Below are 97,641 nucleotides of genomic sequence, written 5' to 3' on the forward strand. Positions count from 1 at the left end.
CACCGATCTGGTCAAGGACACCGGCCGACTTCTGCGTGCCTACGACGACAGCGCCGGGGTGACAGCACGTTTCAACCGCAACGTGCTGGCGGTGATCAACCGGGAACTGGGGGCCGACTTCGGCGTCGAGGCGTTCGAGCACGTCGCCCGCTGGAACGCGGCCGAGGAACGCATCGAGATGTGGCTGCGGTCCACACGCACGCAACGGGTGCACATCGCGGCGCTGGACCTGGCCGTCGACTTCGCCGACGGTGAGCAGCTGCTCACCGAGGTGTCGTGCAAATTCCGGCCATCCGGTGTGGACCAGGAATTGGCAAGCGCCGGGCTGCGGCGGACACACTGGTGGACCGACGACGCCGGTGACTTCGGACTCTCGCTGGCGGTGAAATGATGCTCGCCGAGCAGTGGCGCTCGGCGCGACCGCCTGTCGCCGGGGTTCACGTCGACAGCGCGGCATGTTCGCGTCAGAGCTTCGCCGTCATCGAGGCCGCGGCCCAGCACGCCCGCCACGAGGCGGAGGTCGGCGGCTACGTCGCAGCCGAGGCTGCCGCGCCCGCGCTGGACGCGGGCCGCGCCGCCGTCCGGGCTCTCACCGGAATGCCCGATGCGGTAGTACATTTCACCACCGGATCGAACCACGCCCTCGACATCCTGCTCGGGGACTGGACGGGGGAGCGCACGCTGGCCTGCCTTCCGGGTGAGTACGGGCCCAACCTGGCGATCATGGCGCGCCACGGTTTCAGCACCCAGACTCTCCCGGTCGACGAGTTCGGCCGGCTGGACGTCAATGCGGTCGGTGCCGCGCTGTCGTCGCATCAGCCCGCGCTCGTGCACTTCACCGTGCTGGGCAGCCACAGCGGGATCGTTCAGCCGGTGCGCGACATGGCGTCGGCGTGCCGGGGGCACGGTATCCCGCTGATCGTCGACGCTGCGCAGGGGTTCGCGCATCTCGACGTCGCCGGAATCGGCGCCGACGCGCTTTACTCGTCGTCGCGCAAATGGACGGCAGGCCCCCGCGGGGTGGGGGTGCTCGCCAGCAGGCCCGGGCTGCTGGCGGATGACACCCGCATCCGGCTCAACCACGCCGAGACGAATGTCGGCCTGCAGGTGGGCTTCTCGGTCGCGGTGGGGGAGTACGTGGCCGCCGGTCCCGACGCGGTGCAGTCCCGGCTGCGCGAAGTCGGCGCGGCCACCCGCACCGCGCTCGCCGACGTGCCGGGCTGGCGGGTGGTCGAACACGTCACCGAACCCAGCGCCATCACCACGCTGCAGTCCACCGACGGTCTCGACCCGCTGGACGTGCGCACCCGCCTGATCGCCGAACACCAGATCGTGACCACCTACCTCGGTCTGGAACGCGCGCCGCGGGAGATGAGCCACCCGGCGCTGCGGGTCTCCCCGCACGTCGACGTCACCGACGCCGACCTCGCGGCCCTGGCCGACGCGCTGGCCACCGTCACACGCTGACGGCCGCGGTGCCGGTTTCTCGCGGCTCGGCCGCGGTCGCGCTCAACCGCACCGGCATCTGGCGCACCCCGGGCACCATCGTGGCCTGCATCCGCAGCACGTCACCGTCGAGCTCGATGTGGTCGAACCGGTTGAGCAGCTCCTCGAACAGCACGCGGGCCTCCAAACGGGCCAGCTGCGCTCCCAGGCAGGAGTGTTCGCCACAGCCGAAAGCCAAGTGCGGGTTCGGGTTCCGAGTGATGTCGAATTGCTCGGAGGTGGGGCCGAACACGTCTTCGTCGCGGTTGGCCGAGCCGTAGAGCATCGTCACGTACTGGCCCGCGCGGATCGCGCGGCCCCGGATCTCGACATCGCGGGTGGCGCAGCGGGTCATGTTGGCGACCGGTGACGCGTACCGCAGCATCTCCTTGACGGCCGTCGGCACCAGGTCGCGCCGCTGCCGCAGCAGCCGGAACTGGTCCGGGTTCTCGATGAGCGCCAGGGTGCCGAGCGCGACGAGGTTGCGTGTCGTCTCGTTGCCGGCGACCAGGAGCAGCAGGCAGAACTGCAGCAGATCCTGGTCGGTCAGGCGGACCCCGTCGACCTCGGCGGCCACCAACACCGAGAGCAGGTCGTCGGAGTCGCGCAGCGTGCCGCCGCGGCGACGCGCGATCTGCGCCTCGAAGTACTGGTACAGCTCGCCCATCGCGGCGAAGGTGTCCAGTTCGACGTCGGGATCGTCCATGCCGACCGTCGCGTCCGACCAGGTGCGGAACTGCTCCCAGTCTTCGTCGGGGGCGCCGAGGAGTTCGGCGATCATCCGGGTCGGCAGCGGGGCGGCGACCTGTTCGGCGAACTCGGTGGCCGACGGGTCGATCGCGTCGAGAGCAGCCCGGGCGAAGGCCCGCAGCTTCGGTTCCAGGATGGCGACCTGCCGCCGGGTGAACCCGGAGTTGATCAGCTTGCGCAGTTGGCGGTGCCGGGGCGGATCGGTGAAGATCAGGCTGCCTTCCATCACCGGGTTCTCGATCGCCGGGTCGGGCACCGTGACTCCCTTCGCCGACGAGAACAGCGCGGGGTTGGTCGAGACGTGGCGGATGTCCTCGTACTTCAGGAGCGCCCAGAACTCGTGTTCGTCGTTCCAACACACCGGGTCGGTGGCCCGCAACTCCCGGTAGACGGGAAACGGATCACCCGCGTAGAACGCCGGCGAGTGCAACGGATTCGACAACCGCGACATGGAGGCCTCCTCTGATCATTCTGCGGGCGTGGCGGTATCGGTGTGACAACTGCACAGTCCGGCGAGGATCACCCGCAGCCCGTGCTGGAAGACCGACTCCGCGCCGTCGTCGGACCTGCTTCCGATACCGCTGTGGCGCAGGTGATGTTCCAGCTGGACCGAGCCGAGCAGGTGGATGTAGAGGACGGCGTGAGCGGCCGCGACTTCGTCTGTGGTCCAACCGGATTCGGCCATGATCTGCCGGACGGTGCGGTCCATTGCGTCGGCGGCGCCGGTCAGCGGGCGCTGCTGCAGCATCGCCGCGATACCGGGGATGGCGATCAGCACCTTCCACGCGTTGGTGTAGAGCGCCCGGGTGCGCTGCTCCCAGTCGCCGTCGGTGGGGATCTCGATGCTTTCGATCACCGACTCGGCGAGTAGGTCGAGCAGGGCGGCTTTGTCCTTGACGTGGTAGTACACCGACGATGCCGACGTGCCGGCCTCGGTCGCCAGCGCCCGCATCGTGACGTTCTCCACGCCGACCCTACGCGCCAACTCGAGCAGGTGCTTGACGAGGTGGTCGCGGTCCAGAGCGCCGTAGGGGAGCGCCGCGCCTGCTCTGCGGATCCGCGCCACACCGCCCCCTTCCGAACAACGTTCGAAATCGAACGTTGTTCGGATCTAAACATCGCGGCGATCCGGGGTCAAGGGTCGCCGGGGCGTCGTGACCGACGTCGTGCGTCAGGACTCCTTGTGCGCCGACAGCAGGAACGCCTGCATCCGCAGTCGGCCCCGGGCATCGAGCAGATCCAGCGGCGGGGGCGGCATACCGGGCAACTTCGGCACGTTGGTGTGGATCAGCGCCGGCCGGATGTCGTCGATGGTCCAGTACGGGGAAACCGCTTCGCGCAGTTCGAGTTCGGTGACCTCGTTGGGGCCGCCCTCCATCTCGGCCGGGAACGCGCCCTTGGCGAAGACGAGCACGAAGAAGCCCGCCCCGGGCGCGGCGGCCCGATGCACGGACTGCAGATAAGCGTCGCGGGACTCGACCGGTAGTGAATGGAACAGCGTGCTGTCCACGACGGTGGCGAACCGGCCGTCGAAGCCCGTCAACGCGGTGATGTCGGCGGCGACGAACGACGCCCGCTCCGACAACCCGCGCTCGGCGGCCGCGGCTGTCGCCGCGGCCACCGCGGTCGGGCTGAGATCGACACCGGTCACCGTGTAGCCGTCGGCGGCCAGCGCCAGCGACAGCTCGGCGTGCCCGCAGCCCGCGTCGAGCACCTCGCTGCGGAACTTGCCGTCGCGCCACAACACCGCCAGCTCGGGCTGCGGTTCGCCGATGTTCCACGGCGGCTCGCCCTCGAACTCACCCTCGCCCCGGTATGCGCTGTCCCAGTCCATCACCTCGGCCATGTGCGCCAACGTACCCGCGCCGGCGTCGTGGCTCGTCAGGCCGGCAGGTCCCAGGTGTGCACAGCCTCGTTGGAGTGCATGCGTTCGCAGTACAGCCGCAGCATCTCGGCCAGCGCCGCCGGCCGCGTCAAGCCGCGGTCCTGCAGGGCGGCCACCGTGGTGGACTGCCACACCGCGCCGTTGCGGCCCGTCTTGGCGCGGCCCTCGATCACTCCGAGGTAGCGGTCCCGCACCTCCGTGGCGACCTCCCACCGGCGCAGGCCCTCGTCGGCCATCGGCAGCAGCCGGCGCAACACCAGCTCGTCGGGAGTCACCTCACCCACGCCGGGCCAGTACAGCCGCGCGTCGATTCCGTGCTGCGCGGCGGCGACGAAATTGGCTTCGGCCGCAGCGAAACTCATCTTGGTCCACAACGGGCGGTCCTCCTCGGACAGGGCCCTCAGCATCCCGTAGTAGAAGGCGGCGTTGGCCATCATGTCCAGCACCGTCGGCCCGGCAGGCAGCACGCGGTTCTCGACCCGCAGGTGCGGACGTCCGTTCACGATGTCGTAGACGGGCCGGTTCCACCGGTAGACGGTGCCGTTGTGCAGCCGCAGCTCCGACAGCTTCGGGGTGCGGCCCGCGGCCAGCTCGGCCACCGGATCCTCGTCGGACAGTTGGGGAAGCAGCGAAGGGAAGTAGCGGACGTTCTCCTCGAACAGGTCGAATATCGACGTGATCCACCGTTCCCCGAACCAGACCCGCGGCCGCACGCCCTGCGTCTTCAGTTCGTCGGGGCGGGTGTCGGTGGCCTGGGCGAACAGCTCGATGCGGGTTTCGGCCCACAGGTGGTGGCCGAAGAAGTAAGGCGAGTTGGCGCCCAGCGCCAGCTGCGGGCCGGCCAGCACCTGGGCGGCGTTCCAGTTGTTGGCGAAGTCCGCCGGGGACACCTGGAGATGCAATTGCATGCTGGTACAGGCGGATTCGGGGGCGATCGAGGCGGTCTGCAGGCTCAGCCGCTCCGGGCCCGCGATGTCGATCATGATGTCCTCACCCCGGGCGGTGAAGATCGAGTCGTTGAGGGCCTGGTAACGGGTGGACTCGCTCATCCAGTGGCCTGACAGGTGCTCGGGCATCAGGGTGGGCAGGATCCCGATCATCACGATGTGGGCCCCGTCGGTGCCGGCCTTGGCCTCCGCGGCGTTCAGGCTCGCACGGACTTCGTCTTCGAGGTCGAGAGCGGCGCGGCCCGGAAGCCGGCGCGGCGGCACGTTGAATTCGATGTTGTAGGCGCCCAATTCGGTCTGATAGGCGGGATCGGCGATCGCCTCCAGCACCTCGGAGTTGTTCATCGCCGGCTGATACTCGGCGTCGACCAGGTTGCACTCGATCTCCATGCCGGTCAGCGGCTTCTCGAAGTCGAAGCTGGACTGCGCGAGCATCGTCTCGAACACGTCGAGGCACAGCTGCACCTTGCGCCGGTACTCGCGGCGATGCACCCGGCTGAACTCGCTCTGCTTCAGCTGCTCGCTGACATCCTCGCCCACCTCGCCGAGCCTATCGGCGCGTGGCCACCGCGACCTGAGGACTGAGCAACCCGCCGCGTAATTCGATGTCGACGGCGGGATCGGCGTCGTCGGCCAGCGCACGCAGCGCCGACGGGCTGTACGCGCGCAGCGAGCTGATGACGCCGTCGTGCAGGAACGGCACCAGCGGCGCCCACGGCAGCATCGCGGCCAGCCGCAGCACGTGCAGCGGGGCCGGCGGACGCGGCAGGTCGATGATGAGCAGCTTGTCGGCCACCCGGGCGCCCTCGGCGATCGCCCGGGCCGCCAACTGGGGCGGCAGATGGTGAAACGACAACGCGAACACCGCCAGATCGAACTCGCCGTCGGCCGCGTCCAGCGCCGTCGCATCCATCTGCCGGACCGTGGCGCGCGGGTGGCTGCCCAGATCCCCCGCGGCGATCGCGGCGACGGAGGCGGGTTCGACGTCGGTGACGGTCAGGCGCGCGCTCGGATGCCACTCCAGCAGCTTGCGGGACAGGCCACCGTGGCCGGCCCCCAACTCGAGGATCCTGGGGTCGGCCACGTCGGCGACCTCGTCGAGCGCGATCTTGGCGAACTTCTCGTGGTTGCCGAACACCTCGCCGGTCCAGTCCAGCGCCCGGATCACGCTGCGCTTGATCTGTTCGTCGACGTCATCCCGGTCCAGGTACTCGCGACGGTCCGTTTCCAACAGCCGGTCCAGACAGGACGCGTCCGGGCCGCCGCGCGGCATCGTCGCGATGTCACGCGGCATGTCTCTCGTCTGTCCGGGCATGTAGTCCATCATGGACGAATGGCCGACTTCGTCGCTGCAATCGACCAGGGCACCACCAGCACCCGGTGCATGATCTTCGACCACGACGGGGCCGAGGTGGGCCGTCACCAGCTCGAACACGAACAGATCCTGCCCAGGGCGGGCTGGGTGGAGCACAACCCCGTCGAGATCTGGGAGCGCACCGGGTCCGTGCTGGCGACCGCGCTGAACAAGACCAAGCTCTCCACCTCAGACCTGGTGGCGCTGGGCATCACCAATCAGCGGGAGACCTCGCTGGTGTGGAACCGGCACACCGGCAGGCCCTACTACAACGCGATCGTCTGGCAGGACACCCGCACCGACCGGATCGCATCGGCACTGGACCGTGACGGGCGCGGCGACGTCATCCGGCAGAAGGCCGGGCTGCCGCCGGCCACGTACTTCTCCGGCGGGAAGCTGCAGTGGCTGCTGGAGAACGTCGACGGCCTGCGCGCCGACGCCGAGAAGGGAGACGCGCTGTTCGGCACCACCGACACCTGGGTGCTGTGGAACCTGACCGGCGGGCATCGCGGCGGCGTCCACGTCACCGACGTCACCAATGCCAGCCGCACCATGCTGATGAACCTCGAGACGCTCGACTGGGACGACGAACTGTTGGGGTTCTTCGACATTCCGCGTCAGATGCTGCCCGAGATCAGGCCGTCGTCGTCGCCGGAACCCCACGGCGTCACCGTGGACTGGGGCCCCGCCGACGGAGAGATTCCGGTCACCGGGATCCTCGGGGACCAGCAGGCCGCGATGGTGGGCCAGGTGTGCCTGGATGCCGGCGAAGCGAAAAACACCTACGGCACAGGCAACTTCCTGCTGCTGAACACCGGCGAGAACATCGTGCGGTCCCGCAACGGCCTGCTGACCACGGTGTGCTACCAGTTTGGTGACGCCAAACCCGTTTACGCGCTTGAGGGTTCGATCGCGGTGACCGGTTCGGCGGTGCAGTGGCTGCGCGACCAGCTCGGCATCATCAGCGGCGCCGCACAGAGCGAATCGCTGGCCCGCCAGGTCGAGGACAACGGCGGGGTGTACTTCGTGCCCGCGTTCTCCGGCCTGTTCGCCCCGTACTGGCGTTCGGACGCGCGCGGAGCCATCGTCGGGCTGTCCCGGTTCAACACCAACGCGCATGTGGCGCGCGCGACGCTGGAGGCGATCTGCTACCAGAGCCGCGACGTCGTCGACGCGATGGCCGCCGACTCCGGCGTGCACCTCGAGGTCCTCAAGGTCGACGGCGGCATCACCGCGAACGACCTGTGCATGCAGATCCAGGCCGACGTGCTCGGTGTCGACGTGGTCAGGCCGGTGGTCGCCGAGACGACGGCGCTCGGCGCCGCCTACGCGGCCGGTCTGGCCGTCGGATTCTGGGACGGCGCAGACGATCTGCGCGCCAACTGGCAGGAGGACAAGCGGTGGTCGCCGACGTGGTCGGACGATCAGCGGGCCGCCGGATACGCGGGCTGGCGCAAGGCCGTGCAGCGGACCATGGACTGGGTCGACGTCGAGTGATTTCGGTGTAGTTGGTCAACGCCAGCGTGACCAACTACACCGAAATCGCTCACTGGTGGTCCGTGGTCAGCGCCAGGGCACGGCCGGCGTTTACGTCCGCGGTCAACGCGTCGATCTTGGCCTCGGCGTAGGAGACTGCGTCCGACCCGAGCAGCTGGTGCAGCGGACCGTCTCCTGTCACGGCGACGTCGATGACGGCCGCCGCGCCCTTGACCGGGTCGCCGAGCTGGCTGCCCTGCAACTGCAGGTGCTGCTCGGTCATCTCCCTGATCGCCGGATAGGCGTCGCCGGCCGCGGTGGGCAGCGCCAGCGACTCGGTGGTCAGGAAGTCGGTCCGGAAGTAGCCCGGTTCGACGATGGTGACCCGGATCCCGAACTCGGCCAGCTCCGCCGCCAGCGCCTCGGACATGCCGTTGAGCGCGAACTTGCCCGCGCAGTAGAGCCCCCATCCGGGCACGGCGGTCAGCCCGAGGATCGAGGACACGTTGATGATGTGTCCGCTGCGCGCGGCCCGCAGGTGCGGCACGGCCGAGCGCAGCACATTCCAGACGCCGGACACCTGAACGTCCAGCATCTGCCGGATCTCTGCGTCCGTCGTCTCCTCGACCGCGCCGAGGAAGCCGTACCCGGCGTTGTTCACCACCACGTCGAGACAGCCGAACCTGTCCAGCGCGGCCGCGACGGCGCCGTCGACAGCGGCGGCGTCGGTCAGATCGAGCTCCAACGGCAACAACCGGCCGGTGTCGACGCCGGCCAGGGCAGCGCCGAGACGCTCGGCCGAGCGGGTGGTCGCGGCGACGTTGTCACCGCGCCGCAGCAGCTGCCGGACGAGTTCGGCGCCGAGCCCGCGGGATGCGCCGGTCACGAACCAGGTGGCGGGGGTATCGGTGGGATAGGGCATGGCTGCTCCTCGAATCGTTTGTCGCCGAATGGCTTTGCCAGCTCCAGTGTGTGTGTCCGGCGCGGACGACGGGGGTGCACAGCGGGCCCTGCCCGACCGGGGACGGCACAGCCTGGGACTCGCTGTCCTACGTTGCGGGCGCGCGGTTCTGCGATGATGGCGAACGTGGCCGACGCCAACCGCGACCTCGCGGATTTCCTCAGACGCGCTCGCAGCGCGGTCGACCCGGCGCGGGCAGGCCTTCCTGCCGACGGCCGGATCCGCCGGGTGCCGGGCCTGCGCAGGGAGGAGGTGGCGCTGCTGGCGGGCGTCTCGACCGACTACTACACGCGTCTGGAGCAGGGCCGGCGGATCACCCCGTCGGCGGCGGTGCTCGATGCGATTGCCCGGGCCCTCGATCTCGGCGAGACCGGCCGGGTCCACCTGGGCCGTCTCGTCCAAGCGTCGCCGACGCGCCGCAGGTCCTCGCGGCCGGTGCAGCGCGTCAGACCCGGGCTGTACCAACTGCTGGACTCGCTGGACGGCACGCCGGCGATGATCCTCGGCCGTCGCACCGACGTGCTGGCGACCAACCGCGCCGCCCGCGTGCTGTTCGCCGACTTCGACGCGATGCCCCCTCGTGAGCGCAACTACGCGCGGTGGATGTTCACCTCAGAGCAGGCACGAAACCTGTTCGCGGACTGGCCGGTCCAGGCCCGAACTGCCGTCGAGAACCTGCGTTTGGATTTCGGCGGCGACCCGCACGATCCGGCCGTCATCGAACTCGTCGACGAATTATCCGCTGCCAGTGCGGAATTCCGGACGTGGTGGGCCGAACACCGGGTGTTCCAACGGACGTACGGAACCAAGCGGTTGCGACACCCGGTCGTCGGCGACCTGTCGGTCGACTACGAGACCTTCACGATGCCCGGTGACGCGGAGCAGACGCTGTTCGTCTACCTCGCCGAAGCGGGGACCCCGTCCCGCGACGCACTGAACCTGCTGCTGAGCTGGAGTGCGAATTCGCTGTAGTCGGTCAACGTCAGCGTGACCGACGACACCGAAATCGCAAGTGCTACCGGCCCGCCGCGACCAGCTCGCGGAGCTCCATGGCGGGGTTCTCCCGTTGCACGGTCTCCAGGCGCCATTTGGTGGAGAACACCGCCAGCATCACGCCGTCGGTTCGGGTGAAGACCTCCACCGCGGCCATCTTCGCCAGCGCCTCGGCGTCGGCGGGATCGCAGATGCGGGCGATGGTGTAGGGGAGCGGCTCGAGAGCGATCGGGGCGCCGAACTCGGCGGCCATCCGGTGGCTGGCCACCTCGAACTGCATCGGCCCGACGGCAGCCAGGACGGGAGCCTGCTCGCCGCGGCGATCCGAGCGCAACACCTGCACGACGCCTTCCTGGTCGAGCTGCTCGATGCCCTTGCGGAATTGCTTGTGCTTACTCGGGTCGGTGCCCCGCGCGACGGAGAAATGCTCGGGCGAGAAGCTGGGAATCGGCGGGTACTGCACGGCGATGTCCTGGTAGAGCGTGTCGCCCGGGCGCAGTGCGGCGGCGTTGGCCAGGCCGATGACATCGCCCGGCCAGGCGGTGTCCAGCGTCGACCGTTCCCTGCCGAACACCGACTGCGCGTACTTGGTGACGAACGGTTTACCGGTGGACGCGTGGGTGAGCACGTCGCCGCGTTCGAACGTGCCCGAGCAGACCCGGGCGTAGGCGATGCGGTCGCGGTGGGCGGAGTCCATACCTGCCTGGACCTTGAACACGAACGCACTGAACGGTGCGGCCGCCTCGCGGCGGTTGCCGTCGATGTCGAGTGCTCCGTTCGGTGACGGCGCGAGTTGGGCGAGCACGTCGAGCAGTTGGTTGACGCCGAAATTGAGTGCGGCCGAGGTGAACAGCACCGGCGTCGAGGTGCAGTCGAGGAACGTGTCCGGATCGAAGTCGGCGCCGTCGGCGCTCAGCAGCTCGGACTCCTCGACGGCGTTGTCCCAGTCCACCCCGGCCGCGTCATGCGCTTTGTCGGGGTCGATGTGCTCCTCGGGGGCTGCGGTGGCGCCGCCCGCGGTGCGGGTGAAGCGGATGAACTTTCCGGTGCGCCGGTCGAGCACGCCCTTGAAGTCGCCGGCGATACCGACCGGCCAGGTCAACGGTGTCGGGCGCAGCCCGATCTGAGACTGGATTTCGTCCATCAGCTCCAGCGCGTGACGGCCCGGACGGTCCCACTTGTTGACCACGGTGATGATCGGGATGCGGCGATGGCGGCAGACCTGGAAGAGCTTCAGCGTCTGCGGTTCGAGGCCCTTGGCCGCGTCGATGAGCATCACCGCCGAGTCGACGGCGGTCAGCACCCGGTAGGTGTCCTCGGAGAAGTCCGCGTGGCCGGGGGTGTCGAGCAGATTGATGACGCAGGTGTTGCCGGCCTGCGTGATGTACGGGAACTGCAGTGCCGTGGACGTGATCGAGATGCCGCGGGCCTTCTCCATCTCCATCCAGTCCGACACCGTGGCGCGCCGCCCGGCCTTGCCGTGGATGGCGCCGGCCTCGGTGATCGCCTTGGCGTGCAGCACCAGAGCCTCGGTCAGCGTGGATTTGCCTGCGTCGGGGTGGCTGATCACTGCGAACGTTCTGCGGCGTCGCGCCTCGGCCGAGACGAGGTCGGCTCGATGACCGGCCGCGGTGGAAGTCGTCATTATGTGTCCGATTTTATTGGCCGCGGTCGCGAAACCGTAATCGCGACCGCACGGCAGCCCGGGCGCAGGCTGCCTGCGGCCTCAGGCGACCCGTGTGGCACACCAGCCCCAGGCATCCGCGGTTGTCAGGGATCTACTCGCACGTTCTCTGAAATAGGCGGATACCTGTGACTGACGCTAGTGCGCGGCCTCGTCGAGTTCCCGTTTGGTTTCGTCGTCGAGTTCGATGTCGCGCACCGCGGTGTTCTCCTCAAGGTGGGCGACCGATGACGTCCCCGGGATCAACAACACATTGGGCGCCACCGCAAGCGTCCACGCCAGCGCGATCTGGGCCGGGGTGTGGCCCAGGTTGCGCGCCTCCCGCACCACCGCAGGATGATTGAGCACCGGGTTGTCCGGCGCGAAACCCGAGCCCAGAGGGAAGAACGGCACGAAAGCGACGCCGTGCTCCAGGCACAGGTCCAGCACCGGCTGCGACGTCCGGTCGACGAGGTTGTAGGCGTTCTGCACGCACACGATCTCGGTGCGGTCCAACGCGATTCGCAAATGGTCGACACCGATGTTGCTCAGTCCGATGCCCGCGATCAGACCTTCGTCGCGGGCCCTGGTCATCGTCGAGAGCTGACGGTCGAACAGTTCGCGGTTCAGCTCGGCCGGCCCCGCGCCGCCGTCGCTGCCGAAGACCCGCAGGTTGACGGCCGCCAGCCGGTCGGTGTCGAGCGTGCGCAGGTTCTCCTCGAGCTGGTCGTACAAGTCGTCGGGTTCCTGCGCGGGCAGCCAGTTGCCCTGGCCGTCACGCTTGCCGCCCACCTTGCTGACCAGCGCGAGGTCAGCGGGGTAGGGGTGCAACGCCTCGCGGATGAGCTTGTTGGCGACGTTTGGCCCGTAGATCTGCGCGGTGTCGATGTGGTTGATGCCCAACTCGACGGCACGCCGGAGAACTGCGATGGCCTGATCGTGGTCGCGGGGCGGCCCGAAGACGCCCGGACCCGGCAGCTGCATGGCGCCGAAGCCGACGCGGCCAACCGGGTACGAACCGAGCTGATAGCTGTCCATTGTGGTTACCGACGCGGATTCGGCGCGATTTCTTCCCGTTTCACGGTCGGAAATCACGCCGAAATCACTCGGTCAGTCCTCGCCGAGGATCTGGTAGACCTCGCGGCGTGCGTTGTTGACGATGTCGACGATGCGCCGCTGCTGTTCCGGCGTCGCCGCGTGCGCCGACTGTGCGACCGCGCCCATCAGCTGGCCGACGGCAGCACGCAGACCCATCGCTTCCGGAGCTTCGTCCTTGAAAGCCTCGGTGATTTCGTCCCACGGCGCGGTCTCGATCTTCTCGGCAGCTGCACGGCCGTCCTCGGTCAGCTCGAAAAGCTTTTTGCTGCTCTCGGTTTCGGCGGCCGTCAACAGACCTTCGTCGACGAGCAACTGCAGGGTGGGGTAGATCGAGCCGGGGCTCGGCTTCCAGAGCTGCTGGCTGCGATCGTCGATCTCCTGGATCATCTCGTAGCCGTGCATCGGCCGGTCGGTGAGCAGTTTGAGGATCGCGGCGCGCACGTCTCCGCGCCTGCTGCGCCCGCCTCCGCGGGGTCCGCCGCGGCGGCCGGCCCGGCCACCGGGGCCGAATCCGAAACCGGGGCCGAACTTTCCGCCGCCGGGGCCGAAGCCGCCGAAGCCAGGGCCGAAGCCCGCGTCGCCGCGATGTTCGCGAACGTGGTCGTGGAATTCCCGACGGGCCTGACGGCGACGGTCGTGCACGGCGCGGCGGTCTTGCGGGTCGAATCCGAAGCCGAATCCTCGGCGGTCGAACGGGTTTTCCGGGGGGGTGAAGGGGGTGTTCATGTGAGCTCTTTTCTTCGTCGAGGAAGCACGAAGCATGCTTCCGATACGTTTACGATATATCGGAAGCTATCGCGATGCAACGATGATCTGGTGTCAGTCGTCCAATCGGTCGATCACCGAACGGGCCCACTCGGCCTGCATCGCGTTCAGGCGCAGCCCGTAGTCGAGTGCGGCGAACCCGAAGAAGCTCTCGTCGGCGGGGTCGACGGCATGCCCGCCGGTCAGCGATTCCCGCAGTTCGGTCAGCCGCCGAACCTCGCCGTCGGCCTCCTCGGCCATGGCATGCAGATGGGCGCGTGCCTGCTCGGGTGGGACCAGGCCGAGTAGGAAGACCCGCAGCAGTCCTGCGCTGCGGACCGGCGGATCGTCCTGACGGTCGGCGACCCAGCGCTGCAACTCGGCGCGTCCGGCCTCGGTGATCCGGTACTCCTTGCGTCCGCGCGGGCCGACCGCACAGACCTCGATCAGCCCGCCTGCGGCCAGCTTGTTGAGCTCGGAGTACAGCTGGCTCTGCGTGGCGGGCCACACGTTGGCCATCGATTTCTCGAACTGCTTGAGCAGGTCGTATCCGCTCGCGGAGCCCTCGGCCAGCAGGCCGAGTGCCGCTATCCGAAGGCTCATGGCGGCATAGTACGGCCCGGGCGCTCCTATATTCCACTATTGACATGTCATAAGTGGGATGTCTGGGTGGGGTGATCAGCGACAGGAGGTTGCACCCCGATGACCGAAACCACCTCAGACCAGGCCGACTCCACACTTATCGGGGCCGGGGAGTTCTTCCAGGTCGGCAACTACGCGCCCGTCGCCGACGAACTGACCGCGTTCGACCTTCCCGTTGAAGGGGCGATCCCGCCCGAACTCGACGGCTGGTACCTGCGCAACGGCCCCAACCCGCGGCAGCCCACCGGGCACTGGTTCACCGGCGACGGCATGATCCACGGCGTCCGCATCGAGAACGGGCGCGCCGCCTGGTACCGCAACCGGTGGGTGCGCACCGACAGCTTCGTCGACCCGTTCCCGCTGTACAACCCGGACGGCACCCGCAACCTGCGCGCCAGCGTCGCCAACACCCACGTCGTCAACCACGCGGGTAAGACGCTGGCCCTGGTGGAGTCGTCGCTGCCGTACGAGATCACCAACGACCTGGAGACGGTCGGCGCCTACGACTTCGGCGGCAAGCTCGTTGACGCGATGACCGCGCACCCGAAGATCTGCCCGACCACCGGCGAGCTCCACTTCTTCGGCTACGGCAACATCTTCACCCCGCACGTCACCTATCACCGGGCAGATGCCAACGGCGAGTTGGTGATCGACCGGCCGCTCGATGTGCCCGCGCTGACGATGATGCACGACTTCGCACTGACGGCGAACTACGTGGTGTTCATGGACCTGCCGATCGTGTTCAACGTCGACATCGCGGTGAGTGGTCGAGGCGACATGCCCTACCGCTGGGACGACGGCTACGGCGCCAGGTTCGGCGTGCTGCGCCGCGACGATCCGTTCGGTCAGGTGCGGTGGTTCGACATCGACCCGTGCTACATCTTCCACGTCGCGAACGCGCACGATGACGGGCGCACGCTTGTGCTGCAGGCCGTCCGGTATCCCGAATTATGGCGGGAGAACGGTGGATTCGACGCCGACGGGGTGATGTGGACGTGGACGATCGACCTGCAGGACGGGACGGTGCGCGAAAGTCAGCTCGACGATCGGGTGGTGGAGTTCCCCAGGATCGACGACCGGCTCGCCACGCTGCCCGCCCGGTATGCGGTGTCCGTCGGCGACGCCGGCCTGATCCGCCACGACCTGGTCACCGGTGCCGCGGTGGAACACCGGTTCGGCACCGACAGCGCACCGGGCGGCCCGGGGGAGGCGGTGTTCGTCCCGTCCACGTCGGGGCCCGCCGACGAGAGTAGCGGCTGGTACCTCGGCTACGTGTACGACCCGGAACGCGACGGCAGTGACCTCGTCATCATCGACGCATCCGACTTCGGTGCTCCGCCGGTCGCCAAAATCAATCTGCCGCAGCGGGTTCCGTACGGCTTCCACGGCAACTGGATCTCGGCGTAACGGTCAGGACGGCGGGGTGAACCCGCCGGGGTGCTGTGGTGGCGGTCCCGGCGGTGGGGCGGGTGGCCACGACTGCGGGGCCGTCGTCGGGGGCTGCGGCGGGGCGGGCCAGACCGGCCCCGGCTGAAGCGGTTGTTGTTGCAGGCGTCCCAGTTCCCGGCGGTGCCGTTCGGCGAGTACGGCGGCGAGCACCAGCGCCGGTGGGGTCCCCGGTGGCGGAGGTGGGGAGATCTGCGCGACGACGTCGGAGGCGATCCGGTAGGCCATCTGGTCCCGCACCTGAGGATCCAACTGTCTTGCCCGCGAGAGGAACTGGCGCGCAATCTCGGCCTGGGAGGGACTCAGCCCGGACAGCGCAAGGGTGGTGGCCCACCACGCCAACTGTGGCGGCATCACCGGGGGAGGGGACTGCCTGGGAGCGCGTTCGCTGATCACGACGGTGCCGGCGAAGATGTCGCCGATGCGTTTGCCCTTCGGCGAGAGCAGGCTGCACAGCACCGCGGGGCCGCCGGTCAGCATCCACAGCTCGATCACGCCGGCCAGCGCGCGGAACAGGGCCTGACGGAACCGCTCCGGGCTGCCGTCCTCGGAGACCACCCGCAGGCCGAGCGCCAGCTTGCCCAACGTCTTGCCGCGGGTGGCCGTCTCGAAGATCGTCGGATAGCCCACCAGGGCGAGCACCGTGAAGATGATCAGCACCGCGCCGGAGAACGCCGGGTCGAACTGGGTCAGCGTCACCGCCCACAGGATCACGCCGAGGACGTAGACGACGAACACGACGGTGACGTCGATCAACGCCGACAGCACACGGACCGGCAACTGGGCGATCTGCACGTCGAGCACGACCGCGTCACCGGTCACCACGGGTTGACGCTGGGCGACCATAATCAGCCACGCTACTAAAATCTCGGACGTGGATGTCGATGCGTTTGTCCTGGCGAACCGGCCGACGTGGAACCGCCTCGAGCATCTGGTGAAGAATCGGCGCCGGCTCACCGGCGCCGAGGTCGACGAGCTGGTCGATCTCTATCAGCGGGTGTCGACCCATCTGTCGATCGTGCGGTCCTCGTCGTCGGACGCGGTCCTGGTCGGCAAGCTCTCCGGTCTGGTGGCGCGGGCGCGGGCGGTGGTCACCGGGGCGCATGCGCCGCTGTGGCGGGAGTTCACCCGGTTCTGGACGGTGTCGTTCCCCGTCGTGGTGTACCGGTCGTGGCGGTGGTGGGTGGCCTCCGGAGTCGTCTTCTACGCCGTCGCCGCGGTGATCGCCGTGTGGGTGGCGCACAACCCGGAGGTGCAGGCCTCGATCGGCACACCCAGCGAGATCGAGCAGCTGGTCAACCACGAATTCGCCAACTACTACAGCGAGCACCCGGCGGGCTCTTTCGCGCTGCAGGTCTGGGTGAACAACGCGTGGGTGACGGCGCAGTGCATCGCCATGTCGGTGCTGCTCGGGATTCCGATTCCGTACATCCTTTTTCAGAATTCGGCGAACCTCGGGGTCAACGCCGGCCTGATGTTCCAGGCGGGCAAGGGGGACATCTTCCTCGGGCTGATCACCCCGCACGGGCTGATCGAGCTGACCGCGGTGTTCGTCGCGGCCGGCGTCGGCATGCGGCTGGGTTGGTCGGTGATCTCACCCGGTGATCGTCCGCGCGGGCAGGTGCTGGCCGAGCAGGGCCGCGCAGTGGTCGCGGTGGCGATCGGGCTGGCCGTGGTGCTGATGGTCGCCGGGGCGATCGAGGGATTCGTGACGCCGTCGTCGCTGCCGACCTTCGTGCGCGTCGCGATCGGGGTCGCGGCGGTGGTGGGCTTCTTCGGCTACGTCTTCCATTTCGGCCGCAGGGCGGTGAGGGCCGGGGAGACCGGCGACGTCGAGGACGCCCCCGACGTGGTGCCCACGGGCTGAGGAGGTCTGGCGAGCAGACGTAAACTTGCACGAATTGCGGCTTCAAAGTGCGAGTTTGTGACTGCTCGCGGTGTGGGCGGCGCGCCAGAGATGCTCCTTGATCCGCTCCGCGAATCGTTCCGGAGAGATCCGGACGTCGGTCACGGTGATCGGAATGACGGTCCATGCCGCATGCTGAAGCCCGGCGAATCGAGCCTTGTCCTTGAGCATGGCGTCCCGGCCCGTGTGCCAGTCGACGCTCTCGTACTCGGCGGCCACCAGGAGCTCGGGCCACGCGAAGTCCACTCGCCAACTGTCCCAGGCGCCATGCACGACGTACTGCAGTTCTGGCCGGGGCACGCCGTAGTCGTGCATGGCCAGCCGTGCCTCGCTCTCCATCGGTGACTCCGCGCGAGCGTCCGCCAGCGGAAGCAGTTCCCGCACCGCCACGATGCCGCGTCTCCCTCGCTGCTCGGTCACGGCCGCATGCAACTCGACAGGTGTGCACAGACCTGTACGCAGGGCTGCGTCGAGCGTTGCCAGAGCGCGGGGCCGGTGCAGTGTGCGAGCGACCTCGATGGCGGTCCACGCCGGAGAGGTGGCAAGCCGGCCGCGCACTCGACCCAGCGGTGCTCCTACGCGCTGGTGGACCATCAGGCCGACGGTCGGTCTGACTCTTACGCCGGGGTCGAGTATGTGGACTGCAGAAGTGGCCTCGTTGTCGAATCCGTACAGCGCCGCAGCGGTGCCCATACACGCGACCGCAGGTTGTCCGACATAGCTGTCCAGGGCCTGCAGCCTGCCCAGGTAATCAGGTTCGGTGGCGGCGTAGACGCCGTGCCACACCCGGATCAGCTCCCCCTTTCGCACGCGGACGTCGAGCTGCTGCCGGGTCATGACGCGAAGCAGTGCCGCGGTTGTCGCGTAGCCGCCGCTGTTCCTGAACAGGTCCTCGACCGCGTGTTCCACAGTCGAATCGTCGGGCCGCCGTTCGACCTCCCGGAGCAGATGAAGGGGCCGGTGTGGATGGATCCCGTTCTGTGGATACCGGATTGGTGCCGAGCAGACACAAACTCGCGCAATTCGCCGGGAAAGCGTGCGAGTTTATGTCTGCTCGCGGTCAGAGGTGGGAGGGGCTAGAGGCGGCCGGCGGCCTTCATCGCCAGGTAGTGGTCGGCCAGGTCGGGGGCGAGATCTTCCGGCGGCGCATCCACCACGTCCACCCCCATGGCCCGCAGCCGGGAGGCGACCGCCCGGCGGTCGTTGCGGGCGCGCTCGGCGGCGGCCGCGTCGTACACCTCGACGGCGTCGGCACGGCCCGCCGCAAGCGTGTCGACCCGCGGATCGGCCACCGCCGCGACGATCACCCGGTGCTTGGCGGTCACCTGCGGCAGTACTTTGAGCAGCCCCTCGTCGATCGCCGACGCGTTCAGGTCGGTCAGCAGCACCACCAGCGCCCGGCGCCGCACCCGGCGCTGCACCGCCGCGACCATCGCGCGCGCATCCGACTCGATCAGCGACGGCTCCAGCGGCGCCATCGCCGCGACCAGTTGGGCCAGCAGCTCGGTGCGTGACGCGTTGACGACGGCTGCGCGGGTCTCGCGGTCGTGGGCCAGGAAATCGACATGGTCACCGGCGCGGGCGGCCAGCGCGGCCAGCAGCAGCGCGGCATCCATGGACCAGTCCAGTCGGGGCCAGCCTGTAGCGGGATCCGATCCGGTCGGGTCGACGCCGACCCGGCCCGCCGACGTGCGCCCGGTGTCCAGCACGATCAGCACCCGCCGGTCGCGCTCCGGACGCCAGGTGCGCACCACGACGTCGGCGCGCCGCGCGGTGGCGCGCCAGTCGATCGAGCGGACGTCGTCGCCGACCACATACTCGCGCAGCGAGTCGAACTCGGTGCCCTGCCCGCGGATCAGCACGGGCGTCATCCCCTCCAGCTCCCGCAGCCGGGCCAGCCGCGACGGCAGGTGCTTGCGGGACAGGAACGGCGGCAGGATGCGGATCTGCCACGGCACCCGGTGTGAGCCCTGCCGCCCGGCCAGCCCGAGCGGACCGATCGCCCTTGCGGTCACCAGCGCCGACACCTGGTCGCCGCGGCGCACCGGCCGCAACTCGGTCTCCAGCAGAACCCGTTGTCCGGCAGCAATATTCACCCGATGCACGCGCGGTGCCCCGCGCGCACTCGGCGCCCAGGCGTCACGGACCAGGCCGCGGAACCTCGCACGCCCAGAGTTGCGGACGGTCAGCTCCGCGGTCACCGGCTGCCCCAGCCGCGCCGACGTCGGCCCGCCACGCGTCAGCTCGAGCGCGCGCGGACTGCCCGCCAGCGCGACGTCCGCCAGCACCGCGACCGCAAGCAGCGCTGCCAGCACCGCGTACGTCGCCGCCGGGTAGGGTGACAGCACCACCGGCAGCGCGCACAACAGTGCGATCAGCCCGGCCCGACCAGTGAGAACCACTGTGCCGTCGGCTATCTCGGCACGGGCACCGCGGACAGGATGCCCTCGATCACACCGTCGGCGGTGGCGCCCTCGAGTTCGGCCTCCGGTCGCAGCGCCACCCGGTGCCGCAGCGTCGGCCTGGCCATGGCCTTGACGTCGTCGGGTGTGACGTAGCCGCGGCCCGACAGCCAGGCCCACGACCGCGCAGTGGACAACAGCGCCGTCGCGCCACGCGGGGACACCCCGAGCTGCAACGACGGGGAATTCCTTGTCGCGCCGACGATGTCGACGATGTAGCCGAGCACCTCGTCGCCGACAAGAACCTGGCGGACCGCTTCCCGTCCCGCGGCGAGCTCGGCGGGACCGGCGACGGGTTTCACGAAGGACAGATCCCGCGGGTCGAACCCGTTCGCATGCCGGTTGAGGATCGCGATCTCCTGATCCCGCGGGGGCAGCGGCACATTGAGCTTCAGCAAGAACCGGTCCAGCTGCGCCTCCGGCAGCTGATAGGTGCCCTCGTACTCGATCGGATTCTGGGTGGCCGCGACGATGAACGGATCGGGCAGCGGGCGCGGCTGGCCGTCGACGCTGACCTGCCGTTCCTCCATCGCCTCCAGCAGCGCGGCCTGGGTCTTGGGTGGGGTGCGGTTGATCTCGTCGGCCAGCATCAGGTTGGTGAACACGGGGCCCGCGCGGAACTCGAACTCGGCGGTGCGCGCGTCGTAGACCAGCGATCCCGTCACGTCGCCGGGCATCAGGTCGGGGGTGAACTGCACCCGCTTGAAGTCCAACTGCAGCGCGGCCGCCAACGTGCGGACCAGCAGTGTCTTCGCCACGCCGGGCACGCCCTCGAGCAACACGTGGCCCCGACACAGCAGCGCGATCACCAACCCGCTCACCACGGCGTCCTGTCCGACGACCACTTTGGCGATCTCGGCGCGAAGGGCCATCAACGCGTTGCGGGCGCCCTCGTGATTGGTGGGCTGTGTCACGACTGTGCGACCTGCCTTTCGATGTCGTCGAGCGCGCGGGCCAGGGTGACCAGATCGGCGTCGGTGTCCGGGGGCTGCCCGTACAGAGTATGGGCGACGGTCTGCGGGTCCAGGCCGCACCGGGCCGCGACCGCCTGGCTGACCGCCTCCGGCGGCGCGCCGGGGGTCAGGCCGAGACGGGGCAGCATGCGCTGGCGGGTCGCGGTGCGCAGCGATTCGGCGGCGACGTCCCTGGCGCGCCGGGACCGGTACAGCCGGCCGCGCCCCTCGGCGGTCTCCGAGGCACGCACCACCACGGGCAGTGCTTCGGCCACCAGCGGGCCGACCCGCCGTCCCTTCCACCACGCCAGCAGTGCCACCGCCAGGATCAGCTGTAGCACCATCCAATACACCTGTGCGGGAATGAGATCCGTGAGCGACGCGGCGCCGCCGGACTCGCCGCCCTCGCTGCGCTGCGGCGCGTACCAGATCATCCGCGGGTGTGTCCCCGCGAGGTTCATCGCCAGCGCGGCGTTGCCTTCCTCGGCCAGGCCCGCGTTCATCAGGAACTGTTCACTGCCCACCACGGTGATGGTGCGTCCGTCGTCGGTGTAGCGCGCCAGCACGCCGTCGTAGCAGCGGGTCACCGCGGTCGAACCCTGAGCTTCGTAGGTCTCGGCGATGCCGAACTGCACGGTGCCGGCCCGGTTGGCTTCCCGCAGATCGCAATCGGGGGCCAGCCCGCCGAATTCCGTCGTCTCGGCACGGCGCAACTCGGGGGCCAGCTCCTCGCGGGTCTTGCCGATCGGAGCGATGAGCAGCCGGTCCCCGGGTGCGGCGGCGAGCCGGCGCAGCTGGTCGTCGTCGTACAGATGGTAGGTCTGCGCCGCGACAACCAGGGTGTCCTCGCGCGCCTCGCGTTCGACATCGGCGATCGAAGCGGCCTCGACGACGGTGACGCCGTGTTCGCGCAGCAGGGTCATCAACGCGAGCACACCGTCGGACGAGGTGGAGGTCGGATCCAGATGCCCACCCGGGCGCGGCGCGGTCAGCCAGGTGGTCAGCGCGGCGACGGCGACGATCGCGACGACCGCGGCCAGCGCCCAGCGCAGTCCGCGCCACCGGTCGGTGATGGTCGCCCCGACAGCGGTGCTCATCGGACCTCGGCCCACGGCTGGTGAGCCGCATCGGCGTGGACGGCAACTGAACTCGGCGTCCGGCTGCCAAGGTGGTCGTCCAGCGCGGCGATCATCCGGTACTGCGGCTCGGTCGCGGGTTGCTCACCGTAGGTGACATCGTTGAAAGTATCTGCAGCGGTGGACAATTCGCCGGAAAGGGCCGGTAGGGCCCGGCCCGCGGCGCGGGCCAGCTCGGTGGCTGTGCGCCCCGGAACAGGATCGAGGACACCGTTCTCTTCCAGCTGACGGGCGATCGCCCGTACCCGGTGCCGCACGGCCGGGGCCCAATCACCGGACGCGGCATGGCGTTCGGCGGTGGCCCGGTGCTCGGCGGCGCTGAGGATGTGGTCGCCGAACAGGGCAGGCCCGGTGCTGCGGTCGCTGCGCATGGCACGCCGGGCGATCCGGACCGCGACGACCACCGCGACGACGAGCAGCACCAGCAGGACGGCCACGGTGTACCAGCCGCCGGGGAACTTCGCGGCCGAGGCGGTCAGCCGGTACAGCAGTTGCTCGATCCAGTCGTAGAGCATGTCCATCGGCGAGGGCTTGGGGTAGATGGCTTTGGCGAGCTCGTTCTGGGCCGCCTCCTGCGCCGCGTCGCGGTCGATGTCTATCGTCGACACGTCAACGCGGGCCGGTGAGCCAGAGATCGTCGGTGGAGTCCGCGGGCGCCTGCGGGCCAGCCGCGGCGCCGGTCTGCAGCACCAGGTCGAACGCCTCGGCCCGGATCCGACGGTCGGTGTACTGCAGGACCGTCACGCCGGCGCTGAACGGGCCGGTGATGATCTGGCCGACGGCCCCGCCGACCGAGAACAGCACCATCGAGATCATCGCCGCGGTCGTGGTCGCCGACGCGGTGAGCACCGCCTGCCCGCCGATGCTGAACGGGATCGACACCGCCCCCGCAATGAACTGGGCCACGATCGCCGCCAGCAGCCAGATCCCGAAAACCCGCCAGAAATCGCTCTTGATCAGCGCGAACGACCGCTTCACCGAGGTCACGATGTCGCGCCGCTCCAGCACGATGACTGCCGGCGCGAACGTCAGCATGACCGACACCCAGACCGCCGCCAGGATCGACGCGAGCACCAGCGGAGCGGCGATCAGGAACGCGGCGGGGCCGTCGATCACGGCCACCGCCAGCACGACGATCAGCAGCACGACCCCGAACCACACGATGAGAGCGAGCGTCTTGAGCACCGTGAACCCGATCAGCGCCCACAGTCGCGGGCGCAGCCGCCGCCACGCCTCGCCGATGGTGATGTCCGCGCCGAACACCGAACGCCCGATCACGACGGTCAGCAGGCCGCTGAGCAGCGTCGTCGACAGCCCGGTCGTGATCGCGGTGGCAAGGCTGGACGCCATCCAGCTGACCAGCACCTCGGTGGAGGCCTCGTCACCGTCCAGGGTTGAGGCGACCTGGCCGGTGAACGCGAACGGCCACAGCGACAGCAGCAGCGCGACGATCTGCGATGCGATCACCACGATCGCTGTAAGGCCCAGCGTCGCTTTGGGATTGGTGCGGATGTAGGCCACCGCGCCGTTGAAGATGTCGGACAGCGTCAATGGGCGCAGCGGGACGACGCCGGGTTTGATGACCGGCGGCAGACCGAACTGCGGAGGATATCCGGGCGCACCATAGCCAGGGGCGTAGCCGGGGGGGTGCCAGTACTGCGGCGGTGCGCCGTAGCCGGCGGGCGGGTAGCCCGGATACCCAGGTGCGGGATATCCGGGGGGTGGTGGCCCCGCCGGACCGTATCCGCCGGCGTTGTAGGTCATGATCACCATCCTGTCGATCGCCGACGGAATTGACAACGTCGGCAGTCGCGAGGGGCCGCCCGTTTTGCTCCCTCAACCTCGGGTACCCGAGGCGCATGACCCGTTTCGGCTACACCCTGATGACCGAGCAGAGCGGACCGAAAGACCTTGTCAGCTATGCGGTGTCGGCAGAGCAAGTGGGCTTCGACTTCGAGGTGTCCAGCGACCACTACTTCCCGTGGCTGGCGTCGCAGGGCCACGCCCCGTATGCCTGGTCGGTGCTGGGAGCGGTGGCCCATGCCACCGACCGCGTCGAGTTGATGACGTACGTGACCTGCCCGACCATGCGGTATCACCCGGCGATCGTCGCGCAGAAGGCGGCGACGCTGCAGTTGCTCGCCGACGGCCGCTTCACCCTGGGCCTGGGCAGCGGCGAGAACCTCAACGAGCACGTCGTCGGCAAGGGCTGGCCCACCGTCGCGCGCCGCCACGCCATGCTCAGGGAGGCCATCCAGATCATCCGCGAGCTGCACTCCGGTGACATGGTCGACTGGAAAGGGGAGTACTTCGAGGTCGACTCCGCCCGGCTCTGGGACGTTCCCGAGGTGCCGGTACCCATCGCGGCGGCGGTCTCCGGCGACCGGTCGGTCGAGCAGTTCGCCCTGCTGGCCGACCACCTGATCGCCGTGGAACCTGACAAGGACCTCGTCGACTCCTGGCACGACGCGCGGCGCGCCACCGGACTGCCGGGTGAGGTGCGGGTGATCGGCCAGCTCCCGATCTGCTGGGACACCGACCGCGACGCCGCGATCGACCGCGCCCATGATCAGTTCCGCTGGTTCGCCGGCGGGTGGGCCGTCAACTCCGATCTGCCGACGACCGCGGGGTTCGACGGCGCCACGCAGTTCGTGCGCAAGGACGACGTCGCCGACTCCATCCCGTGCGGACCCGACCTCGACGCCATCGTGGACGCGGTGCGCGAGTACCGGGAGGCCGGGTTCACCGACATCGCACTGATCCAGGTCGGTGGCGACAGCCAGGAAGCATTCCTGAAGGAAGCAGCGGCGCCGCTGCTGGACAAGCTCCGTTCCGCATCTCACTGAGAGGCTCCAGATGACCCGGGGTAAAGGCATTTATGACGACGAAGAGGGTTCGACCGCGTCCAAGTCGGTCGACACCGAGAAGGATCCGGATCACGACACCCCCGACGTCGACAAGGACGCCGACGAACCGACCGCCTAACGGGCGGTGGTCAGATCGCCTCGCCGCTTGGTCTCCAACCGGTACCAGGTCCACCAGAACAGCAGCGCGGCAAAGATCGAACCGGCCGCGGCGAGCCACTGCGCGCTGAGGAACAGCTGCCATTCGGTCGCCGCGTCGATGTCCTGTCGCAGCGACGCGAGCAGCGCCACCGCGCCGAGTGCCGCGCTCACCGCGCCGACGACGGTGACCAACCCGACGAAGACCGTCCGCAGCGTGAAGCGTGCCGCCCCTGGAGAGACGACCGCCCGGATGCGGTCGGTGCGGGCGAGGAACAGCGACGCCGCGCACGCCACCGCGAGAGCGACCGCGTCGGCGGCCAGGGTGTCCGACAACCGGTGCCACTGGGCGATCACCGTATAGGCGCCGATGCCGACCGCCCAGGTGAGCGCGAAGAACATGGCCACCCCGCGGAACCGGTAGGGCATCACGATCAGCGTGGCGAACAGCACCGACATCGCGGCGGTGGTATGTCCGCTGGGCAACGTGTTGGCCAGGTACTCATCGGTCGGTAACAGGTCAGGACGTTGCAGCACAACGTATTTCAGGATCTGGGTGACGGCCTGGCTGCCCAGGATGACCGCCATCGCGGCCATGGCGAGGTTGGCCTGTCTGCGCAGCAGCCCGATGACGCCGACGAGCACGGTCGCCGCGACCAGCGACGTCACCGTGATGGTGTCGAGGAGGCTTCTGGCCGCGAGGAACGCCCGCGGGTCGACCTGGTCGGCGCCGTAGAGCGCGGCGTTCTCGACCGCTTGGCCGGTCGTGGTGCGCACGGCCAGCCAGTAGACCGCGATCAGGAACAGCGTGGCGCAGATCAGGGTCAGTGTCCATCGGCGCCGCGCGGAACGGAGCGCCGGCGTCGTAAAGTCCGGGTGACGTGGATCGGTCTGCACGGGTGCAAGATCCTCTCATGCCGGTCAGCCGACTGCTCGGCTGCGCCGCAGCCGCGCCTCCTCGTGCTGGGTGATGTTCGAGTTGTCCATCACGATCGTCAGCATCACCTCGAAAAACCGGGCCGGGCTGAGTTCATCGGGTACCAGGTCGGTGCGCAGGGTCACGTCCGGCAGCGCCGCGAGCTGGGTGGCCGTGTCGGCCGTCGACTCCCTGTCGACGTCCTCGATGTCGACGTCGAAGAGGTCGAGGACCGCGTCGTCGGGCTCGGGCGGTCCGAGGTCGGGGATCAGTGGTTCGCCAACCCATTCGGGTACGACGAGCGCGCACGCATCGTAGGCGTCCTCCTCCCTGCCCAGTTTGGTGAGCAGGTCGACGATCCAGTCGAACTGCCTGCGCTCCTCGGTGTAGGCGGTCGAGCGCAGGGAGTACATGAAACCCAGCGCCGCCAGCGGGTGGCGCAGCGCCAGGTTCTTGGCGTCGCCGTAGGACTCCTCGACACGGTTGGCGGCGTTCTTGCCGAACGACGAGTCCATCCGCTTGGTCGAGATCAGCAGCTCCGGGCCGGTCTGCCAGGACGACATGATGACGTCGACCTGCTTGAAGTAGTTCTTTCCGGCGATGTTGGCCGAGGCGGCCCCGACCCCTCCGGTGGCCGCGCCCTTGCGCAGCCGAGCCAGCAGTTCGTCGCGGCCGGCGTTCTTCGGGACGGACTTGATGAACGCGAGCACGTCACGGTCGACGACCCGCGGCGCTTCGGCGCGCGGCCACACCGCGTCGGGGTCCAGCCCGGCGCGGCGCAGTTCGTAGGCAACCCACACGTCGAGGGCCAGGGCGGGCACCCCCGACCGGCTCTCGGCGCCCAGCAGCAGCGGCACCGCGAGCAGCTTGCGCAGGGTGGCGTAGTCCGGGGCGAAGGTCCCGTCGGCCTTCCACGGGTTGACCGTCCTGAACGGCGACTGGTCGACGAGAGCGTCGAACAACGGCCATGCCAGTGACTTCGCGCTGGGTTTACTTGCCACCGTGGGCTTTTCCGACTTTTCCTCGGGTGATGCGACGTGCGGTGAGGCCGGCGTGGTCGCGGCGGACCGCGCGCAGCGCGCGCTCGGACAGGGTCGACGTGCCGAGTAGCAGCACCTCGTCGACCAGGGCGACGGCGTCGAGCAGGCGGGCGTCGCGCAGGCAGGTGGCGACCGCGGGGCGGATACGGCGGAGCTGATCGGCGTTGCGGCGCACCAGGTCCGGCGACGGTACCGGGAGAACGTCGGCTTCGCGTGGCTCGATCTTCAGCATCCCACCACCGTAGGCGCGGCCCACCGTCTCGGCGCCAAGCAGGGTCACCGAGTTCAGCGACGCCAGCGGCAACAGGTTCATGCCGTCCTGGCGGAACTCGTCGCGCAGATACACGCCGTGCACCGAATTGAGGTGATGCGTGCGGGCGCGGTTGCTGGTCAGCCGTGGCGTGTCGGCATTCATGTAGGTCAGGAACAGGTCCGCGGGCCGCAGATACGGCACCCGCCACCACGGAGTGCGGACCCGGCATTTGTAGGCGCGGTGCACGTCGAGGTCCTCACCGGAGGCGATGTAGTGCCAACCGGCGGGGGACGGCTCGTCGGCCGGGCGGAACAGGTACGTCGACCGGCCTTCCTCGCCGAGTGCGCGCAGCGCCTTCGGTGTCAGGGCCAGACCGCGCAGATGCCGCGACCCCGGCGGGGACAGCGGGATCAGATCGGACGGCGCCAGCCCCAGCGCATCCACCTTGTCCGGCGAGAGCGTGAAGAAGCGGTTGCTGCCGGTGACCATGCCCAGAGTGGTGTCGCCCCAGGTCTCCAGGAAGGTGAACGCGTCGCCGCGCACCGCCGAGTCGAACGCCGACAGGCCAGCCGCCGACATCAGACCGGCCGACCACTTGGCGCCGTTGCCGGGCGGGCTCCAGCGCCGCGACCCGGTGAGCCGGGCGAGGCCGGCGGCGTCGCGGACCTGGGACAGCCGCATGTGGGTGGCGCCCCGGCCACCGTCGGGCTGGTAGCCGTCGGCCAGCAGGAGCACCACCTCCTCCAGCACGCCGGGGAACACGCGCTCGTCGAACAGCACCAGGCCGACCTGTCCGAAGTGGTCCATCAGGTACTGGCGCACCCCGGCGGCGTAGTTGACGCTCAGCAGTTCGGCGGGCAGCACCAGGCCCAGCCGACCGCCCGGGCGCAGGTGCAGCGCGGAATGCACGGTGAACGCCGCCCACGACGAGGCGAGGTTGGACAGGGCGACGCCCGCGCGCAGCGCCGCCTGCCGGGCCCGGGCGCGGGCCTCCCCGACGAAATCCTGATAGCGGACGTACGGCGGGTTGCCGACGACCGCGTCGTAGCTGCCGAACTCGGCGTGGGAGAAGAAATCCCGCGAATGGATTGTCGCGTCGATGCCCCGCGCCCGCAGGCTGCGCTGGGACTCCTCGGCGGAGTCGGGGTGGATCTCGACCCCGACCAGCGGACCGGTGTGGCCGCCCCGCTGCCCGATCTCGTGCAGGAAAACGGCTTCGCCGCAGGATGGTTCGAGCACGGAGTGCTCGGGGTGGCGCACTGCCCAGTCGGTCAGGAACCGCGCCACCGGCGTCGGGGTGAAGAACGCGCCGCGCGCCTTGCGCAGGTCAGCGTTGTCACCGGGAAGCATGCGCATATCGTGCCGCAGCGCACCGACACCGCACCGCTGACCCGCCGACGCCCGGCCGGGTCAGCAACGCAAGAAGGCCCTGAACCGGGTAACCGGTCAGGGCCTCTCACTGCGAACACACGAGTCGGGGTGGCGGGATTCGAACCCACGACCTCTTCGTCCCGAACGAAGCACGCTACCAAGCTGCGCCACACCCCGCGTGAAGCCACGACAGCGTATCGCACCGGGCACCGAAGAAGCCAAACGCCCAATTGTGACGCGACACACCGAGGGATGGATCGGGACTGTCGGTGGCGTTGTACACACTGACAGACACAGACCGACGAAACGGGGCGAGACATGACCGGATTGGGTGCATCGATCTACCTGGGCTTCTTCGCGCTGGCGGCCCTGTGGCTGTTCCTGACCTCCGACGGTCCGCTCACCCGTCGTTCAGACGATCAGGGCCAGCGTCCGGACCGCTCGAACTCCGACAGCACGCCGGCCGATTCCGCCGGTTCGATGCCGTGGCTGGTCAGCCACTCGTCGCAGAAGTAGGTGTCCGCGTAGCGGTCGCCGCTGTCGGCCAGCAGGGTCACCACGGACCCGCTGCAGCCCTGGGCGGCCATCTCCGCAAGTAACCCGAACGCCCCCCAGATGTTGGTGCCCGTGGACGGCCCGACCCGCCGCCCGAGGACCCGGCTCACGTGGTGCGCGGCGGCCACCGAACCGCTGTCGGGCACCGAGATCATGCGGTCCACCACGCCCGGGATGAACGACGGTTCCACCCGCGGCCGCCCGATGCCCTCGATGCGCGACGACGCAGCGGTCACCACGTCGGGGTCCCCGCTCTGATACGACGGGTAGAACGCGGAGTTCTCCGGATCGACCACACACAGCCGGGTGGGGTGGCGCCGGTACCGCAGATAGCGGCCGATGGTGGCGCTGGTGCCGCCGGTGCCGGCGCCCACCACGATCCACTCCGGCACCGGATGGGTCTCCTGACCCATCTGCTGGAAGATCGACTCGGCGATGTTGTTGTTTCCCCGCCAGTCGGTGGCCCGCTCGGCGTTGGTGAACTGGTCGAGGTAGTGCCCGCCGGTCTCCTCGGCCAGCCGCTGCGCCTCGTCGTACACCTGCGCCGACTCGTCGACGAAATGGCAACGCCCGCCTTGGGATTCGATCAACGCGACCTTCGACGAACTCGTCGACGCCGGCATCACCGCGATGAACGGCAGCCCCAGCATGGCCGCGAAGTACGCTTCCGACACCGCCGTCGACCCCGACGACGCCTCGATCACCGTGGTGTCCTCGCCGATCCACCCGTTGCACAGCGCATAGAGGAACAGCGACCGCGCCAGCCGGTGCTTGAGGCTGCCGGTGATGTGGGTGGTCTCGTCCTTCAGGTACAGCGCGACATCGGCCGACCAGCACGCGGGCAGCGGATAGCGCAGCAGATGCGTGTCAGCGCTGCGGTGCGCGTCGGCCTCGATCAGCCGGACCGCGTTGTCGACCCATGCCCGCGACTGACGACACGGACCCGACGGGCTCACCGCGCCGATACGGTCGGGCTCGAGTGTCCGGCCCGCGATCCCAGATCGGAACCGCCGGTCGGCGCCGCCACCAGCGTCAGCATCGTCGCCTCCGGCCTGCAGCAGAACCGCAGCGGAGCATACGGCGACGTGCCGAGACCCGCCGACACGTGCAACTGCGTGCGCGCACCCCAGCGGGACGGGCCCTTTGCCCGGGACCGGTCCAGGTCGCAGTTGGTGACGATCGCTCCGTAGAACGGCAGGCACAGCTGGCCGCCGTGGGTGTGCCCCGCCATCACCAGCTGGTAGCCGTCGGCGGCGAACCGGTCCAGCACGCGCGGCTCGGGGGAGTGGGTCAAACCCAGCGTCAGGTTGGCCGTCGGGCTCGCCGGCCCTGCGATGGTTTCGTAGCGGTCCCGCTTCAGGTGCGGGTCGTCGACACCGGCCGCCGCGATGTGCAGCCCGGCCACCTCGAACTCGCGGCGGGTGTGCGTCATGTCGAGCCAACCGCGCTCGGTGAACGCCGCGCGCAGGTCCTGCCAGGGCAACGGCTCCCCGTGGATCCGGTGGCCGGGGTTGGTCAGGTAGTTGGCGGGGTTCTTCAGGCGCGGGGCGAAATAGTCGTTGCTGCCGAAGACGAAGACGCCGGGAACCGAAAGCAGATCACCGAGCGCCTGCACCACCGAGGGCACCGCCTTGGGGTGCGCCAGGTTGTCGCCGGTGTTGACCACGAAATCGGGTTGCCAGCGCGCCAGGTCGCGCACCCAGGCCTGCTTACGCCGCTGCGTGGGACGCATGTGCAGGTCGCTGATGTGCAGGACCTTCAGCGGGGAGGACCCCGGGGAGAGCACCGGCATCGTCGCCTCGCGCACGACGAAGGCGTTGCGCTCGATCAGCGACGCGTAGCCGATACCCGCGACGAGCGTGCCCAGGGAAGCGGCAGCGGTGGCCTTGAGTATCGAACCCGGTGAACCAGAAGGCACAGAAGGCATTCTCCCAGCCTATCGCTACTCGCGGGTTGCCACCGAACCTCCGGGCTCAGCCCGGAGGCGGGGGTGGAGGTGGAGGCGGCCCAAGGACCGGCACCGTGATCGGCGGCAGACCCGGGATCTGGATGACGGTCTGACCGATCGGCGGGGGTGGCAGGCCCGGTGGGGCGCCGGGCGGCGGTGGCGGAGGGGCGGGCGGGATGCCGTTGGAGATCTGGATCGTGATGATCGACCCCGGCACCGTCTGACCGGTCGGCGACGTTCCCACCACGGCGCCGTACGGCGCCGTGCTGTTGACCGGGGTGGGCTGGTCGGCGACCTGGAACCCGGCCTCGCGCAGCCGCTGCCGCGCGGTGTCCTGGTTCATGCCCGCGACACTGGGCACCTTCGACCCTGGTGCCCCGTCGACATAGCGCGGATCAGTCGGAGGCAGCGTGACGTCGCCGAACGCGGTGGCGATCGGCGTCATCGCGGTGAACCAGGTGCGGGCCGGCTCGTTACCGCCGAACAGGTTGCCCGAGCCGCACTGCCGAAGCGGAAACGAACACAGCTCCGTCGGCGCCGTCGAGTCGTCGTAGATGTAGCTGGCGGCGGCGTACTGATTGGTGAAGCCCAGAAACGCTGACGAGCGGTTGGACTCGGTGGTGCCGGTCTTGCCCGACATCGGCAGGGACCAGCCAGTCGAGCCCGCTGCACCGGCCGCGGTGCCCGCACCGGTGTCGTCCTTGCTCATGGCGACGGCCAGCGTGTTGGCCAGGCCTTCGGGGACCACCTGCTCGCACGTCTCGGTCGTCACCGACACCGCCTCGCCGTACCGGTCGCGCACCTCGGCGATCGGGTTGGGCGGACACCACATGCCGCCCGACGCCAGCGTCGCCGCCACGTTGGACAGCTCCAGGGCGTTCACCTCGATCGGGCCCAGTGTGAACGATCCGAGGTTCTGCCGCTTCACGAAGTCCGCGAGGCTCTCGTTGCTCTCGGGGTCGTAGTCGCGGGCGGTGCCGGGCAGTGCGTAGGACCGCAACCCCAGCTTCACCGCCATGTCCACGGTGCGCTGCACCCCGACCTGGGCGATCAGCTTCGCGAACGCGGTGTTCGGCGACGTCGCCAGCGCATCGGTGACGTTCATGGTGCCGCGGTAGTTGCCTGCGTTCTGGACACACCACGTCGCGGGCGGGCACCCGCGCGCACCGCCGCTGCCCAGGCCCTTGGCCTCGAAGCGTGACGGCGAGTCGAGCTGGGCGTTGATGCCCATCCCCATCTCCATGGCCGCCGCGGTGGTGAAGATCTTGAACACCGACCCGGCGCCGTTGCCCACCAGTGAGAACGGCTGCGGCTGCATCGTCTCCCCGGCATCCAGGTTCAGGCCGTAGGTGCGGTTGCTGGCCATCGCCAGCACCGGATGGGAGTCCTTACCCGGCCGGATGACGCTCATGACGCTCGCGACGCCGGGCAGATCAGGGCTCGCGAACTCGTTGATCGCGTTCTTCACCGATGCCTGCACGTCCGGTTCCAGCGTGGTCTTGATGAGGTAACCGCCCTTGGCGACCTGATCCTTGCTGATCCCGGCACGGGCCAGGTAGTCCAGCGCGTAATCGCAGAAGAACGCGCGGTCGCCTGCGGCGATGCAGCCCCTCGGCAGTTCCTTGGGTTGCGGCAGGATCCCGAGCGGCTGCTGTTTGGCGGTGCGCAGCTCGTCGGCGTGCTCCGGCAGGTTCTCGATCATGGTGTCGAGCACCACGTTTCGCCGTGCCAGCGCACCGTCGGGGTTGGTGTAGGGGTTCAGCGTGCTCGTCGACTGCACCATGCCGGCCAGCAACGCGGCCTGCTGCCAGTTCAGCTCCGAGGCGTTGACCCCGAAGTAGGTCTGCGCGGCGTCCTGCACACCGAAGGCGTTGTTGCCGAAGGACACCAGGTTCAGATATCGCGTCAGGATCTCCGGTTTGGTGAACGTCTTGTCCAGCGTCAACGCCATCCGGATCTCGCGCAGCTTGCGCGCAGGGGTCGTCTCGATCGCCGCCCGTTTCTCGGCGTCGGTCTGGGCGATCACCAGCAGCTGGTAGTTCTTCACATACTGCTGTTCGATCGTGGATCCGCCGCGGGTGTCGAGGTTGCCCGACAGATATCCCGACAGGCCCGTCAGTGTGCCCTGCCAGTCGACACCGTTGTGATCGGCAAACCTCTTGTCCTCGATCGAGACGATCGCCAGTTTCATCGTGTTGGCGATCTGATCGCTGGGCACCTCGAAGCGCCGCTGGTTGTACAGCCACGCGATGACGTTGCCCTTGGCGTCCGTCATCGTGGACACCTGCGGCACCTCGCCCTCGACCAGCTGGGCCGAGCCGTTGGCGACTACGTCGGAAGCGCGGTTGGACATCAGGCCGAAGCCGCCGACGACCGGGAACATCAGTCCGGCGGCCACCACACTGGCGAGTAGGACGCACCAGGCGAGCTTGATGACCGTGACCGCGCGCGGCGGCGGGCCCGAGGGGTGCTCCGGCATGGGTACAGACTAGCGACGACTTTCCGGCGGCCGTGCCTCGAGCAGGCCGGACGCGGTCATGACAGGCCATGTCAAACGCCGCTGACGAGCGCTTGCGCGAGGAACGGACCGGTTCTGACGAGCGCTTGCGCGAGGAACAGGAGCCCTGAAGCCGGGCACTGTACCCGTCTGACGGCACGGTCGTCCCAAAAAAGTGGTCACGGATGTATTGCGCAAACCAGCCCTGACCACCTAAGTTGAGCTGACAGTGCGATGCAGGTCACACCCAGTACTCGCAGTGTGGCGTAGATCGCACTAGCAATCGACGCATGGGTTAACAGTCGTCTGCGTTGTCGGGGCGCGGCCAGAACGATAGGGGATCGCTGGTGTCATCAATCAAGCCCGCGGCTCGCAAGACCACCGTGGATCCATCTGACCAGTCCATTTTGCACGGCGCCGAGGCAGAAGCCCGTATTGCCTGGGTTTCGCAGGCCCGGTGTCGCCAGACGGATCCCGACGAACTGTTCGTGCGGGGCGCCGCCCAGCGCAAGGCCGCGGTCATCTGCCGCCACTGCCCCGTGATCGCCGAGTGCGGCGCCGATGCGTTGGACAACCGCGTGGAGTTCGGTGTGTGGGGAGGCATGACCGAGCGTCAGCGCCGCGCCCTGCTCAAGCAGCACCCCGAAGTTGTTTCCTGGGCCGACTTCTTTGCCGCGCAGCGCAAACATCGCACTGCCGGCTAAGTCGAGCCGCTACGCGGCGGCCGCCCCGCCGGTGATCTGATCGGCGATCGCGCGCAGCGCGTCGAGGTCGGAAACGTCGAACGGCAGTGACGGCACACCCACGATCGCCACCGTCGGGTTCGCGCCGGTGAAGCGTGACAACAGCCGGATCTCCCGTTTGGCGGTCGACGCACGGTCGGCGTGAATCTTCAACGCCGCCACGGCCACCGAATCCGGGTCGGTCTGCTCCAGTTCCTCGGCCGCTTCCGCCGCCTTCTCCGCGTGCAGGTCACACAGCGTCGGATGGGTGCGGTTGAGGATCAGGCCCGCCAGCGGCATGTGCTCGGTGGAGAGCCGGTCGACGAAGAACGCCGCCTCGCGCAGCGCATCGGGCTCGGCGGCCGAAACCACCACGAACTGCGTGCCGCGCCGCTTGAGCAGCTCATAGGTCCGATCAGCCTTCTCCCGGAACCCGCCGAACGTCGCATCCAGGGACTGGACGAAAGCGGCTGCGTCCGAGAGCATCTGCGACCCGAGGATCGTCGACATCCCTTTCATCGCCAGCCCGACCGCTCCGGTGACCAGCCGCCCGATGCCGCGCCCCGGCGCCAGCAGCATCCGCCACAGCCTGCTGTCCATGAAGCTGCCCAGCCGCTTCGGCGCGTCGAGGAAGTCCAGCGCGTTGCGCGACGGTGGGGTGTCCACCACGATCAGGTCCCACTTGTCTTCTGCCAGAAGCTGTCCCAGCTTCTCCATGGCCATGTACTCCTGCGTGCCGGCAAGCGAGGTGGCCACGGTTTGGTAGAACTGGTTGTCCAGAATGGAATCCGCGCGACCGGGCCCGGAGTACTGGAGCACCATCTCGTCGAACGTGCGACGCATGTCGAGCATCATCGCGTGCAGCTCGCCGGTCACCTCCGGCGCCAGCGGCACCCGCTGCGGCGTATTGCCGAGATCCCGGATTCCCAACGCCTGGGCCAGCCGCTTGGCCGGGTCGATTGTCAGCACCACCACGGTGCGGCCGTACTCGGCGGCGCGCAGCGCCATCGCGGCCGCGGTGGTGGTCTTGCCGACCCCGCCCGCACCGCAGCAGACCACCACCCGGTTGGAGGTGTCCCGCAGGATCGAGGCCATGTCGAGGGTCGGTGGGGTGTGGCTCATCGTGTCTCTTCCGCTCACCGCACGCCCTGGTGGGCGAGCTCTTCGGCCAGTTCGTAGAGGCTCCCGAGGTCGACGCCGTCGGGCAATGTCGGGAGATCCAGCCGCGACACGTCGAGCTCGACGAGCTGCGCGGCGCTCTCATTGCGTGCCGCGATACGGGTGGCGTGCTGGATCGTCTCGGTGAGCAGTCCGGCGAAATCGTCGTCGGACAGCGTGATTCCGGCGGTCGTCAGTCCGGCGCGCATCGCGTCGGCGTCGATGACGCCCTCGGCGGCCTTGGCCAGGTCGTCGGGCGCCAGGTAGGCGGGGATGTTGCGGTTGACGATGACGCTGCCGATCGGCAGGTCCATCTCGCGCAGCTCGTCGATGGCCTCCAGTGTCTCCTGGATCGGCAGCGCCTCCAGCAGCGTGACGAGGTGGATGGCGGTCAGGTCCGAGTGCAGCAGCTTCACCACACCGTCGGCCTGGGAATGCACCGGCCCGCCCTTGGCGAGATCCGAAACCGCCTTGGTGACATCGAGGAACCGTGCGATGCGACCGGTGGGCGGCGAATCGACGACGACCGCGTCATAGACGTGGCCCTTGCCCCGCGGCTGGTCTTTCTCGTTCCGGGTGACGATCTCCTTGATCTTTCCGGTCAGCAGCACGTCCCGCAGGCCCGGCGCGATCGTCGTCGCGAACTCGACGGCACCGATCCGGCGCATCGCCCGCCCGGCCAAACCGAGGTTGTAGAACATGTCCAGGTACTCGAGGAACGCCGCCTCGGTGTCGATCGCCAGCGCGTTGACCTGGCCACCGCCTTCGGCGGTCGCGATCTTGACCTCTTCGTAGGGCAGCGGCGGGACGTCGAAGAGCTGCGCAATGCCTTGGCGCCCTTCGACTTCGACCAGCAGCACCTTGCGGCCACCCGCGGCCAGCGCCAGCGCCAGCGCCGCGGCGATCGTCGACTTGCCGGTGCCGCCTTTGCCGCTGACGAAGTGCAGACGTGCCTTGGTCAGGCGCGAGGGCCAGCCGAGCTGCTTGGTGCCGTCAGGCACGGAAGACGCAGAAGACGTGGTAGCCACCCATGCATGCTAGCCAAGGCGGGTTCGATCACGGATAAGCTCAGCCGCATGAGCGAACGGACCCGCTGGGAGTACGCGACGATTCCACTACTGGTGCACGCCACCAAACAGATCCTGGATCAGTGGGGTGAGGACGGTTGGGAGCTGGTCGCGGTGCTGCCCAACCCGACGGGTGAGCAGCACGTCGCCTACCTCAAGCGGCCCAAGTGAGCGGCTGGTCGGAGCGGCTGGACGAGCTCGGCATCGCGCTGCCCGAGGTCGTCGCGCCGCTGGCGGCGTATGTGCCCGCGGTCCGCACCGGCAACCTGGTCTACACCGCCGGCCAGTTGCCGATCTCAAACGGTGAGCTGGCCGCGACCGGCAAGGTCGGCGCCGAGGTGTCCGCCGAGGACGCGAAGCACCTGGCCCGCCGGTGTGCGCTCAACGCGCTGGCCGCCGTCGATGCGCTGGTCGGCATCGACTCGGTGGTCAAGGTCGTCAAGGTCGTCGGCTTCGTCGCCTCGGCACCGGGATTCGACGGTCAGCCCGGCGTCGTCAACGGCGCCTCGGAGCTGTTCGGTGAGGTGTTCGGCGAAGCCGGCGCGCACGCGCGGTCGGCGGTCGGGGTGTCCGAGCTGCCGCGCAACGCTCCGGTGGAAGTGGAAGTGATCGTAGAGGTCTCCTAGGTGGAGCACCCCGCGTACGGCCTGCTGCGACCGGTGACCGACACCGCGTCGGTGCTGCTGTGCGAGAACCCGGGGTTGATGACGCTCGACGGCACCAACACCTGGGTGCTGCGCGGGCCGGGCAGCGACGAGATGGTCGTCGTCGACCCCGGCCCGGACGACAGAGACGAGCACATCGAGCGGCTCGCCGCCCTCGGCCCGATCCCGCTGGTGCTCATCAGTCATCGGCACGCCGACCACACCGGGGGCATCGACCGGATCGTCGATCTCACCGGCGCGGTGGTGCGCTCGGTGGGCAGCGGATTCCAGCGTGGCCTCGGCGGCACGCTGACCGACGGTGAGGTGATCGATGCCGCCGGCCTGAAGATCACCGTGATGGCCACCCCCGGCCACACCGCGGACTCGATGTCCTTCCTCGTCGGCGATGCCGTGCTGACCGCGGACACGATCCTGGGACGCGGCACCACCGTCATCGACAGCGAGGACGGCGACCTCGGCGACTACCTGGAATCGCTGCGCCGACTGCACGGGCTCGGACACCGCCGGGTGCTGCCCGGGCACGGCCCCGAGCTCGACGACGTGGTCGTCGTCAGCCAGGACTACCTGACGCACCGGGAGGAACGGCTCGAGCAGGTTCGTGCGGCGTTACGCGAGCTCGGTGAGGACGCCACCGCCCGGCAGGTGGTCGAGCACGTGTACACCGACGTCGACGAAAAGCTCTGGGACGCAGCCGAATCGTCGGTCCAGGCGCAGCTGGACCATCTACGCCGCTGACACCCGACGAAATTGCGTTCCAACAGGCGGCCACTCGAACTTTCGCTGCCGGAATGCAATTTCGGCGAAGTAGTTACCGCGCTCGGCGGGCCAGCCGCTCGGAGTCGCTGATCAACACGCTCTTGCCCTCCAGGCGGATCCAGCCGCGGTGAGCGAAGTCGGCGAGCGCCTTGTTGACGGTCTCGCGGGACGCGCCGACCAGCTGGGCGATCTCCTCCTGCGTCAGATCGTGCGTGACGCGCAGCGCGCCGCCCTCCTGCGTGCCGAAGCGCTGCGCCAACTGCAGCAGCTGCTTGGCGACCCGGCCGGGCACGTCGGTGAAGATCAGGTCGGCGAGGTTGTTGTTGGTGCGGCGCAGGCGGCGGGCCAGCACGCGCAGCAACTGCTCGGCGATCTCGGGACGGTCGGCGATCCACGCCCGCAGCGCTTCACGGTCCATCGACACCGCGCGCACCTCGGTGATCGTGGTGGCACTCGAGGTACGGGGGCCCGGGTCGAAGATCGACAGCTCGCCGAACATGTCCGACGGACCCATGATCGTCAGCAGGTTCTCGCGACCATCTGGCGAACGCCGGCCGATCTTCACCTTGCCGGAGATGATGATGTACAGGCGGTCGCCGGGCTCACCCTCGGCGAACACGGTGTGCCCGCGCGGGAAGTCGACGGGCTGCAACTGCTTGGTCAGCGCGGAAACGGCGCTCGGTTCCACACCCTGGAAGATTCCGGCCCTGGCCAGGATCTCGTCCACGTTGCCCCTTTGTGCGTTCGATGATCAAAAAAATGCGCTAGCCGACCTCGGAAGATCGTGACATCAGTCTAGAGGCATGCCCCTATGTGACCTGCCCACGCTACACACGATCGGCATGTCGGGTCTGCCGAAACTCGGTATTCGAGAGCTGATGGAGGTACTCGCGGGTCGGCAAACCCTGGGCGGTGATGGTGGTGACGAGCGAGGCGTGCGGTGCGTCCCGCTTGCCGGGGCGTCGGTCCACGGCGTGCGGTGCGCGATCGGACCCGTCCCGAGCGGGGGTAGGGGCGCCGCCGGCCCTGGCTTGCTCAAGAAACTCGTCGACATCGGACGGCGTGACCGTGTCGCGGCCCAACCCCGATTCCACGCGCTCCAAACCGAAGGTCGCCAGCATGAGCAACCCCGGAATCAGCGCCACGAGCAACCACGACACAACCGTGAAGTAAACACGCCGAAGGTCTCGACGGGATCACGAAAAGTCCACGTTAAGGACCTGACCACCGCCGGGCGCGTCGGAGGTCGTCAGTACGCTGGCCTGGTGACCGTGAAACCGGCCCGCGGTGCGTCTCCCAGGAAGTCGGGCCGCAAATGGGACGAGGAGACCCACCTGGGTCTGGTCCGTCGCGCCCGCCGGATGAACCGCACTCTGGCCCAGGCGTTTCCGCACGTGTACTGCGAATTGGACTTCACCGACCCGCTCGAGCTGACGGTGGCCACCATCCTGTCCGCGCAGAGCACCGACAAGCGCGTCAACCTCACCACCCCCGCGCTGTTCAAGAAGTACCGGACCGCGCGGGACTATGCGACGGCCGACCGCACCGAGCTCGAAGAGCTGATCCGGCCCACCGGCTTCTACCGCAACAAGGCCAACTCGCTGATCGGGTTGGGTCAGGCGCTGGAGGAGCGTTTCGACGGGCAGGTGCCCAGAACGCTCGACGAGCTCGTCACGCTGCCCGGGGTCGGGCGCAAGACCGCCAACGTCATCCTGGGCAACGCCTTCGACATCCCGGGGATCACGGTCGACACCCACTTCGGCAGGCTCGTGCGCCGCTGGCGCTGGACCGCTGAAGAAGACCCGGTCAAGGTCGAGCACATCGTCGGCGAGCTCATCGAGCGCAGCGAGTGGACCTTGCTCAGCCACCGGGTGATCTTCCACGGCCGGCGCGTGTGCCACGCCCGCAAACCGGCCTGCGGTGTGTGCGTGCTCGCCAAGGACTGCCCTTCCTACGGCGCAGGCCCCACCGACCCGCTGATTGCCGCCCCGCTGGTCAAGGGCCCCGAGACCGAGCACCTGCTGGCGCTGGCCGGACTGTAGGCATCCGGTCTTGTCCCTGAGCGCGTCGGCCCGCTGGAGCATCGTGGCGTTGGTGATCGTCGTCGCGCTCGGTGCCGCGCTGTGGGCGGAACTCGACGCCGACGAATCCCAGCCCCGGACCCAACGCGACGCCATCTCCGCGCGGGACCGGCGCGACGCCGACACCCCCGAGGCGCTCGCAGGTCTGCGCGCCCGCGCGGCGCTGGAACCCTGCCCCACCGGTGGAGACGCGGGTCCCGGCCCCGAGACGCTGCGCGGCATCGAGCTCGAATGCGTCGGCGACGGGTCCCGCGTCGACGTCGCCGAGGCGGTGGCCGGCCGGCCCGTCGTGCTGAACCTGTGGGCCTACTGGTGCGGCCCGTGCGCCGACGAACTGCCTGCGATGGCCGAGTACCAGCGGCGCGTCGGGTCGGCGGTGACGGTGCTGACGGTGCACCAGGACGAGAACGAGAGCGCGGCGTTGCTGCGCCTGACCGAACTGGGCGTGCACCTGCCCACGTTGCAGGACGGTCGCAGGACCATCGCCGCAGCGCTGCAGGTACCCAACGTGATGCCGGCCACGGTCGTGCTTCGCGCGGACGGTAGCGTTGCCGAGATCCTGCCTCGGTCGTTCGCGACCGCCGATGAAATCGCCGCAGCGGTTGACCCGAAGATTGGAGCCGCGTGAGCTGGGACAGCCGAGAAGGCGAGCTGACTCCTTCCGCCGCGCCGCCCTGGCTGGCCCCGCTCGTCGACCGACCCGGCGCCGTCAAGGACGCCTACCGTCGCCGCGTACCCGCCGAGGTGCTTGCCGCGCTGACGGCCGCCAACGCGACGGCGGCGGTGACCGGCGCCCGCCGCGATGCCGCGGTGCTCGTGCTGTTCTCCGGTCCTCAGGAGGGTTCGCGCGGCACACTGCCCGACGACGCCGACCTGTTGGTGACGGTGCGGGCGTCGACGCTGCGCCATCACGCCGGGCAGGCCGCCTTTCCCGGCGGCGCCGCAGACCCGGGGGATCAGAGCCCGGTCCACACCGCGCTGCGGGAAGCCGCCGAGGAGACGGGAATCGAGGCCGGCCGGCTGCAGCCGCTGGCCACGCTGGAGAAGATGTTCATCCCGCCGTCGGGTTTCCACGTCGTGCCCGTGCTGGCGTACTCACCGGATCCCGGTCCGGTCGCCGTGGTCGACGAGTCCGAGACCGCCCTGGTCGCCCGCGTTCCGGTGCGCGCGTTCATCAATCCCGAAAACCGGATCATGGTGTACCGCCGCCAGAACACCCGCCGCGCGGCAGGCCCGGCGTTCCTGCTCAACCAGATGATGGTGTGGGGCTTCACCGGCCAGGTGATCGCGGCGATGCTGGACGTCGCGGGCTGGGCGGTGCCGTGGGAAAGCGACAAAGTGTACGAACTCGACGAGGCAATGGCGTTGCTGGACGCCGAGGGCAGCTACGGTGATGCGCAACGATGAACTCGTCACAGTGGCTTGATATCAGCATCCTGGCGTTGGCACTCATCGCCGCCATTTCCGGCTGGCGATCGGGGGCGCCGGGTTCCCTGCTGGCTCTGGTGGGGGTGGCGCTCGGCGCCGCGGCGGGGATCCTGCTGGCTCCGCACGTGGTGAGCCACATCAGCGGCCCCCGCACCAAGCTGTTCGTCACGTTGTTCCTGATCCTCGCGCTGGTCGTGATCGGTGAGATCGCCGGGGTGGTGCTCGGCCGGGCGGTGCGCGGAGCCATCCGCAGCCCCGGGCTGCGCGTCGCGGATTCCGTGGTCGGTGTGGCGCTTCAACTCGTGCTCGTGCTGACCGCGGCATGGCTGCTCGGCACGGCGCTGGTGTCCTCGCCGCAACCCAATCTGGCCGCCGCGGTCCAGGGTTCGAAGGTCATCGCCGAGGTCGACTCGGTCGCGCCCAGCTGGCTGCGATCGGTGCCGAACCGGCTCTCGGCGCTGTGGGAGACAGCAGGACTGCACGACGTACTCAAACCCTTCGGCCCGACCCCGGTCGCCGAGATCGACCCGCCGGACCCCTCGCTGGCGACTTCGCCGGTGGTCAACACGACGCGGTCGAGCGTGGTCAAGGTCCGCGGGGTCGCGCAGAGCTGCCAGAAGGTGCTGGAGGGCACCGGTTTCGTCGTCGCACCCAACCGGGTGATGTCCAACGCGCACGTGGTCGCCGGCTCCGACAGCGTCACCGTCGAGGTCGACGGCCAGACCTACGACGCGGGTGTGGTGTCCTACGACCCGAACGCCGACATCTCGATTCTCGACGTGCCCAACCTGCCGTCCGCCCCGCTGCAGTTCGTCGACGCGGAAGCGCAGCCGGGGACCGACGGCATCGTGATGGGCTACCCGGGCGGCGGCGAGTTCACCGCCACCCCGGCACGGGTGCGGGAGGTCATCGAGCTCAACGGGCCCGACATCTACCGCTCCACCACCGTCACCCGCGAGGTCTACACCATCAGAGGCACGGTGAAACAAGGCAATTCGGGCGGGCCGATGATCAACCGGCAGGGCCGGGTGCTCGGCGTGGTGTTCGGCGCCGCCGTCGACGACGTCGACACCGGGTTCGTGCTCACCGCGGACGAGGTGGCCAGGCAGATGGCCAAGGTGGGCAACGTCGAACGTGTCGCGACCGGAACCTGCATCAGCGCCGGCTAGCCGTACACCTGGTTCAGGAAGCGCCGAAGCTGTTCGTTGACCGCCGCGGGTGCCTCCTCGTGGCTGAAATGCCCGGCGCCTTCGATCGAGACGTACCGGCCGTGCGGTGCGTAGCGTTGCGTCCGGTACACCGGGTCGGCCAGCACATACGGGTCCTGCTCGCCGCGCAGATGCAGCACCGGAACCCCCAACGGCCGCTTCATCGAGCTCATGAACCGGCGACCCTCGGCACGCAGCTGGCTGCGCACCGCCCAGCGTTGGTACTCCAGGGCGCAGTGGGCCGCCGACGGGATCTGGATGGCGCGGCGCATGTGCCGGATTGATTCCGAGAAGTCTTCGCCGGCTTGCCATTTCGCACTGGAACGACTGCGCACCAACCGCTCCAGCTCGGCGCCGTCGTCGCGGGTCAGCAGGCGCTCGGGCCGTATCGGCACCTGATACCGCAGCAGCGACGGCAACAGCGCCTGGCCCTGATCGCGGCGGGTCAGCGCCGAGGCCCGCAACGCCGCAGGGTGAGGGGAGCTGACGACAGCGATCGCCTGCACGACCCTCGGGTGCAGCACCGAGGTGGCCCAGCAGACCAGGCCGCCGTCGGCGTGACCCACCAGCGTGGCGGTGTTGTGGCCCAATGCGCGCACCAGACCAGCAGCGTCACCGGCCAGCGTCCAGCCGTCGTATCCGCGCGGTGGCTTGTCGCTGCCGCCGTACCCGCGCAGGTCGACGGCCACCACGCGGGCGCCCGTCAGGCCGGCCAACTGATGACGCCACGACCACCAGAACGACCCGAACCCGTGCAGCAGGATGACCAGGGGCCGGTCCGTCAGGGGTTTCGATCGATCGTCGGCACCGGCCTGCCGTTCGGCCTCGACAACGTGGAAGCGAATCCCGTTCGCGTGCACATCCAGATGGCGCCACGGCCCGCCGATGCGCACAACCGACGGATCGGGTCGGACCATTACCAGCCTGACGGGTCTTTGGGCGGTGCCTGATCGCCGTTTGTGGTTGCGACGGACCTCTTGTCCGGGCCGGGTGTGAACGCCTCGGGGATCTCCCTGACCGTCTCGATGGTCTTCTGCGGGCCCCGGATCCGGCGCACCTTCAGATACCCGAACAGCGCCAGCAACCCGGTGAGCACGACCATGATCCCGAACACGATCAGATAGGACGCCCACTTCCACAGCCAGTTGTCGAGCAGTTCGGCGAGGAAGAAGAAGAAAAAGAACGTCGAGTAGAACAGCACGACCAGCGCCCCGATGAAGAAGACACTTCCGGTCAGGCCCTTCTTGACGTCGCGGGTGATCTCGGCCTTGGCCAGCTCCACCTCGGCCCGCACCAGCGTCGAGACCTGAGCGGTCGCATCCTTGACCAGATCGCCGATCGACGGATCGGGCTTCGGAGCGTGAGGGTCCACCAGCGGTATCGACGTCACGGTGTTGGGCACGCCGTTTCTGCGATCGCTCACGCCTGGCTTCCTTCCGGCCACTCTTCTCGGTCGCGTTCATGTTGCCACGTGGCGTCCCACGAAACGATTCCGGCCGAGGATAGACTGCCCGGGTTCCTTGGTAAGGCGGGTCGGGCTTTGGGATTGGGGAGTGACGTCTTGAGGATTAGCGGCCGCTCTGTGCCGGTCCGCGCGGCGATCCTGGCTCTGACCGCCCTGCTCACGCTCGCGATCGTGCCCGCCCACGCCGCCACACCGGTACCCCTGGGCGGCGGCTCAGGGCTCGTCGTCAACGGCGAGACACTGTGCACGCTGACCGCCATCGGCACCGACAACCAGGGCAGCCTGATCGGCTTCACCTCCGCGCACTGCGGCGGTCCCGGCGCCGTCGTCGCGGCCGAGGGCGCCGAGAACACGGGCCCCGTCGGGACGATGGTCGCGGGCAACGACGTCCTCGACTACGCCGTGATCAAGTTCGACCCCGCCAGGGTCACGCCCGTCAACACCGTCAACGGTTTCCGCATCGACGGGCTGGGCCCGGATCCGCGATTCGGTGACGTCGCCTGCAAGCTCGGCCGCTCCACCGGCTACTCCTGCGGCGTCACCTGGGGACCGGGCCAGGAGCCCGGCACCATCCTCAACCAGGTATGCGGGGGGCCGGGCGACTCGGGTGGCCCCGTCACCGTCAACAACCGACTGGTCGGCATGCTCCACGGCGCGTTCTCCGAAGACCTCCCGACGTGCGTCGTCAAGTTCATCCCGCTGCACACTCCCGCGGTGACGATGTCGTTCAACACCCAGTTGGCCGACATCACCGCCAAGGGCAGGCCGGGCAGCGGCTTCGTGCCGGTCGGCGCGACGTACTGAGTCAGGCAGGCGTGAACGGGCCCGTGTCGCTCACGCAGAACACGTTCCCGTCGATGTCCGCCAGCACGAGCCAGGTGACGCCGCCGGCAACCTGCTCGGCGACGACGGAGGCGCCGCGTTGCACCAGTGCCGCGGCGGTGGCGTGCGGGTCGACGGCGCCGAGGTCGAGATGGATGCGGTTCTTGCCCGGAGTGGGCGTCTCGACCTGCTGAAAGGCGAGGTTGATACCGCGCAGGCGCGGCGAGCGCACCACCCAGACGTGATAGTCCTCGAAACCGTCCACCGTCCCGCCGAGGACCGCCGACCACCAGTCGGCCAGTACGGCGGCGCGGCTGGAGTCGACGGTGATGGTTCCCAGGAAGGGCTGTAGCCCGGCGTCGAGGGGACCGCCGGGTGCGGCACCCACCTACTTGCTGGCCCGGATCGCCTCGAACACGCTGGGGTCGAGCAGCGTCGAGGTGTCCCCGAGTTCGCGGCCCTCGGCCACGTCACGCAGCAGGCGCCGCATGATCTTGCCGCTGCGGGTCTTCGGCAGCTCGGGCACCACATGGATCTCGCGGGGCTTGGCGATCGGCGAGATCTCGCGGGCCACCTCGGCGCGCAGCTCGTCGACCATGTTGGCCTCACCACCGTGGGCGCTGGACTTGAGGATGACGAAGGCGCAGATCGCCTGACCGGTGTGCTCGTCGCTGGCGCCGACGACCGCCGCCTCGGCGACGCCGGAGTGACCGACGAGCGCGGACTCCACCTCGGCAGTCGAGATGCGGTGCCCGGAGATGTTCATGACGTCGTCGATGCGGCCGAGCACCCAGATCTCGCCGTCGGTGCCGTACCGAGCGCCGTCGCCGGCGAAGTACCAGCCCTTCTCGGCGAACCGGGACCAGTAGGTCTCCCTGAACCGCTCCTCGTCACCCCAGATGCCGCGCAGCATGGCCGGCCACGGCTTGTCGAGGACCAGATAACCGGTGACGTGTTCGCCGTAATCGGGGGAGGGCTCGAGCTCGTTGCCGTCGTCGTCGACGATCTTGGCCGAGATGCCGGGCAGCGCACGCATCGCCGAGCCGGGCTTGCAGTGGGTCACACCGGGCAACGGGGAGATCATGATCCCGCCCGTCTCGGTCTGCCACCAGGTGTCCACCACCGGGGTGTTGTCCCCGCCGAACGCCAGCCGGTACCACCGCCACGCCTCGGGGTTGATCGGTTCGCCGACCGAACCGAGCAGACGCAGACTCGACAGATCGTGCTCCGCGGGCAGTTGGCGGCCCCACTTCATGAAGGTACGGACCAGCGTCGGCGCGGTGTAATAGATTGTCACGCCGTACTTTTCGATCACCTGGAAGTGTCGGTGCTCGTCGGGTGAGGCCGGTGTGCCCTCGTAGACCACCTGGGTGGCGCCGTTGGACAGCGGCCCGTAGACGATGTAGGTGTGCCCGGTGACCCAGCCGATGTCGGCCGTGCACCAGTAGACGTCTGTTTCGGGCTTGATGTCGAACACGTTGTAGTGCGTGTAGGACGCCTGGGTCAGGTAGCCGCCCGAGGTGTGCATGATGCCCTTGGGTTTGCCGGTGGTCCCCGAGGTGTACAGCAGGAACAACGGGTGCTCGGAGTCGAACGCCTCCGGTGTGTGTTCGGTCGAGGCCTTCGGAACGACCTCTTCCCACAACACGTCGCGGCCCTGGGTCCACGCGATGTCGATGCCGGTCCGGCGCACCACGACGACGTGCTCGACCGGATTGTCGTCACCGAGACTTTCGATGGCCTCGTCGACCGCGGTCTTCAACGCGACCGCGGAACCACGACGGTACTGACCGTCGGTGGTGACGACGAGCTTGGTCTGCGCATCCTCGATACGGGCCTTGAGCGCACTGGCCGAGAACCCGGCGAACACAACGCTGTGCATGGCGCCCAGCCGCGCGCACGCCAGCATCGCGATGATCGCCTCGGGCACCATCGGCATGTAGATGGCCACCCGGTCACCGGCCTTCAGGCCGAGCTCGGCGAACGCGTTCGCGGCTTGGCAGACCTCGTCTTTGAGCTGCGCATACGTGATGTCGCGCGCGTCGCCGACGGGCTCGCCCTCCCAGTGGATGGCGACGCGGTCCCCGTTGCCGGCCTCGACGTGGCGGTCGACGCAGTTGTAGGCGACGTTGAGCTTGCCGCCGACGAACCACTTGGCGAACGGAGCATCCGACCAGTCGAGCACCTCGGTGAACGGTGTCTGCCAGCTCAGCCGGTTGGCCTGCTTGGCCCAGAACGCGAGCCGGTCGGCTTCGGCCTCGTCGTAGAGCTCCGCAGTCGCATTGGCCGACTCGGTGAACTCGGGAGGCGGAGGGTAGGACGCGATGGCGTCCAGTTGCGTCTCGGTCATGGTTGTGAGGGTAGTCACCAAACGTTGCATTGACGTTGGCGGCTCACATTCAGCACTGCGGGCGGTGGTTGCGGCGCGACGAGCGTCGCGGCGGGAGCGCTCATCGGTGCCCTCTGCTCTTCGCGCGAGCGCTCATCGGTGCCTCCTGCGCTTCGCCCGAGCGGTCGACTACCGTGTCCGGGCGTGACCCCCGATGACCCGTTGGCCCCGCTGACGACGCTACCCGGGGTGGCCGAGGCCGGCGAGGAAGCGCGTGAGGCCCTGGGCAGGGCGCATCGTCATCGTGCCAATCTGCGCGGGTGGCCGAAGTCGGCTGCCGAGGCGTCGCTGCGCGCGGCGCGCGCATCGTCGGTGCTCGACGGCGGGCCCCTGCAATTCGCGAACGTCGATGACCGCGACCCGGTTCTGGCCGGCGCACTGCGGGTGGCCGAGGCGCTCGAAGGCGGGGAAGGCGCGCTGGTCGGCGTGTGGCGGCGGGCGCCGCTGCAGGCGATCGCCCGGCTACACGCGTTGGCTGCCGCCGATCTGGCCGACGGTGACACACTGGGGCGGCCGCGGCGAGACGAGGGAGTGGGACGGCGGTTGGAGCTGCTGGCCGACCTCGTAACCGGAGGGACCCGGGTGCCCGCGCCCGTGCTGGCCGCGGTCGCACACGGCGAGCTGCTGACGCTGGCGCCGTTCGGCACAGCCGACGGCGTCGTGGCGCGCGCGGTGTCGCGCCTCATCACGATCGCCAGTGGCCTGGATCCGCACGGGCTCGGCGTTCCCGAGGTGCACTGGATGCGGCGGTCCGGCGACTACCGGGCTGCGGCGCGGGGGTTCGCGTCAGGGACGCCCGACGGCCTGGCGGCATGGCTGGTGCTCAGCAGCGAAGCGCTGCACGCGGGAGCAAGGGAAGCGCTCTCGATCGCGCAGGGCGCGTCGTCCTGACATCCCGGCGGCCCGGAGCCCGGTGACTCCCTCCAGCAAACGAAGCGGGCGGCGACCCGAAGTGGTCCTGCGACCACATCGGCTCACCGCCCGCTAGCACGGGTCACCGGTTACCAGGCGTGCCGGTTGGGTTGCGTGGGTGGCCTCGGCGTCCCTGCGAACCGTTACGACTGCAACCCCACCCAAGGGGTCGTCGTGGTCGTCCGATATCCGCAATTACGCAGGCCCGCAAACCTATTACCTTCTTCGCGGTATGTGCTCCGCGTGGGTTCCGGGACCCGTGCTAGGAGCCGAGATCGGGAGATCGAGCCTTCTCTTCCGGCTCGGCCTTGGCCTCACCCGGCTTCCGTGGTTCCTTTGTACTCCGTGACCGCGGTCACATCAAGGGCCAATAGGCCCGCGATCCCGGATCGTTACGCGGACCGGCCAGCAAGCGCGGTAGCTACCGGCAGGTAGCTTGTGTCAGAACGCGAACCGGCGCAGCAGCGAGTACGTCAGCGCCCCCGCTGCCAGCGCGCTCACCCCGACCGCGGCGGTGGTCGCGACGGCGGCTCCGGACGGGGCCGGCAAGCGGTCGCGCAGTGATACCGGCTTGGAGAACGTGCGGACCGGCCAGCCTCGCGCGGCGGCCTCCTTGCGCAACGTCCGGTCGGGATTGACCACGGTCGGATGCCCTACCGTCGCGAGCATCGGCAGGTCGGTGATCGAGTCGGAGTAGGCGTAGCAATGCTCGAGGGCGTAACCCTCGCGGTCGGCAAGCGCCAGAATGGCTTCCGCTTTGCCTTCGCCGTAGCAGTAGAAGGCGATGTCGCCGGTGTACTTGCCGTCCTCGACCACCATGCGCGTGGCCATCGCGTGGGTGGCGCCGAGTGCGCGGGCGATCGGCGCGACGATCTCCTCCCCGGAGGCGGACACCACGACGACGTCGCGGCCGCAGAGCTTGTGGTCGGCGATGAGTTCCGCGGCCTCGGCGAACACCAGCGGGTCGACGATGTCGTGCAGCGTCTCCCCGACGATGGCCTTGATCTGTTCGACGTCCCATCCGGTGCACATGTTGGTGATGTAGGTGCGCATCCGATCCATCTGGTCGTGGTCGGCTCCCGACATCAGAAACAGGAATTGTGCATAGCTCGACTTCAGAACGGCGCGCCTATTGATAAGCCCTTGGCTGTAGAACGGTTTGCTGAAAGCTAATGTGCTCGATTTCGCGAGCACGGTTTTGTCGAGATCGAAGAAGGCTGCGGTACGTATCGGGCGGTCCGGCGGAGTCGGCGCGGGGGGCGTCTGGCTACCCCCGACCGCCGGGTCGGGTGAAGTCACATCGTCAGCATAGGCGTGTGCTGCGTGACAGACAGCCTCAGATTGTACAAATTGGCAGTTCACGACACCTGTCTGCGACTGCATCTTTCCTGGTCCTCGGCGAAGTTGTTCCCATTTCGATACTTGCGCTGGCCCTGTCTGGCGTGTGTATAGTGGGCATTACTCGGCTTATGCCGGGTGTGCATCAGCCCGACCCCCCGGGGCTGATACACGACGACCTCCGCCTCCTCCCCCCCTGGCGGGGGTCGTCCCTTTTCTGGGGTGTTTCGCCCGGCGGATAGATCAGCCAGTTCCCAGAAAGTTGCGGAACGCTGTTTTCGCCGAATCCCCGGGACGGTTGTCCACAGAGCCGAGTTGATCCACAGATTGCCGACACCACCCTGTTGACGGTCGTGGTGAGGCCTCAGGCTTGGGTTCATGACCGCCACCGAGGCAATCCTGGCTCTGGTCGACGACCGGGCCCTGAGCGCTGACATCGACCGGGTCGTCGCCGCGGCCGGCGTGCGGATCGTCCGCGCTACTGATCCCTCCAGTCATCGGGTGTGGACGGGTGCGTCGGCCGTTCTGCTGGACACCGCCGCCGCGCAGAGATGCGCCGCGCGTGGGTTACCGCGCCGCCCCCGCGTGCTCCTGATCAGTGGCGACGCGCCCGGACCCGACGAGTGGGAAGCCGCCGTCGCCGTTGGCGCGCAACAGGTCGTGACGTTGCCCAGCGGCGATCACGAACTGATGGCCGAGCTCGCCGACGCGACGGAAGCGGCCCGCCACACCGGCCTTCGCGGGCCGGTGGTGGCCGTGCTTGCCGGCAGGGGTGGAGGCGGCGCGTCCGTCTTCGCGACCGCGGTGGCGAAGGTGGCCACCGAGGCTCTGCTCATCGACGGGGATCCGTGGGGTGGTGGTCTCGATCTGGTGCTCGGCAGTGAGACGGAGCCGGGATTGCGGTGGCCCGATCTTTCGCTGGCAGGCGGGCGGGTGGGCTTTTCCGCGTTGCGCGACGCCCTGCCGACGCGGCACGGCGTGTACGTGCTTTCCGGTAGCCGCGCGTTGTCTGGGACACATTCCAGCAACGACATCGACGCCGCTGCGCTCGGTGCGGTGATCGACGCGGGGAGCCGCGGCGGTGTGACCGTGGTCTGTGACGTGGCCCGGCGCCCCACCCCCGCGTCCGAAACGGCCGTGGCCTCTGCGGATCTGGTGGTGCTGGTCACTCCGGCCGACGTGCGGTCGTGCGCTGCCGCCGCGGCCACCGCCCAGTGGGTGGCCGGGGGAAACCCGAACGCCGGTGTCGTCGTGCGCGGCCCCTCTCCCGGAGGTCTGCGATCGGTCGACGTCGCGCGGATCGTCGGTCTGCCGGTGCTCGCTTCGATGCGACCGCAACCCGGCATCGACACGCTTCTCGAGCGGGGAGGCCTTCGGGTGCGGCCGCATTCACCGCTGGCCAGGGCCGCGCGCGAGGTGTTGGCCGTGCTCAGTCAGAGTCCGCAACTCGAAGCGGCCGCGGAGGCCGTGGCGTGAGCGCGCCGCTGATCGATCGGGTTCGGGAACGACTCGCGATGCAGTCCTCACCGCTGCGACCGAGCGTGGTGGCCGCCGCCATCCGGGCCGAGTCCGGCGGCGTGCTGGGAGACGCAGAAGTGCTGACCAACCTGCGCGAACTACAGACCGAGTTGATCGGAGCGGGCATTCTCGATCCGCTGTTGTCGGGCCCCGGCGTCACGGATGTGCTTGTCACGGCACCCGACGCGGTCTGGGTCGACGACGGCAACGGCTTGCGGCGGACCTCCGTGCGCTTCGCTGACGACGCCGCCGTCCGGCGCCTCGCGCAGCGCTTGGCGTTGACCGCGGGACGCCGCCTCGACGAGGCTCAACCGTGGGTCGACGGGAATCTCAGCGGCTTCGGCGCCGGTCAGCCCGGCGGACCGCTCAGCGTCCGACTGCACGCCGTGCTGCCGCCGGTCGCCGCAGGCGGGACATGCCTGTCGCTGCGGGTGCTGCGGCCGGCCAACCAGGACCTCGACGCACTGATCGGCGCGGGCGCGATCGAGCCGGACGCCGCGGGCATCCTGCGCGACGTGATCTCCGCCCGGCTGGCCTTCGTCGTGTCCGGTGGGACGGGCGCCGGCAAGACCACCTTGCTGGCGGCGTTGCTCGCCGCGGTGCCCGAGGACGAGCGCATCGTCTGTGTGGAGGACGCCGCCGAACTCGCGCCGGATCATCCGCATCTGGTCAAGCTCGTCGCACGCTGCGCGAACGTCGAAGGCGCGGGCGAAGTGACCGTGCGTGACCTCGTCCGGCAGGCGCTGCGGATGCGACCCGACCGCATCGTGATCGGTGAGGTGCGCGGCGCCGAGGTGGTGGACCTGCTCACCGCGCTGAACACCGGTCATGACGGTGGCGCGGGGACCGTGCATGCGAACAACCCCGCCGAGGTGCCGGCACGTTTCGAGGCGCTCGCCGCGCTCGGCGGCCTCGACCGTGCAGCGCTGCACAGCCAACTCGCGGCAGCGATCCAGGTGGTGTTGCACGTGGCGCGTGATCGCGCCGGACGGCGACGGCTCAGTGAGGTCGGACTGCTGCGGCGCAGCTCCGACGGGAGCGTGCGGGTGTCGACGTGCTGGCACTGCGAGAGCGGTTACGGTCCCGGCGCCGACGCCCTGCACGACCTGATGCGTGCCAGGGGCAGGCCGTGACGGCCGCGGCGCTGGCGTTGGCCGCCGCGGTGCTGGTCGCTCCGGCCGGGTCACGGTGGCGGCGGGTGCTGTCGGCGCCGCCGAGCCGGCGGCTACGCCTGCCAGTACCGGTGTGCGGGGCGCTTCTGTGTGCCGTCACGGCGCTGCTGTTGTCGCCCGCCGCCGTACTGGCCGCCGCGCTGCTGATGGCGACGCTTTCGGTGCGCAGCCGCGCCGCCAGGCGTCGACGGAACCGCGTCACCGAGGCGGCTGCCCTGCAGGGAGCGCTCGACGTGCTGATCGGTGAGCTCCGGGTCGGAGCCCACCCGGTCGCCGCGATGAACACCGCCGCCCAGGAATCGGACGCACGGATCGCCGGCGCGCTGGGTGCGGTCGCGGCCCGGGCGCTGCTGGGTGCAGACGTCGCCGCCGGCCTGCGTGCGCAGGGGCGCCGGTCCCTGTTGCCCGGACACTGGGACAGGCTGGCTGTCTGCTGGCATCTCGCCCAGGCGCAGGGGCTGGCGATCGCCACGCTGATGCTGGCGGCGCAGCGTGATATCGCCGAACGGGAGCGGTTCCGTGGCCGCGTGGAGGCCGGGCTGGCCGGGGCGCGCGCCACCGCGGCGATACTGGCGGGCCTTCCGGTGCTGGGCGTGCTGCTCGGGCATGCGATCGGCGCGGAGCCGCTGAGTTTTCTGTTCTCCGGCGGGTTCGGTGGATGGCTGCTGGTGACCGGAACGGTGTTCGTCTGCTGCGGCTTGCTGTGGTCCGATCGAATCACCACGGGAGTCCTGACATGACCTGGGCGGCGATGCTTCTGGCCGCGGCGGCACTCGCGGTGCCGAATGTGTCGGCAACCCGGATACGGCGGCAGGACCTGCAGTCGGTGCGCGATACGCGCCGCCATCCGGTGACCGACGACATCCTCGCGGTGGCTGCCAGTCTCGACGTGCTCGCGGCGTGTCTGCGATCCGGCATGCCGGTGGCGTCCGCGGCGGCCGCGGTGGCGGAGTCGGCGCCGGCGGGGCTGGCGATGCTGCTGCGCCGCGCCGCCGACCTTGTCGCGCTCGGCGCCGATCCCAACCGGGCGTGGGCGAATCCCGATGGGGCGACGGACCGGTACGTGGACGCCTTCCTGCGGATGGCGCGCCGGTCCGCCTCGTCGGGGACCGCGTTGGCCCAGGGCGTCGAGGACCTGGCGGTCCAGTTGCGCGGCGAGGCGGTCGACGCGGCGAGCGCCCGGGCGGAGCGCGCCTCGGTGCTGATGGCCGCTCCGCTGGGCGTGTGTTATCTGCCCGCGTTTCTGTGTGTGGGCATCGTCCCGGTTGTCGCCGGACTGGCCGGCGAGGTCCTGCAATCGGGATTGCTGTGACGACGAGTGAAGGAGAAGCAGATGAGAGAACATCTTCGGGACATCCGGACCCGCTTGTTGGTCCTGGCGGTCGCCGACGACGGCATGTCGACGGTCGAGTACGCAATCGGAACGATCGCCGCCGCCGCCTTCGGCGCGATCCTGTACACCGTCGTCACCGGCGACTCGATCGTCACCGCGCTGACCAACATCATCAGCCGGGCGCTGAACACCAACGTCTGAGTGGCGAGTCCGGAATCGCCACCGCGGAAGCGGCTTTCGCGATCGTGGCATTGGTGGCCGTCCTCGTCGTCTGCGTGGCCGGGCTCACGGCGGTGTCCATGCAGGTGCGCTGCATCGACGCCGCAAGGGAGGCCGCCCGGTTGGCGGCGCGCGGCGACGACGCCTCGGCCACCCGGGTGGCACGGCAGATCGCTCCGGCGCGGGCCGTCGTCGCAGTGCGGCGCGACGGCGACTTCGTCGTCGCCCGGGTCACGGCGGGATCGGCGGTGCTGCCGGGAATCGTCATCGCAGCCGAGGGGGTGTCCGCCGTCGAGCCGGTGGGCTGACGAGCGTGGCTCGGCCACCGTGGCCGCGGCACTGATGGTGCTCAGCATGCTCGCGGTCACTTCCGGCGGGGCGATTCTCGGCGCGGCGGTGACGGCGCGGCACCGCGCGCAGGCGGCCGCCGACCTCGCGGCATTGAGCGCCGCTGCCGGGGTGCCGGCCGGGCACACGGCGGCCTGCGGACGCGCCGAGCACGTGGCCCACGCCATGGGAGCGAGGCTGACCGAATGCGCGATCGACCACCTCGACGTGGTGGTGCGTATCGAGGTCACGGTGGGCACCGGCGGCACCGGCCTCGGGCCTGCGTCGGCGCTCGCCCGCGCGGGCCCGGCGACCCCCGCTGGTTAGCGCACCGCGGCGCTCCGCGCGACAATGACCGCGATAGACCTGCGCCCCGCAGCCCACCTGGTTTACGCCTGCGCAAGGCACCTGGTTTACGTCTGCGCAAGGAGGGATACGCCGCCTGTATGACTGGCCGTGAGACTCTTGTCGGCCGCTACGAGCTCCGGGGCCTGCTCGGCTGCGGAGGAATGGCTGAGGTCCGTGACGGCTGGGACATCCGGCTGGACAGGCCGGTGGCCGTCAAGCTCCTGCATCCCAACTTCAACGCCGACGCCGATGCCAGGGCCAGGTTCTGCGACGAGGCCCGCTCGGCGGCGGCGCTGTCGCACCCCAACATCGTCGCGGTCCACGACTTCGGGGAGCACGACGGCCGGCCCTTCATCGTGATGGAGCGGCTGCCCGGCCGAACGCTCGCCGACCTCATCGCCCAGGGACCGATGGCCCCGGCCCAGGTCAGGGCGATGCTCGACGACGTGCTGGCCGCGCTGGACGTCGCCCACACGGCCGGGGTGGTACACCGTGACATCAAGCCGGGCAATATCCTGCTGTCGGCCACCGGCGATCGCATGCAGGTCGCGGACTTCGGCATCGCCAAGAGCGGCGGCGCCGCCCACACGATGACCGGCCAGATCGTCGGCACCCTGTGCTACATGAGCCCGGAGCGGGTTTCCGGGGCGCCCGCGTCGGTGGCCGACGATCTCTATGCCGTCGGGGTCATGGGTTACGAGGCGCTGCTGGCGCGCCGGGCCTTCCCGCAGGAGAGTCCGGTGGCGCTGGTCCGGGCCATCGTTGACGCGCCGCCGCCCGCGTTGGCCGGGCTGACCGGCGGCGCCGACCCCGTGCTGGCCGCGGTCATCGACCGCGCCATGAGCCGCGACCCCCGCCGGCGTTTCGGCAGCGCCGCGCAGATGCGCGCCGCGCTCGCCGGCGACGTCACCGCCCTGTCCACCGCGGCGGAACCACGTCCGTTGACCAAGGTGCTCGCTGCGCCGCTGCCTCCGTCGGCGGCGTACCCCGCCCCGGCTCCGCGGCGGCCGGCGACGCGTGCGCGCCGGTACGTGGTCGGTGCTGCGGCGGTGATGACGGCGTTCGTCATCTCCGCGCTGGCGTTGGCGATGGATCCGTTCTCCTCGTCTGCGCCGCGACCGGAACCCGTCAGCACCAGCACCTCGGCTCCGTCACCGACCACGCCACCGCCGCCGCCGATCACGACCCCGCCACCGAGCCCCGCGCCGGCGGTCACCGCGGCGACCCAGCAGCCCGAGCCGCAGCAGGGTCGGGACGACAAAGGGCCGCGCGGCAACGGCAGAGGCAACGGAAAAGGTAAAGGCGAAAAGAAGGACTGACTGCGCGAAGGCTAGGCCCGGCTCGCTTTGTCCTTGCGGGACAGTGCTTTCGGTCTTCGTCCCGTGCTCTCCGGCGCGCAGTCGAGGCCCGCGGCGGTGAGCTCGGCGGGCGTGGGCTTCCGCAGTGACGCGAGCCCGGCGTACACACCCTTGCCGAGTTTCACCCGGTTGACCGTCACATGCACCGGAGTCCAGCCACCGTTGTGCCCGACCAGCCTCAGCACCCCACTGGCGACACCGGTCGCGAACTGATCGGCCATCGCCGACATCACGTGCATGTCCTGCGGGTGGATAGCCTGTTCGCTCTCCCTGTTGGCGTGCCGGTCGAGGAACGGCACCGGCTCGTCGAGCCACTTGAGCAACGTCCAGTTCCGTGGATCCACCAACGCCCGGTACACGCCGGGCTGGCGCAGGCCGTCGACGATCCGCTGGCCCAGCAGGTCGTGCTGGAGGCTCGCGCCCTCGCGGACGCTGCGCCAGTTCATGGCGCGGCAGATCAACCGTTCGCCGCCGTCCTCCAACGCCTCCGGCAGTGACCGGGCCACGAACCCGACCGTGATGGGCTGGCCGCGGTAGTCCGTGACGTCCCAGGTGTTGCACAGCGTCACGCCCGCCTCGGGCTTGATCACCATGCTGAGCACCTCGGCCTCGTTCGGGTTCAGATCGCGGCGCGGCAGATCATCGGCGAAGGCGCGCCCGTGTGTGGACTGGTTCGCCGGATCCCATCCACCCACCCGCAGCGACTCGGTGGTGTCGGTGGCCGTTCCCGCCGTGAGGTCCCACAACAGCGGGCCCACCAGCGCCGACCCAGACCTGGACGCCGTGAATCCGGCCGTCGGACATCTGCACCACCTCGGTGCGGATCACCCGGTCGTTCTTCGGGGTGATGCTGCTCAGGCCGCCGCCACCGCGGACCGTCTCGCCGATCGCGGTCTGGATGGCCATCAGGTGCGGACTGCGGCGCAGGTAGGTCGCCACGGGGACGAGGTTCTTGGTGTAAGCGCCATGTGCGACCACGACGGGCTCGGTGCCCAGTGTTTCCACGAGCAACCAGTCGTGGGTCATGCCGGTGATCCTACCGAGGCGCCTGTCGCCGTCCGGCGGGTTCAGTCCGTCCGTCCCGTGAGAAGCCGCACCACCATCCGCAACACCAGGATGGCGCCGTCCTTGTCCAGCGGGTCGTTGCCGTTGCCGCACTTGGGTGACTGCACACACGACGGGCACCCCGACGGGCACTCGCAGGCTTCGATCGCGGAGGCGGTGGCCTCCCACCAACGGTCCATGGTGCGGAACCCGCGTGCGGCGAACCCGGCACCGCCGGGGTAGCCGTCATAGACGAAGATCGTCGGCAGGCCGTCCACGGGCCCGACCGCGGTGGACACCCCGCCGATGTCGCCGCGGTCGCAGCTGGCCATCAGCGGCAGCAGGCCGATGGCGGCGTGCTCGGCGGCGTGCAGCGAACCGGGTAACCGCAGCGGGTCGATGCCGTTGTCCTGCAACGCTTCCGGCGTGATGGTGCACATCACCGCCATCGTCTCCAGGCTCCGTGTCGGCATGTCGAGCTCGACGAAGTCGATCACCTCGCCGTCCATCCGGCGGCGCAGATAGCCGGTCACGGTGTTGCTGACCGACACCGGGACCAGGCCCACCGTGACCGGGCCGTATCCGGCGCGCTCGCCGGCGCCGGTGACGTTGATGTCGGTCAGTTCCCTGGCGAAGGTGGTGTAGCCCGGATCCTCGGCGTGCACGAACGCGACCGCGTCCTCGAAATCGAGGGAGTCGACCACGTAACTCTCACCCTGGTGCAGATACACCGCGCCCGGGTGCACCGACGCGGGCGCCTGGCCTGCGCCCGCGCTGCCCAGCATCCGGCCCGTTCCCGCCTCCAGGATCGCGATCTGTCCACCGGTGGATCCCCGGATGTCCACCGCGGGGTGCGGATCGAGCCCGGGCGCGGGGAAGAAGCCGCTCGGCCGCCGGCGCAGAAGACCGTCGTCGACCAGGGATTCGGCCACCGGCTCGGCGCCCCACATCCGCACCTCGGCGTCGGTCAGCGGCAACTCGGTTGCTGCGCAAAGCAACTGGGGTCCGAGAACGTACGGGTTGGCGGGGTCGATGACCACCCGCTCGATCGGCTTGTCGAGCAGCGCCGCAGGGTGGTGCACCAGGTAGGTGTCCAACGGGTCGTCCCGCGCGATCAACACGATCAGCGCACCCTGGCCGCGCCGTCCCGCGCGCCCGGCCTGTTGCCAGAACGACGCGACCGTACCCGGGAACCCGGCCAGCACAACGGCATCCAGACCCGCGATGTCCATCCCGAGTTCCAGGGCGTTGGTGGTGGCCACGCCGCGCAGTTCGCCTTCGGCCAGTGCGCGTTCCAGTGCGCGGCGGTCCTCGGCGAGATAGCCGGCCCGGTAGGAGGCCACCTGCTGGGCCAATTCCGGTGCGGTGTCGGCCAGCCGGGCCCGGGCGCCCAGCGCCGCCAGCTCGGCGCCTCGGCGGGATCGGACGAACGTCAACGTGCGTGCCCCCTCGGCGATCAGATCGGCCATCACCCGTGAGGCCTCGGCGCCGGCCGAACGTCGCACGGGGGCGCCGTTCTCGCCGACGAGGTCGGCGATCAGTGCCGGCTCCCACAGCGCCACCGTGCGTGCCCCCTGAGGGGATCCGTCCTCGGTCACCTCGGCCACCGTCTGCCCTATCAGCTCGGAGGCGGTCGCGGCGGGCTGCGCAGTGGTGGCGCTGGCGAAGATGACGGTGGGGCCCGAAAAGTCGGCGCCCGTAGCGGAATACCGTGCGCACAGCCGCAGCAGCCGCCGCAGCACCATCGCCACGTTGGACCCGAAAATGCCGCGGTAGTAATGGCATTCGTCGATGACGAGGTACTGCAGGTGGCGCAGAAAGACCGCCCAGCGGGCGTGGTTGCGCAGCATCGACAGGTGGATCATGTCGGGGTTGGAGAAGATCCACCGGGACCGCTCCCGGGCGAAACGGCGCACCTCGGTAGGGCTGTCGCCGTCGTAGGGCGTCGGCGCGACGTCGGCGAGGCCGGGCACGGCGGCGGTGAGCGCAGCCGCCGCGCGCAACTGATCGTGTCCGAGCGCCTTGGTGGGAGACAGATACAGCGCCCGCGATCGCGGGTTCTCCTTCAATGCCGTCAATATCGGTAGCTGATAGGCCAACGACTTGCCCGAGGCGGTACCGGTGCTCAGCACCACATGCCGACCGTCGCGGGCCAGCTCGGCCGCGGCCAGTTGGTGTGACCACAGCGCCTCGACACCGCGATCATGGAACGCCCGCACCACATCTGGGTCCGCCCAGTGCGGCCACGCCTGCGCCCTGGCCCGCCGCGGTGGGAGATCGGCGACATGGCGCAGCGGATACTCGCCTGCGGCGGTTCCGTCGACCGCGCAGGCGAGCAGCTCGCGGCCGAAATCCGGCCCCGGATCTGTCACGTCGGACCCTCCCGGTCATGTCCTATGTGAATTGTTCACTACGCAATCGCCGCGAGACTGTCGCAGCAGCGCTGAACGTGATTGACTAACGACGGTCGCAGCTTCTGTGTTCGTGTATCAGCACTCGCAGGAACGACGTTGCGATCGCGGTTCCTGCGAGGGTTGTAGGTCGGGTCGAGTTCCGAGCACTCCACGAAGGTATGGCGGTCGGAACGGGCCCGGTCTGCCGAAAGACGGCGGACCGCACCCGGTGAAATATAGAGAAGGAAAGTACGAAAGATGCCACAGGGAACTGTGAAGTGGTTCAACGCGGAGAAGGGCTTCGGCTTCATCGCCCCCGAGGACGGCTCCGCTGACGTCTTTGTCCACTACACGGAGATTCAGGGTTCCGGCTTCCGCACCCTTGAAGAGAACCAGAAGGTCGAGTTCGAGGTCGGCCAGAGCCCCAAGGGTCCCCAGGCCACCGGCGTTCGCGCCATCTGAGACCACCAAAGACCTCAAGACGCCCCCGCGCTGTCCACCACGGACGACGCGGGGGTGTTCTCTTATAGGGCGCACACGGCCGACCGGCCCGGTGGCCGGTCTGCCGGCTCGCGCTGGCCTAGTGTCTGGGGTGTGAGCCAGCTGTCCTTCTTCTCGGCGGAGTCGGTGCCCCCGACGATCGCCGACCTGACGGGGATCCTGGCTGCCGCCGGACAGGTGGTGCTCGTCGGCGGCGCCCGGGATCAGGCCGCGCGGTTGTCGGTCGTGGTCGACCAGGTGTGGCGCGCCGAGGGGCTGGCCGAGATGATCGAGGACGCGGGTCTGGCCGCGGAGATCTCCCGCACCGACGAGGACAGCCCCCTCGTCCGTACCGCAGTGGACACCCGGCTGGTCGCCATCGCCACCGAGTGGACCAGGGGGGCGGTCAAGACGGTCCCCCCGCAGTGGCTGCCCGGGCCGCGCGAATTGCGCGCCTGGACGCTGGCGGCCGGCAGGCCGGAAGACGACCGCTACCTGCTCGGGCTCGATCCGCACGCTCCCGACACGCATTCGGCGCTCGCGTCGGCAATGATGAGAGTCGGGATCGCACCGACTCTGATCGGCACAAGAGGCTCCCGTCCGGCGCTGCGAATCAGCGGACGACGACGACTGTTGCGGCTGGTAGAGAACGTGGGGGAACCTCCGGACGATGCCGCTGCGTTGACGCAGTGGCCGCAGATCTAGCCTGGCAGCGGCGCCCCGACGGGGGAGGGACGGTTTGCGTCGGCAGGCCGGGGGTGCGAAATTGTCACTTGCCGAAGCGGCTCGCATGAGTAAATGCACTCCGCAGGCAATTGAAGAAGTGGGAGCTGGACAAAGGTGGCTGACGAGGAACGCGGCAGCGGTAAGAACGGCGCCGAGCCGCGCAGGGGGAATGGCTCGTCGGTGCGGAGACTCGTCATCGTCGAGTCGCCGACCAAGGCGCGCAAGATCGCAGGTTACCTGGGGTCCAACTACATCGTCGAGTCCTCACGCGGGCACATTCGGGACCTGCCGCGCAACGCCGCCGACGTCCCGGCGAAGTACAAATCCGAGCCGTGGGCCCGCCTGGGCGTCAACGTCGAGCACAACTTCGAGCCGCTCTACATCATCAGCCCGGACAAGAAGAGCACCGTCGCCGACCTGAAGGACAAGCTCAAGAACGTCGACGAGCTCTATCTGGCCACCGACGGTGACCGCGAGGGCGAGGCCATCGCCTGGCACCTGCTGGAGACGCTGAAACCGCGCATCCCGGTCAAGCGGATGGTGTTCCACGAGATCACCGAGCCCGCGATCCGCGCGGCCGCCGAAGACCCGCGCGACCTGGACAACGACCTGGTCGACGCGCAGGAGACCCGACGCATCCTCGACCGTCTCTACGGCTACGAGGTCAGCCCCGTGCTGTGGAAGAAGGTCGCGCCGAAGCTGTCGGCGGGCCGGGTCCAGTCCGTGGCCACCCGCATCATCGTGCAGCGCGAACGCGAGCGGATGGCGTTCCGCAGCGCCGGGTACTGGGACGTCACCGCCGAGCTGGACGCCAGCGTCTCCGACGCGCAGGCCAGCCCGCCCACCTTCGTCGCAAAGCTCAACACGGTCGACGGGCGCCGCGTGGCCACCGGCCGCGACTTCGACTCCCTCGGCGCGGTCCGCAAGCCCGACGAGGTGCTCGTCCTCGACGAGGCCGCCGCCAACGCCTTGGCCACCGGTCTGCGGGGCGCGCAGCTGGCGGTCTCGTCGGTCGAGCAGAAGCCGTACACGCGCCGCCCGTACGCGCCGTTCATGACGTCGACGCTGCAACAGGAGGCGGGCCGCAAGCTGCGGTTCACGTCGGAGCGCACGATGAGCATCGCGCAGCGGCTCTACGAGAACGGCTACATCACCTACATGCGTACCGACTCGACCACGCTGTCGCAGTCGGCCATTGACGCCGCCCGCAATCAGGCCCGTCAGCTCTACGGCGAGGAATACGTCCACCCGACGCCGCGCCAGTACACCCGCAAGGTCAAGAACGCGCAGGAGGCGCACGAGGCGATCCGCCCCGCCGGTGACGTGTTCCAGACCCCCGGTCAGCTGCACAGCCAGCTCGACACCGACGAGTTCCGCCTCTACGAGCTGATCTGGCAGCGCACCGTCGCCTCGCAGATGGCCGATGCCCGCGGCACCACGCTGAGCCTGCGGATCGCCGGAGCCGCCCCGGCGACGACATTGGGCGGAGGTACCGCGTCCGACGTCCAGGTGGTGTTCAACGCCAGCGGCCGCACCATCACGTTCCCTGGCTTCCTGAAGGCCTACGTCGAGAGCATCGACGACCTGGCCGGCGGCGAGGCCGACGACGCCGAGAGCAGGCTGCCCAACCTCACCCAGGGTCAGCGGGTGGACGCCAAGGGGCTGACCGCCGACGGCCACACCACCTCGCCGCCCGCGCGCTACACCGAGGCCTCTCTGATCAAGGCGCTGGAGGATCTCGGCATCGGCCGGCCGTCGACGTACAGCTCGATCATCAAGACCATCCAGGACCGCGGTTACGTCCACAAGAAGGGCAGCGCGCTGGTTCCGTCGTGGGTGGCGTTCGCCGTCATCGGTCTGCTCGAGCAGCACTTCGGGCGTCTGGTCGACTACGACTTCACCGCCGCGATGGAGGACGAGCTCGACGAGATCGCAGCAGGGCACGAGCGACGCACCAACTGGCTCAACAACTTCTACTTCGGTGGCGAGCACGGCGCGGACGGTTCGATCGCCCGCTCGGGCGGGCTCAAGAAGCTCGTCGGTGGCAACCTCGAAGAGATCGACGCGCGAGAAGTCAACTCCATCAAGCTCTTCGACGATGCCGAAGGCCGCGCGGTCAACGTGCGCGTCGGACGCAACGGTGCCTATCTCGAGCGCATGGTGGCCGATCCGGACAACCCCGGTGAGCTCAAACCGCAGCGGGCCAACCTCAAGGACGAGCTGACGCCTGACGAGCTGACCCTTGAGCTGGCCGAAAAGCTCTTCGCCACACCGCAAGAGGGCCGTTCGCTGGGTGTCGACCCGGCGACCGGGCACGAGATCGTCGCCAAGGACGGCCGTTACGGCCCGTATGTCACCGAGGTGCTTCCTGAACCGCCCGACGAGGGCGAAGCGGGCGCCACGGCGAAGAAGGGCAAGAAGCCGACCGGGCCGAAGCCGCGTACCGGTTCGCTGCTTCGCTCGATGGATCTGGAGACCGTCACGCTGGAGGACGCGCTTCGGCTGCTGTCGCTGCCGCGGGTGGTCGGCGTCGATCCGGCCAGCGGTGAGGAGATCACCGCGCAGAACGGCCGGTACGGCCCATATCTCAAGCGCGGCACCGACTCCCGGTCTCTTGCCACCGAGGAGCAGATGTTCGACATCACCCTCGAGGAGGCGTTGAAGATCTACGCCGAGCCGAAGCGTCGCGGTCGGCAGGGGGCGGCGACCCCGCCGCTGCGCGAGCTCGGCGTCGACCCGGTGTCGGAGAAGCCGATGGTGATCAAGGACGGCCGGTTCGGGCCCTACGTCACCGACGGTGAGACCAACGCCAGCCTGCGCAAGGGCGACGACGTGCTGTCGATCACCGACGCGCGGGCGTCCGAGCTGCTGGCCGACCGCCGCGCCCGGGGTCCGGTCAAGAAGAAGGCCGTCAAGAAGGCGCCTGCCAAGAAGACGCCCGCGAAGAAGACCGCTGCCAAGAAGGCCGCGAAGAAGGCCTGACCCTAGCGCCGGTCGCTGGCGACTTCCTGACTGACGTCGTCGGGGGAGACCAGGTTGACGGGACGGGCCAGCTGGGTCGGGGCCGTGCGTCCGCGCAGCTCGACGATTTCGCCGACGTCCCAGCACAGTGCCTCGGCGTCGAGGGCGTCGGCGACTGCGATCGCCGACGCCAGCACATGGCCGGGTTCGAGCTTGGCCAGCTCGGTCAGTCGGGCGGCCTCGTTGACCGGGTCGCCGATCACCGTGTACTCGAAGCGGGCCTGGGCGCCGATGTGGCCGGCGATCGCCCTGCCCGCGGAGACGCCGATCCCGAAGTCGGTTTCGCCGAGCACCCTGATCAGCTCGTCGTGCAGTTCCCTGGAGGCCGCCAGCGCCGCCCCGGAGGCGTCCGGATGCTCGATCGGGGCGCCGAAGATCGCCAGCGCCGCATCGCCCTGGAACTTGTTGACGAACCCACCGTGCCGGTTGACGGTGTCGACGACTACGCGGAAGAACTCGTTGAGCAGGTTCACCACCTCGGCCGCGGGCCTGGTGGCGGCCAGATGGGTCGAGCCCACCAGGTCGACGAACAGCACCGCGACGTCGCGTTCCTGGCCGCCGAGTTCGGTGCCCCGCTCCAGCGCCCGGCGCGCGACGTCCTCGCCGACGTAGCGGCCGAACAGGTCGCGCAGCCGCTGCCGTTCGGCCAGGTCACGCACCATGTCGTTGAAGCCGGCCTGCAGCAGGCCCAGCTCGCTGGCGTCGTAGATCTGCATGTGGGCGTTGTAGTTGCCCCGTTGCACCTCGCCGAGCGCCCACCGGAGCTGGCGAAGCGGGTCGGCGATGGACATGGCGACCAGCACGGTGCTGGACAGCCCGATCACCAGCGCGACGATCGACAGCAGCAGGATCGTGGTGATCAGCCGGTCCGCCGGTGCGGTCAGCACCTCGAGCTTGCTGGCGATCAGCGCCAACAGGATGGCCAGGACCGGCACGCCGGTGGACAGCACCCAGCTCAGCACCTGGCGCAGGATGACGCCGGGCGCCCGGAAGTTCTCCGGAACACCGCCGCGCAGGGCGGCCACCGCCACCGGCCGCAGGACCCGCTCGGACTGCAGATAGCCGATGATCGCGGTCGCGGTGGCGCCCAGGGCCGTCGCGACCGCCACCACCGGTGCGGACTTGCTGGCCACCGGCCAGCTGGCGACGATGAACACCACCGACCCGAGCAACCAGTTCGTCGCGCTGATCAGGGACCGGTAGAAGGGCATCTTCAGCGCCCGCATGCGGGCGACCTCGGTTTCGGCCGGGTCGCGGTCGCCGAGCAGCATTTCGCGGCGCTGCCAGCGCATCACCGGGATCAGCATGCGCAGCGTCACATACGACGCCACCGTGAACGAGATGAACAGGTAGCCCAGGAAGATGGCCAGGTTGTAGGCGGGCAGGTCCTGCAGCTGGATGCGGTCCTCGGGCGGGAGCCCGAACCGGAGGAAACCCAGTACCAGCAGCGCGCCGATGATGTCGGCCTGCAGCATCCCCAGCGTGAACACCGGCCACGGGGTGCGCGCGACCCAGCGGACGAATGCACTGATTCGTCCGACCTCGATCGGTTCCGCGGCCATTCGTTTACCGTATCGGGCCGGGCGGACGCGGAAGGGGCGTCTGGGACGGACGTGTCGGTTCGCAGCACTACTGTTATCGGCGATGACCGGTGTTTTCTCGCGACTGGTGGGTCAGGACGCTGTTGAGACGGAGTTGACCGCCGCTGCCCGGGCGGCGCGCGGTGATTCCCCTCACACCAGCGGGCTGGATGTGTCGGGTGTGACCGGGACGATGACGCACGCGTGGCTCATCACGGGTCCACCCGGGTCGGGACGGTCGATCGCGGCGCTGTGCTTCGCCGCGGCGCTGCAGTGCACGTCGGACGGGACACCGGGCTGTGGCGAGTGCCGGGCCTGTGCGACGACGATGGCGGGTACGCACGCCGATGTGCGCCGGATCATCCCCGAAGGGCTGTCCATCGGGGTCGACGCGATGCGCGCGATCGTGCAGATCGCGTCGCGGCGGCCCGGGACCGGGCGCTGGCAGATCGTGGTGATCGAGGATGCCGACCGGCTGACCGAGGGGGCGGCCAACGCGCTGCTGAAGGTGGTCGAGGAACCACCGCCGTCGACGGTGTTCCTGCTGTGTGCGCCGTCGGTGGACCCCGAAGACATCGCGATCACGTTGCGGTCGCGCTGCCGCCATGTCGCGCTGGTCACCCCGCCGGTGGACGCGATCGCCCGGGTGCTGATCGATTCCGACGGGCTGCCCGAGAAGGACGCGGAATGGGCGGCGGCGGTCAGCGGCGGCCACGTCGGACGGGCCCGCAGGCTGGCCACCGATGAGCGGGCGCGGGAGCGGCGGCAACGTGCACTGGGGCTCGCCCGCGACGCGGCGACCCCGTCGCGGGCCTATGCGGCCGCCGAGGAGCTGGTGGCCACCGCCGAGGCCGAGGCGAAGGCGTTGACCGAGGACCGCAACGAGGTCGAGGCCGAGGAGCTGCGCACCGCGTTGGGCGCCGGCGGGACGGGCAAGGGCACCGCGGGCACGATGCGCGGTGCCGCGGGCGCGCTCAAGGAGCTTGAGAAGCGGCAGAAATCCCGGCACACCCGGGCGTCGCGCGACGCGCTGGACCGAGCACTGATCGACCTTGCGACCTATTTCCGGGATGCGCTGCTGGTGTCGTCGGGTGCCACCGATGTGGTGGCCAACCACCCCGACATGGCGGAGAAGGTGGCCGCGATGGCCGCGCACGCGTCGCCGGAGAAGCTGCTGCGCTGCATCGAAGCTGTATTGGAGTGCCGTGAGGCGCTGGCGGTCAACGTCAAGCCGAAGTTCGCGGTCGACGCCATGGTCGGCACTGTCGGGCAGGCGCTGCGCAGCTGAGGTTCGGCGCGCAGGAGCACAGCGACCGGGGGTTCAACTTGGGTCCGCGGCGGCCCCTACCGTAGACTCGTGCCGCCCGACAGCGCCGCCTTAGCTCAGTCGGTAGAGCGATTCACTCGTAATGAATAGGTCGGGGGTTCGATTCCCCCAGGCGGCTCCACAGTTTCTCAGGCCCGACATCTCAACCGCACCAGTCCGAATCCCTCGTTCGGCGTCCGGATGCCTTTCCGGCAGCAATTCCGGCAGGCTGTGATCACAGCACATCCTCGGTGCAGCGTTGGGCCATACCGTACGGCGGCCCGAGCATGTTCCATGGTCGGGCTGTGAGACCCCTGATGCATACTTTGAGGCGGGGCGGTGACATTTGCCTGGGGGAGGTGGAGGTCCGACGATGGCAGTGGACATCTTTAAGGACCCGTTGTTCACACCGCGGGAAGTGTCTGTTTATCTGCAGATTCCTCGCTCCACGGTGTACCAGTGGCTTCATGACGGATCGCGCGGCGACGCTCCGCTTGTGCATCATGTCGAGATCGGCCGGAGGGGTGCAGCATCGGTTCCGTTCGCCGCTTTGGTCGAAGCCTTCGTGCTGCGGGCTCTGCGAAACGAACTTGGCTTCACCAAGCGCCAGATCTCCGACACCGTAGCCGATGTCCGTGAGACATTCGGCACCGATTTCGCGCTCGCTAGCAAGAGAATCGCCACGGACGGTATCGACATATTCATCCACCACGCGGACGACGAGTTTGCTCGCGTCGGTGATCATCAAATCCTCATCCGTGACGTCGTTGGGGACTACCTTCGTTACATCACCTGGGACGACAAGGGCGAATACGCGGCGCGCTTGAAACTGCGTGGTTTCGGTGACGATGCGAGTGTGGTTGTGGATCCGAAATTCGCTTGGGGACAACCCGTCATCGAACGAAATAAGGTACCGATCCGAGCGGTGATCGACCTGTGGGCCGCCGGTGAGCCTCTGACCGTTGTGGCTGATGAATACGGATTGAGTATTCCGGAGGCCGAAGAGATATGCCGCGTTGGACTCAAACGAGCCGCCTGAGTTCTTCCTGGATCGAAGCCTCGGCAAGCGAGTCGCTGCGGGGCTGACCGAGCGGGGATGGCGGATCCATAGAGTTGTCGATCACTTCGCGAATGACGCCCAAGATATCCCTGACGAGGAGTGGATGCGGTATGGCCTTGTCCGCGGCTGGTTCCCACTGCACAAGGATGGACGGATTCGGGGGACTGAAGCCGAGCGCAGACCGCTAATCGAGTTCAATGCCCCCATGTTCTACCTCGACAATCAGCAGCTACGGATCGACGAAATGGTCGCACGCTTTCATGCGGCCCAGCGCCAGATCTACACAAGGACGCGTGTTGCCGGGGCGGCGTGCTTTGCCGTCTCTGCACATGGAATCAGGAGAACTTGGCCCTGACGGACGCCGATGGCGTTGAGGGAACGGTGGTGACCGATCACTTGCATTGGAACACTGCAAGTCCACCCGATGCTTCAGCGCAGGTGCGGAATGCCCTCACCGCTCAGCTCCGCGCGGACCGCGTCCGCGCGTCCGGTCATCGCCAGTAGCAGCGCCTCGGCCGTCCCGCAGACCTCCGGCCCCGTCCCGGCCGACCAATCCATGTCCGTCGCGACCAGGCGAAGGCCGCGGGTGCGGCGTGTCCCGCCGATGACAGGGCTGATCCGGGCGTAGTCCAGTGACACCCGCAGTGAATCCTCCGGCACGTCGAAGTCCAGCCCGAGGGGACGGCGGATGTCCTGCTGGTGGATTACGCACTCGATCAACGCGACCCGTCCGCCGTAGAGCCCCGCGGCGCCGGTGGGCGTGCTGTCTCGGCCCATCAACTCGACCAGTTCGGCGGGCGTCAACGCCGCGACGGCGGGCAGCATCCGGGCGTTGAGCCGGTCGACGTCGCCGCGGTCGCGGATCATGTTGCGGATCAGGCCCGGCACGCTCTGCCCGAGATAGCCGACGGTGTGTGCGGCCACGTCACGCACCGACCATTCGGAGCACAGGCTCGCCGCCGCCCACTGGTCGGCGCTCAGCCCGGCCAGCAGTTCGGCGAAACGGATCCGCTCACGGCGGCCATGCTTGGCAGTCTGCTATACCGGCGCCACGAATCCGACGGGCCCGGAGGCCACGCACACCGACAACGCAGCGGTGTTGGCGCTGACGGTGATCGCGTCACCGGCACCCGGGAGCCGGACGTAGACCCGGTTGAGGCCTGGCCGCACCGGCACCTTGACCTCGTCGCCCTCCGACAGCGACACCGTCATCGAACCGTCGCTGTTGCCCAGGTAGTTGATCTCGACGGTCCAGTCCGCGGGAAGCAGCGGACCGTCCAGCGGCATCCGCACCGGGAAATCCGGCTGCACCAGATACCCGCACCGCGCATCGGGGCCGGGCCGGATGGTGCGCACCCACGTGACTTTGGCGTCGACGAGGTTGCCCGCCGTATCGAGCATGCGCAGATCCGTTGTTGCCGAGGCGAATTCGGGACGGTCCCGCAGCAGTGCGAACATGTGCGAGGCCAGGTTCTCCGGCCACGCCACCCGCTGCAGCACCAGCGGGTCCACCTCCTGATCCAGCATCGGGGCATCAGAGGACGCGTGCGCCCGCGCCAACCCCGCCCGCGCGTTCTGCAGGTAAGGCTGGGCCGGGTTGTCCCGCCAGCTGGTCAGGAACGTCGACGTCGAGTACAGGCTGCTCACCACGAAAGCTGTTGCCGCACAGACTGTCACCACGGTACGGCGGGTCGAGTGGTCGAGCCACCGCGCGCGGTCCCGGTTGGGCGCGCACAGCCCGACCGCCGCCAGCAGGGCCAGCACGACGACCAGGTCGGGCAGGTAGCGCAACGTCTGTGCCAGTTCCAGTGCGGTGAATCGGGACGACCGCATCAGATACACGGGCACCTGGCAGGCCACCGCGTAACCCAGCGCGGCCAGCCACACCGGGCCGATCCGGCGCTTGCGCAGCAGGGACACCGCGACCACGGCCGCCAGGGCCGACCAGCCCAGGACCATCACCGCAGGCGGCGGCGTCGCCCATGGTGAGGCCGGGGCCCACCGCTGCCAGTCCCACGGCCCGCCGACCAGACCCGGCACGATGCCGTGGGTGAAGGAGCGGCTCAACAGATCCCAGGTCATCGCGAGGTCGAAGCTCCAGCGCTGCTGATCGACCACCAGCAGATAGACACCGATCCACGCCGCGGTGACCGCCAGCGCGGCGGTCCACAGCCGCGCCCCCCGGCGCCACACCTGCCGCACCGTGGCGGTGCCTGTGACATGTCCGTAGAGCGCCGCGACGGTGAACGCCACGAACGGGATGATCGCCGACTTCTCGAAGAACAGCAGCCCACCGAAGAACACCAGCGTGCCGGTCCATGCATAGCGCTGATTGCCGGTGCGTACCAACAGGATTGCGTCGGCGCAGACCCACGCCATCGCGGCCAGCATCGGCAACGAGTTCAGCCCCGCCGCCCACCACGCGAACCCCGGCACGGCCAGCGGGGTGAAGAGCGCGAACGTCAACGGCACCAACAACCCCGGCCGCCAGCCGAGGATGACGTACAGCGCGCGCAGCAGGGCCAGCGAGGCGGCCGACGCGAGGATCACCAGGCTGATCGCCGGGCCGATCCACTCCAGCGGCGCCAGCCGGGTGATCACACCGGCGACCAGGAACGCACCCGGCATGACGTGTCCGTCGTGATCGTCGAACAGGTACCCCGGCGACAGCAGCCCCTGGGTGCCTGCCCTGCCGACCAGGATCAGATCGTCCCAGTAGAAGTAGCCGCCGAACGCCAGCACCGCCCGGATGACCAGCTGCAGCGCGATGAGTGCCGCGGCGGCGCGGGCGACCCGGTTCATCGAGCCGGTCAGGGGGCCGCCTCGTCGGCCGTGCGGGACGGCAGCGCCGACCACGCCGACGCCACCATGTCGGTCAGCGAGTGCCGCATCCGCCAGTCCAGATCGCGCGCCGCCAGATCGCCTGCCGCGACGATCCGCGCCGGATCCCCCGCCCGGCGGGCGGCGACGTCGGGCTCGAAGTCGACGCCGGTGACCGCGCGCATGGTGGTCATGATCTCGCGCACCGACGTTCCCGACCCGCTGCCGAGGTTGTACACCGGCTCGATGGGCAGGCCCGATTCCAGCCGGTGGGCCGCCGCGACGTGGGCCGCCGCCACGTCCTCGACGTGGATGTAGTCGCGCACGCACGTGCCGTCGGGCGTCGGATAGTCGTCGCCGTTGATCCGCGGTGTCTGGCCGTGCACGAGCATGTCGAACACCTTGGGGAACAGGTTGAACGGGCTGACGTCGAACACCCCGTCCGGGCCGGATCCCACCACGTTGAAATAGCGCAGGCTGGTGTGGCGCAGCCCGGTCGCGACACCGATGTCGCGGAGTAACCATTCGCCGATCAACTTGGTTTCGCCGTAGGGCGACTCCGGCCGGGTCGCGGTCGTCTCGTCGACGACCGCCGTGTCCGGTGTCCCGTAGGTGGCCGCGCTGGACGAGAACACGATCCTGTCGACGCCGGCGTCTGACATCGCGTCGAGCAACGTGACCATCGCGGACACGTTCTGCTGGTAGGTGTGCAGCGGACGCCGCACGGATTCGCCGGCGTACTTGTAGCCGGCGATATGAATGACTCCGCTCACGCCATACGTGTCCAGGGTCGTGCGCACCGCGTCCGCGTCGAGCAGGTTCGCGCGCACCAGCGGGACACCGTCGGGGACGAACTCGGCGCGGCCGGTGGACAGATCGTCGATCACCGCCACGTCCAGGTCGGCGCCGCGCAGCGCACGCACCACGTGCGAGCCGATGTAGCCGGCCCCTCCGGTCACCAACCAGGTCACGGTGTCTCCTTCGTATCGCTCGGTGCTGGCGTATGCCACCGTATCGACCGGGCCCTGGCAAGGGCGCTGAGGTGCACCGCGATTCCCAGCAGCGGCCCGCACAGCAGCGCGACCACCGTGCGAACCTCCAGATCCAGCGGCAAAAGCAGCAGCAACGTTGCCGCCACGGTGGCGATCACCCAACCGGCGGCGTAGGCGCGGTGCAGCGCCGCGGCGACCGTGGCCGCGCCGGTCAGCGTCAACAGCGCGATCGCCACGGCCGCCGCGGTCAGCCAGCCCAGCAGCGTGCCGTCCGCGTGGTACTGCGCGCCGAAGGCCTCCCGCAGCAGCCACGGTCCGAACGCCGCCGCCAGCGCCACGCCGGCCGCACCGAGCGCCCCGACCAGGGCCGCCGGCGCGACGAGCGCCTTGAGGCGGTGCTCACGCTGGTCGACGAAGTGGGCGATCAGGTTGCCCTGCATCGCGGTGAGCGGAACCAACAGTGGCGCGCGGGTCAGGGTGACCGCCAGGATCACCACGCCACCGGCGGCACCGAGATCCCCGGAGGTGGCTTTCAGCAACACCGGAAACCCCATCACCAGCACGGCGCTGGCACCCGCCGCCGCGATCGAATGCCCCGCGCCGCGCAGGAACGTCGCCGTGCCGCCGGGTGTCAGCAGCCGGGCGGCGGCCCTGGTGGCGGGGGAGACCAGCATCATCAGCAGCCACGCCGTCGAACCGGCGACCGTGGCCCACAGATAGCCGCCCAGCCCCCACGCCAGCGCGAAGGTCGCGGCGGCCACCGCGACGCGCAGCACCGCGTCGGTGACCATCAATGCGCCGTACTCCGACCAGCGGTTCATCCCCGCGAGCGCGCCGAGCAGCGTGGTGTGCAGACAGAACCCGGCCAGCCCGGCACTCAGCAGCGCTACGCTGAGACCACGCGCGTCGACGAAGACATGACCCGACCACAGTGGCGAGGTGGCGGCGATGACGGTCGCCGCGGCGACCCCGACGCCGGCGGCGACCCGCATCGGGTGGGTGTATGTGCCGTCCGGGTTCAAGGACGGGGCACGCACCTCGCGCGTCGTCTCCTGCAACAACCCGAACGCGGCGCCGCTGACCAGTCCGAAGGCGCCCCAGAACACGCCGAAGACCGAGAAGCCCGCGGGTTCGAGGTCGCGGGCGGCCAGGTAGAGCACCGCGTACCCGCACATCGCCGACATCGCCGTCGCCACCCCGACGCGGACCACGCTGCCCCGGGTGACCGCACCCGAGGGCCCCGCGGTCGCGTCGGTCACGACCCGGCGTCCAGCTCGGGGACCTCCGGTGAGTACAGCCACGCCGCCCACAGCGGGCGCAGCGAATCGTGGGCATACCGGGCGGCAAGGCCGACGAAATCGTCGGTCACCACGCTGGAATGCCGGTAACGGTTCGTCCAATCCTTCAGCAGCGCAAAGAATTCGGTGTCGCCGATGTGATTGCGCAATGCGTGGAGGGTGAGCGCCCCGCGCTTGTAGACGCGGTCGTCGAACATGTCCCGTGGACCGGGGTCGGCGAGCACCAGGTTGTGGGGGGAGTTCTTCAGCCGTTCGTGGTAGTGCCGGGCCCACTGGTCGACGGTCCGTTCGCCGCAATGCTCCGACCAGAGCCATTCGGCGTAGCAGGCGAAGCCCTCGTGCAACCAGATGTGGCGCCAGCGCTGCACGGTGACCGAATTGCCGAACCACTGGTGCGCCAGCTCGTGGGCGATCAGGCGCTCCTCGCCGCGCCTGCCGTCGCAGTGATTGGCCCCGAAGATCGAAATACCCTGTGCCTCAAGGGGAATCTCCAGATCGTCGTCGGTGACCACGACGGTGTAGCCGTTGGCCAGCGGGTACGGCCCAAAGAGCTTGGTGAACAGCTTCATCATCTGCGGTTGCCTGCCGAAGTCGTGGTCGAAGTCGTCACGCAGCCGGCGCGGCAGCACCGCGAAGATCTCGACACCGTTCTTGGCCATCCGGTGTCGCTCGTACATGCCGATCTGCAGCGTGATCAGGTATGTCGACGTCGGTTCGGCCTGTTCGTAGATCCAGGTCGTCATGCCCGCCCTGGCCCGGCGGGTCAACAGCTTGCCGTTGGCCAGCGCGAAATAGGCGCTCTCGGTGGCGATTTGGACGCGGAAGCTGGCCTTGGCGCTGGGATGGTCGTCGCACGGGAACCACGAGGACGCGCCGTTGGGCTGGCCTGCCACCAGCACCCCGTCGGTGAGCTCTTCGAAACCGACCTCGCCCCACAGCGACCGGATGGGGCGGGGAGTGCCGCCGTAGCGCACCGCGATCGTCATCGCGGCGCCCGCGGGCAGTCGCTCGGACAGGGTGATGTGCAGCTTGTCCGCCGAAGTCCGGTAATGGGCCGGCCGCCTGCCGTTGACGGTCACCTTCGAAACCGACAGTGCGCCAGACAGATCGAGGGTGAACGTCTTGAGTTCGGCCAGTGTGACGGCCGTGATCGTGGCCGCACCGGAGAGCCGGTTGATCGTGACCTTGTATTCCAGCTCGAGCTCGTAGCGCGACACCCGGTAGCCGAAGTTGCCTGCGCCGGGCAGATACGGGTCGATCACGGGCGGTGAGCTCTTCTTGGCGGCCCGTTTGCGTGCCGTCACGCGGCGGTGGACTTCTTGGGCTTGGGGTCGGCTGAGTCCGAACGCTTCTTCCGTGACGGATGCCACGGCGCGATGGGGTTGCCCTGCCACCGGGTCGACGGGGGCACCTCGTCGCCGCGCATCACCAGCGAGGCCGGGCCGACGGTGGCGCCCGCCCCGATGCGTGCCGCGGGCAGTGCCACGCAGTGCGGGCCCAGGGTCGCGCCCTCCTCCAACACCACGGTGTCCATCCGCATGATCCGATCATGGAACAGATGGGTCTGCACGACGCAGCCCCGGTTCACGGTGGCGCCGTCGGCCAGCGTCACCAGGTCGGCCTCGGGAAGCCAGTACGTCTCACACCACACGCCACGTCCGATCTTCGCGCCCAGGGCCCGCAGCCACAGGTTCATCACCGGCGTACCCGTTGCGGCGCGGGCGAACCACGGCGCGGCGACCGTCTCGACGAAGGTGTCCGACACCTCGTTGCGCCACACGAACGCCGACCACAACGGGTGCTCGATCGCGGTGATCCGGCCCACCACAAGCCATTTCGCGATGGCCGCGACACCGCCGGCGACCGCGCCCGCGGTTAGCAGGATCGGCCCGGCGGCCAGCCCCGCCCAGATCCAGCCGAAGGTCACGGCCAGATACTGCACCGACCACAGCACGGCCACCCCGATCGCGAAGGTCACCACGACGGGCACGAACCGGAACGTCTCCACGGTTCCCCGCAGCACTTTCAGGCGACGGGAGGGGTGGAACGTCCGCAGCGCGTCGGCGGCCGTCGGCTTGCGACGCAGCCGCACCGGCGGGCTGCCCAGCCAGGACGATCCGGCCTTGGCCTTGTACGGAGTGGCCGACAGCACGGCGACCAGACCGTCGTCGGGCACCCGTCGGCCGGGCTGGGTGATGCCCGAGTTGCCCAGGAACGCCCGCTTGCCGATGGTGGCCCGTGCCACGTGGATCCACCCGCCGCCGAGCTCGTAGGACGCCACCATGGTGTCGTCGGCCAGGAACGCGCCGTCCTCGATGACGGTGAACTTGGGGATCAGCAGCGCGGTCGAGATCTCGGTGCCCTTGCCGACCTTCGCGCCGAGCAGCCGCAGCCACCAGGGTGTGAGCAGGCCGGCGTAGATCGGGAACAGGTAGTTGCGCGCCGCGTCCATCAGCCGTTCGGTGGCCCACAGCTGCCAGCCCGAGCGGCTGCGCACGGGGTGGTAGCCCTCGTCGAGGCCGATCGCGAGCAGCCGCACCCCGACCACGGTGAACAGTGCGTACACCACCAGCGCCGCGGCCGTGGCGGGGGCCAGCCACAGCAGTGCAGGCACGACCGCCGCGGTCACCGATGGCGTGCCGCGCACACCCCAGCCGATCACCGCCAGGCCGGCGGCCAGCGCGGCCAGCGGAAGCGCACCCAACAACACGGAGGTGACGCCGTAAACGAAGACCCAGACCGGTGCTCGCGGCGGTCGGTGATCCGGCCACGGATGCTTGGCCTTGCCGGACTTCACCGCCGGTGAGCCCTTCCAGTACTGGCCGTTCTTGACCTTGCCGATCACCGCCGAACCGGGCGCCACGTCGGCGTTCTTGCCGACGACGGCTCCGGGCAGCAGCGTCGTCCGCGCGCCGACGGTGGCGTCGTTGCCGACGGTGATCGCGCCGATGTGGAATAGGTCGCCGTCGATCCAGTGCCCGCTCAGGTCGACCTCGGGCTCGATGGAACAGCGGTGTCCGAGCGTCAGCATCCCGGTGACCGGGGGTGCCGAATGCAGGTCGACGCCCTTGCCGACGTTGTTGCCGAGCGCCCGGGCGTAGTAGACGAGCCACGGCGCGCCTGCCATGTTCTCCGCCCCGCTGGCCTCGGCCAGCCGTTCGGCCAGCCACACCCGCAGGTGTACCGACCCGCCCCGCCGGTACGTGCCGGGCTGCAGGCTGCCCACCAGCACCCGGGCGCCGAACACCGCGATGCTCATGCGGCCGGGCGGGGTGACGAACAACAGGAAGCCGCCGAGTATCCACCACCAGTCGATCGGCTTCACCCAGTCGACCAGCGAAAGCTCGGCGGCGACGTTGTTGGCGACGGCCAGCCACACCACCCACTGCATGCCGGTCAGCATGGCCAGCGGCACCGTCAGCGCCACCTGCACGGCCTGCGTGAGCCGCGACACCGGCTTCACCACGCGGGTCTCGACCGCGGGCGGCGGGGCGAGCTCGTCGAGATACCCGGCGAGCGAACCGAGGCGCGGATGGTCGTAGAGGTCGGCGACGGTGACTTCCGGATAGCGCTGCCGCAGCGCCGAGACCAGCTGGGCCGCCGACAACGAACCGCCGCCGAGGGCGTAGAAGTCGGCTTCGGGACCGTCGACCGGCGCGGCCAGCACCTCCCGCCACAGGCCGGCCAGCCAGCCGAGCGTGCCGCCTCCCAGATCGGCGCCCTCGTCGCTGTCGTCGCCGCCCACCGGCCACGGCAGCGCGTCGCGGTCCACCTTCCCGGAGGTGCGGGTGGGCAGCTCGTCGACCACCACCAGGCGGGGAACCAGTGCCGCGGGCAGCGACTCCGAGAGCCGTGCCCGCGCCTCGTGCACGTCGAAGGATCCCTCCAGCCCCGGCGCCACCGCGATGTAGCCCACCAGCAGCGGGGTTCCGCCCGCGGTGCGGCGCACCGCCGCCGCGCCGCCGCTGACGCCGGGCAGGTGCACCAGCGCGGTGTCCACCTCACCGAGCTCGATGCGGCGGCCGCCGACCTTGACCTGGTCGTCGGCGCGGCCCACGAAGTAGAGCCCGTCGAGTTCCAGCCGCACCAGGTCACCGCTGCGGTAGGCGCGAGTCCAATGCGCGATGTCGCTCGGATACGGGAGAGGGGCGTACTTCTCGGCGTCCTTCTCGGGGTCGAGGTAGCGCGCCAGGCCCACTCCGCCGATGACGAGTTCGCCGACCTCGCCCGGGGCCACCGGCCTGCCCTCCTTGTCGACGACGGCCAGGTCCCACCCGGGCAGCGGCAGCCCGATGCTCACAGCGCTCCTGCCGTCGAGGCGGGCCGCACAGGCGACGACGGTGGCCTCGGTGGGACCGTAGGTGTTCCACACCTCGCGGCCGGCCGAGTCGGGACCGGCCGCCAGGCGTTCGGCAAGTTCCGGCGGGCACGCTTCACCGCCGAAGATCAGCAGCCGCACCGCTTCCAGCGCTTCGGCGGGCCACAGCGAGGCCAGCGTGGGCACCGTCGAGACCACGGTGATGTCACGGGACACCAGCCACGGCCCCAGGTCCATCCCGCTGCGCACCAGCGACCGCGGCGCAGGCACCAGGCACGCGCCGTTCCGCCACGCCAGCCACATCTCCTCGCATGAGGCGTCGAACGCCACCGACAGGCCGGCCAGCACCCGGTCACCCGGGCCGAGCGGGTTGTCCTGCAGGAAGATCTGGGCCTCGGCGTCGACGAACGCCGCGGCGTTGCGGTGGGTGACGGCAACGCCCTTGGGGGTGCCGGTCGAACCGGAGGTGAAGATGATCCACGCGTCGTCGCGGCTCAGCGGCGCCGCCGCGCGCCAGCCCCGCGACGAACCCGGTCCCCGGACCAGGCCCTGCTCGGTGATGACCGCGACGACGGCCGCCTCGGTGAACACCAGGTCGGCGCGCTCCTGCGGGTCGTCGGCGTCGACGGGCACGTAGGCCGCGCCCGTGGCCAGTGTCGCCAGGATCGCGACGTAGAGCGCGTAGCTTCCCGACGGCATCCGGATGCCGATCCGGTCGCCGCGGCCGATGCCGCGGGCGCCGAGCCACGCGACGCTGTCCTCGACGTCGGAGATCAGCTCGGCGTAGGTGAGCTGGACGGTGCCGTCGTCGATCGCCGGGGCGTCGGGATAACGGCGCGCGGTGTCGTAGAGGATGTCGATCAGCGTGCGCGATTCGGGTGCGAACGCCGAGAGCAGGTATTGACTGGGGATCTCTGGGGTTCGATCCGCGGCTGTCACGGGTACAAACTACTCAGTGTCCGGAGCTGCTTCGCGCCGTCGGCTCTAGTTTCGCGTGTCGGAGTACCGCCTGGCACAATGAGCGGCTTGGAGGGGAGTATTCCTTCGCCACGGTGTCGTCATCACGTCGTCCGCCCTCGGACGACCGGTGCCGTGGGCCTACCGCTGCCGGCGGTGGTGGAAGAGACCTCCGGCGTTTGAACGACGACCGGAGGTTTGATGAACGTAAGTGGACTCGAGTGGGCGATCACGCTCACGGTCACCCTGGCGATCCTGCTTTTCGATGTGATCGTGATCGGGCGGCGCCCACACGAGCCGTCGCGCCGTGAGACCGCGACCGCGCTGACCTTCTACGTGGGGTTGGCCATCGCGTTCGGGCTGTGGACCTGGTTCTTCCACGGCAGCCAGTACGGGTTGGAGTTCTTCGCCGGCTGGCTGACCGAGTACAGCCTTTCGGTGGACAACCTGTTCATCTTCTTGATCATCATGGCCAGCTTCAAGGTGCCGCGGATCTACCAGCAGCAGGCGCTGCTCGTCGGCATCATCCTGGCGCTGATCTTCCGCGGCATCTTCATCGCGCTCGGCGCGGTCGCCATCCAGCAGTTCTCCTGGGTGTTCTACATCTTCGGCGCGTTCCTGCTGTACACCGCCGTCAAGCTGGTCAAGGACACCGACCACGACGACGACGCGGACAACGCGGTGGTGCGCTTCGCGCAGAAGCGGATGAAGTTCACCGACCAGTGGGACGGCCTGCGGCTGTGGGTGACGGAGAACGGCCAGCGGCTGATGACGCCGATGTTCCTGGTGATCGTCGCGCTGGGCACCACCGACCTGATCTTCGCGCTGGACTCGATTCCTGCGATCTACGGCCTCACCCGCGAGCCCTACCTGGTGTTCACCGCGAACGTGTTCGCGCTGATGGGTCTGCGTCAGCTGTACTTCCTGCTCGGCGATCTGCTCAAGCGGTTGGTGTACCTGTCGCAGGGGCTGGCATTCATCCTGTTCTTCATCGGCGTGAAGCTGGTGCTGCACGCACTGCACGAGAACGAGCTGCCGTTCATCAACGGCGGCGAGCATGTTCCGGTGCCGGAGATTCCCACGCTGCTGAGCCTCGGCGTCATCGTCGTCACGCTGATCCTCACCACAATCGCCAGCCTCTACAAGACGCGGGTGCACGACGTGCGCAAGAACGGCGCGTCGACCGAGAAGACCGAGGCGGATCCGCACCCCGATCCCAGCCGTTGAGCGCGCGGTCGTTGCGCTCGCGCTGAGCGCAACACTGGGTCGCACCCGGCCGGCTGGCTACCGTGGCCGGGTGCGGCTCTTCGTGGCAGATGACGGTGGCGTGAGTGAACTGACCGACGGCGACCAGCAGATCGTCCGGGTCACCGCGCCGGACCTGCAGCAGGCCCGGCGGGTACGGGCCCGGATCCGTGCCGGCTCCGGCGACGTGGCGGTGATCCTGGACATCACCGTCGCCGTCGCCGCCGATTTCCGTTCGGCGCAGCAGGTGTCCGGCCCGGCGGACTCCCGCACGGTGCACTACGCCGGCACCGTCGCGGGACTTGCCGGACTGATCTCCGACATCGCATCGGCGGAGGTGGCCGACGGGGTCACGCTGATCCCGGCTTCACCGCGGCAGGATGTCGGGACGGTCGGGCGTGACGTGCTCGGCCGGCTCGCCGCCCGGGATCAGCCGCGCGCGTCCTGAAGCGCGGCGTCGATCAGCTTCGCGTAGCGCACGGTGCGCGGTGTTCCGGTGGTACCGCCGCCCATCTTGTTCATCACGTAGGCGAACGTGGCGCGGCGGTCGAGGTCCATCACCACCAGTGAGCCACCCCAGCCGCCCCACCAGCACACCTTTCCGTCGGGGACCGCGGGCACGCTCTGCGGGGTGGGCAGACCGAAGCCGATACCGAAGCGCAGCGGCACGAACAGCACCTGGTCCATGCCGCTGGACTGCTCGGCGAAGATCAGCTCGACGGTGCGCGGGTCGACCAGCTGTACGCCGTTCGCGGTGCCGCCCAACGAAATCGGCGACAACGCACGGACCAGCCCGCGGGCGTTGCCGTGCCCGTTGGCCCCGCCGATGTCGGCGCGCCGCCAGGCTTCGGTCTCCGCATGGGCCGCGCCGTACGCGCCGGGAGGGAAGGCCGCGAACGTCTTGACCGCGGGGTGGTCGGGCGGCAGCCGGTCCACGCCACGGTCACGCGGTGGGGGAGGGACCAACTCGGCGATGCGATGGTCGTCTTCGGGCCGCGCTCCGATCTGCACGTCGGCTCCGAGCGGAACCGCGATCTGCTCGGCGACGAAGTCCTTCAGGGGCGTGCCGGTGATGCGGCGGACGAGCTCGCCGACCAGGTGGCCGTAGTTCATCGCGTGGTATCCGGACGCGGTGCCCGGCTGCCACCACGGCGCCTGACCGGCCAGGTGGGATGTCGCCTTGGCCCAGTCGTAGATGTCCTCGACGCCGAACGGTGTCTGCCACCCGGACACCCCGGAGGTGTGGGACAGCAGGTGACGCACCTCGATGTCGGCCTTGCCGTTGGCGGCGAACTCCGGCCAGTAGCGGGCGACGGTGGAGAACGGGTCGAGTTCGCCGCGGTCGACGAGGATCAGCGCGGCCAGCGCCGTCAGCGTCTTGGTGCACGACCAGAAGTTGACGATCGTATCCCGTTGCCAGGGAATCGTTTTCGCGCGGTCGACGTATCCGGCCCAGATGTCGACCACCAGCTCGCCGTCCAGGTCGACGGCGATCGACGCGCCGAGTTCCTCACCGCAGGCGATCTCGTCGGCCAGCGCGGCGGCCACCGATTCGAAGCGGGGATCGCACAGGCCGGCCACGTCGCTCATGTCGGACCACACTAGGCCCGGCGCGGCTCACCAGTTGTCGTAACCGCCCTCGGGGCCGAGCATGCGTTCCAGCCGGGTCCGGTTGATCCTGGCCAGTTCGTTGCGGACCACCTTGCGCTCGGTCTCGTAGTCGTTGTGCATCCGGTCGTGCATCGACGCGAGCACGTCGTCGGCGCAGTACCCGTTGATGAACATCACGAAGCCGAACCCGAAATGGTCCAGGTACTTCTTCGACGCCGCGGCCAGCTCGGCCATCATCTCGGGGCGATCGTCGACGATCGCGCACTGCTCTGCCTGCGACTTCTCACTGCCCGGTCGCTTGCCGACATCCGGGTAGGCCTGCAGGATCGAGTCGATCGACTCCTCGCTCAACCCGAACAGCAGGGTGTCGGCGAAGCGGAACAGCCGGTCGTGCGTGTCGAACGGCCGGGCGCGGGCGAGGTCGGCGGCCAGCGGCACGCTGTAGCAGCACTCGAAGACCGCGTGGACGGCGCGGCGCATCGGAAGGGCGTTGAACGCGTCCAGCCCGATCCCCTGATGCAGCAACACACCCTGATGATCGGACTGTCAGACGGCGCAGGCGTTACGCCGTGTTACGTCCACGCAAATTCACTCAGATGACGCGCGCGGAGCTGCCGGCCCCAGGCGGCCCAGCCGCCGGACGCCGAATCGCTAGTGGCCCTCGGTCTTGAACCGCTCGATCGACCGCAGGACCTCGGCCTCGGCCTCTTCGCGGCCCACCCAGTCGGCGGCCTTGACGAACTTGCCCGGCTCCAGGTCCTTGTAGTGCACGAAGAAGTGCTTGATCGCGTCGAGCTCGAAGTCCGACACGTCAGCGATGTCCTGGATGTGGTCCCAGCGCGGGTCGGCCAGCACGCACAGCACCTTGTCGTCGCCGCCCTTCTCGTCGGTCATCCGGAACATGCCGACCGGGCGCGCCTCGACGATGCATCCCGGGAACACCGGCTCGGGCAGCAGCACCAGCGCGTCCAGCGGATCGCCGTCCTCGCCGAGGGTGTCCTCGATGTAGCCGTAATCCGTCGGGTAGCCGAACGAGGTGAACAGGTACCGGTCCAGCTTCACCTTGCCGCTGTCGTGGTCCACCTCGTACTTGTTGCGGGAACCCTTCTGGATCTCGATGAGGACATCGAACTGCACGCCGTACTCCTAAAGTGCCGGGACTGGGCCGCGCACGCGAGGAGCGCGGACGGTCATGCGTCTGCTGACGACGCGGGTTAACACTAATCGAGGGATACCCTGCTCTACAGGGGTGGTTCGGGCTAATCGATGGAGAGCGGGAGAAACATGCGGCCCACTCGGTGGCGGCGATCCACCTATCTGGTGGTGGGGGTGTCGGTTCTGTTGCTGGTCGTGGTGGTGGTGGCGGCCGCCGCGCTGGTGGCCACCCGGCAGCCGGCCGAGCAGCCGGCCGTCGAAGCCGCGCCCGCGCCGGCGACCGCGGCCCCCGGCGTCGTGCCGGTCTCCGACTCCGCCGACAAGCCCACGCCGGAGGGGCTGACGCGGGCGCTGCAGGCGGTGCTCGCCAATCCCGACCTGGGCCGGTTCACCGGACGGATCACCGACGCGCGCAGCGGGGACCAGCTCTGGGCGCAGGGCGCGGGCGTGCCGATGCAGCCCGCGTCGACGAACAAGATGCTGACCGCCGCGGCCGCGCTGCTGACGCTGGACCGCGAGGCCCGGTTGACGACGCGCGTGCTGTCCGCCTCGCCCGGGGTGGTGGTGCTCGTCGGTGGCGGCGACCCGACGTTGTCTGCGGCGCCGCGCAACGTCGACACCTGGTACCGCGACGCCGCCCGCATCGTCGACCTGGCCGACCAGATCCGCCGCAGCGGAGTCGACGTGAAGAGCGTGCAGGTCGACGTCAGCGCCTACAGCGGACCGTCGATGGCGCCGGGCTGGGACCCGCTGGACATCGACGGCGGGGACATCGCGCCGATGGAGGCGATCATGCTCGACGGTGGCCGCACCCAGCCGGTGACCGTCGAGTCGCGACGGTCCAGGACCCCGGCCCTCGATGCAGGCCGTGCGCTGGCCGTCGCGCTGCGGGTGGACCCCGCCAAGGTGACGGTGCTGCCGTCGGCGGCACGCGGCACCGAGATCGCGTCCGTGCAGTCGCCACCGCTGATGCAGCGGCTGCGCGACATGATGAACTTCTCCGACAACGTGATGGCGGAGGCGATCGGCCGCGAGGTCGCCGCCGAGGTGGGCAGGCCGCAGAGTTTCGACGGTGCGGCGCGGGCGGTGTTGAGCACCCTGGAGGACGCCGGAATCGACACCGCCGGGGCGCGGCTGCTGGATTCCAGCGGGTTGTCGGTCGACAACCGGCTCACCGCCGAAACCCTCGACGAGGTGGTGCAGGCCGCTGCGGGGGATTCCGAGCCGGCACTGCGGCCGCTGGTCGATCTGCTGCCCATCGCCGGGGGCAGCGGCACGCTGTCCAACCGTTACCTCGACACCGATGACGGGCGCGCCGCTGCCGGCTATCTGCGGGCGAAGACGGGTTCGCTGACCGGGACCAATTCGTTGGCCGGGATCGTCACCGACGAGAGTGGGCGGGTGCTGACGTTCGCGCTGCTGTCCAACGACGCAGGCCCGACCGGGCGGACGGCGCTCGACGCGTTCGCCGCCACCCTGCGGTCCTGCGGGTGCCGCTGATGAGCTCGTCGTCGAAGTCCGGTTTCACGGTCGGCCGTGCGGTGGACTGGAAGCTGGCCGCCACGCTCGGCGGGAAACTGGCGCGTCCGGAGCCGCCGGCCACCGACTACACGCGCAAGCAGGCGTTCGAGCAGCTCGCCGAGGCGGCCCGGGCCTCCGAGCTGCCGGTGCGGGAGGTGACCGGGCTGATCGAGGGTGGTGAGATCCCCGAGGCGCGAATCGTCAACCGGCCCGAGTGGATTCACGCCGCCGCGCAGTCGATGCGGGCGATGACGGGCGGCGGGCACGCAGACGACGTCAAGCCGCGTGCCGTCACCGGTCGTATCGCCGGTGCGCAGACCGGGGCCGTGCTTGCGTTCGTCTCATCGGGGATCCTCGGCCAGTACGACCCGTTCGCCGTGGGGGGCGGAGAGCTGCTCCTGGTGTACCCGAACGTGATCGCCGTCGAGCGGCAGCTTCGGGTGGCGCCCAAGGACTTCCGGATGTGGGTGTGTCTGCACGAGGTCACCCACCGTGTGCAGTTCCGGGCCAACCCCTGGCTGGCCGACCACATGTCGAAGGCGCTCGCGGTGCTGACCGAGGACGCCGGGGAAGACCTGCCCCAGGTGGTCGGCCGGCTCGTCGACTACGTCCGTGACCGCGAGGTAGTGGTGAAAAACTCTGAGCCGGCGATGAATTCGACCGGTGTGCTGGGGCTGTTGCGCGCCGTGCAATCCGAGCCGCAGCGTGAGGCGCTCGACCGGCTGCTGGTGCTCGGCACCCTGCTCGAAGGTCACGCCGAGCACGTGATGGACGCCGTCGGGCCTGCGGTGGTGCCGTCGGTGGCCTCCATCAGGCACCGGTTCGATCAGCGCAGGCAACGCAGACAGCCGCCGCTGCAACGGCTGTTGCGTGCGCTGCTCGGCGTCGACGCGAAGATGAGCCAGTACACCAGGGGCAAGGCCTTCGTCGACCACGTGGTGGCCGAGGTCGGCATGCAGCGTTTCAACGCGATCTGGACCGACGCCGAGACCCTGCCGAAGCCCGCGGAAATCGACGAACCGCAGCGATGGATCGACCGGGTGCTGTAGCCGAGCTGCGCACGGCGGTCGCCGGATTCGTCCGCGACCACGCCGCAGCGTCCGGCCCGTGGTGTGTGGCGTTGTCCGGCGGCGCCGACTCGCTGGCATTGACGGCGGTGGCGGCGGCGCTGCGGCCGACGACGGCGCTGATCGTCGACCACGGGTTGCAGCCCGGATCCGCGCGTGTCGCGGCGACGGCCCGTGACCAGGCGATGGCGCTGGGATGTGTTGGCGCCCAAGTGCTTTGTGTCGAGGTAGGCGTCGGCGGCGGCCCGGAGGCCGCCGCCCGCGCCGCCCGCTACCGCGCCCTCGAGGAGGCGCGCCGTGGCGCGCCGGTGCTGCTGGCGCACACTCTCGACGATCAGGCCGAGACGGTGCTGCTCGGGCTGGGGCGGGGCTCCGGTGCCCGCTCCATCGCGGGCATGCGGCCGTCCGACCCGCCGTGGTGCCGGCCCCTGCTCGGGGTGCGGCGCGCCGTCACCCGGCTGGCGTGTGCAGAACTGGGGCTGACACCGTGGCAGGATCCGCACAACACCGATCGCCGCTTCACCCGGGTGCGGTTGCGCACCGAGGTGCTGCCCCTGCTCGAGGACGTCCTCGGCGGCGGGGTCGCCGAGGCGCTGGCCCGCACGGCCACCGCGTTGCGTGAGGACACCGACGCGCTCGACGGCATCGCCGCGCGAATCATCACGGTGCCGGGCGCGGACCTGGACATCGCCGTACTCACCCCGTTGCCCGCCGCGGTCCGGCGCCGGGTGATCAGGGGCTGGCTGCTGGGCGGTGGCGCCAACGGGCTGACCGACAAGCAGATCCGCGCCGTCGACGACCTGGTCGTCGACTGGCACGGGCAGGGCGGTGTCGCCGTGCCCGGCGGGCTGGCGCGCGAACGGTTGTTCGCCGGCCGCCGCAAAGACGTGCTGACCCTGTACCGCGAACCGGTCGCGGAGCGGCAACGCTAGGCTGTGCACGTGCCCACGCGTACTGCGGAGTTGTATCCCGGGGACATCAAATCGGTGTTGCTCTCGGAAGAGCAGATCAAAGCCAAGACCGCCGAACTGGCTGCGCAGATCGCGGGCGACTACCAGGACGCGGAATCGGGCCAGGATCTGCTGCTGGTCACCGTGCTCAAGGGTGCGGTCATGTTCGTCACCGACCTGGCCCGGGCGATCCCGGTCCCCACCCAGCTCGAGTTCATGGCTGTCAGCTCCTACGGGTCGTCGACGTCGTCGTCGGGCGTGGTCCGAATCCTCAAAGACCTCGACCGCGACATCAACGACCGCGACGTGCTGATCGTCGAGGACATCGTCGACTCGGGCCTGACGCTGTCCTGGCTGCTGCGCAACCTCGCGACCCGGGGACCGCGGTCGCTGCGGGTCTGCACGCTGCTGCGCAAGCCCGAAGCCGTGCGCGCCGACGTCGACATCTCCTACATCGGTTTCGACATCCCCAACGAGTTCGTGGTCGGGTACGGCCTCGACTACGCCGAGCGCTACCGCGACCTGCCCTATATCGGCACGCTCGACCCGAAGGTGTACGAGCAGACGTAGGCGCATGATGCAGATATGACCGAAACGGCCTTACGTATCTGCCCCTTCTGCGAAGCGACCTGCGGTCTGACGCTGACCGTCGACGACGGACGCGTCACCGGTGCGCGCGGGGACCGCGACGACGTCTTCTCCGCCGGCTTCATCTGCCCCAAGGGCGCAAGCTTCGGCGAGCTCGACAACGACCCCGACCGATTGGCTGCACCGCTGATCCGTCGGGATGGCGTGCTGACCGAGGCGACGTGGGACGAGGCGTTCGCCGCGGTCGCCGAGGGTCTCGGCGCGGTGGTCCGCGACCACGGCGGCGCGTCGGTCGGGGTGTACCTGGGCAATCCCAACGCCCACACCGTCGCGGGTGCGCTCTACCCGCCGCTGATCATCCGCGGTCTCGGGACACGGCAGGTCTACTCGGCCAGCACGCTGGACCAGATGCCCAAGCACGTGTCGCTGGGGCTGATGTTCGGCAGCCCCGTCGCTTTCACGGTGCCCGACCTGGACCGCACCGATCACCTGGTGATCATCGGGGCCAACCCGCTGGTGTCCAACGGAAGCCTGGCCACCGCCGCCGACTTCCCCGGCAAGCTGCGCGCGTTGCGCAAGCGGGGCGGAGGGCTCGTCGTCATCGACCCCGCCCGCACCCGCACCGCCGCGCTCGCCGACCGGCATCTCGCGCCCCGGCCCGGCACCGACGCCGCGCTGCTCTTCGCGGTGGCGCACGTGTTGTTCGACGAGAATCTGGTCGACCTCGGCGCGCTCGCCGACCACGTCGCCGGTGTGGACGAGGTCCGCGCTCTCGCCTCGGGTTTCGCGCCCGAGACGGTGGCCGACTTCTGCGGCGTCGACGCGGACGACATCAGGACGCTGGCGCGTGAGCTGGTCGCCGCGCCGACCGCCGCGGTGTACGGGCGGATGGGCACCTCGACCGTCGAGTTCGGGACGTTGGGCAGCTGGCTCGTCGACGTCGTCAACGTCCTGACCGGCAACCTGGACCGGCCCGGCGGGGTGATGTTCCCGCTGTCCCCGGTGGCGCCCGCCCCGCGCGGTCACCGGCCCGGCCGCGGGTTCGACACCGGCCGCTGGCACAGCAGGGTGTCCGGCTACCCGGAGGTGCTGTCGGAACTGCCCACGGCGGCGCTGGCCGAGGAGATCGAGACCCCGGGCGAGGGGCAGATCAGGGCGATGATCACCATCGCGGGCAACCCGGTGCTGTCCGCGCCGGACGGCGACCGGCTCGATCGCGCCCTGGACGGCGTCGGGTTCATGGTGTCCGTCGACCCCTATCTCAACGAGACCACCCGCCACGCCGACGTGATCCTGCCGCCGCCGCCACCGTCGCGCAGCCCGCACTTCGACTTCGCGCTCAACGCCCTCGCGGTACGCAACAACGCCCGCTATTCACCGCCGGTGCTGCCGCTCGACGGCAGACCGGACGAAGCGGAGATCCTGTCGCGGATCGCGTTGGTGCTCTACGGCATCGGGTACGACGCCGACCCAGCCCTGGTCGACGAGCAGGTGATCGCGACCACGCTGGCCAAGGAAACCGCCGACGCCGGGTCACCCGTGGCCGGGCGCCCGGTCGAGGAACTGACCGCGATGCTGCCCGTCGGCCCCGGATACGAGCGCCGCCTCGACATGATGCTGCGCATCGGCGCCTACGGCGACGCGTTCGGCGCCCGGCCCGACGGCCTGACCCTGCAACGGCTCAAGGACGCCCCGCACGGCATCGACCTGGGCCCGCTGCAGCCGCGGCTGCGTGACGTGCTGCGCACCCCGTCCGGCAAGATCGAACTCGCACCGCCGCAACTGGTCGCGGACGCCGAGCGGCTGCGGGCCGCGGTGGGCCGGCGCACCGACGGCTACCTGCTGATCGGCCGTCGCCACCTGCGCTCCAACAACAGCTGGATGCACAACCTGCCCGCGCTGGCCGGCGGCAGCAACCGCTGCACGCTGCGGATGCATCCCGACGACGCAGCCGAACTCGGCGTCGGCGACACCGCCATCGTCAAGGGGGCGGGTGGCGAACTGGTGGTGCCCGTCGAGGTGACCGAGGACATCCGGCGCGGCGTGCTGTCCCTGCCGCACGGCTGGGGTCACGACCGCGGCGGTACCGGGCAGTTGCTGGCCGCCGGTCAGCCCGGCGTCAACGTCAACCAGCTCAACGACGGCTCGACGCTCGATCCGCTGTCGGGTACCGCGGTGCTCAACGGCATCCCCGTGCTGGTCGGTCCGGCGAGTTAGGTCAGCTCCCAGATCACCGTCACCGAGAAACCGACGGTCTGCTGGCCGGGCTCCAGCGGCACGGCGGCCTCCATCGCGCGGGGCGCCTGCATCGGCACCGGCGGTGTCGGCCCGCCCGATTCGGAGATCGAGATGACCTTGCCGAGGTTCAGGCCGGACAGTTCGGCGTACTGGGCGGCCCGGTCCTTGGCGTCCTCGAACGCGCGCGCCCTGGCGTCGCGCACCAACTGTGAATCGTCCTCGATGGAGTAGCTGATCGAGTTGATCCGGGTGGCGTTGCCGCCGGTGGCCACGATCAGGCCGATCGCATCCGACGCACGGCCGAGGTCGCGGAGGGTGACGTTGACGGAGTTGGTGGCCCGGTAGGCCGTGATCGAGGTGCTGTCGGAGTTGTACTGCGGCTGCAGATCCGCGGCCGTGGTGGCGATGTCCTTGCGGTCGATCCCCAACTCGACGAGCCCGTCGATCACCGCCTGCTGGCGCTCGTTGGTCTGGTTCATCGCGGCCGTGGCGTCGGGACCGACGAACTCCATCGACGCATTGACGGTGAGGGTGTCGGGCGTGCCTTGCACCTGACCGGCGCCGACGACGGTCACCTGCCGGCTGTCCGCGCCGGGCTCCAGGGAGGGCCCGCTCTGCGCATCGCAGGCTGTCAGGGCCGCGGCTGTGGCCGCCGCCGCGGCGAGGGCAGTGAGCATGTTCCTGACGGTCTTGGCGCGCGCTGCGATCGGCATGCCAGGCACACTAGCGCGTCGGCGACAGGACTCGTTGGCTCACAACGGGAGTGGCCGCACGTCGAGTCAGCCGCCTGCGGTGTCCGCCGCGTCCGGTTCAGCGGTCGCCGCGGATTCCTGCGACACGTCCTCGACGGTGACGGCCGGGTCCGCCGTGGTCTCCTCCGTGGCCGCCGCCGTGGTCTCCTCGGTGTCGGGTTCAGTGGCGGCCGGGTCGACGTCTGCTGGGCTGACCTCCGGACCGTAGGCCGTGGTGTCGGGTGCGGCGGCGTCGTCGGGCGACGACGCCGGGGTGGCGACGGTCGTGTCCGTGGTCGCGTCGAGGGTCTCGGCTACCGGCTCGACGACGGGGCCGGGGGCGGGTTCGGCAGGAGGATCCACCGGCTCGGCCTCGGGGAGGTACGGACGGTCGTAGGCCCGTTCCACGATCTCCTTCAGCGGTTCGTTGAGCTCGTCGGCCAGCCAACCCAGCCCGATCAGCCGCAGCGGCGTCAGCAGAGGCAGGTTCCGGGTGGGCACGAAGACGTAGGTGATGTTGCCTTCGGTCCACACGGTGTTCCCGGGATCGTCGAGGGCCACATCCGTGTAATCGAGGTGAACCGAGGACAGGATGCCCGCGCCGATATTGAGCATCGCGAGCAGGTTGAAAGGATCGGCGGGGAAGTCGGCGACAGGGTCGTACTGCCGGACGACGTCGATCACCTGGTACTGGGTCTGCGGCAGCGCCGGATAGGTCCCGCCGTAGGCGCGCGTCGGGTTCCCGATCAAGACGAAGGACAGCTGCCCGGCGGCGGGGGCCAGGGGATCTTCGGCGTGCTCGGCCAGCCACTCCGCGGCCACCACGGCGCCGTGGCTGTAGCCGAACACCACCGTGTCGGTGTCGCTCGCCACGCGGCTGACGTCCGCGGTCGAGGACAGGCGCTCGGTGAGCAGGCTGACACCGGCAGCGGTCGAGAACGGCAGGTACGGGATCAGGTCGCAGCCGCCGGACTCGCACAGCGACCCCTGCAGTGCGTACTCCAGCGGCCACACCGGCCACAGCGGGGTGAGCGTCAGCACCGTGGCCGCCGGCTCGACGGCCGTCGTGGCTGTCGTCGGTTCGGCGCTGGTCGCCGCCGTGGCCTGGGCGGGCATCATCGGCATCACGGTCGCGAGCGCGGCCAACGGCGCAACCGCGTACTTCGGGTGGAATCGAGCGCCGGACACTGCGCCGGCGGCGACGATCGGCGGGTCCTCGTCATCCCCGAGGGATGCGACGAGGTCGTCGAGCACCGCGGCGACCAATCCGTCCCTGTCGCCGAAGTGCCGGCACAGAACGGTGGGACTCACCCCGGCGTGGCCGGCGATGTCGGCGAGGCCTGCCGCCGCCCCGAGCTCACCGAATGCGGTGCGCGCCGCGGCGATCAACCCGGCCCGATCGTCGACTTGTCTGCAGACGCCGTAACGCAGCACTGCTCGCATCATTTCGCACCTCTTCGCGCCACCTGACCCGGCGACGCACGAGTACCCCGAAGTGATCCGCGTCACACCGCCGGCGCGCGGCGTCAGCGAGCTGCCGTCAGGAACTCCAGCAGGATTCGGGACACCTCGTCGGGCCGCTCCTCCGTCAGCCAGTGGCCCGCACCGTCGATCATCACCTCGCGGTAGTCGCCCGTGACGACCTCACGGACCCGATGTCTCGGCGTGTAGGCGAGCGTGGCGTCGGCGGTGCCGCCGACGAACAGCGCGGGCACCCCGATTGTCGGCGCGGGCGGATCGGCCGTCAGCTCCCAGTTCAGATCGAAGCAGCGGTACCAGTTCAGCGGCGCGGTGAACCCGCCGCGGCGGAACTCGTCGACGTAGACGTCGAAGTCCGGCGGGCTGATCCAGTCGGGGAGCCGTCCAGGGTCGGGGATCCGGTCGAGGAACCCCGCCGGTCCCGGCTCGGTCATCCGCAGCGCGGACTGCTCGTCCGCGACGTCCATCGCGAACAGTCGGCGGAACGTGCCTGCCGGATCACGGGCCAGTTCGGCATCGGCCGGGCCGCGGTCCTGGAAATACAGGATGTAGAAGAACCGGTCGGCGAAGATCCGGCGGAACGCCTGCGTCGTCGGCACCTTCGGCCGGGGAACCGGAGGCAGGCTCAGCCCGGCGACCGACGAGAACCGGTCCGGCTGCAGCAGCGGGGCGGCCCAGGCCACCACCGCGCCGAAGTCGTGGCCGACGAGCGCCGCCCGTTCGGCGCCGAGGTCGTCGAGCAGGCCGACGACGTCGGCGGTCAGTTCGGCGACGTTGTAGCTGTCGACCGCGTCGGGCTTGTCCGACCCGCCGTAACCGCGTTGATCGGGGGCCAGCACGTTGAACCCGGCGTCGGCCAGTGCGCGCACCTGGTGGCGCCACGTGAACGCGAGCTCGGGGAAGCCGTGGCAGAGCACGACCACCGGCGCTCCGGGCTCCCCGGCCTCGGTGACTCTCAGCGTCACACCGTTCGTCTGCACCATTCGCGACCGCATGGCTCCACTCTCGCCGAACGGGCACCCACGGTCGCGCACAGCGCGGAAACACCACCGAGAATTCACCCTCGCGGCCCTCCGTGAACTCCGGGCTCAGGCCTGATTGTTCCCTCCGTGAACTCCGGGCTCAGGCCTGATTGTTCCCTCCGTGAACTCCGGGCTCAGGCCTGATTGTTCCCTCCGTGAACTCCGGGCTCAGGCCTGATTGTTCCCTCCGTGAACTCCGGGAACTGCCAGACGTTGGTCTAGCGGTAGCCTTGAGGTTTCCAACTGCGCGTATTGGAAGGATTTGGCTGGGCAAGCCACCCCCGGCCGCACACATTTATGAACCGGACTCACAACATGGACCGCACCTCCGGCATGAACCGAACTCACTCATGAACCGAAAGAATGTGATCCGCACCCTCACGGTGATCGCCGTGGTGCTGCTGCTGGGTTGGTCTTTCTTCTACTTCAGCGACGACACCCGCGGGTACAAGCCTGTCGACACGTCGGTCGCGATGGCCCAGATCAGCGGCGACAACGTCAAGAGCGCGCAGATCGACGACCGTGAGCAGCAGCTGCGGCTTGAGCTCAAGAACGGCAACGGCGACACCGAGAACAGCGACAAGATCATCACCAAGTACCCCACCGGGTACGGGGTGCCGCTGTTCGAGGCGTTGCAGGCCAAGAACACCAAGATCAACACCGTCGTCAACCAGAGCAGCATCCTCGGCACCCTGCTGATCTACATGCTGCCGCTGCTGCTGCTCGTCGGGCTGTTCGTGATGTTCTCCCGCATGCAGACCGGCGGCCGGATGGGCTTCGGGTTCGGCAAATCGAAGGCCAAGATGCTGGGCAAGGACATGCCCAAGACCACGTTCGCCGACGTCGCGGGCGTGGACGAGGCGGTCGAGGAACTCTACGAGATCAAGGACTTCCTGCAGAACCCCAGCCGCTACCAGGCGCTGGGCGCCAAGATCCCCAAGGGCGTGCTGCTCTACGGTCCGCCCGGCACCGGCAAGACCCTGCTGGCCCGCGCGGTCGCCGGTGAGGCGGGGGTGCCGTTCTTCACCATCTCCGGTTCGGACTTCGTCGAGATGTTCGTCGGCGTCGGCGCGTCCCGCGTGCGTGACCTGTTCGAGCAGGCCAAGCAGAACAGCCCGTGCATCATCTTCGTCGACGAGATCGACGCCGTCGGCCGCCAGCGCGGCGCCGGCCTGGGCGGCGGCCACGACGAACGCGAGCAGACGCTGAACCAGCTGCTCGTCGAGATGGACGGCTTCGGCGACCGCCAGGGCGTCATCCTGATCGCCGCCACCAACCGGCCCGACATCCTCGATCCCGCGCTGCTGCGGCCGGGACGCTTCGACCGCCAGATCCCGGTGTCCAATCCCGACCTGGCGGGCAGGCGCGCGGTGCTGCGCGTGCATTCGCAGGGCAAGCCGATCGCCGACGACGCCGACCTCGACGGTCTGGCCAAGCGCACCGTCGGCATGTCCGGCGCGGACCTGGCCAACGTCATCAACGAGGCGGCACTGCTGACCGCCCGCGAGAACGGCACGATCATCACCGGGCCCGCCCTGGAGGAGGCCGTCGACCGCGTCGTCGGCGGACCCCGCCGCAAGAGTCGCATCATCAGCGAGCACGAGAAGAAGATCACGGCCTACCACGAGGGCGGGCACACGCTCGCGGCGTGGGCGATGCCCGACATCGACCCGATCTACAAGGTGACGATCCTGGCCCGCGGTCGCACCGGCGGTCACGCGATGTCCGTGCCCGAGGACGACAAGGGCCTGATGACCCGCTCGGAGATGATCGCGCGGCTGGTGTTCGCGATGGGCGGACGCGCCGCCGAGGAGCTGGTGTTCCGCGAGCCGACCACCGGCGCCGTCTCCGACATCGAGCAGGCCACCAAGATCGCCAGGGCGATGGTCACCGAGTACGGCATGAGCTCCAAGCTCGGCGCGGTGCGCTACGGCACCGAGCACGGTGATCCGTTCCTTGGCCGCACCATGGGCACCCAGGCCGACTACAGCCATGAGGTCGCCCAGATCATCGACGACGAGGTCCGCAAGCTCATCGAGGCCGCCCACACCGAGGCGTGGGAGATCCTCACCGAGTACCGCGATGTCCTCGACACCCTGGCCGGCGAATTGCTGGAGAAGGAGACCCTGCACCGGGTCGAGCTCGAGGCGATCTTCGGCGACGTGAAGAAGCGTCCCCGGCTCACCATGTTCGACGACTTCGGTGGCCGGGTGCCGTCGGACAAGCCGCCGATCAAGACGCCGGGGGAGTTGGCGATCGAGCGCGGGGAACCGTGGCCCAAGCCGCTGCCCGAGCCCGCGTTCAAGACCGCCATCGCCCAGGCCTCCCGGGCGGCCGCCGAGCAGGCGCAGAAGAACGGCGGCAACGGCTCTCAGGCATCCAACGGTGTCCCGGGCGGTCCCACCCAGCCTGACTACGGTGCCCCCGCCGGCTGGCACGCACCCGGCTGGCCACCCCAGGCCGGCGGGCCGCACCCCCCGCAGCCGCAGGGCTACTGGTATCCGCCTCCGCCGCCGTCGGGGTGGCAGGGGGCGCCGGCATACCCGGGATATCCGCCGTATCAGCCTCATTCGCAGCCCGGGCAGCCCGCTCCCCACGGCGGCGCCCCGGCGGCGGGCCCCAAAGAGGATCCCGGCCACGAAGGCGGCGGGGAGAACGGGCGGAGCGCTCCGCCCTCCAACGGCTGAAAACTGAATGGAGATCTCGATGACGCGGTCGCACAACCATTCGGCCACGATCACCACCGCCCGTTTCGACCAGGCCCGTGCCGAGGCTGCGGTGCGCGAGCTGCTCATCGCGGTCGGTGAGGACCCCGACCGGGAAGGCTTGCGCGACACGCCCGCCCGGGTGGCGCGGGCCTATCAGGAGATCTTCGCCGGGTTGTACACCGACCCCGACGAGGTCCTCAAGACGATGTTCGACGAACAGCACGACGAGATGGTGCTGGTCAAGGACATTCCGATGTACTCGACATGCGAACACCACCTGGTGTCGTTCCACGGGGTGGCGCACGTCGGTTACATCCCCGGCGTGGACGGTCGGGTCACCGGCCTGTCGAAGCTGGCCCGTGTGGTCGACCTGTACGCCAAGCGGCCGCAGGTGCAGGAACGGCTGACGGGCCAGATCGCCGACGCGCTGATGCGCCGACTCGACCCACGCGGTGTCATCGTCGTGATCGAGGCCGAGCATCTGTGTATGGCCATGCGCGGTATCCGTAAGCCGGGCGCGGTCACCACCACGTCGGCGGTGCGCGGACAGTTCAAGACCGACAAGGCCTCTCGTGCCGAAGCCTTGGATCTGATCCTGCGCAAGTGAGCCCCGCCAGCGTCCCACCTGCCGCACCGACGCCCGTGCAGGTGATGGGGGTCGTCAACGTCACCGATGACTCATTCTCCGACGGCGGCCTGTTCCTCGACCGGGACCGGGCGGTCATCCACGGTGTCGAGTTGGTGCGCCAGGGTGCGGCGATCGTCGATGTCGGCGGTGAGTCGACACGGCCGGGCGCGACGCGAATCGACCCCGCCGTGGAGTCGTCCCGAATTCTGCCGGTCGTCAAAGAGCTTGCACAGCTTGGCATTACGGTCAGCATCGACACGATGCACGCTGCGGTGGCGCGGGTGGCGCTGGAGCACGGAGCGCAGATCGTCAACGACGTGTCCGGCGGCAGGGCGGACCCGGACATGGCGCGGGTGGTCGCGGACGCGGGGGTGCCGTGGGTGCTGATGCACTGGCGCTCCGTCGGCAGTGACCGCCCGCACGAGGTGCCGCCCTACGGCGACGTGGTCACCGCGGTGAGGGACGAACTGATGGCCGGCGTCGACGCCGCCGTCGACGCGGGAGTGGATCCCGCCAAACTGATCATCGATCCCGGCCTCGGATTCGCCAAGACCGCCCAACACAACTGGGCGTTGCTCCACGCGCTGCCGGAGTTCGTCACGACCGGCATCCCCGTACTGGTCGGCGCCTCACGCAAGCGCTTCCTCGGGGAGCTTCTCGCCTCGCCCGACGGTGAGCTCCGCCCACCCGCCGGCCGGGAGACCGCCACCGCGGTTGTGTCGGCACTCGCCGGCTGGCATCACGTCTGGGGAGTCCGCGTGCACGACGTCCGCGCCTCGGTCGACGCGCTGGCGGTGGTGGCGGCCTGGCAGGCAGGTCGCGATGACTGACCGAATCGAGTTGCGGGGACTGAAGGTTCGCGGCAACCATGGGGTGTTCGACCACGAACGTCGCGACGGTCAGGACTTCATCGTGGACCTCACGGTGTGGATGGAGTTGGCCGCGGCGGCCGCCAGCGACGACCTCGCCGACACCCTCGATTACGGCGTGCTGGCGCAGCGCGCCGCCGACATCGTGGCCGGCCGCCCGCGGCAGCTGATCGAAACGGTGGCGGCCGAGATCGCCGAGGACGTGATGCGCGACGCGCGGGTGCACGCCGTCGAGGTGGTGGTGCACAAACCGTCGGCTCCGATCCCGTTGCAGTTCCACGATGTGGCCGTGACCGCGCGCCGGTCGCGTCGGGGTACCGCACCGTGACGAGTGTGGTGTTGTCCATCGGGTCCAACCTGGGTGACCGGATGGCCCACCTGCAGTCGGTGCTCGACGGTCTCGCAGGCTCCGCGCTGGCGGTGTCGCCGGTGTACGAAACCGACGCCTGGGGCGGCGTCGAGCAGGGGCCTTTCCTCAATGCCGTTGTGCTGGCCGAGGACCGGGAACTGGACGGGTACGGCTGGCTGCGCCGCGCCCACGAACTGGAGGATGCGGCCGGGCGGGTCCGGGATCAGCGGTGGGGCCCCAGAACGCTCGATGTCGACCTGGTGCAGTGTCACGGTCCCGACGGGGAGGTGGTGGTCCACGACGACGTCCTGACCCTGCCGCACCCGTATGCGCACGCGCGCGCTTTCGTGTTGGTTCCGTGGCTGCAGGTGGAGCCGACGGCGACGCTGACCGTCGACGGTCGAACCGATCCGCTCACTGCCCACCTGGCGGCCGTGGACGCAGCGGAGCGCGCCGGTGTGCGCACGACCGACTTCGTGTTGCGGATCGCGGACGGGGCCTGATGGGACCGACCCGCACGCGAGACCTGGCCGCCGCGGCGACCGTCACCGCCATAGCGGGTTACCTGCTGGTGCACGTCGCCTACCGCTGGTTCCCGCCGATCGACGTGTGGACGGGCGTGTCGCTGCTCGGTGTGGCCGCAGCGGTCGGGGGCTGGGCGTTCTACGTGCGGGCCAGGATCCGGGACGGTCAGATCGGGGTGGGTCAGGGCAGACTGCACCCGCTGGCCGTGGCGCGATCGGTGGTGATCGCGAAGGCTTCGGTGTGGATGGGCAGTGTCGTGTTCGGCTGGTGGCTGGCGGTGGTGGTCTACCTGCTTCCCCGCAGGGCCACGTTGCGGGTGGCCGCAGAAGACACCCCGGGTGCGGTGGTGGCCGGGCTGTGCGCGCTTGCGTTGGTCGTCGCGGCGATGTGGCTGCAGCATTGCTGCAGGTCGCCCGAGGATCAGTCGGAGAATGCCGACGCGGCCACCGGCTGACCAACCTGCCGGGTACTGCGGCCGAATCGCCGCGGAGGTCGACACGCCAGCCGACCTGTGGCGGGTACAGTCGCCCCATGACCGATCCGACTCGTGGCGCGCGCCTTCGGCGCGGCGGCCGCAGGCCGGGTTGGATCCTGATGACGGTGTTGCTGGTGCTCGCGATCGCAGCCAGTTCAGCGCTGGTTTTCACCAACCGCGTCGAACTGCTCAAGCTGGCCGTGATTCTCGCGTTGTGGGCGGCCGTGGTCGCCGCGTTCGTCTCGGTCATCTACCGCAGGCAGAGCGACGCCGACCAGGCCAAGGTGCGCGACCTCAAGCTCGTGTACGACCTGCAGCTCGATCGCGAGATCTCCGCGCGACGGGAGTACGAGCTCGCCGTCGAAACGCATCTGCGCCGCGAGTTGGCCTCGGAGTTGCGGGCGCAGTCCGCCGACGAGGTGGCGGCGCTGCGCGCCGAACTGGCCGCGTTGCGTGCCAATCTGGAATTCCTCTTCGACACCGATCTCTCGCACCGGCCCGCCATCGAGACCGAACGCACCGCCGGGCGCGTCAGCAGCAGCCGGATCGACACCCAGGAAGACTTCAGGGCCGCCGAGGAGCCGTACGCACCCAAGACCGATGAGAGTCCCATCATCGACGTGCCGGCCGAGCCGCACCCTCCGGAGGGCGAGTGGGCACCGCGCGGCGAAGCCGGTGGCGCGCATCGCCGTTCGGCCGAGCAGCCGCAGTGGGCC

The 97,641-nt window shown here is 69.3% G+C and carries 91 protein-coding genes, 2 tRNA genes and 2 pseudogenes (1 of these 95 running past the window's edge); 47 read left to right on the forward strand and 48 right to left on the reverse strand.

The genetic code is table 11. The features are described from left to right. Positions 1–391, forward strand: partial view of an L-histidine N(alpha)-methyltransferase gene (gene egtD, locus BN976_RS25210; protein WP_036375127.1) — the end only. The gene continues 575 nt to the left of window position 1, outside the view; only the last 391 of its 966 coding nucleotides appear in the window; its start codon lies off the left edge, out of view; it ends in the stop codon at positions 389–391. Next, positions 388–1,467 (forward strand): ergothioneine biosynthesis PLP-dependent enzyme EgtE, encoded by a 1,080-nt coding sequence (gene egtE / locus BN976_RS25215; protein ID WP_036375130.1) that lies wholly within the window; start codon positions 388–390, stop codon positions 1,465–1,467. The genes egtD and egtE overlap by 4 nt, the downstream gene beginning before the upstream one ends. Here egtE and BN976_RS25220 read toward each other — a convergent pair. From BN976_RS25220 to BN976_RS25240, 5 genes are all read right to left on the reverse strand, one after another. Beyond that, a complete protein-coding gene (locus tag BN976_RS25220; RefSeq protein WP_199559010.1) occupies positions 1,457–2,686 on the reverse strand; it encodes a cytochrome P450 in 1,230 nt (409 codons plus the stop codon). The two genes, egtE and BN976_RS25220, sit on opposite strands and share 11 nt — an antisense overlap. A 15-nt stretch (positions 2,687–2,701) precedes the next feature. Next, complete coding sequence (locus BN976_RS25225) at positions 2,702–3,301, reverse strand: TetR family transcriptional regulator (RefSeq protein ID WP_051558558.1); 600 nt, start codon at positions 3,299–3,301, stop codon at positions 2,702–2,704. A 105-nt stretch (positions 3,302–3,406) separates the two neighbouring features. After that, positions 3,407–4,081 carry an SAM-dependent methyltransferase gene (locus BN976_RS25230; protein WP_036375132.1) on the reverse strand — a complete coding sequence of 225 codons (675 nt, stop codon included), beginning with the start codon at positions 4,079–4,081 and terminating at the stop codon, positions 3,407–3,409. A gap of 35 nt (positions 4,082–4,116) precedes the next feature. Further along, complete coding sequence (locus tag BN976_RS25235) at positions 4,117–5,607, reverse strand: glutamate-cysteine ligase family protein (protein ID WP_036375134.1); 1,491 nt, start codon at positions 5,605–5,607, stop codon at positions 4,117–4,119. A 10-nt stretch (positions 5,608–5,617) separates the two neighbouring features. Further along, positions 5,618–6,391 (reverse strand): class I SAM-dependent methyltransferase, encoded by a 774-nt coding sequence (locus BN976_RS25240; RefSeq protein ID WP_036375513.1) that lies wholly within the window; start codon positions 6,389–6,391, stop codon positions 5,618–5,620. Positions 6,392–6,400: 9 nt separating this feature from the next. Here BN976_RS25240 and glpK point away from each other — a divergent pair, with 9 nt between their 5' ends. After that, positions 6,401–7,918, forward strand: coding sequence for a glycerol kinase GlpK (gene glpK / locus BN976_RS25245; RefSeq protein WP_036375135.1), 1,518 nt, complete (start codon positions 6,401–6,403; stop codon positions 7,916–7,918). 49 nt (positions 7,919–7,967) lie between these two features. Here glpK and BN976_RS25250 read toward each other — a convergent pair whose 3' ends face one another. Beyond that, a complete protein-coding gene (locus BN976_RS25250) occupies positions 7,968–8,819 on the reverse strand; it encodes an SDR family NAD(P)-dependent oxidoreductase (RefSeq protein WP_036375138.1) in 852 nt (283 codons plus the stop codon). A gap of 153 nt (positions 8,820–8,972) precedes the next feature. Between BN976_RS25250 and BN976_RS25255 the strand changes: the two genes are divergently transcribed. Beyond that, positions 8,973–9,830, forward strand: coding sequence for a helix-turn-helix domain-containing protein (locus tag BN976_RS25255; RefSeq protein ID WP_109489664.1), 858 nt, complete (start codon positions 8,973–8,975; stop codon positions 9,828–9,830). A gap of 43 nt (positions 9,831–9,873) precedes the next feature. Here BN976_RS25255 and BN976_RS25260 read toward each other — a convergent pair whose 3' ends face one another. From BN976_RS25260 to BN976_RS25275, 4 genes are all read right to left on the reverse strand, one after another. Then, positions 9,874–11,496 carry a peptide chain release factor 3 gene (locus tag BN976_RS25260; RefSeq protein ID WP_036375140.1) on the reverse strand — a complete coding sequence of 541 codons (1,623 nt, stop codon included), beginning with the start codon at positions 11,494–11,496 and terminating at the stop codon, positions 9,874–9,876. A gap of 177 nt (positions 11,497–11,673) precedes the next feature. Further along, positions 11,674–12,552: an oxidoreductase gene (locus BN976_RS25265; RefSeq protein WP_036375141.1), complete on the reverse strand. Its 879-nt coding sequence runs from the start codon at positions 12,550–12,552 to the stop codon at positions 11,674–11,676. A gap of 72 nt (positions 12,553–12,624) precedes the next feature. Continuing rightward, positions 12,625–13,338 carry a PadR family transcriptional regulator gene (locus tag BN976_RS25270; RefSeq protein ID WP_036375143.1) on the reverse strand — a complete coding sequence of 238 codons (714 nt, stop codon included), beginning with the start codon at positions 13,336–13,338 and terminating at the stop codon, positions 12,625–12,627. Positions 13,339–13,431: 93 nt separating this feature from the next. Next, positions 13,432–13,959: a PadR family transcriptional regulator gene (locus BN976_RS25275; protein ID WP_036375145.1), complete on the reverse strand. Its 528-nt coding sequence runs from the start codon at positions 13,957–13,959 to the stop codon at positions 13,432–13,434. 99 nt (positions 13,960–14,058) lie between these two features. Here BN976_RS25275 and BN976_RS25280 point away from each other — a divergent pair, with 99 nt between their 5' ends. Next, on the forward strand, positions 14,059–15,405 hold the full coding sequence (locus BN976_RS25280) for a carotenoid oxygenase family protein (protein ID WP_036375147.1): 1,347 nt from the start codon (positions 14,059–14,061) through the stop codon (positions 15,403–15,405). A gap of 3 nt (positions 15,406–15,408) precedes the next feature. On the opposite strand, the gene BN976_RS25285 is transcribed toward BN976_RS25280, so the two are convergent. Beyond that, positions 15,409–16,290 carry an RDD family protein gene (locus BN976_RS25285; protein WP_036375149.1) on the reverse strand — a complete coding sequence of 294 codons (882 nt, stop codon included), beginning with the start codon at positions 16,288–16,290 and terminating at the stop codon, positions 15,409–15,411. A gap of 28 nt (positions 16,291–16,318) precedes the next feature. Between BN976_RS25285 and BN976_RS25290 the strand changes: the two genes are divergently transcribed. Then, on the forward strand, positions 16,319–17,311 hold the full coding sequence (locus BN976_RS25290) for a stage II sporulation protein M (RefSeq protein ID WP_011782583.1): 993 nt from the start codon (positions 16,319–16,321) through the stop codon (positions 17,309–17,311). Positions 17,312–17,353: 42 nt separating this feature from the next. Here BN976_RS25290 and BN976_RS25295 read toward each other — a convergent pair whose 3' ends face one another. The 6 genes from BN976_RS25295 to BN976_RS25320 form a co-directional block, all read right to left on the reverse strand. Beyond that, on the reverse strand, positions 17,354–18,259 hold the full coding sequence (locus BN976_RS25295; protein WP_036375152.1) for a type IV toxin-antitoxin system AbiEi family antitoxin domain-containing protein: 906 nt from the start codon (positions 18,257–18,259) through the stop codon (positions 17,354–17,356). 167 nt (positions 18,260–18,426) lie between these two features. After that, a complete protein-coding gene (locus BN976_RS25300; protein ID WP_036375155.1) occupies positions 18,427–19,752 on the reverse strand; it encodes a DUF58 domain-containing protein in 1,326 nt (441 codons plus the stop codon). A gap of 11 nt (positions 19,753–19,763) precedes the next feature. Next, positions 19,764–20,726, reverse strand: coding sequence for an AAA family ATPase (locus tag BN976_RS25305; RefSeq protein WP_011782580.1), 963 nt, complete (start codon positions 20,724–20,726; stop codon positions 19,764–19,766). Continuing rightward, positions 20,723–21,862, reverse strand: coding sequence for a DUF4350 domain-containing protein (locus tag BN976_RS25310; RefSeq protein WP_011782579.1), 1,140 nt, complete (start codon positions 21,860–21,862; stop codon positions 20,723–20,725). The genes BN976_RS25305 and BN976_RS25310 overlap by 4 nt, the downstream gene beginning before the upstream one ends. Continuing rightward, entirely contained in the window at positions 21,859–22,509 is a 651-nt protein-coding gene (locus BN976_RS25315; protein ID WP_011782578.1) for a DUF4129 domain-containing protein, read from the reverse strand. Before BN976_RS25315 ends, BN976_RS25310 begins: the two co-directional genes overlap by 4 nt. A gap of 1 nt (position 22,510) precedes the next feature. Then, positions 22,511–23,665, reverse strand: coding sequence for a DUF7847 domain-containing protein (locus BN976_RS25320; protein ID WP_199559011.1), 1,155 nt, complete (start codon positions 23,663–23,665; stop codon positions 22,511–22,513). A 95-nt stretch (positions 23,666–23,760) separates the two neighbouring features. On the opposite strand from BN976_RS25320, the gene BN976_RS25325 reads away from it, so the two are divergent. Both BN976_RS25325 and BN976_RS34635 read left to right on the forward strand, forming a co-directional pair. Continuing rightward, positions 23,761–24,747: an LLM class F420-dependent oxidoreductase gene (locus tag BN976_RS25325; RefSeq protein WP_036375161.1), complete on the forward strand. Its 987-nt coding sequence runs from the start codon at positions 23,761–23,763 to the stop codon at positions 24,745–24,747. Between the two features lie 10 nt (positions 24,748–24,757). Next, positions 24,758–24,886, forward strand: a complete 129-nt coding sequence (locus tag BN976_RS34635; RefSeq protein ID WP_268748870.1) for a hypothetical protein — start codon at positions 24,758–24,760, stop codon at positions 24,884–24,886. Here BN976_RS34635 and BN976_RS25330 read toward each other — a convergent pair. The 7 genes from BN976_RS25330 to ponA2 form a co-directional block, all read right to left on the reverse strand. Then, positions 24,883–25,800: a phosphatase PAP2 family protein gene (locus BN976_RS25330; RefSeq protein ID WP_036375164.1), complete on the reverse strand. Its 918-nt coding sequence runs from the start codon at positions 25,798–25,800 to the stop codon at positions 24,883–24,885. The genes BN976_RS34635 and BN976_RS25330 overlap by 4 nt on opposite strands. 24 nt (positions 25,801–25,824) lie before the next feature. Continuing rightward, on the reverse strand, positions 25,825–26,820 hold the full coding sequence (locus BN976_RS25335; protein ID WP_036375167.1) for a hypothetical protein: 996 nt from the start codon (positions 26,818–26,820) through the stop codon (positions 25,825–25,827). Continuing rightward, positions 26,810–28,462, reverse strand: a complete 1,653-nt coding sequence (locus tag BN976_RS25340; RefSeq protein ID WP_036375520.1) for an HsdM family class I SAM-dependent methyltransferase — start codon at positions 28,460–28,462, stop codon at positions 26,810–26,812. The genes BN976_RS25335 and BN976_RS25340 overlap by 11 nt, the downstream gene beginning before the upstream one ends. 124 nt (positions 28,463–28,586) lie before the next feature. Beyond that, positions 28,587–28,660 (reverse strand) — tRNA-Pro (locus BN976_RS25345). Positions 28,661–28,902: 242 nt separating this feature from the next. Further along, a complete protein-coding gene (gene cds1 / locus BN976_RS25350) occupies positions 28,903–29,994 on the reverse strand; it encodes an L-cysteine desulfhydrase Cds1 (protein ID WP_036375171.1) in 1,092 nt (363 codons plus the stop codon). Then, the gene (locus BN976_RS25355) at positions 29,991–30,965 is read right to left on the reverse strand and encodes a metallophosphoesterase (protein ID WP_036375174.1); all 975 of its coding nucleotides are present in this window, start codon (positions 30,963–30,965) and stop codon (positions 29,991–29,993) included. Before BN976_RS25355 ends, cds1 begins: the two co-directional genes overlap by 4 nt. 46 nt (positions 30,966–31,011) lie before the next feature. Then, positions 31,012–33,465 (reverse strand): transglycosylase/D,D-transpeptidase PonA2, encoded by a 2,454-nt coding sequence (ponA2, locus tag BN976_RS25360; RefSeq protein WP_036375177.1) that lies wholly within the window; start codon positions 33,463–33,465, stop codon positions 31,012–31,014. 365 nt (positions 33,466–33,830) lie between these two features. Between ponA2 and BN976_RS25365 the strand changes: the two genes are divergently transcribed. Next, complete coding sequence (locus BN976_RS25365) at positions 33,831–34,187, forward strand: WhiB family transcriptional regulator (RefSeq protein WP_011782566.1); 357 nt, start codon at positions 33,831–33,833, stop codon at positions 34,185–34,187. A gap of 9 nt (positions 34,188–34,196) precedes the next feature. Here BN976_RS25365 and BN976_RS25370 read toward each other — a convergent pair whose 3' ends face one another. Continuing rightward, positions 34,197–35,327, reverse strand: a complete 1,131-nt coding sequence (locus BN976_RS25370) for an ATPase BagB (protein WP_036375180.1) — start codon at positions 35,325–35,327, stop codon at positions 34,197–34,199. A 14-nt stretch (positions 35,328–35,341) separates the two neighbouring features. Then, the gene (locus BN976_RS25375; protein ID WP_011782564.1) at positions 35,342–36,391 is read right to left on the reverse strand and encodes an ATPase BagA; all 1,050 of its coding nucleotides are present in this window, start codon (positions 36,389–36,391) and stop codon (positions 35,342–35,344) included. A gap of 48 nt (positions 36,392–36,439) precedes the next feature. On the opposite strand from BN976_RS25375, the gene BN976_RS33320 reads away from it, so the two are divergent. Genes BN976_RS33320 through BN976_RS25385 form a run of 3 tightly spaced genes read left to right on the forward strand, consistent with a single transcriptional unit; the run spans position 36,440 to position 37,830 of the window. Continuing rightward, positions 36,440–36,601 carry a Sp36 family protein gene (locus tag BN976_RS33320; protein WP_011782563.1) on the forward strand — a complete coding sequence of 54 codons (162 nt, stop codon included), beginning with the start codon at positions 36,440–36,442 and terminating at the stop codon, positions 36,599–36,601. Further along, positions 36,598–37,056, forward strand: coding sequence for a RidA family protein (locus tag BN976_RS25380; RefSeq protein WP_036375182.1), 459 nt, complete (start codon positions 36,598–36,600; stop codon positions 37,054–37,056). The genes BN976_RS33320 and BN976_RS25380 overlap by 4 nt, the downstream gene beginning before the upstream one ends. Beyond that, on the forward strand, positions 37,057–37,830 hold the full coding sequence (locus BN976_RS25385) for an MBL fold metallo-hydrolase (RefSeq protein WP_011782561.1): 774 nt from the start codon (positions 37,057–37,059) through the stop codon (positions 37,828–37,830). 73 nt (positions 37,831–37,903) lie between these two features. Here BN976_RS25385 and crp read toward each other — a convergent pair whose 3' ends face one another. After that, positions 37,904–38,578 carry a cAMP-activated global transcriptional regulator CRP gene (gene crp / locus BN976_RS25390; protein WP_003931718.1) on the reverse strand — a complete coding sequence of 225 codons (675 nt, stop codon included), beginning with the start codon at positions 38,576–38,578 and terminating at the stop codon, positions 37,904–37,906. A 100-nt stretch (positions 38,579–38,678) separates the two neighbouring features. Further along, a complete protein-coding gene (locus tag BN976_RS25395; protein ID WP_235622127.1) occupies positions 38,679–38,972 on the reverse strand; it encodes a hypothetical protein in 294 nt (97 codons plus the stop codon). Between the two features lie 144 nt (positions 38,973–39,116). Between BN976_RS25395 and nth the strand changes: the two genes are divergently transcribed. From nth to marP, 4 genes are read left to right on the forward strand one after another with little or no spacing between them, the layout of a single operon-like run. Beyond that, positions 39,117–39,893, forward strand: coding sequence for an endonuclease III (gene nth, locus BN976_RS25400; RefSeq protein WP_011782559.1), 777 nt, complete (start codon positions 39,117–39,119; stop codon positions 39,891–39,893). A gap of 16 nt (positions 39,894–39,909) precedes the next feature. Beyond that, on the forward strand, positions 39,910–40,560 hold the full coding sequence (locus BN976_RS25405) for a TlpA family protein disulfide reductase (RefSeq protein WP_036375523.1): 651 nt from the start codon (positions 39,910–39,912) through the stop codon (positions 40,558–40,560). Further along, positions 40,557–41,339, forward strand: a complete 783-nt coding sequence (locus BN976_RS25410) for an NUDIX hydrolase (protein ID WP_011782557.1) — start codon at positions 40,557–40,559, stop codon at positions 41,337–41,339. The genes BN976_RS25405 and BN976_RS25410 overlap by 4 nt, the downstream gene beginning before the upstream one ends. Beyond that, complete coding sequence (marP, locus tag BN976_RS25415) at positions 41,336–42,529, forward strand: acid resistance serine protease MarP (RefSeq protein ID WP_011782556.1); 1,194 nt, start codon at positions 41,336–41,338, stop codon at positions 42,527–42,529. The genes BN976_RS25410 and marP overlap by 4 nt, the downstream gene beginning before the upstream one ends. Here marP and BN976_RS25420 read toward each other — a convergent pair. Together BN976_RS25420 and BN976_RS25425 are read right to left on the reverse strand one after the other, a co-directional pair. Beyond that, entirely contained in the window at positions 42,526–43,485 is a 960-nt protein-coding gene (locus BN976_RS25420) for an alpha/beta fold hydrolase (RefSeq protein ID WP_011782555.1), read from the reverse strand. The genes marP and BN976_RS25420 overlap by 4 nt on opposite strands. Next, positions 43,485–43,991 (reverse strand): phage holin family protein, encoded by a 507-nt coding sequence (locus BN976_RS25425; protein ID WP_036375189.1) that lies wholly within the window; start codon positions 43,989–43,991, stop codon positions 43,485–43,487. The genes BN976_RS25420 and BN976_RS25425 overlap by 1 nt, the downstream gene beginning before the upstream one ends. A 159-nt stretch (positions 43,992–44,150) precedes the next feature. On the opposite strand from BN976_RS25425, the gene BN976_RS25430 reads away from it, so the two are divergent. Further along, positions 44,151–44,837: a S1 family peptidase gene (locus BN976_RS25430; RefSeq protein WP_036375192.1), complete on the forward strand. Its 687-nt coding sequence runs from the start codon at positions 44,151–44,153 to the stop codon at positions 44,835–44,837. Position 44,838: 1 nt separating this feature from the next. Here BN976_RS25430 and BN976_RS25435 read toward each other — a convergent pair whose 3' ends face one another. Next, the gene (locus BN976_RS25435; protein ID WP_011782552.1) at positions 44,839–45,243 is read right to left on the reverse strand and encodes a VOC family protein; all 405 of its coding nucleotides are present in this window, start codon (positions 45,241–45,243) and stop codon (positions 44,839–44,841) included. Then, positions 45,244–47,205 (reverse strand): acetate--CoA ligase, encoded by a 1,962-nt coding sequence (gene acs, locus BN976_RS25440; protein ID WP_036375194.1) that lies wholly within the window; start codon positions 47,203–47,205, stop codon positions 45,244–45,246. It lies immediately after the preceding gene. A 183-nt stretch (positions 47,206–47,388) separates the two neighbouring features. On the opposite strand from acs, the gene BN976_RS25445 reads away from it, so the two are divergent. Continuing rightward, positions 47,389–48,135, forward strand: a complete 747-nt coding sequence (locus BN976_RS25445) for a Fic family protein (RefSeq protein WP_036375197.1) — start codon at positions 47,389–47,391, stop codon at positions 48,133–48,135. 462 nt (positions 48,136–48,597) lie between these two features. Here BN976_RS25445 and BN976_RS25450 read toward each other — a convergent pair whose 3' ends face one another. Beyond that, positions 48,598–49,455 (reverse strand): HAD-IB family hydrolase, encoded by an 858-nt coding sequence (locus BN976_RS25450; RefSeq protein WP_036375200.1) that lies wholly within the window; start codon positions 49,453–49,455, stop codon positions 48,598–48,600. A 417-nt stretch (positions 49,456–49,872) separates the two neighbouring features. Between BN976_RS25450 and ssd the strand changes: the two genes are divergently transcribed. The 8 genes and pseudogenes from ssd to BN976_RS25490 all read left to right on the forward strand — a co-directional run bounded on the left by ssd (position 49,873) and on the right by BN976_RS25490 (position 55,730). After that, the gene (ssd, locus tag BN976_RS25455; protein WP_011782548.1) at positions 49,873–50,970 is read left to right on the forward strand and encodes a septum site-determining protein Ssd; all 1,098 of its coding nucleotides are present in this window, start codon (positions 49,873–49,875) and stop codon (positions 50,968–50,970) included. Then, the gene (locus BN976_RS25460) at positions 50,967–52,145 is read left to right on the forward strand and encodes a TadA family conjugal transfer-associated ATPase (protein ID WP_036375203.1); all 1,179 of its coding nucleotides are present in this window, start codon (positions 50,967–50,969) and stop codon (positions 52,143–52,145) included. The genes ssd and BN976_RS25460 overlap by 4 nt, the downstream gene beginning before the upstream one ends. Then, the gene (locus BN976_RS25465; RefSeq protein ID WP_011782544.1) at positions 52,142–52,924 is read left to right on the forward strand and encodes a type II secretion system F family protein; all 783 of its coding nucleotides are present in this window, start codon (positions 52,142–52,144) and stop codon (positions 52,922–52,924) included. Before BN976_RS25460 ends, BN976_RS25465 begins: the two co-directional genes overlap by 4 nt. Beyond that, complete coding sequence (locus tag BN976_RS25470; protein ID WP_036375207.1) at positions 52,921–53,496, forward strand: type II secretion system F family protein; 576 nt, start codon at positions 52,921–52,923, stop codon at positions 53,494–53,496. The genes BN976_RS25465 and BN976_RS25470 overlap by 4 nt, the downstream gene beginning before the upstream one ends. 21 nt (positions 53,497–53,517) lie before the next feature. Continuing rightward, positions 53,518–53,718, forward strand: coding sequence for a DUF4244 domain-containing protein (locus tag BN976_RS25475; protein WP_011782542.1), 201 nt, complete (start codon positions 53,518–53,520; stop codon positions 53,716–53,718). Between the two features lie 14 nt (positions 53,719–53,732). Beyond that, positions 53,733–54,044, forward strand: coding sequence for a TadE family type IV pilus minor pilin (locus BN976_RS25480; protein WP_199559016.1), 312 nt, complete (start codon positions 53,733–53,735; stop codon positions 54,042–54,044). A gap of 13 nt (positions 54,045–54,057) precedes the next feature. Continuing rightward, positions 54,058–54,390: pseudogene (locus BN976_RS25485) on the forward strand (Rv3654c family TadE-like protein); the annotation flags it as partial. A gap of 119 nt (positions 54,391–54,509) precedes the next feature. Then, positions 54,510–55,730, forward strand: coding sequence for a serine/threonine-protein kinase (locus tag BN976_RS25490; RefSeq protein WP_011782539.1), 1,221 nt, complete (start codon positions 54,510–54,512; stop codon positions 55,728–55,730). A gap of 11 nt (positions 55,731–55,741) precedes the next feature. Here the strand turns inward: BN976_RS25490 and BN976_RS25495 are convergent. Continuing rightward, positions 55,742–56,795 (reverse strand): annotated as a pseudogene (locus BN976_RS25495) (PAS domain-containing protein). 41 nt (positions 56,796–56,836) lie between these two features. Continuing rightward, positions 56,837–59,185 carry a DNA 3'-5' helicase SftH gene (locus BN976_RS25500; RefSeq protein ID WP_011782537.1) on the reverse strand — a complete coding sequence of 783 codons (2,349 nt, stop codon included), beginning with the start codon at positions 59,183–59,185 and terminating at the stop codon, positions 56,837–56,839. Between the two features lie 279 nt (positions 59,186–59,464). Here BN976_RS25500 and BN976_RS25505 point away from each other — a divergent pair, with 279 nt between their 5' ends. The 3 genes from BN976_RS25505 (at position 59,465) to topA (ending at position 63,394) form a co-directional block, all read left to right on the forward strand. Continuing rightward, a complete protein-coding gene (locus BN976_RS25505) occupies positions 59,465–59,668 on the forward strand; it encodes a cold-shock protein (protein ID WP_003882601.1) in 204 nt (67 codons plus the stop codon). A gap of 132 nt (positions 59,669–59,800) precedes the next feature. Next, positions 59,801–60,391, forward strand: coding sequence for a hypothetical protein (locus tag BN976_RS25510; protein WP_036375216.1), 591 nt, complete (start codon positions 59,801–59,803; stop codon positions 60,389–60,391). Positions 60,392–60,526: 135 nt separating this feature from the next. Beyond that, entirely contained in the window at positions 60,527–63,394 is a 2,868-nt protein-coding gene (gene topA / locus BN976_RS25515) for a type I DNA topoisomerase (RefSeq protein WP_011782535.1), read from the forward strand. Between the two features lie 2 nt (positions 63,395–63,396). On the opposite strand, the gene BN976_RS25520 is transcribed toward topA, so the two are convergent. Further along, positions 63,397–64,995, reverse strand: a complete 1,599-nt coding sequence (locus BN976_RS25520) for an adenylate/guanylate cyclase domain-containing protein (RefSeq protein WP_011782534.1) — start codon at positions 64,993–64,995, stop codon at positions 63,397–63,399. 82 nt (positions 64,996–65,077) lie between these two features. Between BN976_RS25520 and BN976_RS25525 the strand changes: the two genes are divergently transcribed. From BN976_RS25525 to BN976_RS34815, 4 genes are all read left to right on the forward strand, one after another. Continuing rightward, complete coding sequence (locus tag BN976_RS25525) at positions 65,078–66,301, forward strand: DNA polymerase III subunit delta' (RefSeq protein ID WP_011782533.1); 1,224 nt, start codon at positions 65,078–65,080, stop codon at positions 66,299–66,301. A gap of 84 nt (positions 66,302–66,385) precedes the next feature. Continuing rightward, a tRNA-Thr gene (locus BN976_RS25530) sits at positions 66,386–66,461 on the forward strand. 231 nt (positions 66,462–66,692) lie between these two features. After that, entirely contained in the window at positions 66,693–67,358 is a 666-nt protein-coding gene (locus BN976_RS25535; RefSeq protein WP_036375218.1) for a DUF433 domain-containing protein, read from the forward strand. Continuing rightward, the gene (locus BN976_RS34815) at positions 67,336–67,734 is read left to right on the forward strand and encodes a PIN-like domain-containing protein (protein WP_011782531.1); all 399 of its coding nucleotides are present in this window, start codon (positions 67,336–67,338) and stop codon (positions 67,732–67,734) included. Before BN976_RS25535 ends, BN976_RS34815 begins: the two co-directional genes overlap by 23 nt. A gap of 74 nt (positions 67,735–67,808) precedes the next feature. Here the strand turns inward: BN976_RS34815 and BN976_RS25545 are convergent, their stop codons facing one another. Genes BN976_RS25545 through BN976_RS25570 form a run of 6 tightly spaced genes read right to left on the reverse strand, consistent with a single transcriptional unit; the run spans position 67,809 to position 77,746 of the window. Next, positions 67,809–68,387, reverse strand: a complete 579-nt coding sequence (locus BN976_RS25545) for a maleylpyruvate isomerase family mycothiol-dependent enzyme (protein ID WP_036375221.1) — start codon at positions 68,385–68,387, stop codon at positions 67,809–67,811. 30 nt (positions 68,388–68,417) lie between these two features. Next, positions 68,418–70,181, reverse strand: coding sequence for a hypothetical protein (locus BN976_RS25550; protein WP_051558571.1), 1,764 nt, complete (start codon positions 70,179–70,181; stop codon positions 68,418–68,420). 8 nt (positions 70,182–70,189) lie between these two features. Beyond that, the gene (galE, locus tag BN976_RS25555) at positions 70,190–71,170 is read right to left on the reverse strand and encodes a UDP-glucose 4-epimerase GalE (protein ID WP_036375533.1); all 981 of its coding nucleotides are present in this window, start codon (positions 71,168–71,170) and stop codon (positions 70,190–70,192) included. Further along, positions 71,167–72,450, reverse strand: coding sequence for a hypothetical protein (locus BN976_RS25560; protein ID WP_036375223.1), 1,284 nt, complete (start codon positions 72,448–72,450; stop codon positions 71,167–71,169). The genes galE and BN976_RS25560 overlap by 4 nt, the downstream gene beginning before the upstream one ends. Next, positions 72,447–73,793: a M1 family metallopeptidase gene (locus tag BN976_RS25565; RefSeq protein WP_011782526.1), complete on the reverse strand. Its 1,347-nt coding sequence runs from the start codon at positions 73,791–73,793 to the stop codon at positions 72,447–72,449. Before BN976_RS25565 ends, BN976_RS25560 begins: the two co-directional genes overlap by 4 nt. Continuing rightward, positions 73,790–77,746 carry a Pls/PosA family non-ribosomal peptide synthetase gene (locus tag BN976_RS25570; protein ID WP_036375226.1) on the reverse strand — a complete coding sequence of 1,319 codons (3,957 nt, stop codon included), beginning with the start codon at positions 77,744–77,746 and terminating at the stop codon, positions 73,790–73,792. The genes BN976_RS25565 and BN976_RS25570 overlap by 4 nt, the downstream gene beginning before the upstream one ends. Positions 77,747–77,965: 219 nt before the next feature. Between BN976_RS25570 and BN976_RS25575 the strand changes: the two genes are divergently transcribed. Both BN976_RS25575 and BN976_RS25580 read left to right on the forward strand, forming a co-directional pair. After that, positions 77,966–78,991, forward strand: a complete 1,026-nt coding sequence (locus tag BN976_RS25575) for a TerC family protein (protein WP_011782524.1) — start codon at positions 77,966–77,968, stop codon at positions 78,989–78,991. Between the two features lie 70 nt (positions 78,992–79,061). Next, positions 79,062–79,457, forward strand: a complete 396-nt coding sequence (locus BN976_RS25580; protein ID WP_036375228.1) for a hypothetical protein — start codon at positions 79,062–79,064, stop codon at positions 79,455–79,457. Here the strand turns inward: BN976_RS25580 and BN976_RS25585 are convergent. From BN976_RS25585 to BN976_RS25595, 3 genes are all read right to left on the reverse strand, one after another. Next, positions 79,439–80,599 (reverse strand): EstA family serine hydrolase, encoded by a 1,161-nt coding sequence (locus BN976_RS25585; RefSeq protein ID WP_036375231.1) that lies wholly within the window; start codon positions 80,597–80,599, stop codon positions 79,439–79,441. The two genes, BN976_RS25580 and BN976_RS25585, sit on opposite strands and share 19 nt — an antisense overlap. A gap of 27 nt (positions 80,600–80,626) precedes the next feature. After that, positions 80,627–81,148, reverse strand: a complete 522-nt coding sequence (locus tag BN976_RS25590) for a 2-oxo-4-hydroxy-4-carboxy-5-ureidoimidazoline decarboxylase (RefSeq protein WP_036375235.1) — start codon at positions 81,146–81,148, stop codon at positions 80,627–80,629. A 123-nt stretch (positions 81,149–81,271) separates the two neighbouring features. Then, complete coding sequence (locus tag BN976_RS25595; RefSeq protein WP_036375239.1) at positions 81,272–81,757, reverse strand: inorganic diphosphatase; 486 nt, start codon at positions 81,755–81,757, stop codon at positions 81,272–81,274. 147 nt (positions 81,758–81,904) lie between these two features. Between BN976_RS25595 and dacB the strand changes: the two genes are divergently transcribed. Genes dacB through BN976_RS25620 form a run of 5 tightly spaced genes read left to right on the forward strand, consistent with a single transcriptional unit; the run spans position 81,905 to position 88,118 of the window. Further along, positions 81,905–83,275, forward strand: a complete 1,371-nt coding sequence (gene dacB, locus BN976_RS25600; protein WP_036375241.1) for a D-alanyl-D-alanine carboxypeptidase/D-alanyl-D-alanine endopeptidase — start codon at positions 81,905–81,907, stop codon at positions 83,273–83,275. After that, a complete protein-coding gene (locus BN976_RS25605; protein WP_011782518.1) occupies positions 83,275–84,345 on the forward strand; it encodes an Rv3626c family coenzyme F420 biosynthesis-associated protein in 1,071 nt (356 codons plus the stop codon). Before dacB ends, BN976_RS25605 begins: the two co-directional genes overlap by 1 nt. Next, positions 84,324–85,295 carry a tRNA lysidine(34) synthetase TilS gene (tilS, locus tag BN976_RS25610; RefSeq protein ID WP_036375243.1) on the forward strand — a complete coding sequence of 324 codons (972 nt, stop codon included), beginning with the start codon at positions 84,324–84,326 and terminating at the stop codon, positions 85,293–85,295. The genes BN976_RS25605 and tilS overlap by 22 nt, the downstream gene beginning before the upstream one ends. A gap of 3 nt (positions 85,296–85,298) precedes the next feature. After that, positions 85,299–85,883 carry a hypoxanthine phosphoribosyltransferase gene (gene hpt / locus BN976_RS25615; RefSeq protein WP_011782516.1) on the forward strand — a complete coding sequence of 195 codons (585 nt, stop codon included), beginning with the start codon at positions 85,299–85,301 and terminating at the stop codon, positions 85,881–85,883. A gap of 15 nt (positions 85,884–85,898) precedes the next feature. After that, positions 85,899–88,118: a molybdopterin-dependent oxidoreductase gene (locus BN976_RS25620; RefSeq protein ID WP_036375246.1), complete on the forward strand. Its 2,220-nt coding sequence runs from the start codon at positions 85,899–85,901 to the stop codon at positions 88,116–88,118. Here the strand turns inward: BN976_RS25620 and BN976_RS25625 are convergent. From BN976_RS25625 to BN976_RS25635, 3 genes are all read right to left on the reverse strand, one after another. Then, the gene (locus tag BN976_RS25625) at positions 88,115–88,852 is read right to left on the reverse strand and encodes an SIMPL domain-containing protein (protein ID WP_011782514.1); all 738 of its coding nucleotides are present in this window, start codon (positions 88,850–88,852) and stop codon (positions 88,115–88,117) included. The genes BN976_RS25620 and BN976_RS25625 overlap by 4 nt on opposite strands. Positions 88,853–88,918: 66 nt before the next feature. Beyond that, a complete protein-coding gene (locus BN976_RS32180; protein WP_158498042.1) occupies positions 88,919–90,313 on the reverse strand; it encodes a PE-PPE domain-containing protein in 1,395 nt (464 codons plus the stop codon). An 83-nt stretch (positions 90,314–90,396) separates the two neighbouring features. Beyond that, positions 90,397–91,344: an alpha/beta fold hydrolase gene (locus tag BN976_RS25635; RefSeq protein ID WP_036375249.1), complete on the reverse strand. Its 948-nt coding sequence runs from the start codon at positions 91,342–91,344 to the stop codon at positions 90,397–90,399. Between the two features lie 377 nt (positions 91,345–91,721). Here BN976_RS25635 and ftsH point away from each other — a divergent pair, with 377 nt between their 5' ends. The 7 genes from ftsH to BN976_RS25670 form a co-directional block, all read left to right on the forward strand. Next, positions 91,722–94,058 (forward strand): ATP-dependent zinc metalloprotease FtsH, encoded by a 2,337-nt coding sequence (ftsH, locus tag BN976_RS25640; protein WP_036375252.1) that lies wholly within the window; start codon positions 91,722–91,724, stop codon positions 94,056–94,058. Between the two features lie 19 nt (positions 94,059–94,077). Continuing rightward, on the forward strand, positions 94,078–94,686 hold the full coding sequence (folE, locus tag BN976_RS25645) for a GTP cyclohydrolase I FolE (protein ID WP_011782510.1): 609 nt from the start codon (positions 94,078–94,080) through the stop codon (positions 94,684–94,686). Positions 94,687–94,730: 44 nt separating this feature from the next. Further along, positions 94,731–95,537 (forward strand): dihydropteroate synthase, encoded by an 807-nt coding sequence (gene folP, locus BN976_RS25650; protein ID WP_011782509.1) that lies wholly within the window; start codon positions 94,731–94,733, stop codon positions 95,535–95,537. Further along, a complete protein-coding gene (gene folB, locus BN976_RS25655; protein WP_011782508.1) occupies positions 95,530–95,904 on the forward strand; it encodes a dihydroneopterin aldolase in 375 nt (124 codons plus the stop codon). The genes folP and folB overlap by 8 nt, the downstream gene beginning before the upstream one ends. Further along, on the forward strand, positions 95,901–96,428 hold the full coding sequence (gene folK, locus BN976_RS25660) for a 2-amino-4-hydroxy-6-hydroxymethyldihydropteridine diphosphokinase (protein WP_011782507.1): 528 nt from the start codon (positions 95,901–95,903) through the stop codon (positions 96,426–96,428). Before folB ends, folK begins: the two co-directional genes overlap by 4 nt. Next, entirely contained in the window at positions 96,428–96,904 is a 477-nt protein-coding gene (locus tag BN976_RS25665) for a DUF3180 domain-containing protein (protein ID WP_036375255.1), read from the forward strand. Before folK ends, BN976_RS25665 begins: the two co-directional genes overlap by 1 nt. Positions 96,905–96,981: 77 nt before the next feature. Then, positions 96,982–97,641 (forward strand): DUF6779 domain-containing protein (locus BN976_RS25670; RefSeq protein WP_322787925.1); only part of this gene is annotated, 660 nt, incomplete at its 3' end.

Origin of the sequence: Mycolicibacterium austroafricanum (assembly GCF_000612725.1) — a bacterium.
GTDB lineage: Bacteria > Actinomycetota > Actinomycetes > Mycobacteriales > Mycobacteriaceae > Mycobacterium > Mycobacterium austroafricanum.

Excerpts from the sequence above, each read along its gene's own strand:
- marP (WP_011782556.1), top strand. The coding sequence starts at position 41,336 with ATGAACTCGTCACAGTGGCTTGATATCAGCATCCTGGCGTTGGCACTC.
- BN976_RS25340 (WP_036375520.1), bottom strand. The coding sequence starts at position 28,462 with ATGCTTCCCGGTGACAACGCTGACCTGCGCAAGGCGCGCGGCGCGTTC.
- BN976_RS25605 (WP_011782518.1), top strand. The coding sequence starts at position 83,275 with ATGAGCTCGTCGTCGAAGTCCGGTTTCACGGTCGGCCGTGCGGTGGAC.
- BN976_RS25535 (WP_036375218.1), top strand. The coding sequence starts at position 66,693 with ATGGCAGTGGACATCTTTAAGGACCCGTTGTTCACACCGCGGGAAGTG.
- BN976_RS25250 (WP_036375138.1), bottom strand. The coding sequence starts at position 8,819 with ATGCCCTATCCCACCGATACCCCCGCCACCTGGTTCGTGACCGGCGCA.
- BN976_RS25285 (WP_036375149.1), bottom strand. The coding sequence starts at position 16,290 with ATGGTCGCCCAGCGTCAACCCGTGGTGACCGGTGACGCGGTCGTGCTC.
- BN976_RS25505 (WP_003882601.1), top strand. The coding sequence starts at position 59,465 with ATGCCACAGGGAACTGTGAAGTGGTTCAACGCGGAGAAGGGCTTCGGC.
- ponA2 (WP_036375177.1), bottom strand. The coding sequence starts at position 33,465 with ATGCCGGAGCACCCCTCGGGCCCGCCGCCGCGCGCGGTCACGGTCATC.
- BN976_RS25475 (WP_011782542.1), top strand. The coding sequence starts at position 53,518 with ATGAGAGAACATCTTCGGGACATCCGGACCCGCTTGTTGGTCCTGGCG.
- BN976_RS25470 (WP_036375207.1), top strand. The coding sequence starts at position 52,921 with ATGACCTGGGCGGCGATGCTTCTGGCCGCGGCGGCACTCGCGGTGCCG.
- BN976_RS25525 (WP_011782533.1), top strand. The coding sequence starts at position 65,078 with ATGACCGGTGTTTTCTCGCGACTGGTGGGTCAGGACGCTGTTGAGACG.
- acs (WP_036375194.1), bottom strand. The coding sequence starts at position 47,205 with ATGACCGAGACGCAACTGGACGCCATCGCGTCCTACCCTCCGCCTCCC.
- BN976_RS25310 (WP_011782579.1), bottom strand. The coding sequence starts at position 21,862 with ATGAGCACCGCTGTCGGGGCGACCATCACCGACCGGTGGCGCGGACTG.
- BN976_RS25575 (WP_011782524.1), top strand. The coding sequence starts at position 77,966 with ATGAACGTAAGTGGACTCGAGTGGGCGATCACGCTCACGGTCACCCTG.
- BN976_RS25585 (WP_036375231.1), bottom strand. The coding sequence starts at position 80,599 with ATGAGCGACGTGGCCGGCCTGTGCGATCCCCGCTTCGAATCGGTGGCC.
- folE (WP_011782510.1), top strand. The coding sequence starts at position 94,078 with ATGACGCGGTCGCACAACCATTCGGCCACGATCACCACCGCCCGTTTC.
- BN976_RS25420 (WP_011782555.1), bottom strand. The coding sequence starts at position 43,485 with ATGGTCCGACCCGATCCGTCGGTTGTGCGCATCGGCGGGCCGTGGCGC.
- folP (WP_011782509.1), top strand. The coding sequence starts at position 94,731 with ATGGGGGTCGTCAACGTCACCGATGACTCATTCTCCGACGGCGGCCTG.
- BN976_RS25260 (WP_036375140.1), bottom strand. The coding sequence starts at position 11,496 with ATGACGACTTCCACCGCGGCCGGTCATCGAGCCGACCTCGTCTCGGCC.
- BN976_RS25355 (WP_036375174.1), bottom strand. The coding sequence starts at position 30,965 with ATGCCTTCTGTGCCTTCTGGTTCACCGGGTTCGATACTCAAGGCCACC.
- egtE (WP_036375130.1), top strand. The coding sequence starts at position 388 with ATGATGCTCGCCGAGCAGTGGCGCTCGGCGCGACCGCCTGTCGCCGGG.
- BN976_RS25635 (WP_036375249.1), bottom strand. The coding sequence starts at position 91,344 with ATGCGGTCGCGAATGGTGCAGACGAACGGTGTGACGCTGAGAGTCACC.
- BN976_RS33320 (WP_011782563.1), top strand. The coding sequence starts at position 36,440 with ATGAGCGAACGGACCCGCTGGGAGTACGCGACGATTCCACTACTGGTG.
- BN976_RS25255 (WP_109489664.1), top strand. The coding sequence starts at position 8,973 with ATGATGGCGAACGTGGCCGACGCCAACCGCGACCTCGCGGATTTCCTC.
- BN976_RS25320 (WP_199559011.1), bottom strand. The coding sequence starts at position 23,665 with ATGACCTACAACGCCGGCGGATACGGTCCGGCGGGGCCACCACCCCCC.
- dacB (WP_036375241.1), top strand. The coding sequence starts at position 81,905 with ATGCGGCCCACTCGGTGGCGGCGATCCACCTATCTGGTGGTGGGGGTG.
- BN976_RS25325 (WP_036375161.1), top strand. The coding sequence starts at position 23,761 with ATGACCCGTTTCGGCTACACCCTGATGACCGAGCAGAGCGGACCGAAA.
- BN976_RS25230 (WP_036375132.1), bottom strand. The coding sequence starts at position 4,081 with ATGGCCGAGGTGATGGACTGGGACAGCGCATACCGGGGCGAGGGTGAG.
- BN976_RS34635 (WP_268748870.1), top strand. The coding sequence starts at position 24,758 with ATGACCCGGGGTAAAGGCATTTATGACGACGAAGAGGGTTCGACCGCG.
- BN976_RS25665 (WP_036375255.1), top strand. The coding sequence starts at position 96,428 with ATGGGACCGACCCGCACGCGAGACCTGGCCGCCGCGGCGACCGTCACC.
- ftsH (WP_036375252.1), top strand. The coding sequence starts at position 91,722 with ATGAACCGAAAGAATGTGATCCGCACCCTCACGGTGATCGCCGTGGTG.
- BN976_RS25620 (WP_036375246.1), top strand. The coding sequence starts at position 85,899 with ATGACCGAAACGGCCTTACGTATCTGCCCCTTCTGCGAAGCGACCTGC.
- tilS (WP_036375243.1), top strand. The coding sequence starts at position 84,324 with ATGGATCGACCGGGTGCTGTAGCCGAGCTGCGCACGGCGGTCGCCGGA.
- BN976_RS25370 (WP_036375180.1), bottom strand. The coding sequence starts at position 35,327 with ATGAGCCACACCCCACCGACCCTCGACATGGCCTCGATCCTGCGGGAC.
- BN976_RS25625 (WP_011782514.1), bottom strand. The coding sequence starts at position 88,852 with ATGCCGATCGCAGCGCGCGCCAAGACCGTCAGGAACATGCTCACTGCC.
- BN976_RS25275 (WP_036375145.1), bottom strand. The coding sequence starts at position 13,959 with ATGAGCCTTCGGATAGCGGCACTCGGCCTGCTGGCCGAGGGCTCCGCG.
- BN976_RS25550 (WP_051558571.1), bottom strand. The coding sequence starts at position 70,181 with ATGAACCGGGTCGCCCGCGCCGCCGCGGCACTCATCGCGCTGCAGCTG.
- BN976_RS25270 (WP_036375143.1), bottom strand. The coding sequence starts at position 13,338 with ATGAACACCCCCTTCACCCCCCCGGAAAACCCGTTCGACCGCCGAGGA.
- glpK (WP_036375135.1), top strand. The coding sequence starts at position 6,401 with ATGGCCGACTTCGTCGCTGCAATCGACCAGGGCACCACCAGCACCCGG.
- BN976_RS25520 (WP_011782534.1), bottom strand. The coding sequence starts at position 64,995 with ATGGCCGCGGAACCGATCGAGGTCGGACGAATCAGTGCATTCGTCCGC.
- ssd (WP_011782548.1), top strand. The coding sequence starts at position 49,873 with ATGACCGCCACCGAGGCAATCCTGGCTCTGGTCGACGACCGGGCCCTG.
- folB (WP_011782508.1), top strand. The coding sequence starts at position 95,530 with ATGACTGACCGAATCGAGTTGCGGGGACTGAAGGTTCGCGGCAACCAT.
- BN976_RS32180 (WP_158498042.1), bottom strand. The coding sequence starts at position 90,313 with ATGCGAGCAGTGCTGCGTTACGGCGTCTGCAGACAAGTCGACGATCGG.
- BN976_RS25220 (WP_199559010.1), bottom strand. The coding sequence starts at position 2,686 with ATGTCGCGGTTGTCGAATCCGTTGCACTCGCCGGCGTTCTACGCGGGT.
- BN976_RS25490 (WP_011782539.1), top strand. The coding sequence starts at position 54,510 with ATGACTGGCCGTGAGACTCTTGTCGGCCGCTACGAGCTCCGGGGCCTG.
- BN976_RS25395 (WP_235622127.1), bottom strand. The coding sequence starts at position 38,972 with ATGCTGGCGACCTTCGGTTTGGAGCGCGTGGAATCGGGGTTGGGCCGC.
- BN976_RS25265 (WP_036375141.1), bottom strand. The coding sequence starts at position 12,552 with ATGGACAGCTATCAGCTCGGTTCGTACCCGGTTGGCCGCGTCGGCTTC.
- BN976_RS25240 (WP_036375513.1), bottom strand. The coding sequence starts at position 6,391 with ATGGACTACATGCCCGGACAGACGAGAGACATGCCGCGTGACATCGCG.
- BN976_RS25280 (WP_036375147.1), top strand. The coding sequence starts at position 14,059 with ATGACCGAAACCACCTCAGACCAGGCCGACTCCACACTTATCGGGGCC.